At 65.0% G+C, this 105,567-nt stretch carries 105 protein-coding genes, 2 tRNA genes and 1 pseudogene (1 of these 108 only partly in view); 32 read left to right on the top strand and 76 right to left on the bottom strand.

Annotated elements, in window-relative coordinates; all coding sequences use genetic code 11:
* Positions 1-155 precede the first annotated feature (155 nt).
* The 5 genes from XH84_RS36990 to XH84_RS36970 form a co-directional block, all read right to left on the bottom strand.
* Entirely contained in the window at positions 156-1,556 is a 1,401-nt protein-coding gene (locus XH84_RS36990) for an aspartate ammonia-lyase (protein ID WP_128919315.1), read from the bottom strand.
* 36 nt (positions 1,557-1,592) lie between these two features.
* Entirely contained in the window at positions 1,593-2,129 is a 537-nt protein-coding gene (locus tag XH84_RS36985) for a hypothetical protein (RefSeq protein WP_128919314.1), read from the bottom strand.
* 48 nt (positions 2,130-2,177) lie between these two features.
* The gene (locus XH84_RS36980; protein WP_128919325.1) at positions 2,178-2,759 is read right to left on the bottom strand and encodes a YqaA family protein; all 582 of its coding nucleotides are present in this window, start codon (positions 2,757-2,759) and stop codon (positions 2,178-2,180) included.
* Between the two features lie 66 nt (positions 2,760-2,825).
* On the bottom strand, positions 2,826-3,230 hold the full coding sequence (gene hisE / locus XH84_RS36975) for a phosphoribosyl-ATP diphosphatase (RefSeq protein ID WP_128919313.1): 405 nt from the start codon (positions 3,228-3,230) through the stop codon (positions 2,826-2,828).
* Between the two features lie 117 nt (positions 3,231-3,347).
* Positions 3,348-3,716 (bottom strand): hypothetical protein, encoded by a 369-nt coding sequence (locus XH84_RS36970; RefSeq protein ID WP_128919312.1) that lies wholly within the window; start codon positions 3,714-3,716, stop codon positions 3,348-3,350.
* A 229-nt stretch (positions 3,717-3,945) separates the two neighbouring features.
* Between XH84_RS36970 and XH84_RS36965 the strand changes: the two genes are divergently transcribed.
* From XH84_RS36965 to XH84_RS36940, 6 genes are all read left to right on the top strand, one after another.
* Complete coding sequence (locus XH84_RS36965) at positions 3,946-4,998, top strand: ABC transporter substrate-binding protein (protein WP_128919311.1); 1,053 nt, start codon at positions 3,946-3,948, stop codon at positions 4,996-4,998.
* Positions 4,999-5,084: 86 nt separating this feature from the next.
* Entirely contained in the window at positions 5,085-6,881 is a 1,797-nt protein-coding gene (locus XH84_RS36960) for a glucan ABC transporter ATP-binding protein/ permease (protein WP_128919310.1), read from the top strand.
* A gap of 189 nt (positions 6,882-7,070) precedes the next feature.
* Positions 7,071-8,588, top strand: coding sequence for a D-alanyl-D-alanine carboxypeptidase family protein (locus tag XH84_RS36955; RefSeq protein WP_128919309.1), 1,518 nt, complete (start codon positions 7,071-7,073; stop codon positions 8,586-8,588).
* 189 nt (positions 8,589-8,777) lie between these two features.
* Positions 8,778-10,463 carry a long-chain fatty acid--CoA ligase gene (locus XH84_RS36950; protein WP_128919308.1) on the top strand — a complete coding sequence of 562 codons (1,686 nt, stop codon included), beginning with the start codon at positions 8,778-8,780 and terminating at the stop codon, positions 10,461-10,463.
* Between the two features lie 12 nt (positions 10,464-10,475).
* A complete protein-coding gene (locus tag XH84_RS36945; RefSeq protein WP_128919307.1) occupies positions 10,476-11,030 on the top strand; it encodes a DUF924 family protein in 555 nt (184 codons plus the stop codon).
* Positions 11,031-11,149: 119 nt separating this feature from the next.
* Entirely contained in the window at positions 11,150-11,635 is a 486-nt protein-coding gene (locus tag XH84_RS36940; protein WP_128919306.1) for a peroxiredoxin, read from the top strand.
* A gap of 156 nt (positions 11,636-11,791) precedes the next feature.
* Here XH84_RS36940 and rnhA read toward each other — a convergent pair whose 3' ends face one another.
* The 3 genes from rnhA to ispH are packed head-to-tail and all read right to left on the bottom strand — an operon-like array spanning position 11,792 to position 14,223.
* A complete protein-coding gene (gene rnhA, locus XH84_RS36935) occupies positions 11,792-12,256 on the bottom strand; it encodes a ribonuclease HI (RefSeq protein WP_128919305.1) in 465 nt (154 codons plus the stop codon).
* Positions 12,253-13,248 (bottom strand): homoserine kinase, encoded by a 996-nt coding sequence (locus XH84_RS36930; RefSeq protein ID WP_128919304.1) that lies wholly within the window; start codon positions 13,246-13,248, stop codon positions 12,253-12,255. The genes rnhA and XH84_RS36930 overlap by 4 nt, the downstream gene beginning before the upstream one ends.
* 6 nt (positions 13,249-13,254) lie before the next feature.
* On the bottom strand, positions 13,255-14,223 hold the full coding sequence (gene ispH, locus XH84_RS36925; RefSeq protein WP_128919303.1) for a 4-hydroxy-3-methylbut-2-enyl diphosphate reductase: 969 nt from the start codon (positions 14,221-14,223) through the stop codon (positions 13,255-13,257).
* A gap of 265 nt (positions 14,224-14,488) precedes the next feature.
* Here ispH and XH84_RS36920 point away from each other — a divergent pair, with 265 nt between their 5' ends.
* Positions 14,489-15,184: a DUF1013 domain-containing protein gene (locus XH84_RS36920; RefSeq protein WP_164936238.1), complete on the top strand. Its 696-nt coding sequence runs from the start codon at positions 14,489-14,491 to the stop codon at positions 15,182-15,184.
* Positions 15,185-15,329: 145 nt separating this feature from the next.
* Here XH84_RS36920 and XH84_RS36915 read toward each other — a convergent pair whose 3' ends face one another.
* The 4 genes from XH84_RS36915 to XH84_RS36900 all read right to left on the bottom strand — a co-directional run bounded on the left by XH84_RS36915 (position 15,330) and on the right by XH84_RS36900 (position 19,676).
* On the bottom strand, positions 15,330-16,076 hold the full coding sequence (locus tag XH84_RS36915) for an OmpW/AlkL family protein (protein WP_128919301.1): 747 nt from the start codon (positions 16,074-16,076) through the stop codon (positions 15,330-15,332).
* 193 nt (positions 16,077-16,269) lie between these two features.
* On the bottom strand, positions 16,270-16,539 hold the full coding sequence (locus tag XH84_RS36910; RefSeq protein ID WP_128919300.1) for a hypothetical protein: 270 nt from the start codon (positions 16,537-16,539) through the stop codon (positions 16,270-16,272).
* Between the two features lie 163 nt (positions 16,540-16,702).
* Entirely contained in the window at positions 16,703-18,613 is a 1,911-nt protein-coding gene (locus XH84_RS36905) for a propionyl-CoA synthetase (protein WP_128919299.1), read from the bottom strand.
* 298 nt (positions 18,614-18,911) lie between these two features.
* Positions 18,912-19,676 (bottom strand): hypothetical protein, encoded by a 765-nt coding sequence (locus XH84_RS36900; RefSeq protein WP_164936237.1) that lies wholly within the window; start codon positions 19,674-19,676, stop codon positions 18,912-18,914.
* Positions 19,677-19,770: 94 nt separating this feature from the next.
* Between XH84_RS36900 and XH84_RS36895 the strand changes: the two genes are divergently transcribed.
* Both XH84_RS36895 and XH84_RS36890 read left to right on the top strand, forming a co-directional pair.
* The gene (locus tag XH84_RS36895; protein WP_128919297.1) at positions 19,771-21,348 is read left to right on the top strand and encodes a cation:proton antiporter; all 1,578 of its coding nucleotides are present in this window, start codon (positions 19,771-19,773) and stop codon (positions 21,346-21,348) included.
* A gap of 119 nt (positions 21,349-21,467) precedes the next feature.
* Positions 21,468-22,238 carry a hypothetical protein gene (locus XH84_RS36890; RefSeq protein ID WP_128919296.1) on the top strand — a complete coding sequence of 257 codons (771 nt, stop codon included), beginning with the start codon at positions 21,468-21,470 and terminating at the stop codon, positions 22,236-22,238.
* A 59-nt stretch (positions 22,239-22,297) separates the two neighbouring features.
* Here XH84_RS36890 and XH84_RS36885 read toward each other — a convergent pair whose 3' ends face one another.
* From XH84_RS36885 to XH84_RS36865, 5 genes are all read right to left on the bottom strand, one after another.
* Entirely contained in the window at positions 22,298-23,104 is an 807-nt protein-coding gene (locus XH84_RS36885; protein WP_128919295.1) for an SDR family NAD(P)-dependent oxidoreductase, read from the bottom strand.
* A 90-nt stretch (positions 23,105-23,194) separates the two neighbouring features.
* Positions 23,195-23,608 carry a DUF1850 domain-containing protein gene (locus XH84_RS36880; protein WP_128919294.1) on the bottom strand — a complete coding sequence of 138 codons (414 nt, stop codon included), beginning with the start codon at positions 23,606-23,608 and terminating at the stop codon, positions 23,195-23,197.
* Positions 23,569-25,683 (bottom strand): TRAP transporter permease, encoded by a 2,115-nt coding sequence (locus tag XH84_RS36875; RefSeq protein WP_164936235.1) that lies wholly within the window; start codon positions 25,681-25,683, stop codon positions 23,569-23,571. The genes XH84_RS36880 and XH84_RS36875 overlap by 40 nt, the downstream gene beginning before the upstream one ends.
* A 226-nt stretch (positions 25,684-25,909) precedes the next feature.
* Positions 25,910-26,857 carry a TAXI family TRAP transporter solute-binding subunit gene (locus tag XH84_RS36870; protein WP_128919293.1) on the bottom strand — a complete coding sequence of 316 codons (948 nt, stop codon included), beginning with the start codon at positions 26,855-26,857 and terminating at the stop codon, positions 25,910-25,912.
* A 342-nt stretch (positions 26,858-27,199) separates the two neighbouring features.
* Complete coding sequence (locus XH84_RS36865; RefSeq protein ID WP_164936234.1) at positions 27,200-27,679, bottom strand: hypothetical protein; 480 nt, start codon at positions 27,677-27,679, stop codon at positions 27,200-27,202.
* Positions 27,680-27,875: 196 nt separating this feature from the next.
* Here XH84_RS36865 and XH84_RS36860 point away from each other — a divergent pair, with 196 nt between their 5' ends.
* Positions 27,876-28,193, top strand: coding sequence for a hypothetical protein (locus tag XH84_RS36860; protein ID WP_128919291.1), 318 nt, complete (start codon positions 27,876-27,878; stop codon positions 28,191-28,193).
* A gap of 172 nt (positions 28,194-28,365) precedes the next feature.
* Here the strand turns inward: XH84_RS36860 and XH84_RS36855 are convergent, their stop codons facing one another.
* Together XH84_RS36855 and XH84_RS36850 are read right to left on the bottom strand one after the other, a co-directional pair.
* Positions 28,366-29,583, bottom strand: coding sequence for a hypothetical protein (locus tag XH84_RS36855; RefSeq protein WP_128919290.1), 1,218 nt, complete (start codon positions 29,581-29,583; stop codon positions 28,366-28,368).
* Positions 29,584-29,636: 53 nt separating this feature from the next.
* A complete protein-coding gene (locus XH84_RS36850) occupies positions 29,637-30,263 on the bottom strand; it encodes an NUDIX hydrolase (protein WP_128919289.1) in 627 nt (208 codons plus the stop codon).
* 70 nt (positions 30,264-30,333) lie between these two features.
* Here XH84_RS36850 and XH84_RS36845 point away from each other — a divergent pair, with 70 nt between their 5' ends.
* From XH84_RS36845 to XH84_RS36830, 4 genes are all read left to right on the top strand, one after another.
* Positions 30,334-30,759 (top strand): PaaI family thioesterase, encoded by a 426-nt coding sequence (locus XH84_RS36845; RefSeq protein ID WP_164936233.1) that lies wholly within the window; start codon positions 30,334-30,336, stop codon positions 30,757-30,759.
* Between the two features lie 344 nt (positions 30,760-31,103).
* On the top strand, positions 31,104-32,126 hold the full coding sequence (locus tag XH84_RS36840; protein WP_128919287.1) for an aldo/keto reductase: 1,023 nt from the start codon (positions 31,104-31,106) through the stop codon (positions 32,124-32,126).
* A gap of 18 nt (positions 32,127-32,144) precedes the next feature.
* Positions 32,145-33,452 carry a tetratricopeptide repeat protein gene (locus XH84_RS36835; protein WP_128919286.1) on the top strand — a complete coding sequence of 436 codons (1,308 nt, stop codon included), beginning with the start codon at positions 32,145-32,147 and terminating at the stop codon, positions 33,450-33,452.
* A gap of 196 nt (positions 33,453-33,648) precedes the next feature.
* Entirely contained in the window at positions 33,649-34,245 is a 597-nt protein-coding gene (locus XH84_RS36830) for a hypothetical protein (protein ID WP_128919285.1), read from the top strand.
* Positions 34,246-34,291: 46 nt separating this feature from the next.
* On the opposite strand, the gene XH84_RS36825 is transcribed toward XH84_RS36830, so the two are convergent.
* Positions 34,292-35,851, bottom strand: coding sequence for an oleate hydratase (locus tag XH84_RS36825; protein WP_128919284.1), 1,560 nt, complete (start codon positions 35,849-35,851; stop codon positions 34,292-34,294).
* 96 nt (positions 35,852-35,947) lie between these two features.
* A complete protein-coding gene (locus XH84_RS36820) occupies positions 35,948-37,774 on the bottom strand; it encodes an AMP-dependent synthetase/ligase (RefSeq protein ID WP_164936232.1) in 1,827 nt (608 codons plus the stop codon).
* A 332-nt stretch (positions 37,775-38,106) separates the two neighbouring features.
* Here XH84_RS36820 and XH84_RS36815 point away from each other — a divergent pair, with 332 nt between their 5' ends.
* A complete protein-coding gene (locus XH84_RS36815) occupies positions 38,107-38,676 on the top strand; it encodes a cysteine hydrolase family protein (protein WP_128919282.1) in 570 nt (189 codons plus the stop codon).
* Between the two features lie 167 nt (positions 38,677-38,843).
* Complete coding sequence (locus XH84_RS36810) at positions 38,844-39,152, top strand: hypothetical protein (RefSeq protein WP_164936231.1); 309 nt, start codon at positions 38,844-38,846, stop codon at positions 39,150-39,152.
* Between the two features lie 34 nt (positions 39,153-39,186).
* Here the strand turns inward: XH84_RS36810 and XH84_RS36805 are convergent, their stop codons facing one another.
* The 9 genes from XH84_RS36805 to XH84_RS36765 form a co-directional block, all read right to left on the bottom strand.
* Complete coding sequence (locus tag XH84_RS36805; RefSeq protein WP_128919281.1) at positions 39,187-40,458, bottom strand: flavin monoamine oxidase family protein; 1,272 nt, start codon at positions 40,456-40,458, stop codon at positions 39,187-39,189.
* 8 nt (positions 40,459-40,466) lie between these two features.
* The gene (locus tag XH84_RS36800) at positions 40,467-41,177 is read right to left on the bottom strand and encodes a RibD family protein (RefSeq protein WP_128919280.1); all 711 of its coding nucleotides are present in this window, start codon (positions 41,175-41,177) and stop codon (positions 40,467-40,469) included.
* 20 nt (positions 41,178-41,197) lie between these two features.
* On the bottom strand, positions 41,198-41,872 hold the full coding sequence (locus XH84_RS36795) for an FABP family protein (protein WP_128919279.1): 675 nt from the start codon (positions 41,870-41,872) through the stop codon (positions 41,198-41,200).
* Positions 41,873-42,269: 397 nt separating this feature from the next.
* On the bottom strand, positions 42,270-42,518 hold the full coding sequence (locus tag XH84_RS36790; protein WP_128919278.1) for a hypothetical protein: 249 nt from the start codon (positions 42,516-42,518) through the stop codon (positions 42,270-42,272).
* 252 nt (positions 42,519-42,770) lie between these two features.
* Positions 42,771-45,341: a bifunctional diguanylate cyclase/phosphodiesterase gene (locus XH84_RS36785; RefSeq protein WP_128919277.1), complete on the bottom strand. Its 2,571-nt coding sequence runs from the start codon at positions 45,339-45,341 to the stop codon at positions 42,771-42,773.
* Positions 45,342-45,691: 350 nt separating this feature from the next.
* Positions 45,692-46,456, bottom strand: a complete 765-nt coding sequence (locus XH84_RS36780; RefSeq protein ID WP_245471992.1) for a DUF2182 domain-containing protein — start codon at positions 46,454-46,456, stop codon at positions 45,692-45,694.
* Positions 46,457-46,535: 79 nt separating this feature from the next.
* The gene (locus XH84_RS36775; protein WP_128919275.1) at positions 46,536-47,168 is read right to left on the bottom strand and encodes a DUF1326 domain-containing protein; all 633 of its coding nucleotides are present in this window, start codon (positions 47,166-47,168) and stop codon (positions 46,536-46,538) included.
* Positions 47,169-47,629: 461 nt separating this feature from the next.
* On the bottom strand, positions 47,630-48,463 hold the full coding sequence (locus XH84_RS36770; RefSeq protein WP_128919274.1) for a nucleoside phosphorylase: 834 nt from the start codon (positions 48,461-48,463) through the stop codon (positions 47,630-47,632).
* A 21-nt stretch (positions 48,464-48,484) separates the two neighbouring features.
* A complete protein-coding gene (locus tag XH84_RS36765; RefSeq protein WP_128919273.1) occupies positions 48,485-49,153 on the bottom strand; it encodes an ArsR/SmtB family transcription factor in 669 nt (222 codons plus the stop codon).
* Positions 49,154-49,226: 73 nt separating this feature from the next.
* On the opposite strand from XH84_RS36765, the gene XH84_RS36760 reads away from it, so the two are divergent.
* The 5 genes from XH84_RS36760 to XH84_RS36740 are packed head-to-tail and all read left to right on the top strand — an operon-like array spanning position 49,227 to position 53,195.
* Positions 49,227-49,967 carry an MBL fold metallo-hydrolase gene (locus tag XH84_RS36760; RefSeq protein WP_128919272.1) on the top strand — a complete coding sequence of 247 codons (741 nt, stop codon included), beginning with the start codon at positions 49,227-49,229 and terminating at the stop codon, positions 49,965-49,967.
* 4 nt (positions 49,968-49,971) lie between these two features.
* The gene (locus XH84_RS36755; protein WP_128919271.1) at positions 49,972-51,264 is read left to right on the top strand and encodes an MFS transporter; all 1,293 of its coding nucleotides are present in this window, start codon (positions 49,972-49,974) and stop codon (positions 51,262-51,264) included.
* A gap of 30 nt (positions 51,265-51,294) precedes the next feature.
* On the top strand, positions 51,295-51,657 hold the full coding sequence (locus tag XH84_RS36750) for an SHOCT domain-containing protein (protein WP_128919270.1): 363 nt from the start codon (positions 51,295-51,297) through the stop codon (positions 51,655-51,657).
* 45 nt (positions 51,658-51,702) lie between these two features.
* The gene (locus XH84_RS36745) at positions 51,703-52,056 is read left to right on the top strand and encodes a DsrE/DsrF/TusD sulfur relay family protein (RefSeq protein ID WP_128919269.1); all 354 of its coding nucleotides are present in this window, start codon (positions 51,703-51,705) and stop codon (positions 52,054-52,056) included.
* A 17-nt stretch (positions 52,057-52,073) separates the two neighbouring features.
* Positions 52,074-53,195, top strand: a complete 1,122-nt coding sequence (locus XH84_RS36740; RefSeq protein ID WP_128919268.1) for a cysteine desulfurase family protein — start codon at positions 52,074-52,076, stop codon at positions 53,193-53,195.
* A gap of 125 nt (positions 53,196-53,320) precedes the next feature.
* Here XH84_RS36740 and XH84_RS36735 read toward each other — a convergent pair.
* From XH84_RS36735 to XH84_RS36675, 13 genes and pseudogenes are all read right to left on the bottom strand, one after another.
* Positions 53,321-53,396: transfer RNA gene (locus XH84_RS36735), tRNA-Phe, on the bottom strand.
* Between the two features lie 186 nt (positions 53,397-53,582).
* The gene (gene yacG / locus XH84_RS36730; RefSeq protein WP_128919267.1) at positions 53,583-53,765 is read right to left on the bottom strand and encodes a DNA gyrase inhibitor YacG; all 183 of its coding nucleotides are present in this window, start codon (positions 53,763-53,765) and stop codon (positions 53,583-53,585) included.
* Positions 53,766-53,907: 142 nt separating this feature from the next.
* Positions 53,908-54,537: a Maf-like protein gene (locus XH84_RS36725; protein WP_128919266.1), complete on the bottom strand. Its 630-nt coding sequence runs from the start codon at positions 54,535-54,537 to the stop codon at positions 53,908-53,910.
* Positions 54,538-54,824: 287 nt separating this feature from the next.
* The gene (locus XH84_RS36720) at positions 54,825-55,292 is read right to left on the bottom strand and encodes an arsenate-mycothiol transferase ArsC (RefSeq protein ID WP_128919265.1); all 468 of its coding nucleotides are present in this window, start codon (positions 55,290-55,292) and stop codon (positions 54,825-54,827) included.
* Between the two features lie 6 nt (positions 55,293-55,298).
* Positions 55,299-55,796, bottom strand: coding sequence for a UPF0262 family protein (locus tag XH84_RS36715; RefSeq protein WP_128919264.1), 498 nt, complete (start codon positions 55,794-55,796; stop codon positions 55,299-55,301).
* Positions 55,793-57,088 (bottom strand): histidinol dehydrogenase, encoded by a 1,296-nt coding sequence (gene hisD, locus XH84_RS36710; protein ID WP_128919263.1) that lies wholly within the window; start codon positions 57,086-57,088, stop codon positions 55,793-55,795. Before hisD ends, XH84_RS36715 begins: the two co-directional genes overlap by 4 nt.
* A 144-nt stretch (positions 57,089-57,232) precedes the next feature.
* Positions 57,233-57,682, bottom strand: coding sequence for a DUF2948 family protein (locus tag XH84_RS36705; RefSeq protein ID WP_128919262.1), 450 nt, complete (start codon positions 57,680-57,682; stop codon positions 57,233-57,235).
* 82 nt (positions 57,683-57,764) lie between these two features.
* Positions 57,765-58,423: pseudogene (locus tag XH84_RS36700) on the bottom strand (Rossmann-fold NAD(P)-binding domain-containing protein).
* A 104-nt stretch (positions 58,424-58,527) separates the two neighbouring features.
* Complete coding sequence (locus XH84_RS36695) at positions 58,528-59,352, bottom strand: alpha/beta fold hydrolase (protein ID WP_128919261.1); 825 nt, start codon at positions 59,350-59,352, stop codon at positions 58,528-58,530.
* Between the two features lie 142 nt (positions 59,353-59,494).
* Positions 59,495-60,004 (bottom strand): hypothetical protein, encoded by a 510-nt coding sequence (locus XH84_RS36690; RefSeq protein WP_128919260.1) that lies wholly within the window; start codon positions 60,002-60,004, stop codon positions 59,495-59,497.
* Between the two features lie 191 nt (positions 60,005-60,195).
* The gene (locus XH84_RS36685) at positions 60,196-60,504 is read right to left on the bottom strand and encodes an EthD family reductase (protein ID WP_126260320.1); all 309 of its coding nucleotides are present in this window, start codon (positions 60,502-60,504) and stop codon (positions 60,196-60,198) included.
* Positions 60,505-60,750: 246 nt separating this feature from the next.
* A complete protein-coding gene (locus tag XH84_RS36680; RefSeq protein WP_128919322.1) occupies positions 60,751-62,457 on the bottom strand; it encodes an FAD-dependent oxidoreductase in 1,707 nt (568 codons plus the stop codon).
* Between the two features lie 25 nt (positions 62,458-62,482).
* Positions 62,483-62,671 carry a hypothetical protein gene (locus XH84_RS36675; RefSeq protein ID WP_128919259.1) on the bottom strand — a complete coding sequence of 63 codons (189 nt, stop codon included), beginning with the start codon at positions 62,669-62,671 and terminating at the stop codon, positions 62,483-62,485.
* A gap of 319 nt (positions 62,672-62,990) precedes the next feature.
* Here XH84_RS36675 and XH84_RS36670 point away from each other — a divergent pair.
* A tRNA-Thr gene (locus XH84_RS36670) sits at positions 62,991-63,065 on the top strand.
* Between the two features lie 80 nt (positions 63,066-63,145).
* On the opposite strand, the gene XH84_RS36665 is transcribed toward XH84_RS36670, so the two are convergent.
* The 3 genes from XH84_RS36665 to XH84_RS36650 all read right to left on the bottom strand — a co-directional run bounded on the left by XH84_RS36665 (position 63,146) and on the right by XH84_RS36650 (position 66,559).
* Complete coding sequence (locus XH84_RS36665; protein WP_245471990.1) at positions 63,146-64,273, bottom strand: acyltransferase family protein; 1,128 nt, start codon at positions 64,271-64,273, stop codon at positions 63,146-63,148.
* Positions 64,258-64,995: an SGNH/GDSL hydrolase family protein gene (locus XH84_RS36660; protein ID WP_128919258.1), complete on the bottom strand. Its 738-nt coding sequence runs from the start codon at positions 64,993-64,995 to the stop codon at positions 64,258-64,260. The genes XH84_RS36665 and XH84_RS36660 overlap by 16 nt, the downstream gene beginning before the upstream one ends.
* A gap of 1,087 nt (positions 64,996-66,082) precedes the next feature.
* Positions 66,083-66,559 (bottom strand): cyclic nucleotide-binding domain-containing protein, encoded by a 477-nt coding sequence (locus XH84_RS36650; protein WP_128919257.1) that lies wholly within the window; start codon positions 66,557-66,559, stop codon positions 66,083-66,085.
* Between the two features lie 116 nt (positions 66,560-66,675).
* Here XH84_RS36650 and XH84_RS36645 point away from each other — a divergent pair, with 116 nt between their 5' ends.
* Positions 66,676-67,683 (top strand): LLM class flavin-dependent oxidoreductase, encoded by a 1,008-nt coding sequence (locus XH84_RS36645; RefSeq protein ID WP_128919256.1) that lies wholly within the window; start codon positions 66,676-66,678, stop codon positions 67,681-67,683.
* A gap of 176 nt (positions 67,684-67,859) precedes the next feature.
* Here the strand turns inward: XH84_RS36645 and XH84_RS36635 are convergent, their stop codons facing one another.
* Genes XH84_RS36635 through XH84_RS36610 form a run of 6 tightly spaced genes read right to left on the bottom strand, consistent with a single transcriptional unit; the run spans position 67,860 to position 72,476 of the window.
* Positions 67,860-68,735 carry an amidohydrolase family protein gene (locus XH84_RS36635; protein WP_128919255.1) on the bottom strand — a complete coding sequence of 292 codons (876 nt, stop codon included), beginning with the start codon at positions 68,733-68,735 and terminating at the stop codon, positions 67,860-67,862.
* A gap of 12 nt (positions 68,736-68,747) precedes the next feature.
* Positions 68,748-69,143 (bottom strand): RidA family protein, encoded by a 396-nt coding sequence (locus XH84_RS36630; RefSeq protein ID WP_128919254.1) that lies wholly within the window; start codon positions 69,141-69,143, stop codon positions 68,748-68,750.
* A gap of 25 nt (positions 69,144-69,168) precedes the next feature.
* Entirely contained in the window at positions 69,169-69,972 is an 804-nt protein-coding gene (gene hpaH / locus XH84_RS36625; protein WP_128919253.1) for a 2-oxo-hept-4-ene-1,7-dioate hydratase, read from the bottom strand.
* A gap of 3 nt (positions 69,973-69,975) precedes the next feature.
* Complete coding sequence (locus tag XH84_RS36620; RefSeq protein ID WP_128919252.1) at positions 69,976-70,836, bottom strand: fumarylacetoacetate hydrolase family protein; 861 nt, start codon at positions 70,834-70,836, stop codon at positions 69,976-69,978.
* A 53-nt stretch (positions 70,837-70,889) separates the two neighbouring features.
* Positions 70,890-71,507, bottom strand: a complete 618-nt coding sequence (locus XH84_RS36615) for a flavin reductase family protein (RefSeq protein WP_128919251.1) — start codon at positions 71,505-71,507, stop codon at positions 70,890-70,892.
* Positions 71,508-71,510: 3 nt separating this feature from the next.
* On the bottom strand, positions 71,511-72,476 hold the full coding sequence (locus XH84_RS36610; RefSeq protein ID WP_128919250.1) for a Bug family tripartite tricarboxylate transporter substrate binding protein: 966 nt from the start codon (positions 72,474-72,476) through the stop codon (positions 71,511-71,513).
* A 143-nt stretch (positions 72,477-72,619) separates the two neighbouring features.
* On the opposite strand from XH84_RS36610, the gene XH84_RS36605 reads away from it, so the two are divergent.
* The 5 genes from XH84_RS36605 to XH84_RS36585 all read left to right on the top strand — a co-directional run bounded on the left by XH84_RS36605 (position 72,620) and on the right by XH84_RS36585 (position 76,976).
* Positions 72,620-73,420 (top strand): IclR family transcriptional regulator, encoded by an 801-nt coding sequence (locus tag XH84_RS36605; RefSeq protein WP_164936230.1) that lies wholly within the window; start codon positions 72,620-72,622, stop codon positions 73,418-73,420.
* Positions 73,421-73,507: 87 nt separating this feature from the next.
* Positions 73,508-74,803, top strand: a complete 1,296-nt coding sequence (locus XH84_RS36600) for an O-acetylhomoserine aminocarboxypropyltransferase (protein WP_128919248.1) — start codon at positions 73,508-73,510, stop codon at positions 74,801-74,803.
* Between the two features lie 4 nt (positions 74,804-74,807).
* Complete coding sequence (locus tag XH84_RS36595; protein ID WP_128919247.1) at positions 74,808-75,590, top strand: alpha/beta fold hydrolase; 783 nt, start codon at positions 74,808-74,810, stop codon at positions 75,588-75,590.
* 68 nt (positions 75,591-75,658) lie between these two features.
* Positions 75,659-76,162 (top strand): DUF6496 domain-containing protein, encoded by a 504-nt coding sequence (locus tag XH84_RS36590; protein ID WP_128919246.1) that lies wholly within the window; start codon positions 75,659-75,661, stop codon positions 76,160-76,162.
* A gap of 82 nt (positions 76,163-76,244) precedes the next feature.
* The gene (locus XH84_RS36585) at positions 76,245-76,976 is read left to right on the top strand and encodes an SDR family NAD(P)-dependent oxidoreductase (RefSeq protein ID WP_128919245.1); all 732 of its coding nucleotides are present in this window, start codon (positions 76,245-76,247) and stop codon (positions 76,974-76,976) included.
* Positions 76,977-77,350: 374 nt separating this feature from the next.
* On the opposite strand, the gene XH84_RS36580 is transcribed toward XH84_RS36585, so the two are convergent.
* From XH84_RS36580 to phnG, 9 genes are read right to left on the bottom strand one after another with little or no spacing between them, the layout of a single operon-like run.
* Positions 77,351-77,962 (bottom strand): pyridoxamine 5'-phosphate oxidase family protein, encoded by a 612-nt coding sequence (locus XH84_RS36580; RefSeq protein ID WP_128919244.1) that lies wholly within the window; start codon positions 77,960-77,962, stop codon positions 77,351-77,353.
* Positions 77,963-77,990: 28 nt separating this feature from the next.
* Entirely contained in the window at positions 77,991-78,587 is a 597-nt protein-coding gene (phnN, locus tag XH84_RS36575) for a phosphonate metabolism protein/1,5-bisphosphokinase (PRPP-forming) PhnN (protein WP_128919243.1), read from the bottom strand.
* Entirely contained in the window at positions 78,584-79,738 is a 1,155-nt protein-coding gene (locus XH84_RS36570) for an alpha-D-ribose 1-methylphosphonate 5-triphosphate diphosphatase (RefSeq protein WP_128919242.1), read from the bottom strand. Before XH84_RS36570 ends, phnN begins: the two co-directional genes overlap by 4 nt.
* A gap of 11 nt (positions 79,739-79,749) precedes the next feature.
* A complete protein-coding gene (phnL, locus tag XH84_RS36565) occupies positions 79,750-80,448 on the bottom strand; it encodes a phosphonate C-P lyase system protein PhnL (RefSeq protein WP_164936229.1) in 699 nt (232 codons plus the stop codon).
* A gap of 22 nt (positions 80,449-80,470) precedes the next feature.
* A complete protein-coding gene (phnK, locus tag XH84_RS36560; protein ID WP_128919240.1) occupies positions 80,471-81,268 on the bottom strand; it encodes a phosphonate C-P lyase system protein PhnK in 798 nt (265 codons plus the stop codon).
* Complete coding sequence (locus tag XH84_RS36555) at positions 81,261-82,157, bottom strand: alpha-D-ribose 1-methylphosphonate 5-phosphate C-P-lyase PhnJ (RefSeq protein ID WP_128919239.1); 897 nt, start codon at positions 82,155-82,157, stop codon at positions 81,261-81,263. The genes phnK and XH84_RS36555 overlap by 8 nt, the downstream gene beginning before the upstream one ends.
* Positions 82,154-83,257: a carbon-phosphorus lyase complex subunit gene (locus XH84_RS36550; protein WP_128919238.1), complete on the bottom strand. Its 1,104-nt coding sequence runs from the start codon at positions 83,255-83,257 to the stop codon at positions 82,154-82,156. Before XH84_RS36550 ends, XH84_RS36555 begins: the two co-directional genes overlap by 4 nt.
* Positions 83,258-83,260: 3 nt before the next feature.
* Positions 83,261-83,869 (bottom strand): phosphonate C-P lyase system protein PhnH, encoded by a 609-nt coding sequence (phnH, locus tag XH84_RS36545; protein ID WP_164936228.1) that lies wholly within the window; start codon positions 83,867-83,869, stop codon positions 83,261-83,263.
* A gap of 4 nt (positions 83,870-83,873) precedes the next feature.
* Entirely contained in the window at positions 83,874-84,350 is a 477-nt protein-coding gene (gene phnG, locus XH84_RS36540; RefSeq protein WP_128919237.1) for a phosphonate C-P lyase system protein PhnG, read from the bottom strand.
* Between the two features lie 120 nt (positions 84,351-84,470).
* Here phnG and phnF point away from each other — a divergent pair, with 120 nt between their 5' ends.
* The gene (phnF, locus tag XH84_RS36535) at positions 84,471-85,199 is read left to right on the top strand and encodes a phosphonate metabolism transcriptional regulator PhnF (RefSeq protein WP_128919236.1); all 729 of its coding nucleotides are present in this window, start codon (positions 84,471-84,473) and stop codon (positions 85,197-85,199) included.
* 125 nt (positions 85,200-85,324) lie between these two features.
* Here the strand turns inward: phnF and phnE (XH84_RS36530) are convergent, their stop codons facing one another.
* From phnE (XH84_RS36530) to phnC, 4 genes are all read right to left on the bottom strand, one after another.
* Positions 85,325-86,170: a phosphonate ABC transporter, permease protein PhnE gene (phnE, locus tag XH84_RS36530; protein ID WP_128919235.1), complete on the bottom strand. Its 846-nt coding sequence runs from the start codon at positions 86,168-86,170 to the stop codon at positions 85,325-85,327.
* Positions 86,167-87,051 (bottom strand): phosphonate ABC transporter, permease protein PhnE, encoded by an 885-nt coding sequence (gene phnE, locus XH84_RS36525; RefSeq protein WP_128919234.1) that lies wholly within the window; start codon positions 87,049-87,051, stop codon positions 86,167-86,169. The genes phnE (XH84_RS36530) and phnE (XH84_RS36525) overlap by 4 nt, the downstream gene beginning before the upstream one ends.
* Positions 87,052-87,123: 72 nt before the next feature.
* Positions 87,124-88,059, bottom strand: a complete 936-nt coding sequence (phnD, locus tag XH84_RS36520) for a phosphonate ABC transporter substrate-binding protein (RefSeq protein ID WP_128919233.1) — start codon at positions 88,057-88,059, stop codon at positions 87,124-87,126.
* A 74-nt stretch (positions 88,060-88,133) separates the two neighbouring features.
* Positions 88,134-88,943, bottom strand: a complete 810-nt coding sequence (gene phnC / locus XH84_RS36515) for a phosphonate ABC transporter ATP-binding protein (protein WP_128919232.1) — start codon at positions 88,941-88,943, stop codon at positions 88,134-88,136.
* Positions 88,944-89,114: 171 nt separating this feature from the next.
* On the opposite strand from phnC, the gene XH84_RS36510 reads away from it, so the two are divergent.
* Genes XH84_RS36510 through XH84_RS36500 form a run of 3 tightly spaced genes read left to right on the top strand, consistent with a single transcriptional unit; the run spans position 89,115 to position 91,690 of the window.
* Complete coding sequence (locus tag XH84_RS36510; protein WP_128919231.1) at positions 89,115-89,783, top strand: transferase hexapeptide repeat family protein; 669 nt, start codon at positions 89,115-89,117, stop codon at positions 89,781-89,783.
* Positions 89,780-90,973 (top strand): alpha-D-ribose 1-methylphosphonate 5-triphosphate diphosphatase, encoded by a 1,194-nt coding sequence (locus tag XH84_RS36505; RefSeq protein WP_128919230.1) that lies wholly within the window; start codon positions 89,780-89,782, stop codon positions 90,971-90,973. The genes XH84_RS36510 and XH84_RS36505 overlap by 4 nt, the downstream gene beginning before the upstream one ends.
* Positions 90,974-90,991: 18 nt before the next feature.
* Positions 90,992-91,690, top strand: coding sequence for a DUF1045 domain-containing protein (locus XH84_RS36500; RefSeq protein WP_128919229.1), 699 nt, complete (start codon positions 90,992-90,994; stop codon positions 91,688-91,690).
* A 3-nt stretch (positions 91,691-91,693) separates the two neighbouring features.
* On the opposite strand, the gene XH84_RS36495 is transcribed toward XH84_RS36500, so the two are convergent.
* The 11 genes from XH84_RS36495 to XH84_RS36445 all read right to left on the bottom strand — a co-directional run.
* The gene (locus XH84_RS36495; protein WP_128919319.1) at positions 91,694-92,287 is read right to left on the bottom strand and encodes a hypothetical protein; all 594 of its coding nucleotides are present in this window, start codon (positions 92,285-92,287) and stop codon (positions 91,694-91,696) included.
* A gap of 83 nt (positions 92,288-92,370) precedes the next feature.
* Positions 92,371-93,771: a selenium-binding protein SBP56-related protein gene (locus tag XH84_RS36490; protein WP_128919228.1), complete on the bottom strand. Its 1,401-nt coding sequence runs from the start codon at positions 93,769-93,771 to the stop codon at positions 92,371-92,373.
* Positions 93,772-94,046: 275 nt separating this feature from the next.
* Positions 94,047-94,985, bottom strand: coding sequence for a dihydrodipicolinate synthase family protein (locus tag XH84_RS36485; RefSeq protein WP_128919227.1), 939 nt, complete (start codon positions 94,983-94,985; stop codon positions 94,047-94,049).
* Positions 94,986-95,268: 283 nt separating this feature from the next.
* Positions 95,269-97,350, bottom strand: a complete 2,082-nt coding sequence (locus XH84_RS36480) for a methyl-accepting chemotaxis protein (RefSeq protein ID WP_128919226.1) — start codon at positions 97,348-97,350, stop codon at positions 95,269-95,271.
* 121 nt (positions 97,351-97,471) lie between these two features.
* The gene (locus XH84_RS36475) at positions 97,472-98,242 is read right to left on the bottom strand and encodes an enoyl-CoA hydratase (RefSeq protein ID WP_128919225.1); all 771 of its coding nucleotides are present in this window, start codon (positions 98,240-98,242) and stop codon (positions 97,472-97,474) included.
* A gap of 12 nt (positions 98,243-98,254) precedes the next feature.
* Positions 98,255-98,719 carry a MarR family winged helix-turn-helix transcriptional regulator gene (locus XH84_RS36470; RefSeq protein WP_128919224.1) on the bottom strand — a complete coding sequence of 155 codons (465 nt, stop codon included), beginning with the start codon at positions 98,717-98,719 and terminating at the stop codon, positions 98,255-98,257.
* A gap of 48 nt (positions 98,720-98,767) precedes the next feature.
* Positions 98,768-100,429 (bottom strand): tannase/feruloyl esterase family alpha/beta hydrolase, encoded by a 1,662-nt coding sequence (locus XH84_RS36465; protein WP_164936227.1) that lies wholly within the window; start codon positions 100,427-100,429, stop codon positions 98,768-98,770.
* A gap of 82 nt (positions 100,430-100,511) precedes the next feature.
* Positions 100,512-101,756 carry a phosphoglycerate dehydrogenase gene (serA, locus tag XH84_RS36460; RefSeq protein ID WP_128919223.1) on the bottom strand — a complete coding sequence of 415 codons (1,245 nt, stop codon included), beginning with the start codon at positions 101,754-101,756 and terminating at the stop codon, positions 100,512-100,514.
* Between the two features lie 318 nt (positions 101,757-102,074).
* Positions 102,075-103,307 (bottom strand): rhodanese-like domain-containing protein, encoded by a 1,233-nt coding sequence (locus tag XH84_RS36455; RefSeq protein ID WP_128919222.1) that lies wholly within the window; start codon positions 103,305-103,307, stop codon positions 102,075-102,077.
* Positions 103,308-103,397: 90 nt separating this feature from the next.
* Positions 103,398-104,681 (bottom strand): DUF1963 domain-containing protein, encoded by a 1,284-nt coding sequence (locus XH84_RS36450; RefSeq protein WP_128919221.1) that lies wholly within the window; start codon positions 104,679-104,681, stop codon positions 103,398-103,400.
* Positions 104,682-104,845: 164 nt separating this feature from the next.
* A protein-coding gene (locus XH84_RS36445) for a PepSY-associated TM helix domain-containing protein (RefSeq protein WP_128919220.1) crosses the window boundary here: on the bottom strand, positions 104,846-105,567 show its 3' portion. 457 nt of this gene lie beyond the right edge of the window; only the last 722 of its 1,179 coding nucleotides appear in the window; its start codon lies off the right edge, out of view; it ends in the stop codon at positions 104,846-104,848.

The following is a 105,567-nucleotide window of genomic DNA, read 5'->3' as shown; positions in this document are numbered from 1 at the left end:
TACTCGTCCGAATAGGACCGACGTTGCCGTTTTGCCATCTGACACCTCTCGCTGCCTAAGCTATAGGTGTCCACCGATTTAGGGGAGGTCCACTCCTGGATTGCTTCGTCGCAAGGGCTCCTCGCAATGACGGGGCGAAGCTGCGGATGACAGCCCTACCCGATCAGATCCGGATTGATCAGCCGCTCGAACGAGAACATCTCGTCCCACTTTTCCTGCGTCAGCAGCTTGCGCTCGACCACCACGATCTGATGCAGCGACTTGCCGCTCTTGTAGCCCTCACGCGCGATCTCGGCGCATTGCTTGTAGCCGAGCAGCGGCTTCAGCACCGTGACGATGCCGAGCGAGTTCAGCACCATGTTGCGGGTGTGCTCCTCGTTGGCGGTGATGCCGACGACGCAATTCTCGCGCAGGCTGTTGACCGCGCGCTCCATGGTGTGGATCGAGAAGAACAGTGCGAACGAGATCACCGGCTCCATCACGTTGAGCTGGAGCTGGCCCGCCGAGGCCGCGAGCGTCACCGTCGTGTCGAGCCCGATGACGAGGAAGCTTGTCTGGTTGACCACTTCGGGGATCACGGGATTGACCTTGCCGGGCATGATCGAAGAGCCCGGCTGCAGCTGCGGCAGGTTGATCTCGTTGAAGCCGGCGCGCGGGCCGGAGGCGAGCAGGCGGATGTCGTTGCAGATCTTGGTCAGCTTGCTCGCCGTGCGCTTCAAGACGCCGGAGAGCTGCACATAGGCTCCGGTGTCCGAGGTCGCCTCGACGAGATCGCCTGCGAGGATGAAGTCGACGCCGGTGAGCGCGCTCAGATGCCGGACCGCGAGCTTGGGATAGCCGACCGCAGCCGTGACAGAGGTGCCGATCGCGGTGGCGCCGAGATTGATCTCGCGCAGCAGCGCGCGCGCTTCCGAGATGCGGTCGACCTCCTCACCGAGCGTGGTGCCCCATCCCCGGAACTCCGCGCCGAGCGACATCGGCACGGCGTCCTGGAGGTGCGTGCGGCCCATCTTCAGCACGCGGTCGAACTCGCGTCCCTTGGCGAAGAAAGCTTCCTGGAGCTGGCGCAGCGCGGTCATGTAGCTCTCGAGCCGCAGAACCAGCGCGAGGCGAAAGGCGGTCGGATAGGTGTCGTTGGTCGACTGGCCGTAATTGACGTGATCGTTGGGACTGACGTGCTGATAGTCGCCCTTGCCGAAGCCGAGCGATTCCAGCGCGAGGTTCGCGATCACCTCGTTGGCGTTCATGTTGGTGGAAGTGCCGGCGCCGCCCTGGATGAAGTCGGTGACGAACTGATCCATCATCTCGCCGGCGATGACGCGGTCGCAGCCGAGGATGATCGCGTCCGCGACCCTGGCGTCGATCGCGCCAAGATCGCGATTGGCCATGGCGGCTGCCTTCTTGACATAACCGAGCGCCTTCACGAAGTAAGGCTCCTGGTTCATCGGAATGCCGGTGATGTGGAAGTTCTCCTTACCCCGGATGGTCTGGACGCCGTAATAGATGTCGTCGGCGATCTCACGCTGTCCGAGGAAGTCCTGCTCCGTCCGGCTCATGGGCGCTCCTTGTTGCATGCGCGCGAGACCTTCACGTCAGTTCTGGCACAGCGCGCTGGTCACGAAAGTATCAGTGCGGCAGTCGTCCGGTTTGCGGGGCCGGCCGGGGATCAGGACCTTGGCCGAGCATTTTTCGGCGGAGTCGGCATTCAGGCTCTTGCCTTCCTTGTAGCCCTTGCTCCGGCAGAGCTGGTCGGCGGCCTGCTTGCAGTCGGGCGCGCCGTTCGACGAGGCCGGACAGGCCGCGCGCCCCGACACCATGGTCGAGGGCTTGGCCAGCCGCGACAGGTCGTTCATGGTTTCACCGGGGCTTTTGATCGGCGGCAGGATCGAGGGCAGCTTGCCGAACAGCTTGCCCATTTCATTGATCAGCCCGGGATTTTCCTCGCGCGCCGGCGGTGCCGATGGAGCGGGTGCCGACGGCGGCGGAGCCTGCGGCCCTTGCTCCTGCAAGCCAAGCGACGGCGGCGCCGATTGCGCCCACCCTGTCCCGCAAGCACCGAGCAGGAGCAGCGCGACTGCTGACGTCAGCGTCCTGAGCAGCAGGGCGGGCTTGCCGGATCGAACCATCATGACGGCAACCGTAGCCGAAGCCGGCCCGGCGGCAAAGCGGCCACGCCGCTAGATCAGCTTGATGGCGATGACGAAGCCGAGCACCAACGCCGCGGCGCCGATCGCCACCACGAGCCCAAGATGCTTCTCGATCCTGACGCGGATCCAATCGCCATAGCGGTTGAGCAGGATCGCGACGATGAAGAAGCGCCCGCCGCGCGCAATGACGGAGAACAGGACGAACAAAAGCGGATTGTAGCCGGCAAAGCCCGAGGTGATGGTGACGAGCTTGTACGGGATCGGCGTCAGCCCCTTGAGCAGAATAATCACCGCCCCCCATTCGGCGTATTTGGCACGGAATCCGTCGACCTGATCACCGAGCCCGTAAAGCTGGATCAGCCAATGACCCAGCGAGTCATAGAGCAGCGCGCCGATGGCGTAACCGAGCATCCCGCCGAGCACCGAGGTCGCGGTGCAGACCGTCGCATAGAGCCAGGCGCGCTGCGGACGCGCCAGCGACATCGGGATCAGCATCACATCCGGCGGAACCGGAAAGAAGGAGCTTTCGGCGAAAGACACCACGCCCATGATCCAGAGCGCGTAGGGCTTGTGGGCGGCGTCGATGCACCAGTCGTAAATACGTTTCAGCATGGCGCCGCGATGAAGCACCATGGGACGGATTTGTCCATGCCGAGATTGAGGCGAATTATGACGTTTCTAGTGGCGCTTGCGCGCGGCACGCCCCTCGAGCGCGACAATTGGCCGCCTGGCAGCCACGCGCGGTGACGCGACCTTGGGCAGCTTCATCGACGATTTCGGCAGCTTCTCGGCGATGCCGAGCATGTCTTCCCGCCGCGTCATCTCGCGCCAGACGTCCTCGGGGCGCACGCCGGCAGAGGCCCAGAGCACGGTGAGATTGTACAAGAGGTCGGCGCTTTCGCGGACCACGGCGTCGGTGTCGCCATTGACGGCATCGATCACGACCTCGATGGCCTCTTCGGCGAGCTTCTTTGCCATTTTTGAGGGCCCGCGCTGAAACAGCCGGGCCGTACGCGATGTTGCCGGATCAAGGTCCCTGGCCGCGAGCACAGCCAGATATAGCCGCTCAAGCGAATCACTCATGGTACTCAAAACTACTCTAAACAAATGGCGGGCGTGTTAACGCGTGGGCATAAAAGCAAAAAACAGGCCGGCGCGGCAAGCGCGACGGCCTGTCCTGGTCAACCCGAGCTGCCAGAGCTAGTAGCAGTTCTGGTAATAACCCTGGCCGCAATACTCGGACGGAGCGGTGCCGCCGTAGCGCTGATACTGGAAGTTCGGGCCCGGACCATAATAGGGACCGTAGGCAGGGCCGCTGTAATAGGCGGGACCGCCGTAATAACCATAGCCCGGACCGTAATCATAGGCGTAGGAGTCCCGGGTTGCCGCGATGGCAAGACCGGTGCCGATGGCCGCGAAAGCCGCAGCAGCAGCCGCGCCACCTCCACCGCCATGCCAGTGGCGGCCGCCCGCGTATGAAGCGGTCGGGGCAATCGTGGTCAGCGCCAGCACCGTGGCGGTGGCAAGAACGGCCTTTCGGCCCGCAAAATTGGAGAATCGCTCGAACATGTCTTGGGCCCTCCTTTGGGACCTGGAATGGACGCCTGCGGACAGGCTCATGCCTTTCAAACCCGCATAGCCCAAGTTGGGTTCCCCAACCCCAACACAAGCTGAACGGGGTTGCGTAATCGTGACGCAACCGCCGCTCATCCTCCGTTCATGTTGGCACGGAAAGACTGACCGCCAGCCGGCGCTGCAAGCGTCACCAAACCATAACAATGCGGGACCGGCGCAACTGATGTCGGAATTCAAGACGATCGCGCTTCGTTGCCTGCTGGCCCTCTCGATCTCGCTTGCGACACCGATTGCACGCGGTGTCAGCGCGGCCGAGACGCCTGCGCCATCCTCCGTTGCGATTCACTTCACCTTCGACCGCCCGCTCGATGCGAGCATGGCGCCGTTCTTTCTTGCGGCGAAGGACGGCAGGTTCGGCGCCGAGCGTCTCAACGTGTCCTTCAGCAGCGCGACCGGATCGACCGAGGCGCTCGCAGGCGTCGCCAAAGGCGACAGCGAACTTGCGCTCGTCGACATCAACGAGCTGATCCGATTTCGCGACAAGGAGGATGCGGCGCCGGTCAAGGCGGTGTTCGTGCTGTTCAACAGCGCGCCTTACGCGATCGTGGCGCGCAAGAGCCGCGGCATTCATCTATTGCCCGATCTCGACGGCAAGACCGTCGGCGTTGCCGACGGCGATCTGTCGATGCGGCTGTGGCCGGCGCTGGCGCAGCAGAACGGCATCAAGGCATCGCACGTCAAATTCCACAGGATCAGCGCGGCGGTGCGCGAGCCGATCCTGTCCGCGGGACAGGTCGATGCCGTCGCGGGCTTCAGCTATCTCTCGGCAGTGAACCTGCGTGATCGCGGCGTGCCCGGAGCCGATCTCGTCGTGCTGCGTTACGCCGACTATGGCTGCGAGGCCTATGGCTTCGCCGTGGTGGCCAATCCCGCCTTCGCCGCAGCGAAGCCGGATGCCGTGAAGGGCTTCATCCGCGCCTTGATCGCCGGCATCACCGCGACCGCCAAGGAACCGGCGCGTGCGGCGGACGAGGTCGCGAGCCGCATCGACGGCGGCGACCGCGACCTGGAGCTGGAACGCCTGCGCGCCGTCCTCGCCGACAACGTCCTGACCGACGAGGTCAAGCGCAACGGTCTCGGCGGTATCGAGCCACTGCGCCTGGAACGCTCGATCGACCAGATCGCGCAGGACTTCAAATTCCGCAAGCGGCCCACGGCGGGCGACATCTTCGACGATCGGTTCCTGCCGCCGGTCGCGGGGCGGCTGATCAATTGAGAAAAACTGACAGCTTCCGCTATATCTCGCGCGCGATCCCTGCTTAGAATACAGGCCCCGTTATCCGCTCGAGTTTCGTCGCCCGCATGTCCATCCTCCGTCTCTATACCCGCGTTCTCGAGCTGCTCGGCAACGAGGCGCGGCTGGGCTGGCTGCTCGCGGTCGCCAATCTCCTGCTGGCAGGCTCGCAATTTGCCGAACCCGTGCTGTTCGGCCGGATCGTCGACGTGCTCTCCGGCAAGACGGTGGCCGGCTCGAACTCGGCCTGGCCGTTCCTGGCCGCCTGGGTCGCGTTCGGGCTCTTCACCATCCTGTGCAGCGCGCTCGTGGCCCTGCAAGCCGACCGGCTCTCGCACCGGCAGCGCCAGGCGGTGCTGACCGACTATTTCGAGCACATCTTGCAATTGCCGCTGACCTTCCACTCCGGCACCCATTCGGGCCGCCTGATGAAAGTGATGCTCAACGGCACCGACGCGTTGTGGCGGCTGTGGCTCGGCTTCTTCCGCGAGCACTTTGCCGCGATCCTCTCGGTCCTGGTGCTGCTGCCGCTGTCGCTCTACCTGAACTGGCGGCTCGCGATCCTCCTGTTCGTTCTTTGCATCGTCTTCACCGCACTGACGACCTTCGTGGTGCGCAAGACCTTCGGCATGCAGATGGAAGTCGAGGAGCATTACAGCGAGCTTTCCGCCCGCGCTTCCGATGCGCTCGGCAACGTCGCGCTGGTGCAGAGCTTCGTCCGCGTCGAATCCGAGGTGAAGGGACTGCGCTCCGTCGCCGATCAATTGCTCGAAGCCCAGATGCCGGTACTGTCGTGGTGGGCGCTGGTCACCGTCATCACGCGCGCCTCCACCACCATCACGGTGCTGGCGATCTTCACGTTCGGCATCGCGCTGCACGACCAGGGACTGACATCCGTCGGCGAGATCGTGATGTTCGTGAGCTTCGCCACGCTCTTGATCCAGAAGCTGGAGCAGGTCGTGAGCTTCATCAACAACGTGTTCATGGAAGCTCCGCGTCTGCGCGAGTTCTTCAATGTGCTCGACGCCGTGCCCGCGGTGCACGATCGCCACGACGCGATCGATGCCGGCAGGCTGTCCGGCCTCGTCGAGTTCAACGACGTCACCTTCTCCTACGACGGCAAGCGGCCGGCGATCGAGGATCTCACCTTCGCCGCGCTGCCCGGCCAGACCATCGCGCTGGTCGGCCCGACCGGCGCCGGCAAATCGACCGCGATCGCGCTGCTGCATCGCGCCTTCGATCCGCAATCCGGCTTCATCAAGATCGACGGCATGGACGTGCGCGGCGTGACGCTGACCTCGCTGCGGAGGAACATCGGCGTCGTGTTCCAGGAAGCGCTGCTGTTCAACCGTTCGATCGCGGAGAATCTGCGGGTCGGCAAGCCGGATGCGACCGAGGCCGAGATGCGCCAGGCGGCGGCGCGCGCGCAGGCGCTCGAATTCATCGAGCGCAGCGGCGGTTTCGAGACCAATGCCGGCGAGCGCGGTCGCATGCTGTCCGGCGGCGAGCGGCAGCGCCTGTCGATCGCCCGCGCGCTCTTGAAGGACCCGCCGATCCTGATCCTGGACGAAGCCACCAGCGCGCTCGACGCCGTCACCGAGGCCAAGGTGAATACCGCTCTCGACGAAGTGATGAAGGGCCGCACCACCTTCGTGATCGCCCATCGCCTCTCCACCATTCGCAACGCCACGCGGATCCTGGTGTTCGAGAACGGGCGCGTCATCGAAAGCGGAACTTTCGATGAACTCGTGGCCAAAGGCGGCCATTTTGCCGAGCTCGCCAGGGCTCAGTTCATGGTCCATGAAACCGCACGGGCCAGCGTGACGGCTTCTGAGGCTGCCGCGACGGCAGCCAAATCCCCCTAGCAAGTCCTCACAGCGCCGTCGAAATTCGGCCTATTTCATTGCGGAATACCGCACCCAGCCCCCTGTTCTCGACGCATCAGCCGGTATAGGTTTGCGACGCCGCAAGCGGCGGCGCTGGATTTCAGAACCGACAATCAGATCACGAGAACCGCCCGTATCAGGCGGGTCTCCAAGGACCGGAATCGGATAGTGCACGCCCTACGCCCGCTGCTTCGCAAATCGCTGTTCAACCTGTTCGCTGCGAGCCTCGCATGTGCCGCGCTGCTTGCGCCGCGCGCGGCGAGCGCCGAGGCGCTGCTGCTGATCGAGGCCGACAGCGGCAAGGTGCTGCAGGCGGACAACGCGACCATTCCCTGGTATCCGGCCTCCGTCACCAAGATCATGACCGCCTATGTGACGCTGAAGGCGGTCAAGGACGGCAGACTGACGCTCGACACGCTGCTCACGGTGTCGCCGATTGCGGCCTCGCAATCGCCCTCGAAGATGGGATTCCGTCCGGGAACGCAGCTCACCGTCGACAACGCGCTGAAGATGATGATGGTCAAGTCGGCGAACGACATGGCCGTGGTGCTCGCCGAAGGCGTCGGCGGTTCGATCGACGGCTTCTCTGCGATGATGAACGACACCGCGAAGAAGCTCGGCATGACGCAGACCAGCTACGTCAATCCGAACGGCCTGCCCGCCGACGGCCAGATCACGTCGGCGCGCGACCTCGGCATCCTGGCGCGCTCGTTCCTGCGCGACCTGCCGGAATACGAATACTTCGTCCACATCCCGGCGATCCGCTTCGGCAAGCGCGTCACCGGCAATTTCAACAAGCTGATCGGCCGCTATCCCGGTGCCGACGGTTTCAAGACCGGCTTCATCTGCGCCTCCGGCTACAATCTCGTCGCCTCGGCCACCCGCAACGGCCGCCGGCTGATCGCGGTGGTGCTGGGTGCGAACTCCGGCACCGCGCGCGCGGTGAAGGCGGCGCAGCTGCTGGAGCGCGGCTTCGCCCAAGACAATCTGACATGGCTGCGCCCCTCGCTCGGCACGGTCGAGAACCTCGTGCCGGTCGACGCCTCGCCGCCGAACCTGCGCGACGAGATGTGCGGCGGCCAGCGCAAGCGGCCGGCCAGCGACGACGACGATGCGCTGATTGCCGCCAATGGCGGCACATCAGGATCGGCCTCGGCCACCGGCGGCGAAGCCCAGGTGACCTTCTTCACCGCCGGCCTCCAGCCGCCCCTGATGAAGGCCTCCGAATTGATGGCCTCTCCGCCGGCGGCGGCCGAGCCCGTGCTGGTCTATACCGGCCCGACCCGTACCGGCCCCGCCCTGATCGCGGCGGTCGCGGCCGATGCCGACCAGCAGGCGGCGTCCAAACCGCGTGGCAAGAAGTCGCGCGTGGCCAAGAAGCCTGATGCGGCCGACAGGCCGAAAGACGGGGGCAAGGACGCTAACACCAAGACGGCAGCGGTGAAGCCGGATGCCAAGCCGGCTGGGGCCAAGAACAACGGTAAGAGCGACGGCAAAAACGACGCGAAGGGCGACCCCAAGAGCGAGCCTAAGACTGCGGCGAAGCCGGCAGCGCCCAAGCATGCTGCCGCCAAGCATGATGCGGCGGCAAAATCCGCCGACAAGCCTGCGGCCAGCGGCGATCAGAAGCCCGCCAAGCCCAAGGCCGCGACCAAGCCCGCCGCCAAGCCGGCCAACAACGGTTGACCCGCACGCCGGGCCGAGAGCCGGCCCGGCTTCGCACCTGCGGCAGCTGTTCGCGATGATTCCAGTAGCCACTCCCCGGCCTTTGCCCTAAGCCTCGACGGCTTGCCAGCAGTTCCGGCAGGTTCGATACTGGCGGCAATGAGGCAAGCCCGAGACACAACGGGCTCTGGTAGATGAGGGGAGTTTTCCATGGAGCGCATCTGGCTCAAGCAATATCCGCCCGGCGTGCCCGCCGATATCGAGCCGACCCAATACGCATCGCTGGTCGACCTCCTTGAGGAGAGCTTCACCAAGTTCGCCGACCGCAAGGCGTTCATCTGCATGGACAAGTCGATCAGCTACCGCGACCTCGACCAGATGTCGGTCGCGCTCGCCGCCTATCTGCAGGGCCGCGGGCTGCAGCGCGGCGCCCGTGTCGCCATCATGATGCCGAACGTGCTGCAATATCCCGTTGCGACGGCTGCCGTGCTCCGCGCTGGCTTCGCGGTCGTCAACGTCAACCCGCTCTACACCCCGCGTGAGCTCGAGCACCAGCTCAAGGATTCCGGCGCCGAAGCCATTATCGTGCTGGAGAATTTCGCCCACACCGTCGAGCAGGTGATCGCGAAGACCGCGGTGAAGCATGTCATCGTCGCCAGCATGGGCGACCTGCTCGGCTTCAAGGGCGTGATCGTCAATCTGGTTGTCCGCCGCGTCAAGAAGATGGTACCGGCCTGGTCGCTGCCGGGCTCGGTCTCCTTCAACGACGCGCTCTCCGCTGGACGCGGCATGACCTTCAACAAGCCAAAGCTCTCGCCGGGCGACGTCGCCTTCCTGCAATATACCGGCGGTACCACCGGCGTCTCCAAGGGCGCCACCCTGCTCCACCGCAACATCGTGGCCAACGTCCTGCAGAATGACGCCTGGCTTCAGCCGGCGGTCGCCGCGCCGCCGCATGTCGATCAGCTCATGATCGTCTGCGCGCTGCCGCTCTATCACATCTTCGCGCTGACGGCCTGCTACCTGCTCGCGGTGCGCGCCGGCGGCTGCAATCTCCTGATCCCCAACCCGCGCGACATTGCGGGCTTCGTCAAGGAGCTGGCGAAATACCAGGTCAACAGCTTCCCGGCCGTCAACACGCTCTACAACGGCTTGATGCACCACCCTGATTTCAAGAAGCTCGACTTCTCCAAGCTGAAGATCTCAAACGGCGGCGGTATGGCGGTGCAGCGTCCCGTCGCCGATCAATGGAAGGCGATCACCGGCTGCTTCATCGCCGAAGGTTACGGCTTGTCGGAGACTTCGCCGACGCTGACCTGCAACCCGGCGACGGCAACGGAGTTCACCGGTACGATCGGCATTCCCGTGCCGTCGACCTACATCTCGATCCGCGATGACGACGGCAACGAGGTCCCGCTCGGTCAGGCAGGAGAGATCTGCGCCAAGGGTCCGCAGGTGATGTCGGGCTACTGGAACAGGCCGGAGGAGACCGCCAAGGTGATGACCGCGGACGGCTATTTCCGCACCGGCGACATCGGCGTAATGGACGAGAAGGGCTACACCAAGATCGTCGACCGCAAGAAGGACATGATCCTGGTCTCCGGCTTCAACGTCTATCCGAACGAGGTCGAAGAAGTGGTCGCGAGCCATCCGGGCGTGCTCGAATGCGCCGTGATCGGCATCCCCGATTCCAAGTCGGGCGAAGCGGTGAAGGCTTTCGTGGTGAAGAAGGATCCCAACCTCACCGCCGAGGCGGTGATCAAGTTCTGTCACGAGCAGCTCACCGGCTACAAGGTGCCCAAGCACATCGAATTCCGCAACGATCTGCCCAAGACCAATGTCGGCAAGATCCTGCGCCGCGAGCTGCGCGACGAGAAAAAGGCGGAGGCGGCGTAAGCTGCACCGCTGATGCCGGACGTCGGTGCCATCGCGCCATCAGGCATTCTCGCCTTCTGGCGCGAGGCCGGCCGCGAGCGCTGGTACAAGCGCAGCGACGCTTTCGACGCCGAGGTCAGGCGCCGCTTTCTGACGCTGTGGCAGAAGGCGGCCGCCGGCGAGTTGGCCTCGTGGGAGGCGAGCGACGACGGCGCGCTCGCGCTCGTCATCGTGCTCGACCAGTTTCCTCGCAACATGTTTCGGGGCACGCCGCAAGCCTTTGCCAGCGACGCGCTGGCGCGTGACGTCGCCCGCCGTGCCATCGATCGGAGTGTCGATACCAGGATCGACCCCGTCCTGCTCGAATTCCTGTACATGCCCTTGATGCACTCCGAGCGCCTCGCCGATCAGGAGCACTGCGTCGCGCTGTTTCAGCAAACCGACAATACCGAGAACCTGAAATACGCCCGGGCGCACGCCGACATCATCCAGCGGTTCGGCCGGTTTCCCCACCGCAACCGCCTCCTCGGCCGCCACACCACCGAGGAAGAGCAGGCCTTCCTCGACGATGGCGGCTTTTCCGGGTGATGACATGATGGTGAAGTGCCCAAGGAGAAGGCCAAGTCTCTCCGCTTCGGCCGCCGGCAATATTGTGCAGGCCCGCCGCACGGTCTAAAAAGCGGGACCGATTTTCAGGGAGACTGACAATGGCGATCCAGATTGGCGACAAGCTGCCGGAAGCGAAATTCCGTGTGATGACGGCGGAAGGCCCGCAGGTGAAGACCACCGACGATATCTTCAAGGGTAAGAAGGTGGCGCTGTTCGCGGTGCCCGGCGCCTACACCGGCACCTGCCACAAGATGCATCTGCCGAGCATCTTCCTCAACGCCTATGCCATCAAGGACAAGGGCGTCGACAGCATCGCCATCGTCTCCGTCAACGACGCCTTCGTCATGAGCGCCTGGAAGCGCGACACCGACCAGCGCGACGAGGCCATCTTCCTCGCCGACGGCAATGCCGATTTCACCAAGGCGATCGGCATGGAGCTGGACGCCTCCGCCAACGGCCTCGGCATCCGCTCCAAGCGCTATTCGATGCTGGTCGAGGATGGCGTGGTCAAGAAGCTGAACCTCGAGGCGATGCCCGGCAAGGTCGAGGTCTCCGGCGGCGATACGCTGCTCGGGCAGCTGTAAGCTCTCTTCGCGACAAAGACACTGTCATGCCCCGGCTTGACCGGGGCATCCAGTACGCCGAGACCTCTCGGCTTAATCACGTCCATCTCTGGAATACCGGATCGCCCGGTCGAGCCGGGCGATGACAGTTGAGAATGAGGCACCGACGGCGCGCCTCTACTCCGCAAGCCGCTGCTGCAACCGCGCCTTCACGATGCCGTCGCGTGCGAGCTGATCGGCGCGTTCGTTCTCGGGGTGGCCGGCATGGCCCTTGACCCAGTGCCAGCGGATCTCGTGCTGCTTCAGCGCGGCATCCAGGCGCTGCCATAGCTCGACGTTCTTCACCGGCTTCTTGTCGGCGGTGCGCCAGCCGTTGCGCTTCCAGCCGAAGATCCATCCCGTGATGCCCTGCCGGACATACTGGCTGTCGGTGTAGAGATCGACGGTGCACGGCTTCTTCAGCGCTTCCAGCGCCGAGATCGCCGCCATCAGCTCCATCTGGTTGTTGGTGGTGTGGCGCTCGCCGCCGTTCAGCTCTTTTTCCTTGTCGCCGAACTTCAGGATCGCGCCCCAGCCGCCCGGCCCGGGATTTCCCGAGCAGGCGCCGTCGGTAAAGATCGTGACATTGGGACGCTCGCTCACGCCACCAACCCCGACGGCATCAGCCCATAGTCGCGCACGCTTCTCACGCTCTGGTGGAAGCGCAGCTTGCGGACATATTCCAGCGGATCCTTCGGCTTCACCAGCGCACCGGGCGGCACGTTGAGCCAGTCGACCAGCCGCGTCAGCAGGAAGCGGATCGCAGCCCCGCGCGCGAGCAGCGGCAGCGCGGCCTCTTCCGCCTCCGAGAGCTTTCGCAACCGGCCATAGGCGTTGAGAAAGGCACGCGCCTTGGTGACATTGAAGGAATGATCCGGCTCGAAGCACCAGGCGTTGAGGCAGATCGCGACGTCATAGGCCAGCATGTCGTTGCAGGCGAAGGTGAAGTCGATGATCCCGGAGAGCTGATCGCCGAGGAAGAAGACGTTGTCGTTGAAGAGGTCGGCGTGGATCACGCCTTCCGGCAGATCGGTCGGCCAGATCCCGCTCGACAGATGATCGAGCTCAGCCGCCAGGAACGTGCGCAGGCCCGGCTGCACCTCGTCGGCACGGTGTGAGGCCGCATCGAACAGCGGCCGCCAGCCCGAGACCGAGAGCGCATTGGCGCGCCGAACCGCAAAATTCGCGCCGGCCAGATGCATCTTCGCCAGCGCCGCGCCGACGCCGGCGCAATGCGTCACGTTCGGCTTGCGAGGCCACATGCCTTCGAGAAAGGTGATGATCGCCGCAGGGCGTCCCGACAGCTCGCGCAGCGCCTCGCCGTCGCGTCCCTTCACCGGCAGCGGGCAGTTGATGCCGTGCTCGGCCAGATGCGTCATCAGCGCGAGGAAGAACGGCAAATCGTTCTTCGCCACGCGCTTCTCGTAGAGCGTGAGGATGAACGACGCCTGCTTGCCTCCCTGGCTGGTATGCAGCAGGAAGTTGGTGTTCTCGACGCCCTCGGCGATGCCCTTGTAGGACAGCAATTCGCCGAGATCATATTGCTTCAGGAAATCCGCAAGCTCGTCGGCGGCAACGTCGGTGTAGACCGCCATAAAGGTCTACTCGGCGGCAGCTTCGGGACGCACCTGACGCGGCAGCGGGAAGAACTCGTTCTCTTCCGCGGCCGAGACCGTCTCCACATGCAGCGTGTAACGCTCGGCGAAGGCGTCCATGATCTCCTCGACGATCACCTCCGGCGCGGAGGCGCCCGCCGTGATGCCCAGGCTCGAGATATTGCCGAACTTGTCCCAGTCGATGTCGGCGGCGCGCTGCGCCAGCACCGCGATCCGGCAGCCCTCGCGCTCGGCAACCTCGCGCAGGCGCTGCGAGTTCGACGAATTGGGGGCACCGACGACGATGAGCGCGTCCACCACCGGCGCCACCTTCTTCACCGCGAGCTGGCGATTGGTGGTGGCGTAGCAGATGTCTTCCTTGTGCGGGCCGTTGATGTTGGGGAAGCGCTTCTTCAAGAGCGCCACGATCTCCGCGGTGTCGTCGATCGACAGCGTGGTCTGGGTCACGAAGGCGAGATTGTTGGGGTCCTTCGGGGCGATGGTCTTGGCGTCCTCGGCGGTCTCGATCAGGGTCACGGCGCCGACCGGAAGCTGGCCGAGCGTGCCGACCACCTCAGGGTGATGGGAGTGGCCGATCAGGAATATCTCACGGCCACGCTTGAAATGGATCGCGGCCTCGCGATGGACCTTGGTCACCAGCGGGCAGGTCGCATCCAGCGAGAACAGATTGCGGGACTGCGCGTCGGCCGGAACTGATTTCGGCACGCCGTGGGCCGAGAACACCACCGGCGCGGTGGCGTTCTCCGGGATCTCGGCGAGCTCCTCGACGAAGATGGCGCCCTTCTTCTTCAACCCGTCGACGACATATTTGTTGTGCACAATCTCATGGCGAACATAGACGGGGGCGCCATATTTATCGAGCGCCCGTTCCACGGTGTCGATCGCCCGGACCACGCCGGCACAGAAGCCGCGGGGAGAACAAAGCACGATCTTGAGGTCTGGTTTGGCTGACATTGAGCGATCTCGGGACCGAATCACCCGTTTCGCCTTTTGGCGGGGGCGGTCGATGGATGGAATAGGGCTTAAACGGTCGGCTTGAACTATGCCGCGAGTTTCTAAGGGAATTGGGCCCCCTTTCGGGCGCTGTCAAGGCACTATCTATAGCAGAACCATTGCATGGCTACCCCCTCCGGGCTTATATAGCGCGAATTCCCTGTCATCGCTGATGACCACCGGTTTCGCCTCCAGAGGGGTGGGCGAAGCACAAAGGAGATTTGCCATGAGCAACGCACCTCTGATGCCCAAGGCGACCGCCGTCTGGCTGCTCGACAACACCGCGCTGACCTTCGACCAGGTCGCCGATTTCACCAAGATGCATCCCCTCGAGGTGCGCGCGATCGCCGACGGCGATGCGGCCCAGGGCATCAAGGGCATGGATCCCCTCTCCAACGGCCAGCTCACCCGCGAGGAGATCGAGAAGGGCGAGAAGAACCCGGATTACCGGCTCCGCCTCCAGGAGAGCAAGGTGGTGCTGCCGCCGCAGCCCAAGCGCAAGGGCCCGCGTTACACCCCGGTGTCGCGCCGCCACGAGCGTCCGAGCGCCATCCTCTGGCTGCTGCGCAGCCATCCGGAGCTCAAGGACGCCCAGATCATGCGTCTGGTCGGCACCACCAAGAGCACCATTGCCAGCGTGCGTGACCGCACCCACTGGAACACGTCCCAGCTCACCCCGATCGATCCCGTCACCCTCGGCCTTTGCTCGCAGATCGAGCTCGATTTCGAGGTGCAGCGCGCCGCCAAGGAAAAGCCGATCGATGCAGCCTATGGCGGCGCCACGCTGCTGCCGGCCTCCGAGACCACCCGCAAGGACGAATACGAGTCCGCGGAGAAGTCCAGCGACGACCTCAACGTCGACGCCGTGTTCGCCAAGCTGAAGACGCTCGGCGGCAAGAAGCAGGAAGACGAGGAGGGGTAGTTCCTCTCCCTCTTCGTTCGCTTCAAACGCAAAAAGCGCGGCAGGGAAACCTGCCGCGCTTTTTGTTTTGTGTACCCCACCCTCGGTGGTCGTCCCCGCGAACGCGGGGACGACAGCGGAATTTGTTGCTCTAGGCGATTGTCACTCAGAACTTATACGTCACGCCCGCGCCGACCAGCCACGGATCGATATGCGCGGTGCCGGTGACCGGCAGGCCGGAGACGGTCGCGCTGTAATCCGGGCGCAGCCAGAGCTTCTTGACGTCGACGTTGAGACCCCAGTGTCGGTCGATCATGTAGTCGAAGCCGAACTGCACGGCACCGCCCCATGCGTTGCTGACATGCAGGTTGGTGGTGGTGGCGACGATCGCGGGCGGACCGGCGATCGCGGCAGGCGAATTGGCCGCGGAATTGTTGAAGAACACAGTGTAGTTCACGCCGGCGCCGATATAGGGCTTGAACGCGCCGAACTGGTCGAAGTGATATTGCAGCGTCAACGTCGGCGGCAGCAGCGTGGTCTTTCCGATCGGCAGGTTCGCGAGCGAGCCGGTGCCGCTGATCGAGTGCCGGGTGACGCCGAGGATCAGCTCGGCTGCGATGTTCTTGGTGAAGAAATAGCTGATGTCGAGCTCGGGGACGACCTGGTCGCTGATCGAGAGGCCGGAATTCGGCGATGACAGCGAGGGCACGCCCGCCACATTGACGGTCGAGCCGCCGGCATCCGGCAACACGCCGAGCACGCGCAGGCGCACCATCCACGGATTGAATGCCTCCACCGGCGGCGGCGCCTTCTTGTAAACAGGCAAATCGGCAGCTTGCACCGATGCAAACGTGCCTGCGAGCATCGCGCCAAAAGTCGCAAGCCGCGCCAGGTTTCTTGTCGTTCTCTGCATTTCAATCCCCTTCAGCCATCTCTCGCGCGTCGTTGCGCGACATGAGCGTCAGAGCAGAAAGGGGCCGCTGGAGGATTTGATCTCGATCAATTCAGGCGAACGTCGCCACGATTTGGCCACGGCGTTGCAGATGTGTCACGAAAACCATGCAGGCGAGACGCTGTGTGCGGCAAAATAGTGCCGCACCCTCACGTCAGGGCCGCTCCGGATGGTTCAGCATGTATTCGCCGAGGTCGCGCTGGCGGCGGTCGGCGCGCGCGGTGGCGGCGTTGCGCTGGACGTCGCGGTCCTTGCGACACGCCACATATTCCGGCGAGCCCTGCGCATAGCCTCGGCTCTGGCAGACCGCGTCGTCATCGTCGCCGCCCACCGCCACCGGATTCTGGTGACGCGCGGAGCAGGCGGAGAGAGCGGTGGCCAGCAGCACAGCTGCAAGCAGGCGCGGCGCGGCGGCGAGTGGCATACGAGGTCCCCTGTTGTCCGGCCCTGTTTAGCGCGGAATGAGGAGAATGTAAGTCCCGAACGCCGTTCCCCGCTCGCTGTTATCACCCGCCTTCGCGGGTGATAACAGCGGAGGCTGGGCCGCGCCGTCGCGCCTCACTGGCCCGGCGACCGAAGCGCAAGCCTCACACCCGCCCCTTCAGCGCCTCGCCGATCTCGTCGAGCGCCTTGGGATCCTCGATCGTCGCCGGCATGGTCCAGGACTCGCCGTCGGCGATCTTCTTGATGGTGCCGCGCAGAATCTTGCCGGAGCGCGTCTTGGGCAGGCGGCCGACGGTGATGGCGAGCTTGAAGGCGGCGACCGGGCCGAGCTTGTCGCGCACCAGCGCGACGATCTCCTTCTCGATCTCGGCCGGGGCTCGCTTCACGCCGGCCTTGAGCACCAGGAAACCGCAGGGCACCTCGCCCTTGATCGCGTCCTTGACGCCGAGCACCGCGCATTCGGCGACATCGGGATGCGAGGCCAGGATCTCCTCCATGCCGCCGGTGGAGAGCCGGTGGCCGGCGACGTTGATGATGTCGTCGGTGCGGCCCATGACGAAGACGTAACCGTCCTCGTCCTTGTAGCCGGCATCCGAGGTTTTGTAATAGCCGGGAAATTCGCTCAAATACGCTTCCTTGAAGCGCGCATCCTGATTCCACAGCGTCGGCAGGCAGCCAGGCGGCATCGGCAGCTTGATGACGATCGAACCCATGGTGTTGGGCCCCACCGGCTTCGCCGCCTCGTCGACCACATCGACCTGGTAGCCCGGCATCGGCACCGTCGGTGAGCCGTGCTTCACCGGCAGCATGCCGAGTCCGACCGGGTTGCCGGCAATGCACCAACCGGTCTCGGTCTGCCACCAATGGTCGATCACCGGCACCTTCAGCTGCACTTCCGCCCATTCGACCGTCGGCGGATCGGCCCGCTCGCCGGCGAGGAACAGGGTGCGGAATTTCGAGAGGTCGAATTGCCGGATGAATTTTCCTTCCGGATCCTCTTTCCGGATCGCGCGGAACGCGGTCGGCGCGGTGAAGAACGCAACAGCCTTGTGCTCGGAGATCACGCGCCAGAACGCGCCGGCGTCGGGCGTGCCGACCGGCTTGCCCTCGTACATGATCGTGGTCGCGCCATGCAGCAGCGGGCCGTAGACGATGTAGCTGTGGCCGACCACCCAGCCGATGTCGGAGCCGCACCACCACACCTCGCCCGGCTTGACGCCATAGAGGTTGAACATCGACCATTTCACCGCGACGAGATGGCCGCCATTGTCGCGCACGACGCCCTTCGGGATGCCCGTGGTGCCCGAGGTGTAGAGGATGTAGAGCGGATCGGTCGCGGCAACAGGCACGCAAGGTGCCTTCTTGCCGTCATTCAGCGCCTTGCGGCGCAGGCTCGCCCAATCGTAGTCCCGGCCCGGGGCCAGATCGCAGGTGAGCTGCGGACGTTGCAGCACGATGCAGGCTTTCGGCTTGCTGCCGGCCAGCTTGATCGCTTCGTCGAGCAGCGGCTTGTACTGCACGATGCGGCCGGGCTCGATGCCGCAGCTTGCTGAGAGAATGAGTTTCGGCTGCGCGTCGTCGATGCGGGTGGCGAGCTCCTTCGCTGCGAAGCCGCCGAACACCACGGAGTGCACCGCCCCGATCCGCGCGCAGGCGAGCATCGCGACCACGGCTTCCGGCACCATAGGCATATAGAGAATGACACGATCACCCTTGGCGACGCCAAAATCCTGCATGATTGCGGCGAGCGCCTGCACCTCGGTCAGCAGTTCGGCATAGGTAAATTTGGTAACGCTGCCCGTCAGCGGCGAATCGTGGATCAGCGCGACCTGGTCGGCACGGCCACCTTCGACATGGCGGTCGAGCGCGTTGTAGCAGGTATTGACGACACCGCCGGCGAACCAGCGGCCGTAGGTTCCTTGGCTGGGATCGAAGATCGTCTTGGGCGGCTCGACCCAGTCGATGTCTTTCGCCGCCTCGGCCCAGAAGCCTTCGGGGTCCGCGAGAGAGCGCGCATGGACCTCGTGATAACGACTTTTACCGTCGATGTTCATTCCCGCGCTCCCATTCCCTTTATTCGCCTAGCTTGAGCCTCGTGGCAGGACAGGCGTCCCGCCATGACCAGGATCAATGCCGGCCTTGCTTGAGGGCTATTTTCCCGGGAACGGGCCGCGGTTCAAGCTGAAAAGGAGGAGGCGTGTCCCCCTCTCCCTGCTTGCGGGGAGAGGGTCGGGGTGAGGGGGAGTCTCTTCGAGGACGGTGAGGGTTGGACTCGCGGAGAGTCCCCCTCGCCCGGATTTTGCTGTCGCAAATTCCGGCCTCCCCCCGCAAGCGGGGAGAGGCGAAGAAGCCTCAATACCCGTCCACGCCGTTGATCTGTTGCAACCTGTCCTGCATCGCCTTTTTGAGATCAAAGCCCGGCCGGCCGTATCCGGCGTTCCTGCGCGCGATGAAATCGTCCTGCTCGCGCTGGATCTTGCGCGTCTCCGCCGGGCTCTGGGCTTCGCGGAGCACGCGCAAATGCGATCCGTAAATCTCGCGGTCGAGATCGGCGAGCTCGCGATTGCCGCAAATCGCTTTTTCGACCGCACGGCGCGCTCGCGCGCAATTGAAGCTGGGCTTGCCGGCGACGGCCATCTGCGCGCCGATCCGCTCGATCTCGCGCGCCATCGCCTTGTGATTGGCCTTGGCCTTCTCGTGGTTCGGATCGATCTTCAGCGTCGCGCCGAAATCCTGCACCGCCTTGGGCTTGTCGCCCTTCTTGAGCCAGAGCTCGCCGCGCGCATTGAAGATGTCGGCAAGTGTGGGATCGAGCGAAAGCGCGCGGCTGTCGTCGGCGATGGCGCGGTCAATCTGATCGTGCCGCGCATAGAGCGCCGCGCGCGCGATCAGCGCCTTGACCAGATCCCCCTTCGCCGTCTTCTCATTGTCGATTACGGCGGCGCAGGCCGTGGCGACCTTGTCCATGTCGTCGGCGGCAGTCGCAGCAAGGCAGGACGCGACGTCGACCTGGATCAGTGCAGCCGGCTCGCCGCCGGTCGCAGCCTGGGCGGTGGCGAGCGAGAGCGCGCAAAGCAATAATGCACCTGACGATTGAATGAGTTTTTGAAAACGCATGCTCGTTGCAGTCGGTAATCTTGCTTTCGATCTTGCCCTTAAGTCGCGCCTCGGGGCCGTACTATCCATCATACGGCCGGATTGGTGCTAGCTTGTGGCGGCGCTCACATCGGTTTCGGGGATCATCGTGTCGACATTCGAATGGATCATCGTGCTTCTGCTCGGCGCCGTTGCCTTATCGGCGCTGGCGCGGCGGATCAAGGTCCCCTACCCGACCTTTCTCGCCATCGGCGGCGCCCTGATCGCCTTCGTGCCATCAAGTCCGTCCTGGACGCTGCAGCCCGACCTGGCCCTGGCCCTTTTTGTCGCACCAGTTCTGCTCGATGCCGCGTTCGACACCTCGCTACGCGATCTGCGCAACAATTGGGTTCCGGTCTCGACCCTGGTCGTCGCCGCGGTCGGCCTGACCACGGCCGGCGTCGCCGTTGTCGCGCACCGGCTGATGCCCGACATGCCCTGGGCCGCCGCGGTTGCGCTCGGCGCGATCGTGGCGCCACCCGATGCGGCCGCCGCGGTCGCGATCCTGAGCCAGGTCAAGCTGCCCCACCGCATGGTGAAGGTTTTGGAGGGCGAGAGCCTGCTCAACGATGCCAGCGCGCTTCTGATCTATCGCATCGCGGTCGGCGCCGTCGCCACCGAGCACCTGACGTGGGGCCAGGTTGCACCGACCATGGCGCTGGCCCTGGTCGGCAGCGTCGTCGCCGGCCTGCTCGCCGGCCGCATCATTCCGCCGATCATGGGGCGGGTGACGGAAGCCCCGAGCGCGATCATCGTGCAATTCGCCACCACCTTCATGATCTGGATCGGCGCCGAGCATCTCGGCCTCTCCGGCATTCTCACCATCGTGGTCTATGCCATGACGATGGCGCGCTCGGCGGGGCTACGGATGCCGGCGCGGCTGCGGGTGCCGTCCTACGCGGTCTGGGAGACCATGGTGTTCGTGCTCAACGTGCTCGCCTTCATGCTGATCGGCATGCAGATGCGGCCGATCTGGACGCGCCTCGAGGCAGACGTGCGCTGGGAATATTGCGTGGCCGCGGCCTGGATCCTCCTCACCGTGGTGCTGGTCCGGCTGCTCTGGGTGACGTTCTACCGCACCACCTTGCGCGTGCTGGTCGCGCAGGGGATCTATCATCCGAGGGACCCCAGGGCCGTCGCCTCGCCCAAGGGCGGCCTCATCATCTCCTGGTGCGGCATGCGCGGCCTCGTGACGCTGGCCACCGCCTTCGCGCTGCCGGAGAATTTTCCCCATCGCGACTTCATCGTCTTCATCGCTTTTGCGGTGGTGCTGGGATCGCTGGTGATCCAGGGCCTGACGCTGCGGCCGCTGATCCTGGCGTTCGGCCTCAAGGACGACGATCCCGTCGGCACCGAGGTCGCGCAGGCGCGCGCCGTGGCCTATCGCGCAGCGCTCGATGCGATCGAGAGCGATCCGTCCGAGGAGGCGGAGATCCTGCGCCTCGAATATCGCGCCATCCTGATGCAGGCCGAGAACGATCCCAAGGGCGGCATCGCCAATGGCGAACTGCCGGCCGATCCCCTGCGCCGCCGCGCCATCGACGCCGCGCGCAAATCGATCTTCGACCTCCGCGCCACCGAGGTGATCGGCGACGACGCCTTCCATCGTCTCGAGGAAGAGCTCGATCGGGCCGAGTTGAGCGCGGGGGGCTGAGGCTGCGAGGCTGCTGACATAAACTCGATGTCGTCCCGGACAAGCGCGCCGCAAGCGCGCGCCGATCCGGGACGACAGCGGCGTTTGAACCAAATCCCGCCTCCCCAGACTCACTCCTGATGACAACCCTGACCGACGACCGTCGTGTACGCGCGCGTGATGCGTCGCCTGCACGATATTTTTATCTGCACATGGCCCTGGCCTGCGCGGCCACTGCGTTTCTCGGTTTCGCGCCGACCTATTGGATGCCGCTCGCCCACCGGACGCTGTCCGCAAGCCCGGTGATTCATTTTCACGGATTCTTGTTCTTTACCTGGTCGCTCTATTTCGTGCTGCAGACCTGGCTCGCGGCCTCGGGCCGGGTGGTCAATCACCGCTCGCTCGGCATCGCCGGCGTATCGCTCGCGACCGCGATGACGATCTTCGGCTTCCTCGCCTCCGTCCACGTGATGCAGCATTCCGCCGCGCTCGGGCAGCGCGAGGCCGGCATCGCCTTCTCGATCGTGCCAATGAGCGGGATCGCGTTCTTCGCGATCGTGTTCGTGCTCGCGATCATGAACACGCGCAGACCCGAGATTCACAAGCGGTTGATGCTTCTGGCCGCGGTCTCGATCCTCGATGCCGCGATCGCCCGCTGGTTCCTGACCTTCCTCGCCCCTCCCGGACCGCCCGGCCCACCGCCGGTGCCGGTGACGATCGCGCCGGCCGTCGTCGCTTCGCTCCTGCTCGTCGTCGCCATGGTGCGCGACTGGCGCACTGAGGGCCGCGTGCATCCGGTCTACATCACCGGCACGCTGGCGCTGCTGGCGGTGAAGGTGCTGAACTGGCCGATCAGCGAGACGGCAGCGTGGCATTCGTTCGCCGGCGGGATATTGGCGCTGGCGCAGTAATCACCATTGTCGTCCCGGACAAGCGAAGCGCAGATCCGGGACGACAGCGGAGATTGAAGCTAAGCCCCCGCCTTGCACGTGATGCCGCCGTCGACCACGAGCTCGATCCCCGTCACATATTTCGACTCGTCCGACGCCAGGAACAGCGCGGCGTTGGCGACGTCGAAGGCATCGCCCATGTGCCCCATCGGCACCTGCGCGTCGCGGGCGCGCCACATCGCTTCGACGTCGCCCTTGGCGTAGCTGGCGGCAAGGCCCGCAGAATGTTCGACCATCGGCGTCTTCATCAGGCCGGGCAGGATCGCATTGACGCGCACATGGTGGCGCGCGAACTCGATCGCCGTGGTGCGCGTCATCTGGTTCATCGCCGCCTTCGACGTGCCATAGGTGACGTACGAGATGCCCATGTGCCGGATCGAGGCGATCGAGGAGATGTTGATGATCGAGCCGCCGCCCTGCTTCACCATGACCGGGATGACGTGCTTCATGGCGAAATAGGCGCTCTTGAGGTTGACGCTGAAGACGCGGTCCCAGCTCTCCTCGGTGACCTCGACCACGCTGCCCATCTCGGCGATGCCGACATTGTTGTCGAGCACGTCGATGCGGCCATAGGCCTTCAGGCAGGCCGCCACCATCGCCTCGATCTCGGCAGGCCGCGAGACGTCGGCGGTAAACGCCGTCGCCTTGCCGCCCTCGCCGGTGATGATCTTCGCGGTCTCTTCGGCCGCGGTGCCGTTGCGATCGACGCAAAACACCTGGGCCCCCTCGCGCGCAAAGGTCACGGCAGTGGCCTTGCCGTTGCCCCAACCGGGCCCGATCGAGCCGGCCCCCACCACCATCGCAACCTTGCCCTTGAGCCGATCCATTTTGTGTCTCCTTGTTTATTGTTCTTGTAGCCCGGATCAGCGCAGCGATATCCGGGTTGGCATTTCCGGATGTCGCTTCGCTCATCCGGGCTACGGATCACTGCAAATCTTCATCGTCGTGACGTTAGCACCAATGGGATGCCCGACAATCTCCGACAGCGTCCGGCACTTGCCCTCATGACACAGCCGCCATTCGCCGGCCGCGCCGGAATTGCCGAGCACGACCTCCTGCATGGCGGCGCGCTTCGGCTGCCACTGAAACCAGCCGTCGACCAGCCGCGCCTCGGGCGGCGGCTCCATGCCGGGGCCGGTGCCCTTGATTCGGGCCTGCACCAGTTCGAGGCCGGCGGGCGTGACGCGCCAATCCTCCTGCCAGTCGACCTTCGCGATCGAATGCGTCCATGCAATCGTGAACGCGGACAGCGCCAGCGTCTTCACGCCGAAGGCCGTTGCGAAGCAGAGGCTCACGCCGCCTCGACCGGCGCCGACGGACGCTGCCGCCATTGCCACAGCACGAGCGCCGCAGCGAGCACGAAGCCGGCGGTGTCGCTGAACGCGAATTCCCCGAGCAGGCAGAATGCAGCGCCGAGCGCGACCAGGCGCTCGATCAGGCTCAAGCGCGTGAACAGGAAGCCGATCGCGACCATGCCGAATAGGCCGATCGCCACCAATGCCTTCAAGGCCGCCAGCGCCACCGCTCCGTAGAAGCCGAGCTTGGCCGCCATGGGATCGCCGGCTTGCAGCATCAAGGCCGGAGAATAGACGAAGATGAAGGGGATGACGTAGCCGGCGAGCGCGATGCGCATCGCCTCCCAGCCGATCTTGTCGGGATTCTCCTTTGCGATCGGCGCCGCCGCGAGCGCCGCCAGTGCCACCGGTGGCGAGAGGTCGGCCATGATGCCGTAGTAGAACGCGAACATGTGGCTCGCGATCAGGGGCACCCCTAGCTTGGCCAGTGCGGGCGCGGCGAGCGCGGCGGTGATGATGTAGGTCGGGATGGTCGGGATGCCGGTGCCGAGCAGGATCGACAGCAGCATGGTCATGATCAGCGCGAGGAACAGGCTCTTCTCGCCGAGCCCGATCACCCAGCCGCCGAAGATGGTGCCGACGCCGGTCTGCGACATCATGCCGATGATGACGCCGACGATGGCGCAGGCCATGCCGACGGTGATGGCGGATTTGGCGCTCTCGGCCAGCGCATCGCGGCAGCCGCGCAACGCCGCAAAGCCGCCGCGGACGAAGGCGGTGATCACGATCAATCCGACGACGACGCTCGCGACCGGCACGATCTTGAGGCCGTCACGCGACAGCGCGGCGACGACGAGTGCAAGCCCGATCCAGAAGATGTAGCGAATGATTGTCGCCGAGGCGCCGGCCGTGATGCTGGTGCCCAGGATCAGCGCCACGGTCAGCGCAAGACCCATGCTGCCGGCATAGAGCGGGGTGAAGCCCTCGAACAGCATGTAGATCAGGGCAGCGAGCGGCAGCACCAGGTACCAGCGCGTCACCAGCGCCTTCCAGGCGCTCGGAATCTCCGAGCGCTTCATGCCGGTGAGACCGTGCTTGCCGGCCTCCAGATGCACCATCCAGAACGCGGACGCGAAATAGAGCATCGCGGGAATCGCAGCCGCCTTGACGATCTCCGAATATTGCACACCGAGCGTCTCCGCCATGATGAAGGCGACCGCGCCCATCACCGGCGGCATGATCTGTCCCCCCATCGACGCGGTGGCTTCGACGCCGGCGGCGAAGGCGCGGCGGTAGCCGAACCTGATCATCAGCGGAATCGTGAACTGGCCGACGGTGACGACATTGGCGACGCCCGACCCGGAGATCGTGCCCATCATGCCGGAGGCGAACACGGCGACCTTGGCGGGTCCGCCGCGGGTGCGGCCGAACAGGCCGAGCGAAACGTCGGTGAACAGCTGGATCATGCCGGCGCGCTCCAGGAACGAGCCGAACAGGATGAACAGGAAGATGTAGGTCGCCGAGACGTAGATCGGCACGCCGTAGAAGCCTTCGGTGCCGAACGACAGATGCGTGACGATCTGGTCGAAATCATAGCCACGATGGTTGAGCGGCGACGGCAGATACTGGCCGAAGAACCAGTAGACGAGGCACGCGCCGCACATCAGCGGCAGCGCCGCGCCCATCAGCCGCCGCGTACCTTCGAAGATCAGCACCGCCAGCAGCGTGCCGACCATGAGATCGAGCCGCGTCGGGTCGCCGTCGCGCGCGATCAGGTCGGCATAGAAGATCCATTGGTAGAGCCCGCAGAGGAAGCCGGCGCCGCCGATCATCCAGCCGAGCGCGCGGCCGGCATTGCTCTTCGCGGTGAAGTTCGCGATCAGGCCGAAGGTGAGCAGGATCAGAAATCCGACATGGACGCCGCGCACCACCTGGCTCGGAAGATAGTTGAAAGCCGCGACATAGAGCTGGAAGCTGGCGAAGGCGATGCCGATCCAGTAGGCGAGCGCGCCCCACCAGCCCGGGCCGAACCCTTCCGGAAAGCCATGCTCGAAATTGTCGAACTCGACCTTGATGGGCGCAGCTTCAGTGCCCTCTGCCTTTTCCAGCATCTAAATCGTCCTTCGCCGTCGAGCGCTCATAACTTGGCACGGTCTACCCGCGCCGTCATGCCCGGGCTTGTCCCGCCTGCGCGGCCGAAGCCGCTTCGGCGAGGCGAAGGCCCGGGCATCCACGATCTTTCTCGCCTGCCCATAGAACGTGGATGGCCGGGCCATCTGTGCGAAGACGCGCTTCGCGCTAATGCCCGACCATGACGTCCGATGACGAGAGCCGATCCTACTTGATCAGCCCTTTTTCCTTGTAATAGCGGATCGCGCCGGGGTGCAGCGGAACCGGGCTGCCGCTGGCTGCGGTCTCGAGCTTGATCTCCCTGCCGGCCGCGTGCGCGTTGTGGAGTTCCGGCAGCGACTCGTAGACCAGCTTGGTCATCTGATAGGCGAGATCGTCCGATACGGCGGAGCTCGTGACGAGATAGTTGATCACGGCCGCCGTTGGCACGTCCTTGTCCTGGCCGGTATAGGTATTGGCCGGAATGATCGCGGAGACGAAGGGTGGGCCGATCTTGTCGACCGTCTCCTTCGGCACCGACACCACCGTGATCGGGCTCGATGTCGACAGGTCCTTCAGCGAGGCGACGCCAAGCCCGGCCGATTGCAGCGTCGCGTTGAGCTGCCGGTTCTTCATGAGGTCGACGGATTCGGCGAACGGCAGATACTCGACCTTGCCAAGATCCTTGTAGCTCATGCCTGCCGCGGCCAGGATCGCGCGTGAATTCAGCTCCGTGCCCGACTTCGGCGCACCGACCGAGAGGCTCTTGCCCTTGAGGTCGGCCAGCGTCTTGATGCCGGACTCAGCGGTCGCCACGATCTGGATGTAGTTCGGATAGATCGCGCCGATCGTGCGCAGCTTGTCGAGCTTGGTCTTGAAGCCCGCTTCCTCCTCGCCGTCCCAGGCGGCCTTGAGCGAGTCGCCCAGCGTGAACGCCAGCTCGCCGCGGCCCTGCTGCAGCAGGATCAGATTCTCGACCGACGCCTTGGTGGCCTGCACCTGCGTCTTCACGTTCGGGATCTTGTCGCCGTAGATCTTCCCGATCGCGACCCCAAGCGGATAATAGACGCCGGAGGTGCCGCCGGTCAGCACGTTGATGAAGGATTGCGCCTGCGCGCAAGGTGCCGACGCCGCCAGAGCAAGAGCCGCGGCCGCGCCGAAAATGGTTCGTTTCATGGTTGTTGTTCTCCCCAAACCGGCCGCGAAATTGGCCGGATGAGGCATGCGGGTCAACCCATCCAAAAGACAAAACAGGACTGCAGTAAATGGCCGATCCGGCTCGATCTTTCGGGAACTTCGGGCTGCGGCGACGTGGCGCAGTTGCTGACTTGCGTGAGGTTCGATCACGCGCGCGGCTGGCTCGGTCACCTCGCCCGCTTGCGGGAGAGGTCGCGCCGAAGGCGCGGGTGAGGGCTTTCTCCTCTAGGGGATTGTCCCACTGCGGAGACACCCTCTCCCCAGCCTCCCCCCGCCAGCGGGGGAGGGAGCGCACCGTCGCAAGCCCTTACTGGCAAGCCCTTACTGGAACGTCATGTCCAGGCACTTGGAGATGTCGGAGCCGAGGCCGGAGGAGATGATGATGCAGCCGCGCACCTTCTGCGCGCCGACGTCGGCGGCCCACACCGAATAGCCGCCGGGGCCGAAGAACGAATTGGTGTTCGGCGGCTCGGTCTCGGTCACATCGAAATCATACTTGCCATCGGTCTCGAAGATGCGCGGCTTCTTGGTGCAGCCGCCGTCGGTCTGGACGTTGATGACTTCCTTGTTGTCGCGGGTCAGCGCCAGCGAGACCTGGCAGCGGAAATATTCCGAGGTCTTGGTGTTGAAGAGATAAGTGTAGGACTTGCAGGTCGCCGTGTTCAGCTTGCCCGGGGCAAGGCCGCGGCTGCACGAAATGCGCTGGTTGTGGCTGAGCTGGTAGTCATCGGCCCGGGCGGCCGGCGCCAGCGCCGTCAACGACAATGCAGCAGCCCAGCAAAGTTTAATCACATGGCGCATCCGAATCATCCCTACCCATAATTTTGTCGAGTTGCGTTCTAGACGGAAAGCGGAACATAGTCGCGAGGGGACGAAGGGAAAATCACAACCTGCTGGGCAAGACGTGATGCGCTGCGGCGCTTTCGCAAATTGACCCGGATGCACCGTTCGTGATTTGTTCAAGCCCGACGCCCCCAACGACGGGGAGGATGGGATCATGGCCTTTTCAACGAAGACATTTGCACTTGCTTCGGCTGCATTCGTAACGCTGCTCGGCGCGTTCGCCGCGCCCGCATGCGCGCAAGCCACGGCAACGCCGTGGGAGCTCAAGCCCGACATGGGCTATGCGTATGACAGGGACGGCAAGACCTATTCCTACAAGATGGGCACCAGCAATGCTGGCGAGTTGCTGAAGGGCGCCAAGAAAGTGCCGAGGGGCACGCTGTTCTTCATCGGCCAGAACGGCCAGCTCTACATGCGCAGCGGCCCGTATCTCGAAGGCGACGGCAAGTTCAAGTTCGGTCCGGATCAGTAATCGCTTTTTGTCGTCCCGGGGCGCGCGAAGCGCGAACCCGGGCCCCATAACCCCAGGGAGCAGTTGCGGCGCGAAGCTGGTAACCCCGAGTCTTCGCCAAATCTGATTCCGTGGTTATGGGTCCCGGATCTGCGCGCGCTTTAGGCGCGCTTGTCCGGGATGACACCGATATCTAAAACGCCGCCGCCAATTCCCTTGCGCCGGGTTTGCCGCTGTTCGAATCCATCCGATCGTCCGTCACCGCCAGCAGCTTGGCCACCGTGTTGTGGCGGATCGCGACCGGATTGCGCTCATAGCCGCCGCGCTGGAAGAAGTTCGAGGTCGGCACCTGCTCGCGCATCGCCTGCGGCATCGTCACCATGTCGAGCCCGGTGCCGTCACCGGTGAGATTCATCATCTCGAGCTCGGCGGCCGTGAGTGGACGGGTGTAGCCCTTGGCGCGGGCGAACAGCACCGAGGTGAGCAGCTTGTGGGTCTGCAGCATCGGACCAACATCGACGTCGAGCACCATCGCATGCATGGCCCAGCCCTGCGCGGTGTTGCCGATCTTCTCATGCTCAGACCAGGTGTCGGGCACCGCCTTGGCATGCGCGACCATCTTCTTCAGCACGACGAGCTTGTGCTCGAGCGCCTGGCGCGCCGGTCCTGATGTGCGCGCAACTTTCTCGGACAGCGCGCGAACGAGTTCGTGTCCCTGCTCGGCCAGCAGCTCGACGCTGTTGGTGGTCAGGAGTTGGTTGTAACCCATCGCGGTCGAGATCGCGCGCTTGCCGCCATGCTCGATTCCTGCCTGCACGTCGTGGCTGCCGGTGCCGCCGGTCTCGAAGGCGTAAACCCGCACGGCCTGCTCGCGCGTCAGCCCGGAGGCGAGCGCGTAGCGCGCATAGGCGCGCTTGAACTCGGCCTCGCTGGACGGGCGCTGCGGCGTGAACTGGTAGAGCTCCTGCGCCGCGCGCAGGAAATCGGCAACGACGGGAATCGGTTTGCGGGGCGGCCGTTCCGGCGTTTCCTCCGGCTCCGGATTCACCGGCTTCTTCGGCCCGTTATAGAGCGGCGGATGCTCCAGCACGTAATCATCGAGCGTCACCTGCTGCCCGCTGCGCCGCTTGGCATTGCGGGTCTTCCGCTTCTCCGAGATCTGACTCCAATAGGCACCGGCCTCGGCATCGAAGGCCGCGCGCGCCGCCTGATATTCCGCGAGCTTGCGGCGATATTCGAGCACGGCAGGCGAGGCCCCCGCGCTTTGCGCAAAAAACTGCGACAGCAGCTGGGCGTTGGCATCGCGGACGGCCGGCGGCGGCGCGTCGGCCTCGCCACTGCGGGCGGCCGGTGTGATCAGGACAAGCGCAAGTGGAACCAGCGCCAATTTGTTTCGAATCGATCGATGCATGCCGTCCTCTTAGCAGGCATCCGGTAACCGTCACGTTAACGCGCCGTTTACCATCACTTCCAGGCGAACACCGGCTGTTCCAGGTCGGTGACGCGGGTGTGCCGCCCCGCCAGCACTTCACGGAACTGGTAGATCAGGGCCGCCGTCGGCGCGTGGATCAGGCTCATCTGATGATGGAACCGGATCACGCGGCGGGCACTTTCGGGGATCGCGGTGAAATCGAAGGCGTCGTCGTGCTCGATCGTATCGAGCGCGATGCGATGGACGGAGGCGACCTCGTCCGGGTTCGGCGCGATCGCGGCACTGTCGGCCGCCCAGACCACGACCGGCGTGATCAGGTAGCCGGAGCGGGTCGGATAATCGTCGAGCAGGCCGAGCACCGCGTCGGCTGAAAGCTTGAGCGCAAGCTCCTCGTCGAGCTCGCGCAGCGCCGCCTCGACCGGCGTCTCGCCGGCATCGCAGCGTCCGCCGGGCAGCGCCCATTGGCCACGATGCGCACGCAGATGAGAGGCACGCCTGGTGAGCAGGAAGGCGGTGTCGTCACCGTCGCTGGATTCGGTCAGCGCCAGCACCACCGCGGCGCGCTTCAGCGCCGACGGCTCGGCCTCGCCAGGCAGCCGCGCGAAGGACGCGCAGGCAGCTTCGATATTCCGTCTGGTGGCATCGTCGAAAGGTCTCATGGTGCTTGACTACACCAGGACTGCATCTGATGAAACGAGGAGAGACAGCGCTGCAGAGATGGACGGAGCGATGACGAGCAAGGCCGCCGCAAGGCTCAAATCAGAGGGCTGGAGCATGCTGGAGACGACCGGCTTCATGCACCTGATCGGTCCGTTGTGGGAGCGCAAGGTCGGCGGCCATCACGAGTTCGCGCTCGCGACCGAAGACAAGCACCACAACCGCCGCGGCATGGTGCAGGGCGGCGTGATGATGACCTTCGCCGACCGCACCTGCGGCATGACCGCCCGCTACGTCTCCGGCAAGGAGTTCATGGCGACGGTGCAGCTCGACACCCATTTCGTCGAAGCCGGCCAGATCGGCGACATCCTGATCTCCCGCCCGCGCGTGGTGCGCTCGACCCGCAGCCTGATCTTCATGAGCACGGAGGTGACGGTCGACGACCGCTGCATCGTGATGGCGAACGGCGTGTTCAAGATCCTGAAGGGGCCGGGGTAAAGGGGAGGCGTGGTCAAGCGGTCACCATCGCAGTCACACACTCCACTGTCGTCCCCGCGAACGCGGGGACCCATAACCCCAGGGAGGAGTGGTGGCGCGAAGCAGGCCACTCCGAGTCTTCGCCAAACAATTCCCTGTGGCTATGGGTCCCGGATCTGCGCTTCGCTTGTCCGGGACGACGAGAGGAGATTGGGCGGCCTTCCTCTCCGCGTCATTGCGAGGAGCTCTTGCGACGAAGCAATCCAGCATCTCTCCGCGGATGCATCTCTGGATTGCTTCGCCGCGCTCGCAATGACGGGCGGGGCTGGCTATGCTGCCCTCCATCAAATCTCGAGGACCCGCCCATGCAATACCGTCAGCTCGGCCGCAGCGGCCTGAAAGTGTCGCCGATCTGTCTGGGCACCATGATGTTCGGCGGGCCGACCGATGAAGCCGCATCAAAGCGGATCATCGACAAGGCTCGCGGGGCCGGCATCAACTTCATCGACACCGCCGACGCCTATTCGAAGGGCGCATCCGAGGAGGTCGTCGGCCGCGCCATCGCCAGCAACCGCCACGCCTGGGTGCTCGCGACGAAGCTCGCCAATCCCATGAATACTGGGATGGGTGACGATCCCAACCGGGTCGGCCTGTCGCGGCGCTGGGTGCTGCAGGCTGCTGACGAAAGCCTGAAGCGGCTCGGCACTGATCACATCGACATCTACTATCTGCACAAGGAAGACCATTCGACGCCGCTGGAGGAGACGGTGCGCGCGATGGGCGATTTGATCCGAGCAGGCAAGGTGCGTTATTTCGGCGTCTCCAATTACCGCGCCTGGCGCGTCGCCGAGATCTGCAACATCTGCGACCGGCTCGGCATCGACCGTCCGGCGGTGAGCCAGCCCTATTACAACGCGATGAACCGCATGCCCGAGGTCGAGCACTTCCCGGCCTGCTCTTATTACGGCCTCGGCATCGTTCCCTACAGCCCGCTGGCGCGCGGCGTGCTCACCGGCAAGTACAAGCCGGATGCTGCCCCCGACCAGGAGACGCGCGCGGGGCGCAACGACACCCGCATGATGCAGACCGAATGGCGGCCGGAATCGCTTCAGCTCGCGCAGGAGATCAAGGCGCACGCGGAGAGGAAGGGCATCGCCGCCGGCCAGTTCGCGGTTGCCTGGGTGCTCAACTCAGCCTTCGTCTCCTCGATCGTCGCGGGGCCCCGCACCGAGGAGCAGTGGGACGGCTACATCAGCGCGCTCGACTATCGCTTCACCGCCGATGACGAAGCACTGATCGACCGGCTGGTCGTACCGGGCCATCCCTCGACGCCGGGCTACAACGACCCCGCCTACCCGATCGAAGGCCGCCGCGCGCGGACGGCGTGAAACTTTCGAAAGACGACGATGGCGCACGAAGACCGCTACGGCCTGCCGCTCTCTACCGCATCCGATGCGGCTGCCGGCGCTTACGGCGTCGACCTCATGCTCTCCGGCTGGACCGGCATGGCGGAGACGCTGGAGCGCGCGATTGCGGCCGATCCCGATTTCGCGCTTCCCCATATCGCCCGCGCCCGCGTGCACGCCTTCTACCAACAGGGCGATCTGGCACGGAGCAAGGCGGCGCTCGCGCGCGAGCTGGTCGCAAGGCGCGGCACGGAGCGCGAGCGCTCGCATGTCGAGACGCTGGCGCTTGCGATCGAGGGCCGGCTGCACGAGGCGATCGCATCGACGCTGAAGCACGTCGAGAACTGGCCGCGCGATGCCCTGGTGCTGTCGCTGCCGCTCGGGGCGTTCGGCCTGTTCGCCTTCTCCGGCATGGCGGACCACGATCGCGCGCGGCACGAGCTGTGCGAGCGCGTGGCGCGGCATTACGGCGAGGATTGGTGGTTCCTCACGATGGCCGGCTGGGCCATGACCGAGAATGGCGACGTCGCACGCGGCCGGGCCGTCACCGAGCGCGGCTTCAGTTTGCGCCGGGCGAATGCCCACGCCGCGCATGCGGTGCTGCATGCGATGTTCGAGGACGGCTCGATCGAGGCGGCCGATCGCCTCGTCGACGACTGGATTCCGTCCTACGACCGCGCCGGAATTTTGCACGGCCATATCCGCTGGCACCAGGCGCTCGGCGCGCTCGAGCAGGACGATGCCGCGCGCGCCCTCGCGATCTATGCCGACGTGCTCCGGCCTTCCGCCACACAGGCGCCGCCGCTCAACGTTATCACCGACGCCGCCTCGCTGCTCTGGCGCCTATCGGCGTACGGCCACACCGTGCCGAAGACGTTGTGGCAGGAAGCGGACGCCACCGCACAAAAACTGTTTCCGAAGTCGAGCCTGTCCTTCGCCGACGTCCACATGGCCCTGTTCGCGGCGGCGACGCAAAACCACGCGGCTCTCACCGCACGCCTTGCGACGATCGAGCAGCGGCTCGCCGAGGGCAAGCTGCCGGCCGGCCCCGTCGTGCCGGCGATCTTCCGCGCGCTGGCGGCCTTCGCGGACGAGGATTACGCCTCATGCGTGCAAGCGCTCGCGCCTGTCCTCACCGAGGTCGTGCGGATCGGCGGCAGCCACGCCCAGAGCGAGCTGGTCGAGGACACCTACATCATCGCGCTCATGCGCAGCGGCGAGCTGCCCCGCGCCCGTGCCCTGCTGGACGCCCGCCTGCACCGCCGCCCGTCCCTGCGCGATGCGCGCTGGCAGACGGCCACGGGCTAGCTCTGCCACGAAAAAAACACCGGCCTGGCGGCAAGTGCCGGGCGGGACGGGTTGGGCGATGTGGGCGAATCGCCCTCGGGATGGCGCGGTGGTATTCCAGACGGGTCTTGCAGAACAAACGGGATCGCAACTAATTTGCGATTCGATGGTTGTGGGATGGAACCGGTTCACGGTTCTCGGGCAGGTGAGCCTTCCGATGCGCCTCTGCAGACCGCTTCCGGCCACCGCGCTGGCCTTGGCCGCCACCCTTGCCGCTGGGACAAGTCCTTGTTTTGCCGAGACTTCCAAACCAATCCCGGTCAACAATCCGGCGGCGCAGCAGAATACCCTCATCGACCTGTTGGCGCTGATGTCCGGCCACTGCAAGACGTTCAAGGTCGCCGGCCGCACCTTCGCCTGCAAGACGGTGGCCTACGCCCATGGCGACAAGGGCCGGGTCAATTTCGCGGTCGCGGTCGACGATCCCTCCGACGACAGCCACGTCGTTTCGTTCTCGGGCGAGAACGGCAAGCGCGCCGACGACAATTCCTACGAGCTGCCGATCGACCGCATGCTGCTCAACTCCAAGGACCGCCCCAAGGTCGACGGCCTGCCGGTGCCGGCCGAGCAGACCTCCACCGGCCTCTGCCGCCAGACCGGCAATTTCGCCGCCAAGAAGGTAACTGACGTCACCTGCTCCGCCACCGACAGCGAAGGCCGCCGCTACGAACTGCTGTTCGTCTCCGACGGCACGCCGGTCAGCGTGCGCCGCATCCGGCAGTCCTCGCCCTCGATCCAGGATCCGTTCAAGTAGCTCTTCTCGCCTCTCCCCGTAAGAACGGGGAGCGGGAGAAACAACTTCACGCGAACGCCTTTTCCAGCGTAGCGAAGATCACCGCGAGCGACTTGTCGTGCCGCGTCACCGCCGGCACCGGGCGATCGATCTTCATCAGCTGATAGACCGCCATCTGCGCCGCCCGCACCGAATATTCGACGGTGAACACGACGTCGTCGGGGATTTCGACGAACTGGCTGACGAAAGCGAGATTGACCGAATTCTTCGGCACCGGCAGCGGCCGGTCGGCCCAATTGCGCGGCATGAACATGCTGGTGATGTAGGGCATGCGGCAGGGAATGCAGATCGCGTCCTCGAACACGCCCATGTCGAAATTCAGGTGGCCACACAGCTCCTTCAGGATGTCCGCGCCGCCGCAATCGGACATCGCCTTGCCGACGAAATTGCCGACGCGGTCGGGATGCAGCGCATAGCCCCAGAACACCTGCACGTTGTTCGGCTGTCCTGCGAAATGCGGCTGGTGATAGAGCACGACCGACATCAGCCAGTTGGAATCCTTGAACGTCACAAGGCCGCCGGTGCCGGCCCTGTTGCCGGAGAACGCCTCCATCCGATCGAAGAACAGCGGATCGCGGCAGGTGACGGTGAAGGACAGCCAATAGGATTCGGGGATCGAAGTGTTGAAGGCGGAGGGATTGCCGAATTCGGGACGCCCCTGCGCGATCGTCTCCCACAACGTCCAGCCCTGACTGTCTTTCTTGGTGAGACGCGACGGCGGCTCGGTCATCGTGCCCAGGCTCGAGGCGTCCGTCATCGAGCCGTTCTGGAAGAACACGAGATCGCCGTCCTCGAGCAGGACATTGGCGGTGCGGCCGTCGCGATCGAGCACGAGTTGGCGCACCCGCAAGCGTCCGTCGTCGCTTTCGATCGCCATGTCGGTGACGCGCGTGCCGCGCACGAATTGTACGCCCTGGCTCTTCAGCCAGTCGGCGAGCGGCCGTACGATCGCATCGTACTGGTTGTAGACGGTGCGCTTGACGCCACTGAGCGTCTCGATGCGCGGAAACTCGTTCATGAAGCGGTGCAGATAGCGCTTCAGCTCGACGGCGCTGTGCCAGGGCTGGAAGGCGAACGTGGTCTGCCACATGTACCAGAAATTGGACTCGAAGAATTCCGGCGAGAGCCAGTCGGTGATGCGGCTGTTGCCGAGCGCCTCTTCCGAGGCCTCGGTGAGTCGCACCAGCTCCAGCCGGTCGCGCGCGGAGAAGCCCATATGCGAGACGTCGACCTTGAAGCGGTTGCGATCGACCAGCCGCGCCTTCGAGTGCGCCGGATTCTCCACGTTGAAGGCGATCGTCTCGTCGCGCACGCTGAGGCCCGGATGCTCCAGCGAGGGGATGCTCGACAGCAAGTCCCAGGTGCATTCGTAATGGTCGGTGGTGAGCATGCGGCCGCCGCGCAGCGAATAGGCGCCGTTCGCGAGCTGGGCGCCGTCGAGGCTGCCGCCGACCAGCGGCTGCGCCTCGTAGATCACGATGTCACGCCCCCGCTGTTGCGCGTCGCGGATCAGGAACGCCGCGCCCGCGAGCGATCCGATGCCACCGCCGATGAAATACGCCTTCATGACCTGCCTCGATTTCGGTTCGAATGTCGCGGCGACATTGCATCGCGCAGCAACGGCCGAGATTGCGCTGGATCAAGCGCTGCGGGACCGGCGAAATCACGTGGCCGTTATCGGCGCTGGCTTCTTGGCATAGACGTGCTCGATCTCGTCCGCGAAGCGGCGTTCGAGCGCGGGACGCTTGTTCTTCAGCGTCGGCGTCAGCAGGCCCGCCGCGATGGTCCACGGGTCCAGCGTCCACCACACCGCGCGCGGTGTCGCGTAGGACGGATAGGCCTTCACGGCTGCCGCTATTCGCGCCAGCAACGCGGCCCGTTCCGCCGCGCCGCCTTGCTGGCCGCGCGCCGCCAGCCTTTCCTTTTCCTCCACCCAGGCTTTGGCATTCAGCACGACCAGCGCGGTGAGGAACGGCCGCTGTTCGCCGACCACCAGCGCTTGCTCGAACAAGGGATCGGCGAGGATCGCGGTCTCCAGATCCACCGGCGCGATCTTCTCGCCGGTGGACGTGACCAGGATGTCCTTGATGCGGCCGGTGATGGTGATGCGCCCAGTCTCGATGCGGGCCTGGTCGCCGGTATGCAGCCAGCCATCGGCGTCCTTGACGCGGCGCGTCTCCTCCGGCTTGTGCCAGTAGCCGAGCATCACGCTGGGGCCGCGCACCAGCAATTCGTCGTTCTCGCCCAGCCTGACCTCGACGCCGTCGAGGACGTGGCCGACCGAATGCGGATCGTTGTCGTCAGGGGTGTTGACGGAGACCACCGGCGAGGTCTCCGTCATCCCGTAACCCTGGAGGACGTCGAGCCCGAGCGCGAGAAACAGGCGGATGACGGGCTCCGCGATCGGCGCGCCGCCGGAGACCGCGACGCGCAGGCGGCCGCCGAGCTGCGCCAGCACCTTGTCGGCGACGAGGCGCTCGAGCAGCGGCCAAGCCAGCCGGTCCAGCAGCGACGGCACGCCATGCTGCTGCCGCGCGTCGAAGCGCCGCCCGCCGACGGCGATGGTGAGGTCGAGCAGCGCGCGCTCGATCCAGCTCGCGGATGCCCGATGTTGCACGATCAGCGCGTAGATGCGCTCGTAGATCCGCGGCACCGAGACCAGCACCGTCGGCTGCACATGCTTCAGATCCTCCGAGAGTTGCGGCACCGAGCGGGCATAGGCGACACAGGCGCCGACCGCGATCGGGAAGTAATAGCCGCCGGTGCGCTCGAAGGTGTGCGAGAGCGGCAGGAAGGACAGGAAGACGTCGTGCGGTTCGGCTTTGATGCGGCGCGCGATCGCCTTCACATTGGCGACCACGTTGCCGTGCGACAACATCACGCCCTTCGGCCGCCCGGTCGTGCCCGAGGTGTAGACGATGGCGGCGAGATCGTCCGGCTGGACCGCGACGTCGGTCAGCGGCGCGCTTACGCGGGGGGCTTGTGCGAGCCAGTGGTCGAGCCCGACGATGCGCGCATCCGGTGTGATGAGCCCGCCCGCATCTGCGCAGACGATGCGCTTGAGATGGTCCAGCGGCTGTCCGGTCGCCACGATCGCCTGCCAGCGCTCCAGTGTATCGACAAACAAGAGCAGCGCGCCGGAATCGACCAGGACGTAGGCGATGCTGTCGGGGTTGTCGACAGCATGCATCGGCACCGGCACCAGCCCGCGCGACAGCGCCGCCTGGTCCATGGCGATATGCGCAATGCCGTTCGGCATCAGGATGGCGATGCGTTCACCTGGCGAGAATTCCTCCGCGGCGAGCGCCCGCCGCCACAGCTCGAATTCCGCATCGATCTCGCGCCAGGACTGGCTGACCCAGCGCTGGGCGGTCGCGTCGAAATGGCGATAGGCCTCCGCCGCCGGTGTCGCCTCGACCCGCCAGCGCAGGAGCTGCGGCAGCGTCTTGATCTCGGCAAGACCGTCCGGTTGACTCATCGGCCCCGGCATGGCGTCCTCTCGCATCTCATCGATTCCCAACCATTTGGTGCCTCGACACTAGGCCGGCCAGTCCTTGCCGCTTTGATCCTCAGCAAGGCGGCCGCAACTCACCCTCGCGTCCCGGACGCGGTGCGGCGCGTAGCGCTGCTCCGCAGCGCCGGACCCATACTCGCAAAGAGCCTTCTGGCGATATGGGCCCCGGCTCTGCGGCGCACCGTCGAAGAGACGCTGCGCCGCGTCCGGGGCACGAGTGTCGTCGCGAAACGAGGGAAAATCGGCATTGCCTGCCACCTCCGTCACCTCGCACATTCCACTCGACAAACCCATTGAGAAATCCGCTCATGACCAGCCCCCTCCCCGCTCTCATCGTCGTCGACGTGCAGCGCGCGTTCGACGAATGGGAGGCGGCGGGAAAGCGACGCAACAATCCGGATGCGGTGGCGCGGATCGTCGATCTGCTGCAGACGTTCAGGGCGCGCGGCGCGCCGATCTTTCATATCCGCCATGAGGGCACAAAGCCGAATTCGTCGTTCCTGCCTCAAAGCTCCGGCTATGCCGTCAAGGACGAGGCGCGCGAGCAACCCGGCGAGACCGTCATCGTCAAGCGCGTCAACAGCGCCTTCATCGGCACCGACCTGGAGCAGCGCCTGCGCGCGGCCGGCATCGGCACGCTCGTGATCTGCGGCGCCACCACCAATCATTGCGTGGAGACGACGACCCGGATGGCCGGCAATCTCGGCTTCGACGCGCGTCTCGTGCGCGATGCGACCTGGACGTTCGACCGCATCGGACCCGACGGCGACAAGCATTCCGCCGAGGAGATCCATGCGATGACGCTGTCGAACCTCGACAGCGAGTTCGCCAGCATCGTTACCACCCGTGACGTGATCGCGTCATTCGCGGCCAAGTGATGGCAACGACGTGATCGATACCGCCGATGCGACAATAAATCTCACGACGCAGGATCATCCGCCTTTCGAATCGCATGCCGCGCACTGCGTCGTTTCGACGCCCGCAACGTCCTGGAACACAGCCGACGCCCATCTGTTGTCCCACGACATTCAACTGGAGTGATAACATGAAGTATCTCATTGTCGCGATGGCGGTCGGAGCTGCGGCGCTTGCCGGCGGATCGGCGGCGAACGCGGCCGGCAATTCGAGCGCGAAGCAGAGCGCGCAGGAAAGCCAGACCACCGACATCAGTGCACACCGCAGGCACCATCACTGGCGTGGTCACCATCATTGGCGGCATCACGGCCACTACCGGCCTTATTATCGAAGCTACGGCTATTACCCGCGCCACCACGGCTATTACGGCGGTGGGCCGTACGGATATTATGGCGGCGGCCCCAGCGTGACATTCGGCTTCGGTGGCAGCCGCTGGTGAGCCACGAGGCCCGCAGAGATGCGGGCCTTTTATCTTACCTCCGCAGGATCAGCCCCGCCGTCTCCAGCCCGCTCGCCAGCGCCGCTTCCACCGTGCCCATGTCGGGGCCGCGATAGAGCGCTTCGCCCGAGAACGACACCAGGCCGTCGGCACGCGCCAGAATCGCCTGTGCCGCGCGCGTCCGCGGTGTCGCCCAGGAATAGGCGCCGCGGGCAAAGGGATCGTGCGCCCAGTTGGTCGCCGATGCCGCCACGAGCTCGCCCGCGACGTCCTCGCGCGGCAGCTTGAAGATGGCGGCGAGCGAACCGAGCCCGGCCTCGATCAATCCTTGCGGATCGAGGCTGTCCAGCTCCAGCGTGCGCGGGCCGCCGAACCAGCCGGTGAGCACGGCATGCTGGCTCGGATATTGCGTCCACCACACCGGGATCTTCTGTTCGGACAACAGGAAGGTCATGTGCGCGAGATCCTGGTGTCGCTCGCGCCACCATGGCCGCGCGAAGCGCAGCAGGATCTTGATGACATTGCCGAAGCCGATGTCATCAGTGACGGCAAGCCTCGCACTCGCGCTCGCCGGCAGGGCTATCTCGCGCAGCAGCGGCAGCGGCACGGTGAGGATCACGCGGCTGCAGCCATGCACGTCACCGCCGGCGCAGCGAACGACAGCCTCGCGGCCGTCCTCCTCGATCGCCGACACCACGCAGCCAAGATGGATGGTGACGCCGTGCCGGCGGCAGTCCGCCACCAGAAAGTCGACCAGCGCGCCATAACCGCCATCGATGCGCGCCTGCGGAGCATGCCCGCCATCCATCCATTCCTCGCGCAGCGCCAGCGTCGAGGCGCGCTCCGGGTCGGCCGCGTCATAGCCCTCGACCATCCGCTCGATCGAATGGCGCATCGGCGCGGAGTCATTCCCGGCAAAATGCCGGCGCAGGAACTCGGCGACAGGGAGATCGTCCTGCAAATCCCTCAGCAAGGCTTGGAGTTCGGCCTCGTGCGGGTCGTCGCGCTCTTCGCGCGAGAGCCTCGCCCCGTCAAAGCTCCACTGCTCGCCTTCGATCTCCTGAAGCGAGAGCCCGGCCTCGCGCAGCAATCCGCGCGTGACCGGCGCCTCGCCATGGACGAATTCGGCGCCGCCCTCGGCGGGATAGCCGAACTCCGAAAGCGGCAGCGGATGGATGCGGCCGCCGCAGCGCGCGCGTGCCTCCAGCACCGTCACCTTCCGGCCAGCACACGCCAGCTCGCGCGCCGCCATCAGGCCTGCCGCGCCGGCACCGACGATGACGATATGCTCTGCCATCTCGGACATGGCCGGCTTTACCGGCTCGCCGCTTGCGGATCGTTCCTGATCAGGTAGCGCAGCAGCAGCACACCGCCGCCGAGGTCCCGTGTGCTCTCCAGCGTCATCGCCGCGATCGGCGCGCGCTTGTCGCTGTCCGCCTCCGTCGAAGAGAACACGAAGGGCGCGCCCATGGCGCCGTCGATCGCGGGGCTGAGGATCAGGTTGAACTCGTCGATCAGGCCGGCGCGCAGGAACGCGCCATTGGCGACGCCGCCGCCCTCCACCAACAGACGCTTCACGCCGAGCTCGCGGTTGAGGATGTCCAGCGTCAGCGCCAGGTCGATCTCGGACTTGCCGGCGAAGATATAGGACACGCCCTCGCCGCGCAGCCCTACGAGATGCGAATCCGGCACGCTCTCCGTCAGCACGACGACGATCGGGTCACCGCCGATGTCGGCGCGGCCCCAGCCGATCTTGCCCTGCGCATCGAGCACGACGCCATAGGTCTTGGCATCGCGTCGCGCGAACCAGTTTTCGCGCGGAAATGTCTCGCGCGTCTCGGTCGGGTAGGGCTGGCCCTTGGCGAATTCCGAGCCGGTGACGCGGCCGATCACCCAGGCATCGCCGCCGAGCTCGTCATGGATCTTCTCGAACCAGTCGGTGCCCGCTCCCTTCGGACGCCAGCGGCTGGGGTGCGTGCGGCCGTCGAGGCTGGAGTGCATCAGGCAGATGACGTAGGGCTTCATGCAACTCTCCGTAATGCGCTTCACGCCGCCGGCGCATCGCTCTTCTCATTGCCCTTGGCGCGATCGTTGACGATCACCGCGAGCGGGTTGAGCTTTGGCGGCGCGACCAGCTGCAGCGTGTTGGTGTCGTGATGATTGAACGGCGCGCCGCGCACGAACAACTCGGTCTGGATCAGATAGGTCCAGCTGCCATCGTCGTTGAAGGTGATGTCGCAGCGGTAGGCGTCGGTACGGAACGCCTGTTCCAGAAAATAGGTCGAGCAGATGCCGTAAGCGGTGTCGCCGCGCTTCGCGGTGACGGAAATTGTCTTGTCGTCGGGCCCGGCCTTGCCCGAGGCCAGCAGCACTTGTCCGCGCGGAATCGCCAACGTCTGCATGATCAGCCCGGTCGCGGGCTCCCACAGCCAGTAGCCGACCTGATCGTGGAAGGTGATGTCTTCCTCGGGCGTGTTGATGTGGATGTGATAGCGCAGCCCGTAGAACAGCTGCGGGCCGTTGGCCTGCGGATCGATCGGGTCCATGCGGATGCGCTCGATGAAAGTTCGCCGCTCCGGCCCATCCGCCTTGGGATTGATGTCGATGCCCTTGTCCGCCTGCCAAATGCCCGCGAGGCGGCGCAGCGGGCCGAGATTGGCAAGGCCGTCGGGCGAGACGTCCCCAGACTCGGTGAAGATGTCGGCGGGAATGGGAAGCATGGAAGTCCTCGCGGGAAGTTGCGCAGGCAGCCATAGCATGGCGAAGAGAATCTGGCGCGTGCTCAGGCCTCACAATCGCGAATGCACATCGGCGCTGTGCGCGGGGCGATTGTCGGGCTTTTTAGGAAGATCGTGCCTGTGGCCATCCTTCGAGACGCCCGCCGCTGGCGGGTCCTCAGGATGAGGACCGGGTGCGAGGCACCATTCTCAGCGAGCACCAATGCCGCTTAGCCTCATGCTGAGGAGACCGCAAAGCGGTCGTCTCGAAGGACGAGGCGCGCGCTCAGCTCCCACAAAGCGCCATACGCGATCGCCCTGCCAGAAGACGGGTGCCGGCATCAAGTCGATCTCGTCAGGCGCGCGAAATCGCTGACGCCGCTATCAACGAGGATCGCCCTCAAGCCGCTTCCGACACCGATTTCGCGCGCTGCTCGAGCACGCCGATCGTCGAGACCAGATTGTCCCGCCGCGCGCGAAGGTTCAGCGCGAGCAGCGGATAGGTCGGCTGATGCGCATCGAACACGCCGGACTTGGCTTCCTCTTCGAGAATATCGGTATTCAAGAGTCGAACGCGCCACCACAAATCGGCGATCAACGCATCGAGCCGGAGTTCGCCGGCAGTACCAGAACGGGACACTTCTTGCATCGCTTGCCTCAACCTGAAACGGGCCTCTCCACCGAGGCCTGACTTGGGTTAGGACTGAGCAAGCAGGGTGCCAGGATGGCGGGCGCGATCCGGCTCCGGAATCAACCCGCAATGCACGGGCGGTGGAGAGCTGACGTCATGGCCGTCTCTCAGCCCTTGCGAAGGCTCGTCAAGCCCGGCCAACAAGCTGTTGGTGCTCGGGGCGATGCGCGGTCGTTGGCAAGTGCGGCCTCACCCGGGAGCCGGAACGCCTCACGCCACCGCCTGCCGTCGGCGCTGCGGTGCGGGGCCTTGCCATGACAGGTCGGCCAAGGGCACGGGCTTGCTGAAGAGAAAGCCCTGGCCGAGCGGGATACCGAGGGCGCGGAGCCGTCCGACCTGTTCAGAAGCCTCGACGCCCTCGGCAACGATCGAGAGCTTCAGGGTCTTGGCAAGCTGCACGATGGATTTCAGCACCGCGACGGTTTCGCTGCGATCAATCCGGTCGATGAAGGACTTGTCGATCTTGACCTTGTCGAAGGGAAACGCCGTCAGATAGGACAAAGACGAGTAACCGACACCGAAATCGTCGAGCGCAATGGAAACGCCGAGCGCCTTGAGGCGCTGAAGCGTCCTGAGGTTTTCCTGCGTGTCGGCCAGGAACACGCTTTCGGTAATCTCGAGCTCGAGCCTGCTTTGCGCCAGCCCGCTCTGCGCCAACGCGAACCTCACCGTATCGACGAGATCGGTGCCGGCGAACTGCAGGGCGGAGAGATTGACCGCGACCCTGACGTCGGTCGGCATGGTCATCGCATCGCGACAGGCCTTGGCCAGCACCTGATTGCCGAGCTCGACGATCAGCCCGCCAGCCTCCGCGACTGCGATGAACTCGGCCGGTGGAATGAAGCCCTTGGTCGCGTGCTGCCAGCGCGCCAGCGCCTCGACCGACTTCACGCGGCCGGTGCCGAGCTCGATCACCGGCTGATAGAACACCTCGATCTCCTCGCGCCAGATCGCCTCACGCAGCTCGATCTCGAGTACGTTGCGCTGATCGGCCTCGGCCTTGAGCTCCGCCGAGTACACGTGGAAGCAGTTTCGGCCGGCGTTCTTCGAGCTGTACAGCGCCAGATCGGCATTGCGAAGAATCTCATCGACGCGCGTGCCGTGCTCGGGGACGAGAGCAAGGCCGATGCTGCAGCCGACCACGACGGGATGGCCGTCGATGTGATAGGGCTCGGCGATGGCCGTGACCAGCCGCGCGGCGAGGCTGGCCGCACCGTCCTGCATCGCGGCCCGGCCCGGTGCGACGATCACGGCAAACTCGTCACCGCCAATCCGCGCCGCCGTGTCGGTGTCGCGGATCTGCGCCCTGATCCGATCCGCGACCTGCTTCAGCAACGCATCGCCACATTGGTGACCGAGTGCGTCGTTGACCGACTTGAACTTGTCGAGATCCAGCAGGAGCACGGCGAAGGGAGCTTCCGAGGCGCCGGACTTCGCGAGCGCCTGGTCGATGCGCTCCTTGAACAGATTGCGATTACCAAGTCCGGTCAAGCTGTCGTAATGCGCCAGCCTTTCGATTCGATCCTCGGATGCCTTGCGTTCGGTGATGTCTTCATGGGTGGCGACCCAGCCGCCGCCCTCGCGCCGTCCGTAGGAAATATAGACAACCCGCCCATCCGGAAACTGCACGGTGTTCGAGGTGTGCTCCGACTGGGTGAGCCGTTGCTTCAGATCGGCCAGGTAAGCCTCGACGTCGAGGACGGCGGTCTGTCTCGCAAACACTTCGCGGAAATCCATGCCGATTCGAATCTCCTCGGGCGCGAGGCCGTAAAGCTCGATCCATTGCCGATTGAATGCGATCAGGCGATCGCGGCCGTCGAACATGCTCAACCCCTGGGGAAGGTTTCTGAGCGCATCTTCGAACTTGCTGGCAAATTCGCGAAGCTCGCGCTGGGCGCGATCGAGCGCCAGTTGGCGCCGCCAGTAGAACAGCATCGCAGTCAGAATGATGAACGTGAGCAGCAGCGCGCCGCCGAGATAGACCCCCTGCCTGGTGTCCGCGCGCGAATAGATCTCGCGCTCCGAGATGCCTACCGTGAAGATGAGCGGAAAGAGCCGCGATCTGCGTGCGGTCACCAGCCTGTCAGGGCGGTTGGGGTGGTTTTCGTTCCAGTATTGGGCGTAGAAGCCGTCCCCCAGCTCGCTTTCGACGCGGTTCGGCGAACGTTGCCCCAACACGGAGTGCGCATCGATGCCGCGCGCGGCGAGCACGACCTGGTCTGCGTTTCTGAGCACCAGCGTTCCGCCGGCGCCGAGCTTTGCGGTGTCGTAGAACCGGCCGACCACCTCGACGCTGATCGAGCCGACGACCACGCCTGCCGGATTCCTTGCGAGGTCGAAGATCCTCCTTGCAAGCTGTATGGTCCATTTGTTTGACGCGCGGCCCAGCACCGGCCTGCCCACGTAGAGGCGATCCTCGGACTGCGACATGGTATGAATGAAGTGTTCGCGATCGCCGAGGTAGAGCCGCGGGCCGGAATAGCTTGCCGTCGTATCGATCATGTACCCGTCCAACCCGATCAGGGCGAACTGGACGACGTCACCGGTGGCGATGCGGGCCTTGTCGGACCAGAACTTCAGACTGAAGGTCATCGGATCCTGGGCGTAGAGCGCTCGCACCACCAGCAACGACTGATCCACGCGCTCGAAGATGCGCTCGGTGTTCTCCTCGAACAATTCGGCGACGCTGTTGCCGTGCGACCGCGCCTGCTGGACCGCATCCGTGCGTTCCGATGACGTGATCGCGAAATAGCTGATCCAGATCAGGGGCAGGAAGAACAATGCGATCTGCAGCGGAGCATTCCGCAGGATCGTTCTTCCGGCTCTGCGGACCGATCTTGCCGGAATCACGAAATGCCCCCTCGCCTCGGCCGCCAAGGCAGAACTGCACTCACCGCCAGTAGTGACATCGCCCGTCTCTGCCTCGATTGCCCCGGGGACCGCCGCGGCCGAAAGCGGCGCGCGGGCCGGTTCACGGCCCAAAGCTAGGCGTCACAGCCTTAAGTTTCGGTTCGGGTCGAGGTCAATTCTTTAACTTACGATCTCCGTATGATCACGGAGGTCGGCTGTTCTTCGGTAACCACGCGGTATTGGCATAATGGGAGACGATATCTCGGCTCTGTCCCGGTCTCTCACATCGCGCGCGCAAGGACGATCACGCCGGACAAGACGAGGGCTGCGCCTGCCGCATGACTCAATCCTCGGCCGAACGGCAGCAGTTTCTCAGCGGCGACATAGAGCGCGATGCCGATGATCCAGGTCAGATTCATCACGCCGCCGACGAACAGCAACACCATCAGAAACCAGCAGCAGCCGACGCAGTAGCTGCCGTGGCGAAGTCCCATCCGGAATGCTCCGGGCGTGCCGGGCCGCCAGTGCCGACTGAGAAACAACAGGGGGCTCTCGCAGTAGCGCAGGCAGGAATGTTTGAGCGGCGTGAACTGATAAAGCCCTGCGGCAACCAGGATGCCGCCGCCCAGGATCGCGCTGGTGCTTGCCATCGCCATCGACAGCAGCCCGTAGCGTTCGAGCGCCCCTTGCGCCAGGACCGCAGCGAGACTGAACCCGGCCCATGCCACGAGATAGCCGGCGAGAAATATCCAGGCATCGATCGCGGCGCGGGACTCGGTCTCCTGCTTGCGCTTGACGGTCGCATACAACAGAACGGTGGGCGCCGCACTCGGCGCCATCATCGCGATCATCATCACCCACCACATCACGAACAGCAGCGCGGCATAGAGCGGCGTCCACGGCATCGGCGCCATGTCCGGCATGTCCGCCATCATCTCGGTATCCATGCCGGCGCCGCTCGCAAGATAGGCCCAGGCGAGCGCCGCCACTGCGGCGGTCCCGATCGCGACGACCAGCCGATCGCGACGGAGCAGGTGTTCCAGCATCAAGTGCCCCTGCATGGACTTTGTCCGGAATCGCGATGAGGAGCCGACATCGAGATCGCGTCTCGATGTCGGCGCCGCATCAGGCCGCAACCCCCTTGGGCGTCTGCACGACATTGGCGAGCGAGCTGTGCGTGCCCTTGGTCTCGAACGGGATCGCGCCGGTCGAGCGGATGTTGGCGGACGCGACCTCGGCGGCCCTATGCTCGAAACCCTCCGGCATGATCACCTGGATGCGGTGCGGTTGACCCGTCACCGGATTCTTGATCGGCTCGACATCGGTCTCGAGCACGCCCTTGGCCACGAGCTTGGCGACGCGTCCGTCCTTGTCGAAGGAAAACTCGAACGGCGCGAAGACCGGATCGTGGATCTTGGTGACGATCATGCTGACGATCTGGAACAGCGTGCCCTCGGCCGAATGTTTGCCGGAAAAGATGTCGAACAGCGCCTGACGCTGCTCCGCCGTGGCGCGCTCGTCGATGATGGGCTGGATTGTCCCGTTGCCCTCATGCAGCGGCCCGGGGAAATCGACCGTGATCGCGAAACAGAGACCGTCGAGCCTGGTCCCCTCGAAATGCCCTTTGGCAATCCGCATGGCGACCAGCCCCTTGCAATAGCCCTGGGTCGGCGGCGCATTGAAATCGCAGGGGCAGCCAAACGCGCAGGTGCAATTCTTCATCCATTCGCCTTCGAGACGCCAGTCCGATGCAGCCATGGCACATCTCCCAATGTGAGCGGGGACGCGGCAGCTGTTTGGCCGAGTTGGTCGGCGTTAGGTCGAAGCAAAGCGAAAAAGCGCGAGCGGGATCGATATCCGATCAGAAGGCCGGCATCGCGCAAAGTCTGGTGGCGAGCTGCCATTACCGTCCAATGGCCAAAGCATATCAGCCGCAGCCGGGCGCGGATAGTAATGCATACGGCAGAGTAGCCGGGGGATTCAGTACGTCCGGGATCAGGGGAATGGTGCCCAGGGAGGGAATCATACGCAATCACCGACAAGACGAACTGCTGTTTGTCCTTAATATGGTGGCCTGAGCCCCCGGGAGGGGCCGCAGTTTTGCTGCGCCGCGAAACCCCACAATCGCGGAGCTTTTCTTATCGCCGGGGCAAGCTGGCCCGCTGGGAAGCATCTTTATGGCCTGCTGACGCCGCCCCTTGTCCCCCTCCCCTGGCGGTTCAACTTGGCCTAGGAGTAGCTGACCAGCCGCGAGCCGCGGCGGCGACGACCGCAAGCGTCGCTTTCGCGCCGTCAGCCTCGCCCTTCTCGAAGTCGCCTTCCGTCTGCGCCATCGCATTCGTGACGTGCGCAAAACAGACGACCGGACTGCCGCTCGTCGCGCTGAAGGCATAGAGAGCGGCGGCCTCCATCTCGACGGCGAGCGCGCCCAGATCCCGCGCTCGCGAGATGGCGGCCTCGGTCTCGCGATAGGGAGCATCGGTCGTCCACGTTGCGCCCCGATGCATCGTGATGCCCGGCAGAGCCCGCCCGGCCTGCTCGACATTCGTGAGCAGCGGCGCGTCGGGTGCTTCGGCGAAGGTCGAGCCCGGCAGGTAATGATAGCTCGTCCCCTCGTCGCGCAGCGCGCGGTCGATGAGCACGAAGTACGGCGTCGACCCGATCGGAGTGATTTGTCCGGCTGACGTGACGCTGACGAGCAGCCGGCAGCCGGATGCGAAAAGTTGCTCGGCGACCAGCACGGCGAACGGCGCGCCCACGGCGCAGCCGACGATCCCAACCTCGCCCATGCCGTCGAGATCGAAGGCAAGAAGCTCCGTGTGATAACAGGCCCAGCCTTCATGGACACGGCCGGCACCGGTCCGCTTGAGGTGACGGACGACGTCACCGTCCGGATCGAGGACGCAAATCTCGGGGACAGTGACGAGCGGCAATTGCCTCTGCCGGCGCGCCTCCCTCAACAGCGCTTCGGGCCGAAAGACCGAGGGCGCGTTGTGGTCCTTGAGGCCGATAATCGGCCACGCGGCTTCTGCGCGATGAGGCTTGTCGTCCATGATGCACCTGATCGGCTTGTCTCAAGCGAGGGATTCGACGGGCAAGCCGGCAGCTTTCCACTCTGGATAACCGTCCTCGAGCCGGCGGACGCGATAGCCCCTAACCCTTAGCGCCGCGACGGCTTCGAATGAAAGGACGCAATAAGGGCCGCGGCAGTAGGCGATCACCTCGCGGCCCTTCGAAAGTTCGCCGAGGCGTCGTTCCAACTCGGCAAGCGGGATGTTGAGTGCGCCCGGCAGATGACCAAGAGCGAATTCGTCTTCGGGTCGGACATCCAGCACCGTAACCAGATCGTCGTGCAATCTTGCGACCAGATCATCGCGCGAGACCGGTTCGAGCGCGTCGCGGGCGTGGAAATAGTCGGTCACGACGCGGCCGATCTCGGCGATGTTCCGCTCGCCGACGCGACCCAGCGCCTTGGTCAGCGCGACCACCTCGGCATCGCCGGCCAAGCGATAGAGAACGTGTTTACCGCGACGCTCCGTCTCGACGAGACGCGCGCGCCTGAGGATCTGCAGATGCCGAGATGTGTTGGCGAACGTCAGATGCGCGCGGGCCGACAGCTCCTCGACGCTGCGCACCCCCTGGGCGAGGTGCTCCAACAGCTCAAGCCGATGCGCATGGCCCAACGCCTGCGCCACCTCGGCGAGGTTCTCATAGATCGCGTGTTTCGGTCCGGCACTTGACACGGTAGCTCCTGAATATATCATTCAGCAGATTGATTGAATGTATCTAGCCGCCCTTTGAGAGGAGTGCAAGTCCATGATCCTCCGCCAGTTCTTGCATAGCGATCCCGTCGGCATCTCCTACCTCTTCGGATGCGGCGGCAAGGCGGCCGGCGCGGTCGTCGATCCCGTCGGCGATATCCAGCCCTATCTTCAGGCTGCCGACAATGCCGGCATGCGCATTCATTTCGTCGTCGATACGCATATTCATGCCGACCACCTCTCGGCAGGCCGGGCGCTAGCCGACGCAGCAGGGTCGTCCTACGTGCTCTCGTCGAACGCGCGTGTGTCGTTTCCGTTCAAGGGGGTTGGCGACGGCGATGTCCTTCCGCTTGGCAACGTCACGGCAACGGTTCTCCACACGCCGGGTCACACACCTGAGCACATCTGCATTCTGGTGACGGACCGGACGCGCGTCGACGAGCCCTGGTTCGTCTTCACCGGCCATACTCTAATGGTCGGCGATCTCGGCCGTACCGAGCTCGCCGTCAGCGCCGAAGAAGGCGCAAAACAACTGTTTCGGAGCGTGAGCAAGCTGAAAGGCTTGCCGGACTACGTGGAGGTCCTGCCCGGCGCCTATGCGGGTTCTGTCTGTGGCCGCCGGCTGAGCGGGAAACCATGGTCGACCATCGGCTTCGAGAAGCGACACAATCAGGCGTTCGCGATCGAGAATGAAGCCGAGTTTGTTGGGTTCATGGTCGCCGAGATTCCGCCGGCTCCGCCGGAAGCCGCGAAGATCAGAGCCGCCAATTCAGGCGTCACGGCCGCTGCGGCCTGATGTCATGAGCGAAGCGCTAACCGTCCCGCAAGGACCGCCTTCGGTCAGGTTGGGGCTGAAGGAAAACTGGCCGCAGTTCGCTCTGCTTGTCCTGATCAACGCTTTCGTCGGCGGGATGGTCGGGATCGAGCGAACCGTCGTGCCGCTGATCGGCGCCGAGGAGTTTAAGGTCGGCTCGACGACGCTCGTCGTCTCCTTCATCGTCAGCTTCGGCGTCGTGAAGGCGTGCGCCAACCTGATCTCCGGCCAGTTCGCCGACAAGTGGGGGCGCAAGCGGGTTCTGGTCCTCGGCTGGCTGGTCGGGCTGCCGGTGCCCTTCATAATCATCTGGGCTCCGAGCTGGGAATGGGTGATCGCCGCCAATGCCCTTCTCGGGATCAATCAGGGTCTTGCCTGGTCGATGACCGTGATCATGAAGATCGATCTCGTCGGACCGAAATCGCGCGGCCTTGCCGTCGGTCTGAATGAGTTCGCCGGCTACCTCGCGGTCGGCGTGACCGCCTACCTCACGGGATATCTTGCGTCAGAGTACGGGCTGCGGCCGGCACCGATCTACCTTGGTGTCGCCTATGCCGTCCTCGGCGCCGCGCTCTCGATCCTTTTGGTGCGCGATACGCGCGAGCACGTCCGGCTGGAGACGGCGGCGCATGTGCGTCAAGCGTCGCCGATCAGCTTCCGGGAGATCTTCGTCCTCACGTCGTTCAGGGATCGGAACCTGTTCGCCGCATCGCAGGCCGGGCTGGTGAACAACCTCAACGACGGTATGAGCTGGGGCATCTTCCCGTTGTTCTTCGCTTCCTTCGGTCTGGCGATCGACCGGATCGGCATACTGAAGGCCGTCTATCCAGCGACCTGGGGCATCCTCCAGGTCGCCACAGGTCCTCTGTCCGACCGCTGGGGCCGCAAGGGCCTGATCGTCGCCGGCATGTGGGTCCAGGCCGCGGGCTTGTTCCTGACGGGGGCGACGACTCATTTCGAGTGGTGGCTCGTCGGCAGCCTGCTGCTCGGACTTGGCACGGCCATGGTGTACCCGAGCTTGATCGCCGCCGTGTCCGACGCCTCGCACCCAAGCTGGCGCGCACGCTCGCTCAGCGTCTACCGCTTCTGGCGCGATCTCGGCTACGCGATCGGGGCGCTGTCGGCCGGCCTCATCGCGGACAGATTCGGACTTTCAGCGGCGATCGCTTCGATCGCCGCCCTGACGTTCCTTTCCGGCGCTGTCGTGGCGGTGTTCATGCGGGAGCGAGCGGCGGGTTCGGTTGACCTCGCGCAACAAGCGAGCCGACCGGCGGAGTAGGCTGATTTTCTTCGATGATGGAGCAAGCCGATGCAGAAAGTCTTGATCCAGACGGTCGCCGCTCTCTCCCTCCTGCCCAGCGCAGTATGGGCGCAGGCGCAAGCGCCATCAGATACCGAACGCTACTACGGCTGGGGTCCGCACATGATGGGTTGGGGCGGAGGATGGTATCCCATGATCTTCGGTCCGTTGTTCATGATCCTGTTTCTCGCGGTCCTGGTTGCCCTTGCAGTCGCCCTCGTTCGCTGGCTGGGCGGGCCATGGCCAGGAACATATCCGCCGCATCAATTGCCGCCGGCCCGCACACCGCTCGATATCCTCAAGGAGCGCTTTGCGCGCGGCGAAATCGACAAGGCGGAATTCGAGGACCGGCGGCGCGTCCTCGGCGAGTGACTCGGCGCGCCGTCTCAGGCTCGCCTGGTTGGAAAGGAAACAACCGTGCAGATTCTGCTGATACTGAACGATCCGCCCTATGGCAGCGAGCGGACCTATAATGGCTTGCGCATCGCACTCGCTCTCGCCAAGAGCGATCCCGCGGTCTCCGTGACGGTATTCTTGATGGCCGACGCGGTCGTGGCCGCGAAGTCCGGCCAGAAGACGCCGGACGGCTATTACAATGTGGAGCGCATGCTGAAGGGCGTTCTCGCGGGCAAAGGACAAGTCCTGCTTTGCGGCACCTGCATGGATGCCCGCGGGCTCACTGATGCCGAGATACTCAGTGGCGCCAGACGCAGCACCATGGCCGAACTCGCGACCCTCACCGCTTCTGCGGAGAAGGTGTTGGTGTTTTGAACCACCCAGGAGCTGATATGCCGCCGATTTATTTCGACTACAACGCGAGCACGCCCGTCGATCCCGCAGTCGCGGCGGCGATGCAACCCTTCCTGAAGAAGGCCTTCGGCAACCCATCGAGCGGGCATTGGGCGAGCACGCCGGCCAAGGCCGCCTTGGAGCGCGCCCGCGGCCAAGTCGCCGCGCTGATCGGCGCCGCGCCCGATGAGATCGTGTTCACAAGCGGCGGCAGCGAAGCAAACAATCTAGCGATCAAAGGCACGTTCTTCGCGCCGAACCGCCAAGGGGCGCACGTCATCACGTCGGCAATCGAGCATCCGGCTGTTCTTGCTCCCTGCCGGTTTCTCGAACGGCTCGGCGGCTCGGTCACTTACCTCCCGGTGGACCGGACGGGCCGGATCGATCCGGAGGACGTGCGCCGCGCCATCACTCCGCAGACGGTCCTGATCAGCATCATGCACGCCAACAACGAGGTCGGCACCATCCAGCCGATCCGGGAAATCGCTGCGATCGCGCGGGAGCATGGAATCCGCTTTCACACGGATGCAGCACAGTCGGTTGGAAAACTCGCGACCAAGGTCAACGAGCTCGGCGTGGATCTGTTGTCGATCGCCGGTCACAAGCTCTACGCCCCGAAAGGTGTCGGCGCGCTCTATGTCCGAAGCCGAGTCGAACTGGAGCCCCTGATCCACGGCGCCGGCCATGAGCTAGGCCGGCGCGCCGGCACCGAAAGTGCGCTGCTCGCGGTTGGTCTTGGGGCTGCCAGCGTGTTAGCGCAGGATCTGAAGCCGATGGAGCGCGTCCAAGCTTTGTGCGATCGCTTCTGGCGGACGCTGCAAGATCGATTTGGCGATGGTGTCGCGCTTAATGGCCACATCACGCATCGTTTGCCCAACACTCTCAACGTATCGTTCGTCGGCAAGATCGGCGCGGAGATACTGGGACAGCTGCGCGGCGTCGCTGCATCGACGGGTTCGGCGTGCCACTCGGGACGGATCAAGCTCTCGCCCGTTCTCGCCATGATGGGCGTGCCCGACAGGATCGGTATGGGAGCGATCCGTTTCAGCTTGGGAAGGACCACCACATCGGACGAGATCGATGATGTGGTCGCACGTCTAGCCGGGGTCGCATCGGCCTGATCGCTTGGGTGCAGCAGATCAGTTACCGGTCTAAGCGGCGTTTCTCCGCCAACAGGAGGACGGGCTCGTTCGCGCAATCGCTCGCGGCGTACCGGGTCGTGCTCCAGCGTGGAAAAGCGTAGTTTTGGTGCCCAGGGGCGGAATCGAACCACCGACACTGCGATTTTCAGTCGCATGCTCTACCAACTGAGCTACCTGGGCGTGCTCCAAGAGAGGGGCCAAAGCCCATCGAGCGGGCGGGTTATAGTGGGCCGGAAGCGGCCTGTCCACCCGGCTTCGCCAAGAGGCTTCGCCGGGCACGGCCCAGCTGTGCACAAGGCGGGACGGGCTTGACGCGGCTGGTGCGCGGCGTGCCGCCACGTCGATCAAATCATTGATATTGTTTGACTATTCAACGCCGTCCACGTCGTCGTCGCGGCCTGGGATGACATAGGAGCCTTTCAGCCAGCGGTTCAAATCGACGTCGCGGCAGCGCGAGGAGCAGAACGGGCGGGTGGCTGCCGATTGCGGCTTGCCGCAGATCGGGCAGGTTCTGAGCGGGCTGGCGGGCTTTTTGATCTGGTCGTCCATGATGTCGGCAGCTTGCACGGGGTGAAAGGGTTCAAGAGCCTGTCGGCAAACGGGTTCCGCACCCGACGGCGGATGCGCCCCGTCAGGCCATTCTACTGTGCATGGGGTTGTTTTCGCGATTTTGTTGGACCGGCTTGTCGGCTCACACCGCGGTGGAATTGAGCCAGCCGAAGCGGATCGGAAAGCCCTCGCCGCCGAGCAGTGTGGTGGTCTCGTAGAGCGGCAGGCCGACGACGTTGGTGTAGGACCCCACCATCTTCACCACGAAGGAGCCGGCGATGCCCTGCACGGCGTAGCCGCCGGCTTTGCCGCGCCATTCGCCGGAGCCGATATAGGCCTGGATGTCGTCTTCCGAGAGACGCTTGAAACGGACGCGGGTCTCGACCAGCCGCTGGCGAAAAGCTTCGCGCGGGGTGACGAGGCAGATCGCGGTGTAGACGCGGTGGTTGCGGCCCGACAGCAGGCGCAGGCACTGCGCCGCTTCGTCGACCAGATTCGCCTTGGGCAGGATGCGGCGGCCGACCGCGACCACCGTGTCGGCCGAGAGGATGAAGGCGCCGCGCAGCTCGTCGTCGAGCTGCACCGATTTCAGCGCCGCATCGGCCTTGGCCCGCGCGAGCCGATTGGCGCAGGCGCGCGGCAGCTCGCCGCGCCTCGGCGTCTCGTCGACGTCGGCCGGCCGGAGCGCGTCCGGCTCGATGCCGGCCTGGTTGAGCAGCGACAGGCGCCGCGGCGAACCGGAGGCAAGTACGAATTTGGGGCGGCCAAGCATCAGGTGATTTGGGGGATGAAGCGGGGGTGAATTGCGCGCGGAACCTATCGGAAGGGGGCTGATTTCACAACCCGGGAACCCGAGGTTTGGTGATTCGAGGCCTCCCCCACCACGCATGTGCCCGCGGTTTGTAACGCGGGTGTTACGGGAGGTCTCGTGTCCCGGACGCGGCGCGGCATGAAATGCCGCGACGCTGAGCCGGGACCCAAGGGCTGGCACATGCGGTGAGATGGGCCCCGGCTCTGCAGCGCATCGTTGCACGCTGCGCCGCGTCCGGGGCACGCGTGCTACCCGCTCGCCGCGCCCGCCTTGGCGAAGCGCCGGCGGATGCGCATCAACAGCTGGTCGCAGACGTCGCGGTACGCGGCGAGCTTCTGGTCGCGGCTGCCCTCGCTGGTGGTGGGATCCTGCGTCGGCCAGTATTCGACGTCGGCCGCGAGTGTCCGCGTCAGCTCCAGCGCCTTGTGGTGCGCCTCCGGCGAGAGCGTGATGATGAGGTCGAAATTCAGCCCCTCCCAGTCCTCCAACTCCTCGAAGGTCTGCGGCTTGTGGGTGGAGATGTCCTGGCCAAGCTCGGCCATCACGGCAACGGCGAACGGATCGAGCTCGCCTTTTCTGGTGCCCGCGGATTTGACGTAGAGGCCCTGCGGAAACATGTGCTGCAGCAGGCTCTCGGCCATCGGCGAGCGCACGCTGTTCATCGCACAGGCGAACAGCACCGATTGCGGATCGCGTGCGCGTGGGGGCGCAGCCATCCGCGTTTAACCCTTCCAATGCAGTACGGTAATGAGCGTGAACAGCCGGCGCGAGGTCTCGAAATCGACCCGCACTTTGCCCTTCAGCCGCTCCTGCAGCGTGCGCGATCCCTCGTCGTGGATGCCGCGGCGGCCCATGTCGATGGCCTCGATCTTGTCGGGAGTCGCGGTGCGAATCGCCTGGTAGTAGCTGTCGCAGATCATGAAATAGTCCTTCACGATCCGCCGGAACGGCGTCAGCGACAACAGATGCGCGACGACGGGCGTGCCGTCCTCGCGGCGGATGTCGAACATCAGCCGGTTGCCGGTGATGCCGATATGCAGCGTGAACGGGCCCTTCCCCTCGGCGCCCTCGGGCGCGAACAAATTCTGCTCGATCAGGTCGTAGATCGCGATCGCACGCTCGTGCTCGATGTCTGGCCCGGAACGGCCGATCGAGTCTTCGTCGAGCGTCACGCCGACGATGCGATTGCTGGAGTCGTCCTGTTCGGGCGGCTTTGTCATGACAGATTGAGGCGCAATCCAATCGAGCGCGAATGGGCGTCCAGCCCCTCCGCCTTGCCGAGCGTCATCGCGGCCGGACCCAGTGCACGGAGCTGATCCGGGCCGCATTTCAGGATCGAGGTGCGCTTCATGAAGTCGTGCACCGACAGGCCTGAGGAGAATCGCGCCGAGCGCGCCGTCGGCAGCACGTGGTTGGAGCCGCCGACGTAATCGCCGATCGCCTCGGGCGTATGCGGCCCGAGGAACACCGCGCCGGCATTGCGGATCCTCGCGGCGAGGGCATCGGGATCGGCAGTCATGATCTCGAGATGCTCGGCAGCGATCGCGTCGGCGAGCGGAATGGCGTCGCCCAGGTTCTTCACCATGATGATTGCGCCGAAATCAATCCAGGACGCGCTGGCGATCGCGGCGCGCGGCAGCGTCTTCAATTGCGCCTCGACCGCCTTTTCGACGTCGGCGGCAAGGCGCGCCGAGTCGGTGATCAGGATCGACTGCGCACTGGCATCATGCTCGGCCTGCGCCAAGAGGTCAGCGGCGATCCAGTCGGCATTGCCGGTGTCATCGGCAATGACGAGCACTTCGGACGGGCCGGCGATCATGTCGATGCCGACCTTGCCGAACACCAGACGCTTTGCGGCGGCGACATAGGCATTGCCGGGGCCGACGATCTTCGCGACCGGCGCGATGGTCGCGGTGCCGTGCGCCAGCGCGGCCACGGCCTGCGCCCCGCCGACGCGGTAGATCTCCGTGACGCCGCCGAGATGCGCGGCCGCCAGCACCAGCGGATTGAGCTTGCCGTCGGGCGAAGGCACCACCATCACGAGGCGCGAGACGCCGGCGACCCTTGCAGGCACTGCGTTCATCAGCACCGAGGACGGATAGGCCGCGGTGCCGCCGGGCACGTAGAGGCCGGCCGATTCGATTGCGGTGTAGCGCCAGCCGAGCTCGACGCCGAGCGCGTCGGTGAAGCGCTCGTCCTGCGGCATTTGCCGCCGGTGATAGGTCTCGATGCGGTCGCGCGCGAGCTTGAGCGCATCCAGCGTCGCGGCATCGCAGGCCTTCGTGGCGGCCTCGATCTCCGCGGCGGTGACGCGCAGAGCGGATGCATCCAGCCTCAGGCGATCGAACTTTGCGGTGGCCTCGAGCAGGGCCGCGTCGCCGCGCTTGGCCACATCGTCGACGATGGCGCGCGCGGCGGCCTCGACGTCGGCCGAGACCTCCCGTTTGGCGGCGAGGAAGGCCGCGAATCGCTGGTCAAAGTCGGCGCTGCTGCGGTCGAGGCGAACGGGCATGTCTGGCTTGGCTTCTGGCTGGTCGTTGGGGCGGATTGGCGCACCAGGTCCCCTGCTCAATGGCGCGGCGGGGAAGCGGCGTCAACCCTTGCGGCCGAGCCGCTGCCGCCTGGCACCGTCGGGGAGGCGTGGTTGGCATGCCACTCAGCCGTCCCCCTCGATCTCCACCCCCGTTCCCAGCGCATCCGCCCCGAGATCGGTCAGCTCGCATTCCAGGCATTCGACGTCGAGCCGGATGGCGCCACCTTGGGCGAACAAAAGCAGGGCGCTGCCGGCAGGCTCCTCTTCGCGCCCGTCCCTCGGGTGAAACTCGATGCCGACGAGATCCAGGACCTTGTCGGGTGCAGCCAAGTCGATGTTGCGCGACTTGCAGGCGAGCACGCGGTCGAAGCGGAGCGCGGCGACCAGCCGGCGCGGCTCGGCCTCGCCCTCCAGCGTCTGCTCCCAGTCCAGCCGGCTCATTCCGACCACCAGCCGCTTCTCGCTTTGTCGCCAGATGATGTCGGAGGCCTGGACACGGGCGTCCTGGACATGGGTCGAGATCACAGCGAGATCGTCGGCGTCGAGTGCGATCAGTTTGAGCTGGGGCGACATCGCCGACGCTTCTCCCTGGGAGTGGACCGGGCTCAACGCCTACAGACCCTGAAATTTCCGCACAACCTAACGGCCCGGCAGGCTAGAGGCTATTGATATCCTCCATCTCCAGCACCCTCCGTGGATACCCTTCCCGGGCGACGCGGATCATGGCCCGGCCGATTTGCTCGGTTGAGGTGACGAGCCGCGGCGAGAGCCGGCGCAGCACCGACCAGAGCGGCCAGGTTGCGGCATAGACCGCCTGCACCCAGGCGGTCTTGGAACGGGCCCCGTGCAAGGGCTGGATTGCACCGGGCCGGAACATGTAGGCGGCCCTGAACGGCAGCTTGAGCAGATCGTTCTCGGTCTTGCCCTTGATCCGCGCCCACATCCGCGATCCCTGCTCGGTGGAGTCGGTGCCGGCGCCAGTGACATAGGTGAAGACCATCTGCGGATTGAGGCGTGCCAGCGTCGTCGCCGCCGCGAGCGTCAGGTCATATGTGAGGTGGCGATAGTGCTCCTCGCTCATGCCGATCGAGGAGACGCCGAGGCAGAAAAAGCAGGCATCGAAGCCGGTCAGCTGCGTTTCGATCGCCGAATAGTCGAGAAAATTGTCGTGGATGATCTCGGCGAGCTTGGCGTGGCGCACGCCGGTCTGGCTGCGGCCGACGACGAGCACTCGGTCGACACCGGCATCGACCAGGCATTCGCGCAAAAGCCCTGCCCGACCATGCCGGTCGCGCCGAAGATGATGACTTGCATCGGGATGTCCCCAATGGCGTCGCAGCTCATGCGGCGACCGCCCTGTCGAAGGATGCACCGGTCGGCGTCTCCGTGCGATCAGGGCGATCTCGAGGTGAGGCGCCTCACTCCCTGAAGAACGCCAGCAGATCGGCGTTGATGGTGTCGGCGTGCGTGGTCGGCATGCCGTGCGGGAAACCCTTGTAGGTCTTCAGGATACCCTTCTTCAGCAGCTTGGCCGAGAGCGGCGCGGAATCGGCGTAAGGCACGATCTGGTCGTCGTCGCCGTGCATCACCAGCACGGGCACGTTGATCTTCTTCAGGTCTTCGGTGAAGTCGGTCTGCGAGAACGCGACGATGCCGTCGTAATGCGCTTTCGCGCCGCCCATCATGCCCTGGCGCCACCAGTTCTGGATCACGGCTTCCGACGGCTTTGCGCCGGCACGGTTGTAGCCATAGAACGGACCTGCGGCGATGTCGCGGTAAAACGCCGAGCGGCCGGCGGCAAGTTGCTTCTGAAAATCGTCGAACACGCTCTTCGGCAGGCCGCCGGGATTGGCCGCGGTCTGCATCATCAACGGCGGCACCGCCGAGAGGATCGCGGCCTTCGCCACCCGGCTCTCGCCGTGGCGCGCGATGTAGTGCACGACCTCGCCGCCACCGGTGGAATGGCCGACATGGAGGGCGTTCTTGAGGTCGAGATGCGCCGTGACCGCCGCCAGATCGTCGGCATAGTGATCCATGTCGTGGCCGTCGGCGACCTGTGCCGAGCGGCCGTGGCCGCGGCGGTCATGGGCGACGACGCGGTAGCCGCGCGTCACGAAGTACATCATCTGCGCGTCCCAATCGTCCGACGACAGCGGCCAGCCGTGGCTGAACACGATCGGCTGGCCACTGCCCCAGTCCTTGTAGAAGATCTCGACGCCGTCTTTGGTGGTGATGGTGGGCATTGTAGGGCTCCTTTGAATGGAACGTCATTGCCGGCCGCGCAAAGCGCGAACCGGAATCTGGAGATTATTCGATCGAGATTCCGGGTTCATCGCTGCGCGATGCCCCGGAATGACGGTGAATGCGTCGCGCGTTCGCGATCGTTCAGGCAAACGCCATCGGCTTGAAGCGGCGCCAGGCGCCGACGGTGAGCACGACGAAGAACACCAGCACGATGCCCTGCACCACCGCGAACACGGGACCCGACGGCGGCGCCGGCGCCACGGCAGGTGCGAGCGCGGCGAGCGCCGGCACCTTGAGGAACGACTGGATCACCAGCACGAAGACGTTGAAATAGAGCGAGATCATCGCGGTCACGACGTAGACCGGACGCCAGACGCCGGTGAGCTTCATGCCGTACAGCGCGACGCAGGCGACCGCGAGCAGCAGCAGCGAGATGATGCCGATGATGTGCGACGGCAGCAGCTTCTCGAACGGAAACAGGAAGCCGGTGACGCTGGTCAGGATCGTGAACGCTAGGAAGATCGCGGTGAGGCCGGGCATCGACTTCGAGCCGAGCAGCCCGAACATCACGACGAGGCCGGCGGCGATGGCGATCAGGCTGATGATGACGTGGACCATCGTGAAGGCGGGCAGGCTCAAGCCAAGGACCATGACATCTCTCTCCTACTCTCATTGAGATTCACGAGAGTCGTATTACGGTCCTCATGGGATTGCCACCTGCGATGTCGTCACATGCACGTGCGAAGCCATGCGTCATCGTGCGAATCGACAAACGCATGGCTGAATTCTTTGCACCGCTGTCACAAACGACGGCAGTTGCCGACGAAACTTGAATCGACCCTTCACACTTCCTTGGTGTCGAAGATCAGGAGGTCGGCGCCGCCACTGGCGAATTTCGGCACGTCAGCGCCGGTCGCCTTGCCTTCCGGGCTGCCGAAGGCCGCCTGGATGTCGGCCACGCTGTCGAAGGTGAGAATGGCGACAAGATGGATTCCGGAAGGCCCGGTTGGCGATGCGACCGGCCCCTTGCTGACGGCGTACTTCTTCAGGCCGGGAAGTTTCTTGGCGAGCGGAATGTGCGTCTCGGCATAGTACTTGTCGAAGGCGGCAGCATCCTTGGGCGTTTTATAGAGCACGACAACTTCAGCCATTTAGTCCTCCCGTTAAGCGTCTTGTTTGTCAGTCATGGATCCTCATGGTGCGGAGCGTGCGAAGCACGCCTGCGGACGATGCTTGCGGATCGACGCGCGAACCATGAAAGGCCCGGGTCGTCGTTCCGAGCCTTCATCCTTCGAGACGCGCGCTCAGGCGCGCTCCTCTGGATGAGGAGATAGTCTGTAGTTGCTGGCACGATGGCAAGTCCCATTCGACTTGCCATTCTCTTGACTTCTCGTTGCCTAAAGCGCCGGTTTTGCGGCATCGCCGAGATAGCCGTGCAGGGAAGCCACGACCTGGGCGCCCTCGCCGATGGCGCCGCCGACGCGCTTGACCGAGCCGGAGCGAACGTCGCCGACGGCATAGACGCCGGGCACCGAGGTCTCCAGCGGCGCCACGAGGCGGCCCTGGTTCTGCTCGGACTGCGCGCCTGTCACGACGAAGCCGCCGCGATCGAGCGTGACGCCGCAGCCGTCGAGCCAGGCGGTGGCTGGATCGGCACCGACGAACAGAAACAGATTGCGGATGTCGGCAGCATCCTCGTCGTCGGACAACCGGCTCTTCCAGCGGATGCGCCGCAGCAGCGCGGCCTCGTCACCCTCGAGCGCGGTGATCTCGGTGTTAAACATCAATTCGATGTTCGGCGTCGCTTCGATGCGCTCGATGAGATAGCGCGACATGCTGGCCCCGAGACCGCCGCCGCGGATGATCATCAGGACGCGTCTGGCGTGACCCGACAGGAACACGGCGGCCTGGCCTGCCGAATTGCCGGCGCCGACCAGAGCCACCTCCTCGCCGGCGCAGAGCCGCGCCTCGATCGGCGAGGCCCAGTACCAGACGCCGCGTCCCTCGAACTTGTCGAGGTTTGCGATCTCAGGCCGGCGATAGCGCGCGCCGCTCGCGACCACGACCGCGCGTGAGCGCAAGGGATCGCTGCCGTCGAGCGCCACCGAGAATGCGCCGTCCGTGCGCGTGCAATCGAGCGACTTCACCGTCACGGGGATCATGATGTCGGCGCCGAATTTTTGCGCCTGGGTGAAGGCGCGCGCAGTCAGCGCCTGGCCCGAAATGCCAGTGGGAAAGCCCAGATAATTCTCGATGCGCGCGCTGGCCCCGGCCTGACCGCCGAAGGCGCGGATGTCGAGCACGGCAACCGACAGCCCTTCGGACGCCGCGTACACGGCGGTGGCGAGCCCGGCCGGTCCGCAGCCGACAACGGCAACGTCGTAGATGCGGTCATCCTTGGCGCCGCCGATCATGCCGATGGCGCGCGCAAGCTCGCTCTCACTGGGGTTGCGCAACACCGCGCCATCGGCGGCAACCACCAGCGGCCAGTCCTCGGGCTTGGGCGAATAACGCGTGATCACCTCGGCGGCGTCGCGATCGCGCTCGGGATCGAGCAGATGATGCGGCTGACCGTTGCGGGTGAGAAAGCCCTGCAACCGCACCACGCCGGCCGAATGCGAGGGCCCGATCAGCACGGGGCCGCCGATGCCGCCCTGGATCAGGTTGACCCGGCGCAGGATCAGCGCGCGCATGATGCGCTCGCCGAGCTCGGCCTCGGCGACCAGCAGCGCGCGCAGCCGGTCCGGCGGCAGCAGCAGCGTCTCGACGTCGCCCTCGGCGCGCCCATCCACCAGCGCCGGCTGCCCCGAGAGCTGGCTGAGCTCGGCCAGGAATTGCCCCGGTCCCTGGTCGATCACCGGCGTGACGTGACCAAGCCCATCGCGCTGGGTGATGGCGACATGGCCTTTCAGCACCACGAACATGCCGGGTCCCGGCTTGCCGGTCTCGAACAGGAACTCGCCGTCCTTGTAGCTGCGGACCTCGCCGAAATGCCTGATCCGCTCGATCTCGGCCGGCGTCAGCGTTGGAAAGGTCTGTTCGGGGCGCGTGAACCGCGACATCAGCGCGTCACCATTGGTTCGTTGCTGTCCGTCCTGCCCCATCGTCATTCTCGCTCATTCAAATGTTTCAAGTGCCGGCTTTCCCGGCGGTCCCCTGATTGAGGGAACCATCGTCGTTTGGCGAGGGCTCAGCGCTTGCGGCGCGCTCGCGCGCCTGCAGCTTTCGCCGCTTCAGGTTTTCGCGCAGCGCCGATTTCAGCCGGTCGTCCCGGGACGTCTTCGCCTGGGGCGCGCTCTTCTCGTTCTCGTCCATCATCACGGGGATCCGATACTGCCATCGGCGATAACATGCCCAGAGAATGCGGCAGCTCAAGAGGCCCTTTGCGATCCGATCGTGCGAAACTCGAAATGAACCGAATCCACATCCTCGGTCACCTGGCCAGTTGGCGGGGATGAGCGAACCTCGAATCGAGGGAAAGCCGGTGGTTTCAACCAAAAATGGGCACTTTGGCCCCGATATCGGCCCGATTTTCTCGTTTTGACGGGTCGAGCAAGCTTGCACAGGAGGGGGGCTTGTGGCAGATATCGGCCCGCTTGGCAGGGCCCCTCGGGCGCCCGATTCTTCACCAGCACATGCTGCCGTAGCTCAGTGGTAGAGCACTCCATTGGTAATGGAGAGGTCGACAGTTCAATCCTGTCTGGCAGCACCATTCCCTCCTGCTGTGAACATTGATTCTATCGAAAATTCGGGCCTGCGTGAGGGTTATGGCCGCGAAACGCCGCTGCGTGCTCACGCCATGGCCGGACGGCGGACAGCCTCACTGCGCACCGGCAGCAACGAGGCGCGGATGAGCCGCTGCGCCGGTTCTTCGAAATAGCGGTAGGTGAAATGCGACGCCAGCAGCGTGACGCCGATAAACATTCCGAAGAATGCGTCGTGATAGAGCGGAATCGGGGCCTGCATCAAAGAAAAGCCCAACACCATCGCCAGCTGGATCGGGAAATGCAGCAGGTAACTTGAATAGGTCACGTTGCCGGCCGCCTCGACAAGTAGCTGAAGCCGGGCCGGCAAGACGATGTCGCGCGAGAGACTATAGAGCAGCAGCGACGTACAGATCAGAAGCAGCAGCAAGCCTATCGATTGCAGCCGGCCACCCATCAGCCAATATCCGCAGACCACGGACACGACAGCAAGCCAGGCGATGCCTTCGGCTGCCAGCGCATGAGCGGGCGAAGACTGCAAGGATCGGCGCGCCATCGCCGCGAGCCCGCCGACATAAAAGAAAGTAAAGCAGTCCGCGACCTCTCCCGGAATCATCAAGCCGAGGGCGATCAGCGCCACATTGAGCCACCAGGAGCGACTGACCAGCAACAGCACGAAGAAGACGAAATAGACCAGAACTTCGACCGAGACCGACCAGATCGGTCCATTGAAGCTCAGCGCATCCTGAGACGTCGCGGTGCCGGCCATCAGGAGCTGCAGCACGAAATGCGTGAGATCGTTATTCTGATACACGAAAGACGATCCATGGACCCCGACGTAAACGGGCTGCAGCAGGGCCACGAGCAGAAGCGTGGCGAGGTGCAATGGGTAGAGCCGCGAGACACGCAGGACGAAGAATTTCCAGCCGTCGAGCGCCCGATCGGCGATCGCGTCGCGATACTTCCAAAAAAAGATGAAGCCGCTGATGCACCAGAAAATGCGGACCGCATAGGGACCGCTGCTGTAGAATGGGGCAAGCAGCCAATAGAGCGGCAGATGATCCTGGAGAAGCCCCACGTCCCTGTCGCCAACGAAGGCGAATTGACGATAGTGAAACACCAAGATCGCGAACGCCGTCAGGAAGCGCAACAGCTCCAATCCGAGAAGCTTGTTCGCTCGGGCAGGAGCAACCATCGGTGTCAGTTCGCCCTGCATGCGACCGATGCTCCCTGCAAGACGGCTTGATCCCACAGCTGATACCCGACGGCGTTCAGGTGCACCCCGTCGATCGTGTGCGGCGCCGGCATGGGCGGCAGCGCGGCAAAGGTCGCGCCGCCGCGGCTGGCGAGTTCAGGCAAGGCGGAATTATAGCTCTCGATCAGGCGCATCGCCTTCATCTGCGCTTCGGCGGGCAGACGCGACGAAACCTCGAGTGGGGGAACCGCCAGCACGACAATGCGGGCTTTTGTCTCCGACAGCTTCGCCAGGAGCGCGCTGTAGCTCGCCCTGAACTCCGGCAAGTCACGCGCAGCTCCGAGTGCGTCGTTGATACCCAGCGCCATCACGATCGCATGCGCAGGTCTGCCGTCGAGCACATCGGTCAACCAACTGCCCAAATCGCTCGTTGTGGAGGCACCGTCCAGGCCGGCATTGACGATCGGATGACCGCAGAGTTCGCGCGGGAGCGCAGAGGCTTCCACCACGCTGTCGCCGAGAACGATGATGGGATCGTCGACCCGGGACAGCGTGTAATGAAGGATGACTTGACGGCTCCGCCGATGCGATTCGAAAAACGCCTGCTTCTTGGCAACAGAGGCCCCGGCCGCAACAGCGCCGATCAAGAGGACCGCAAAACCGACAAGCATCCTGTTCATGGACGGGCTCAAACGTACCGTAGGGGCGAACTTCGAAGCGCCGAGTTGCATCGACAGAAGCATCGCCTGCTCTTCGACATCAACGGGCCACGCCAGAGTGCCACACAAGATCGCATCGTCGGACCAAGAAAATACGATCAAATTGATACAAAACAGAATGAATGCGTGAATTCATTCCGATCTGACAGCACGATGCTCTTCGTGTTCAACCCACGCGCGGTTCAGCGTTCTCGCGGCTCGAAGCGCCCGAGTTTTGCTCTTCTCGTTCGCCCTCTCTTGTGAAGAGGACGCAGGGAAGACCGGGTGCCGGCTGGCACCCATGACCCGCTGCGCCAAGAATTTGCACACGCAAATGCGCAGGCGGAAGACAGGTGGGCCGGAAACACCCGGCCTTCCCTGCGCGATGGGTTGACGGCTTATGCCTGCTCTCCCCGGAGCCGAGTTCCTTCTGGCCTCCGTCACCTCGCGAAATCCGATGCACCGCGTCCGGTTGGCCGATGCATCTTCGCGAAAGCTTGGCTGTAGCAACGACAGCCAGGACGACATGGTTTAGCCGTACGCGACTACGCCGTTCGTCACACGGAGACGGACCTCACGAGGTTCACCCGCCCTGGTCCCGCCTTGCCGTGCCCGACGCAGCCGCGTCCACCGCAGCCCGGCCCACGTTCGTTGCGACGTACGATCGCCCCTCTCCTTGGGCCGGGATGGCGGCGAATATGCCGCAATTCCGAATTTCGGTAAAGTGGAATACTTTTGCAGGAGGAGGTTGACGGGATTTGGGTGTTTTGCCCGACGGGGCGCGACTGGGCTGCGCAAGTAAGGTTAATCCTTCCTTTCGATTGTCAGTAAAGTTTTATCTATTATCGTCTTTGTCATTCATGACGAACCAGAGGCTTCGATAGTGTTTGCGTGTTGCCTGATCGTGACTGGGACTGCGTTGCTTCTTTCCGGCATCGTTGCCTTCGGCTTTCATAGAAACTCGCTGCACTCGATGGCGCTGCTGTAGCCGTATCGGGACGGCGGCCCGCAGGATGCGTGGAATGACGTGTCCGCCGTAGCTCAAGAGCGAAGGCGAAGCGAAACCTATCGCGGCCTTGTTCGGTACCGCGGCATGATGGGTTTCGCTTCGTTCTACCCATCCTACGCACTATCAATTGTCGCTACCCGCCGCATGCCCCGCAAACCGCTCATCCGCCCGCCGCAGGCGCCGGCAGAGCTCACGGTTGATGTTCTGCAGGACGATCACGTAAGCGTGGATGTCGGCCTTGTAACAGGCGTAGAGATTCTTGGCGGTCAGCTCGTACAATACGGTCGGCGCCTCCGCGACCACGGTGGCAGAACGGTTTTGCATTTCGATCAGCGTCATCTCGCCGAAGAAATCGCCGCGCTCCAGAACGGAGATCGGGATGACGACGCCCGCATTCGTCCGTTTGCTCACCGCGAGCCGGCCGGATTGGACGATGAACATCGAACGTCCCGGCTCGCCCTCCGACACGACGGTCGCGCCGGCATCGAAGCGGCGCTCGGCCAGCATCGACATCAGGAGATCGAGGCTCGGTTCCGAAAGGCCGCCGAAGAACGGCGTCGCGAGCAGGAACGCTTTCAGATCGGGGGCAGTGACAACCATCGTGCAAGGATACGGCAATCTCGATCTGCGGCAAGCAGCCCTACGCGCTAACATTCCCATGTCCGGCTCCTATATGTGAAGTTCCGGCGCGCATCGCCCCACATTGGTAGCCCCCCATGATCCCCTTCTCCGTGCTCGACCTCGCGCCGATTTGCCAGGGCGGCGATGCCGCGCAGGCGTTCCGCAATTCGCTCGATCTCGCCCGCCATGCGGAAGGCTGGGGCTACAAACGGTTCTGGCTCGCCGAACATCACAACATGACGGGGATCGCGAGCGCGGCGACGTCCGTGGTGATCGGCCACATCGCGGGCGGCACCACAACGATCCGCGTCGGCTCTGGCGGGATCATGCTGCCGAACCATTCGCCGCTCGTCATCGCCGAGCAGTTCGGCACGCTGGAATCGCTTTATCCCGGGCGGATCGATCTCGGGCTCGGGCGGGCGCCGGGTACCGACCAGTTCACGGCACGGGCGCTGCGGCGCGATCTCGCCACGACTTCCGAGAACTTTCCGCACGACGTGCTCGAGCTGCAGGCGCTGCTCGGCGAGGTGCAGCCGAACCAGGCGATTCGCGCCGTGCCCGGCATGGGGACCAAGGTGCCGCTCTGGATCCTGGGCTCCAGCACCTTTGGCGCGCAGCTCGCGGCGATGCTGGGGCTGCCGTTCGCCTTCGCCTCGCATTTCGCGCCGCAAATGATGATGCCGGCGCTGCGCGAATATCGCGCGCGCTTCGAGCCGTCGGCACAGCTCGACAAGCCCTATGCGATGGTCGGCGTCAATGTGTTCGCCGCCGATAGCGACGCGGAGGCGCAGCGGATGTTCTCCTCGCTGCAGCAACAGTTCATCAATCTGCGCCGCGGCACGCCGGGGCCCCTCCCGCCACCGGTGGACGACATGGGCGTGCTGTGGTCGCCGGCGGAGAAGGCCATGGTTGGCCAGTCGCTGTCATGTTCCGCGGTCGGTTCGCCCAGCGTGGTCGAAGCGAAGTTGAAGGCGCTGATCGCTGATACCGGCGCGGACGAATTGATCACCACCGGGCAGATCTACGACCATTCCGCACGGCTGCGCTCGTTCGAGATCGCGGCGGAGGTGCGCGACCACCTGGCGAAACAGCCGGCGGTGTGATGAGATCCGATTATCGCGGCGATGAAGGTGCGCTCCCTCCCCCGCTTGCGGGGGAGGGTTGGGGGAGAGGGTGTCTCTACGATGGGACAATCCCCTAGAGGAAAGAGCCCTCACCCCCGCCTTCTCCCGCAAGCGGGAGAGGGAGCGCACCGCGCGCGTGGCGAGCCTCAAACCCGCTAATCCGCAAACCCGAACAGCCTGGCCGGGTTGTGCACCAAAATCTTCTCCAGCTCCGCCTGGTCCGCGACATAGCGGTACATCAGCTCGATCAGATCGGCATCGTTCGGCGGCTGCTTGACGGAGACCGGATGCGGCCAGTCGCTGGCCCAGACGCAGCGGTCGGCGGCGGCCTCGATATAGGCACGCGCGATCGGGATCACGTCGTCGTAGGGCGCGCCCGCCTTCGAGGTCTTCTCGCCGAGCGACAGCATGACCCAGAAATTGCCCTTCTCGAGCAGCTCCAGCATCTTGCGCAGGTTCGGATCGCTCTTGCCGGCCTCGGGGTCAGGGCGGGCCATGTGGTCGATCAGCACGGGCACGTCGAGATTCTCGTATTTGGCGACGCTCGACATGATGCCGTCCTTCTCGGGCTGGATCTTGACGTACCAGCCGAGCTCGCGGATGCGCGCGATGGCGCGGGCGAAATCGGCGTCCGACAGTACGGCACCGAGCTCCTGGCGGAAGCTGAAGCGCGCGCCGCGCACGCCGGCGTCATGCAGCTTGGCAAGATAGGAATCGTCTGCTTCCGCAAACACCAGCGCGTTGGCGCAGCCGCGATAGTTCGGGCCCATCGCGGCGAGACCGTCGAGCACGACGGCATGATCGGCGCCGTAGGTCGTGGTCTGCACGATGATGCCGCGCTCGATGCCGAGCGCCCTGTGCATGCGCAGCGCCGCTTCCCAGGTCGCGGTCGGCATCCGATAGGCGGCGCCCGGACGCTCCGGATATTTCTCGATCGGCCCCAGCACGTGAAACTGGCTGTCGACGGTCTTCGGCGGCGGCGCCTTGCTCGGGCGGCGCGGATTGGGGTCGAACGGCAGATAGGTCGGCATGCAAGCGCTCCTTCAGTCGATCACGGCGGTGAAGTCGCACTGCACCAGCGCGCCGCCATCCATGTTGTCCATCGGCAGCGCGTGACGCGCCGGCCGCGAATGCTCGTCCGGGAACATCTTCAGCCACTCGACATTCACAGGTCCGCGCTGCGTGCGATCCTTCAGCCAGACCGTCATCTTGATGATGTCATCCGTGGTGCCGCCAGCGGCTTCCACCGTCGCCTTCATATGCGCGAACATGTTGGCGCATTGCGCATCGAGACTCTCCGGCATCGCGTTGGTGGCGGGATCGCGGCCGAGGATGACGCCTGACATCACGAGATTGCCGATGCGGCAGGCGTTCGGGATCGGATTGACGTGTTTGAAGCCGCCGATGTGGATGCTCTTGCGCCGCGTGTGGCCTGTCATGGTGCGCTCCCTCTTTGTTGTTGGTTCAGACGAACTGGCACGACACCGAGCCGAACGCGCCGTAATCGGCGTGGAAGGTGTCGCCGCGGCGGATGTCGACGGGACGCGTGAACGAGCCCGCCAGCACGACCTCGCCGTCCCTAAGATACTCGTCATGCGGCGCAAGGCGATTGGCGAGCCAGGCGATGCCGTTGGCGGGGTGATTGAGCACGCCGGCGGCAAGTCCGGTCTCCTCGACCTCGCCGTTGCGGAACAGCAGCGCGCCGATCCAGCGCAGATCCGCATCCATGGGGCGGAACGGCCGGCCGCCGAGCACCAGCGCGGCATTGGCCGCGTTGTCCGAGATCGTGTCCATCACCTTCCGCGTCTTGCCGGTCTCGGGATCGACGCGGTGCATGCGTGTCTCCAGGATCTCCAGCGCCGGCGTCACGTAGTCGGTGGCGTTGAGCACGTCGAAGATGGTGCAGTCGGGCCCGCGCAGCGGCGCCTTCAACACGAAGGCGAGCTCGACCTCGATGCGCGGCGCGTGGAAACGGTCAAACGGGATCGGCGTGGCGTCGGCATAGAACATGTCGGCGAACAACACGCCGTAATCGGGCTCGGAGATGCCGACCGCGTTCTGCATCGCCTTCGAGGTCAGACCGATCTTGTGGCCCTTGATGATGCGGCCGCGGCCGAGCTGCAGCTTGGTCCAGGCGCGCTGGACGGCATAGGCGTCCTCGATGCTGAAATCCGGATAATCCTTCGTGAACATCGGGATCAGCGTCTTGGTCCGCTCGGCCTCATCGAGGCGCGCGGCAAGGCGGTCGATCGTGGCGGCATCCAGCATCGTTTATTGCTCCGCCGCGACGGTGTTGCTGAGCACGCCGATACGGCGCGACTCGACCTCGACGACGTCGCCAACCTTCAGCCAGCGCGGCGGATCGAAGCGCGCACCGGCGCCGGTCGGCGTGCCCGTCACGATCATGTCGCCGGGCTTGAGTGTGGCAAAGGTGGAGAGATATGAGATCAGGAAGTCGAACGGGAACATCAGCCGCTCGGTCGTGTCCTGCTGCCGCACCTCGCCGTTGACGCGCGTGACGATGTCGTGAGGCCCGCGCGGGTCGAGTTCGTCCGACGTGACGATCCACGGGCCGATGCTGCCGGAGCGGTCGAAATTCTTTCCCTGCGTGACGTTGAACTTGCCGTGCCGCAGCCAGTCGCGGATCGTGCCCTCGTTGCACAGCGTCATGCCGAAGATGTGCGACCACGCCTTCTCGCGCGGGATGTGACGGCCGCCCTGGCCGATGACGATGACGAGCTCGCCCTCGTAGTCGAGCTCATCCGAAACCTTCGGCTTCTCCAGTGGCTGGCCGGAGCCTGTCATCGACGACATGCTGCGCACGAACAGGCTCGGATATTTGGGCAGGTCCGAATTGTCTTTATATTCGGCGTTGCGCTCGGCGTAGTTGACGCCGATGCACCAGAGCTTCTCCGGCGCCAGCACCGGCGGCAGCAGCACGAGCTTGTCCAGCGCGTAATCAGGCTCTTGCTCGGCGATCGCTTCCTGCGCATCGGCGAGCGCGTTGGCCGCGATCAGCGCCTTCACGTCCGAATAGTCGCGGCCGATCCGCTTGGTCAGATCGACGACACCGCCTTCGACGGCCGCGCCGTAACGCGGCTCTCCGTCCACGAGATAGCTCAGGAGTCGCATTATCATTCCTCCGATGATGTCGAGGCGGCCTGGCCGGCGACCGGCCGGCGCGCTCAGTCTTTCGATTTGGGCGTCTGGAACACCGTGTTCAGCGTCACGATCTCGCCGAGGCGGGCGTAGCGGGGGCCACCGATGCGCGCGATCGGATCGAGCGCTTTGGTCTCGACCTTGCCGTCATTCACGAGGCCGTCGCGCAAATGGAACATCACGACCTCGCCGACGATGAGCCGGCTCTTGGCGTCGCCGAATTCGAGGCACTGCCGGAAGCGGCATTCCATCGCGACCGGCGCGGCGGCAAGTCGCGGCACTTTGATGCGCTCGCAGGGCAGCGTCTCCAGCCCGAGATGCTCGACCTCGCTGATCTCAGGCGGGTGCTCGACCGATGAGTCATGCAGCGCCGACATCAGCGGGGTATCGGCGATGTGGATCACATATTCCTCGGTGTCGAGGATGTTGTGCGCGGTGTCCTTGTAATCGGCGCCCTTGCGGCCGACGCTGATGGCGAGCATCGGCGGCTTCTGCGAGACGAAGGTGAAGGCGCTGAACGGGGCGAGGTTGAGCACGCCCTTGCTCGACAGGCTGGTGACCCACGCTATCGGGCGCGGCACCACGATGCCGGTCATCAGCCGGTAGATGCGCTCCGCGCCGAGCTCGCTGGGATCAATCCGCATCGATCAATCCGCCCTGATGTTGGCCTTGCGCACCACCGGAATCCACTTGGTGTCCTCGCGCTCGAGATAGGCCTTGAATTCGTCCGGCGTCATCGGCGTGGCTTCGCCGCCGAGTTTTTCGAATTTATCGACGACGCTGGGGTCTTTCAGGATCGCGACCAGCGTCTCGTGCAGCTTGTCGATGACGGGTGCCGGCGTGCCTGCCGGGGCGAACAGGCCCGTAAAAGTCTGGCCGTCGAAATCCTTGTAGCCGAGTTCAGTGAAGGTCGGCACGTCGGGCAGTGATTTCAGCCGATGCGGGCTGGTGACGGCGAGCGCGCGGAACAGGCCGGCCTTGATATGCTGCAGGCTGACCGTGAGCTGGTCGAATGCGAACTGCACCTGCCCGCCGAGCAGATCGTTGATCGCCGGCGCATTGCCGCGATAATGCGCGGTGACCCATTGCAGCTCGAGGTTCGACTGCATCAGCTCGCTGAGCAGATGGTTGGTGGTGCCGGGGCCAGGCGAGGCCATGGTCAGCTTGCCGGGCTCGCGCTTGGCGAGCTCGATGAATTCCTTGAAATTGTTGGCCTGCACCGACGGATGTACCTCGAGCACCAGCGGCGTCATCGAGATCGTCGAGATCGGCATGAAGTCCTTTTTCCAATTATAGGCGTCGCGCTTGTTGATCTCGGTCGCGAACAGCACCGGGCCGTTGGCGCCGACGAACAGCGTGTAGCCGTCGGGCGCCGACTTGGCGAAGGCCTCGCCCGCGATCATGCCGCCGGCGCCGGCCTTGTTCTCGATGATGAAGGGCTGGCCGAGCTTTTCCTGAAGCTTGTCGGCGACGATGCGCGCGGCGCTGTCGACGTTGCCGCCGGCGGGATAGGGCACGATCAGCTTGACACTGCGTGCAGGCCATTGCTGGCCCGACGCGGGCCCCGCCAGCATCGCTGCGGCAGCAGCTATGGCAATCCAGATTAATCTCATGTTAACCTCCCGGCAGCGCTTCCAATCTCACGTCGAATGCCGTGGGCGTCATCCAAGGAAACGCGAAAGGCATCTCGATCGCAGCGCAATCTCCAGATGCGCACTTTACCTGTCGAGTGAATTGTGGCGTTCTTGTCCATATTATGGACAGAACGAATTCCCCGAAAGCCGGCCGCGGCGCCCTGGAACCGCGGCAGGGCGCGCAGGCAATCCGGCGCGCGCTCGCCGTGCTGCGCATTCTCGCCGCAGGCCGCGAAGACGGTGTGCCATTGGCTGAGGTGATCCAGGCGACCGGCCTCACCCGTCCCACCGTGCACCGCATCGTCCACGTGCTGATCGAGGAAGGCATCGTCGAGCGGAATGCGCGGAGCGGCCGCTACGCGATCGGCAACCAGGTGCCGGAGCTGGCGCTGGCACGGCCGCGACCATCGCGGCTGCTGGTTGCCGCCAATCCTTCGCTGCGTCGCGCGTCCGCCGAGATCGGCGATACGCTGTTTCTGACGGCGCGAACCGGCAACGATACGCTGTGCGTCGATCGCAGGATCGGCGTCTATCCGATCCAGGTGCTGTCGATCGAGGTCGGCGCGCGGCGGCCGCTCGGCGTCTCCAGTGCCGGCGTCGCCATCCTCGCCGCGATGCCGGCGCAGGACGCGCGCAAGATCGTCGCAGCCAACGAGAAGCGGTTCGAGGCCTACCGCACCGATACGGCGACGGTTCTCGGCGAGGTCACCGCCGCGCGACGGCTGGGATACGGCATGAGAGAGACTGGCCTTGTGCAGGGCACGAAATCGATCTCGACCTGGATCAAGACCCCGGACGGCCGCCCCGCCGCGGCGATGACCGTCTCCGCGGTGCGAACGAGGCTCGGCCCCCGCCGCGAGCAGGAGGTCGCGGAGATCCTGCTTCGGGAAGCGCGGATCATCGAGCAGGCGATCGGGGGGTGAGGCGTAGACGGCGCTGTCAATGGCTGACTTCGCGCGCCATTCTGTGGCACAACGCCCTCCACCGCCGACCGACCAACGAGGCCATGCATGCCCGCGCCAAAACCACCCGCCTTCGAGACCCTGAGCCTGCATGCGGGCCAGCATCCGGATCCCGTGACCGGCGCCCGCGCGGTGCCGATCTACCAGACCACGTCCTACGTGTTCCAGGACTCGGATCACGCCGCTGCGCTGTTCAATCTGGAGCGCGCCGGCCACATCTATACGCGCATCTCCAATCCGACCACCGGCGTGCTCGAGGAGCGGCTCGCCGCGCTCGAAGGCGGCGTCGGCGCGATCTGCACCGCGAGCGGCATGGCCGCGCTGCATCTGGCGATCGCGACCCTGCTCAATGCCGGCGATCACATCGTGGCGTCGAGCTCGCTCTATGGCGGCACCATCAACCTCCTGGCGCACACGCTGCCGCGCTTCGGCATCACCACGACGTTTGTGAAACCGCGCGATCTCGACGCGTTCCGCAGCGCCATCAAGCCGAACACGAAGCTCGTGATCGGCGAGACCATCGGCAATCCCGGCCTCGAGGTACTCGACATCCCAGAGGTCGCGGCGATCGCGCATGACGCAAAGATCCCGCTGCTGATCGACAACACTTTTGCCACGCCCTATCTGAGCCGACCGATCGAGCTCGGCGCCGACATCGTCATGCATTCGGCGACAAAATGGATCGGCGGCCACGGCATCGCGATCGGCGGCGCGATCATCGACGGCGGCCGCTTCGACTGGCGGGCGTCCTCCAAGTTCGCCGTGCTGACCGAGCCCTATGGCGGCTATCACGGCATCGTCTTCGACGAGCAGTTCGGCACCGCTGCCTTCATCATGCGGGCGCGCACCGAAGGCCTGCGCGATTTCGGCGCCTGCCTGTCGCCGACCAACGCGTTCCAGCTGCTGCAGGGCGTCGAAACGCTCGGCGTGCGCATGGACCGCCACATGCACAACACGCACCTCGTGCTGGAAGCGCTGAAATCCAACAAGGCGGTCGACTGGGTGCTGCATCCCTCGCTGGAGACGCACACGGACTATCAGCTCGCCAAGCAGCTCTTGCCGCGCGGCGCCGGCTCGATCATCTCCTTCGGCATCAAGGGTGGACGCCCGGCGGGACGCAAGTTCATCGAAAGCCTGCGCATGATCAGCCATCTCGCCAATGTCGGCGACGCCAAGACGCTGGTGATCCACCCGGCCTCGACCACGCATCAGCAGATGGATGCCGAGCAGCTCAGGGACGCCGGCATTGGCGAGGAGCTGGTGCGGCTCTCGGTCGGCATCGAGACCGCAAGCGACATCATCGACGATCTGGCGCAGGCGCTGCGCATCTCGCAAAAGGTCTGACACCATGAAGCTCTCCGTCAACGGCGCTGATGTGTTCGTCGCAACCGGCGGCCGCGATTTCGACAAATCCCTGCCCGCGGTCGTCTTCATCCATGGTGCCGGCTTCGATCATTCGACCTGGGCGCTGCACACGCGCTGGTTCGCCCATCACGGTTTTGGCGTGCTGGCACCTGACCTCCCCGGTCATGGCCGCTCTCCTGGGCCTTCGCTCGGCAGCATCGCCGAGATGGCCGACTGGACCGCGGCTCTGCTCGATGCGGCAAGAGCTACCAAGGCGCACCTGATCGGCCATTCCATGGGATCGCTGATCTCGCTCGAGACCGCCGCCCGGCATCCCGACAAGGTCTCCGCGCTGAGCCTGATCGGCACCGCCGCGACCATGACGGTCGGCCCCGATCTGTTGAAGGCCGCCGAGGCCAACTCGCAGGATGCCAACGACATGGTCTCGATCTGGGGCCTCGGCTTCAACGCCGAGCTCGGCGGCAGCCTCGCGCCAGGCCTGTGGATGCATGGCGGCGCGCAGGCGGTGCTCAGGGCATGCGAGCCCGGCGTGCTGTTCAGAGATCTGTCGGCCTGCAATGCCTATACGAATGCGCTTCAAGCCGCCGCGAGCGTCAGGGTGCCGACCACGCTCATTCTCGGCGAGCGGGACATGATGACGCCGGCGAAGGCGGGCAAGGCGCTTGCGGCGGCAATCCCCCATGCGAAGACCGTCGTGGTGGCGGGCGCCGGCCATATGATCATGGCCGAGCGTCCGGATGAACTGCTGGCAGCCTTACGGAACTGAAAAGGATCAATCCTCCGCGTCGTGCGTTGCGGTCAGATATCCCTATGAGTCCACAGGGGAACTCGACCATGCCAAGACAAGAGATCATCCGTAAAGCGAAGCAGGACAAGCGCGCCGGAAAGTCGCCGAGCACGCAGGCCGGCGAATTCGTCAAGGACGAGATCGACAGGATCCGCAAAGGCAAGCACGGCGCCCGCTCGACGAAGCAGGCCATCGCAATCGGCCTCTCCGAGGCACGCCGCGCCGGCGTCGACCTGCCGCCACCGCGCAAGGGACGCACCAAGAAAGCCACGCGCCGCAGCGCCAAATACGCCTATGAAGTCGGTCAGGGCAAGCGCACCGCGAAGCGCCGCCCGAAGGTGTCGCGCGCCGTCGAAGGCGTGTTGAAGAAGGAGCCGCGCTCGACGGCGTCGCGGAGCGCGCTGTCGAAGCAAGGCAAGCGCGCGGCAGACCGGCGGTCCGCAGCATCCCGTTCAGCCGCCGCACGCAAGGCAAGCCGCACCAAGGGTGCCAAAGTCCGGTCCGCGGCCGCGAAGAAGGCGGCACGCACGAGGGCGCGCCGGCGAAGCTAACCTGATGTAGCGGCCTTGTGATTTGAATGGCAGCCGCTGACGCTCGACGATCCCGCCATGGCCGGATCGATCGGAGCTCCTCATGTCAGACAGTCTCAAGGGACGTACCGCGATCGTGACCGGCGGCTCGCGCGGGATTGGCGCAGCCATCTGTCGCGCGCTCGCCGCATCAGGCGCCGCCGTGGCGATCAACTGCCGTGAAAGAATCGGACAGGCCGAGCAATTGGCGGGCGAGATCGGTCAGCACGGCGGCCGCGCCATCGTCGTTGCCGCCGACGTCTCGCAAGCTGAGGCGGTGACCGACATGATCCAGCGCGTGACGGCCGGACTCGGGCCGGTCGACATCCTCGTCAACAATGCCGGCATCGCCATCACGCGGGGCGTCGACGACCTCACCGAGGAGGATTTCGACCGCACCATCCTGGTCAATCTGAAATCCGCTTTTCTGTGCACGCAAGCGGTGCTGCCGTCGATGCGCGCGCGAAAATGGGGCCGCATCGTCAACATCTCCTCCGGCGCCGCGCGCGGCGCCGGCTCGATCGGTCCGCACTACAATGCGTCCAAGGCCGGCATGGAAGGTCTGACGCGAGGCTACGCGGCGCGGCTGGTGAAGGAGGGCATCACCGTCAACGCGGTGGCCCCGTCCCTGATCGAGACCGACATGATGGGCGGCCAGCCCGGGCTCGTCAGCCGCATTCCGCTCGGCCGCTTCGGCACGGCCGAGGAAGTGGCTAAAGCGGTGATGCTGCTGGTCGACAATGCCTACATGACCGGCCAGACGATCGCGCTGAGCGGCGGCATGGCGTTTAGTTAAAGCATTGCCGTCCGCAGCGGGCTCCTCTTCACCTCTCCCGCTTGCTATCGCATATGGTGTCCACGATGCGGCGGCATCGGCACTGGGCTCCCTCTCCCGCTTGCGGGGGAGGGCTGGGGGTGGGGGTGTCTCCGCGTCGGGATTGCTCAGGATTGAGGAGGATGTCCCTGCGTCGCGAGAGCCCTCACCCGCCGCGCTCTGCGAGCGCGTCGGCCTCTCCCGCAGGCGGGAGAGGCGGAGCAAGCCCGCAGACAGTCCTCGTGAAATCCTATGCGATTGCCCTGCCGCTTGTCCCACGACGATCTCGTGTGTGGAGAGAGGCCCCTCACCCCGCCCTCTCCCCGCAAGCGCGGGGCGAGGGAGACGAGAGAGCGTCACCACATCGTCGCGGCGGCGCGCGCCGCCCAGGCACGATCATATTCCGCGCCGCCGACCTTGTTGTCGCTCATCTCCGCCAGGATCTGGCCGGGCGTCGGCAAACTTTTCGGATCGATGCGCTTGTCGGGATTCCAGAGGTCGGAGCGGACGATGGCGCGGGCGCATTGGAAGTAGATTTCGTCGACATTCATCACCATGACGCTGCGCGGCGCTTTGCCTTCGACCTTGAACGAGGCCAGCAGCTCCGGATCAATGGACAGATGGGCGCGGCCGTTGGCGCGAACCGCGTTGCCGGAGCCCGGAATCAGGAACATCAGCGACACCCTGGGATCGCGCACGATATTGCGCAGCGAATCGACCCGGTTGTTGCCGCGGCGATCCGGCAGCATCAGCGTCTTGGGATCGTGGACACGGACGAAGCCGGGCCGGTCGCCGCGCGGCGAGCAGTCGATGCCTTCGGGCCCGATGGTGGCGAGCGCGGCGAACGGCGCCTTCTCGATGAACACGCGATAGAGCGGTGTGACATGGTCGGCGACTTTCACGGTCGAGGCGTCGTTGGTCACGCCGTAGATGGCCTCCAATTGTTCGACCGTATTGATCACCGTCATTCCACTCTCTCCATGTTGCGCCGGCGGTTTACCCGTGCCGGCCATCATCACTGATCACGCGCACGAGCTGACGGCTGTGATCCTCCGCGCTGCCGGCGTTGAGGATGGTGACATCGGCCTGCGCCGCCGTATCATCGACGCTGCGGGTGAGACGTTCGGCGATGTTGCCATCGCTCTGCCGCGCGCGCGCGGCAAGCCGCGCGGCCAGCACGTCCGGCGGCGCGGTGATCGCGACCACAATGACATTGGCATAGGCTTGGCGCAGGGCGCCAAGCACGGTGCGCGAGACGTTGGCGACGACCGTGCGCCCGGCGCGGATATGGTCGTCGATGTCGAGCGGCAGGGCATAGCAATGCCCATGCGCGTCCCAATGCACGGCGAAGTCGCCGCGCTCGCGCGCGCGGCAGAATTGGTCGGGACTTAACGCGATATTGTCCTCGTCGGCCGACGACGCTCGCGTCACAATACGGCGCGGGAAGACGATGTCGTGATCGTCGGCGCAGGCCGCCTGCGCGAGCCGCAGCAGCGTGTCCTTGCCGGCACCGCTGGGGCCGACCACGAGCACGAGCCGGCCGGGGCCGATTGCGCCCGCCGCCCCCTCGGCCGTGGTCGCGCTCTCGCTCATGCGACGCGGTGTCCCGCGCGCCAGACGCTGCGGACGACGGGAACGTGGCCCGCGACATGCACGCGAATCAGGTCAGCGCGCTTGCCGGTCGCGACCTCGCCGCGGTCGGTGAGGCCGACCGCCTCGGCGGGCGCCTTCGTCACGGTGCGGATCGCCGCCGGAAGGCTGATCGCGGGCACATGCTCGGGCAATTGCAGCGCGCCCATCAGCAGACTCGACGGGATATAGTCCGACGACAAGATATCGAGCAGGCCTTCGCGGGCGAGATCGACCGCGGCGATGTTGCCGGAATGCGAGCCGCCGCGCACGACGTTCGGCGCGCCCATCAGAATGTCGATGCCGGCCTGGTGCAGGGCGCGCGCTGCCTCCAGCGTGGTCGGAAATTCCGCGACCGAAACGCGGTCGCGCACGGCATCCGCGACGTTCTCCTCGGTGGTGTCGTCGTGGCTCGCCAGCGGGATGTTGTACCGATGCGCCAGCGCCACGATCTCGCGCATATTGGTTGCGGCGTATTGCTTCTGATATTCGAAGCGCTTTGCGAACAATTCGTCGAGCTCGGCATCGGTCTTGCCGCCACCCTTGCCGCGATAATAGTCGCGCAGCTTGACCTCGTCGCGGAACTGGCGCTGGCCGGGGGTGTGGTCCATCAGCGACATCAGCTTGACGTCGGGACGGTCGATCAGCTCCTTGGCCTCCTCGACCACGCTCGGCATCGGGATTTCGCAGCGCAGGTGCAGGAAGTGGTCGGCGCGCAGCAGGCTGGCATCGCGCGCGGTCGTGATCGCAGCGGCAAGCACGCCGGCGCGACCATCGACCTCCTCGGCGCCGTCCTCGCGCCAGACCCGGAGCGAGTCGAACACGGTGGTGATGCCTGACGTCGCGAGCTGGCCGTCATAGGAGACGACGGCGGCGACCGGATTCCAGAACACTTTTGGCCGCGGCACGTAGTGGGCTTCGAGATGATCGGTGTGAAGCTCGATCAGGCCGGGCATGATCAGGTCGCCGCCGGCATCCCCGGCGCCTGCGGGCGCCCTGCCCTCGCCAATCTCGGCAATACGGCCATTGGCAAGGGCCAGCCAGCCTTGGTCGATCACCCGGTCGGCCAGCACGATCCTGGCGTTGGCGATGACGGTATCCTTCGGGGCGTTCATTTCCATGTCCTTCAGGCCGCGGCGGCAAAGCTGGTGACGTCGACGATACGGTCGGCAATCAGATGGCGGATTTCGTCGTCATGGACAATGGCCACCATGGCGACGCCCTGGCGTTTCTTCTCGGCGACCAATTCGACCACCACGGCGCTGTTGGCGGCGTCGAGCGAGGCGGTCGGTTCGTCCAGGAGGAGGATCGGCAGATCCGAGATGAAGCCACGGGCGATGTTGACGCGCTGCTGCTCGCCGCCGGAGAAGGTCGCGGGCGGCAGCTGCCACAGCCGCTCGGGGATGTTGAGGCGATGCAGCAGGCCGCCGGCGCGGGCCTGTGCGTTAGCGCGGGCCATGCCATTGACGATCAGCGGCTCGGCGACGACGTCGATGGTGGCCACGCGCGGCACAGCACGCAGGAACTGGCTGACATAGCCGATGGTGGAACGGCGGACGTTGAGCACCTGCCGCGGCTCGGCGCTGGCGAGATCGATCAGCGCGCCGCGGTGGCGGATGCCGATCCGGCCGCTATCGCAGCGGTAATTGCCGAAGATCATCTTCAGGATCGACGACTTGCCGGCGCCCGATGGCCCCGAGAGCACGACGCATTCGCCCGGGTTGACCTGGAAGGTGACGCCGCGCACGACCGGCAGCTCGATGCCGCCCTGCAGGTGCATCGTAAAGGTCTTGTTGGCGTCGGCGATGTCGATCATGGCGGTCATTTGAAAACCCATCTTGGAAGGCTTATGGCGGCAGTATCGACGAGACGAGGAGTTGCGTATACGGCTCGCGTGGATCGTCGAGCACCTGATCGGTGAGACCGGTTTCGATGACGCGGCCGCCTTTCATCACCATCACCCGGTGCGAGAGCAGGCGCGCGACCGCGAGATCGTGGGTGACGATGATGACGGCAAGGTGCAGCTCGGCGACGAGGCCGCGCAGGAGGTCGAGCAGGCGGGCTTGTACGGAGACGTCGAGGCCGCCGGTCGGCTCGTCCATGAACACCAGCCGCGGCTCGGTGACGAGGTTGCGCGCAATCTGGAGCCGCTGGCGCATGCCGCCGGAATAGGTCCGCGGCGCATCGTCGATCCGCGCGATGTCGATCTCGACGCGCGTCAGCCAGTCGGATGCGGTGTCGCGGATGCGGCCATAGTGATTCCACCCCACCGCCATCAGCCGCTCGCCGACATTGGCGCCGGCCGACACCGCCATGCGCAGGCCCTGGGCGGGATCCTGGTGCACGAAGCCCCAGTCGGTGCGGAACAGAAAGCGCCGCTCGGCTTCGCCGAGCGTGGTGAGATCGCGGGTGACACCGTCACGCATGCGGTAGGCGACGTGGCCGGCGCTCGGCGCGAGCTGGCCCGACAGCAATTGCAGCAGCGTCGACTTGCCCGAGCCGGATTCGCCGACGATCGCCAGCACCTCGCCGGGATAGAGCGCGAACGACACGTCGCGGCACGCGGCGATGCGGCCGAAGGACTTGCTGAGGGATGTCGCGACCAGCAGCGGCTCGTCGTTCTCGCGCAGGTCTGGATCAGCCATTCGTGCCTCCTTGCGCCTTCTCCTTGTACGGCGCGCCACTGAGGCTGCCGTGATGGCCGGCGGCCTGCCGGCCCTCGCAATAGTCGGTGTCGGAGCAGACGAACATGCGGCTGCCCTTGTCGTCGGTGACGATCTCGTCGAGGTAAGAGTCCTCCGCCCCACACAGCGCGCAAGGCGCGTTGAAGCGATACGGCTCGAACGGGTGATCCTCGAAATCGAGCGACACCACCTGCGTATAGGGCGGGATCGCGTAGATGCGCTTCTCGCGGCCGGCGCCGAACAATTGCAGCGCCGGGCAATTATCCATCTTGGGATTGTCGAATTTCGGCGTCGGCGACGGGTCCATCACGTAGCGTGCGTTGACCTTGACCGGATAGGCATAGGCGGTGGCGATGTGGCCGAAGCGGGCGATGTCCTCGTAGAGCTTCACATGCATCAGGCCGTATTCGGCGAGCGCATGCATGCGCCGCGTCTCGGTCTCGCGCGGCTCGAGGAAGCGCAGCGGCTCCGGGATCGGCACCTGATAGACCAGCACCTGACTCTCGCTGAGCGCCGCCTCCGGAATGCGGTGACGGGTCTGGATCACCGTCGCCTCCTCGGTAGCCGTCGTGGTGGCGACGCCGGCGGTCTTGGCGAAGAATTTGCGGATCGAGATCGCGTTGGTGGTGTCGTCGGAGCCCTGGTCGATCACCTTCAGCACGTCCTGCGGTCCCAGGATCGCCGCCGTCACTTGCACGCCGCCGGTGCCCCAGCCATAGGGCATCGGCATTTCGCGGCTGGCGAACGGCACCTGATAGCCGGGAATCGCGATCGCCTTGAGGATGGCGCGGCGGATCATCCGCTTGGTCTGCTCGTCGAGATAGGCGAAATTGTAGGCCGGCGCGTTCATTCCGCGGCCTCCTTCATGGCATCGGGCGTTTGGGCATCGGCGAACTCTTTCCGCAGCTTGCGCAGCAGGCCGAGCTCGGACTGGAAGTCGACATAATGCGGCAGCTTGAGATGCTCGACGAAGCCGGTCGCCTGGACGTTGTCCGAATGCGACATCACGAATTCCTCGTCCTGCGCGGGCGCACGCACCTCCTCGCCGAGCTCGCGGCCCCGCAGCGCGCGGTCGACCAGCGCCATCGACATGGTCTTGCGCTCGCTCTGGCCGAAGGCGAGGCCATAGCCGCGGGTGAAGCACGGCGCTTCGGTCGCGGAGCCCTTGAACTGGTTGACCATCTGGCACTCGGTCAGCTCGATCGAACCGAGCGGCACGGCGAAGCCGGCGTCTTCCGCGAAAAATTCCACCTCGACCTCGCCGAAGCGGATCTCGCCGGCAAAGGGATGGTTGCGGCCATAGCCGCGCTGGGTGGAATAGCCCATCGCCAGCAGAAATCCCTCGTCGCCGCGCGCGAGGTTCTGCAGCCGCAGGTCGCGGCCGGCCGGGAAGTTCAGCGGCTCGCGGGTGAGATCGCCGACGCCGGCGCCCTCCTCGGCCTGCGGCGAGGATTCGATCAAGCCATCGCGGCCGAGAATGTCCGTCACGCGCGGCGTCGGCGCCGTGGATGCATCGGCCGTGGCGGGTGCCTCCGGCGCAAAGCCCTGCGCAAGCGAGGGATCGAGCAGGCGGTGGGTATAGTCGAAGGTCGGCCCGAGGATCTGGCCACCCGGAATGTCCTTGAAGGTCGAGGACACCCGCCGCTGCACGCGCATCGCGCCGGTGTCGACCGGCTCGCTCGCGCCAAAACGCGGCAGCGTGGCGCGGAAGGCGCGGACCAGGAAGATCGCCTCGATCAGATCGCCGCGCGCCTGCTTGATCGCGAGCGCCGCAAGCTCGCGATCATAGAGCGAGCCTTCGCTCATGACGCGGTCCACGGCGAGGCCAAGCTGCTCGGAGATCTGGTCGAGCGTGACCTCCGCAACGCTTTGGTCGCCGCGTCGCTTGTGGGCGAGCAGGCGATGGGCGTTCTCGATGGCGCGTTCGCCGCCTTTGACTGCGACATACATGCTTCAGCTTCCCTTGCTCACGACGCGCGTGGTGCGGGGGATCGCGACCACGGCATCATCGGCGACCAGCACGGCATCGATGCCGCGCGGAAACAGCGCCTCGTTGACATGCAGGCGCTCGAACAGATCGAAGGGCTTGATCGACGCCTGAAGCGTCGCGGTGCCGTCGATTCCGGGTCCGCGCAGCTCGAAGGGGCGACCTGATTCGAGGCTCTCGACCTGCAGGATCACCGTCGTCGAGCGATCCGGATATTCGCTGATGCCGAGCGCGAAGCGCTCCAGCGCCGGCAGCAAGGCGCCGTCGCTGATCAGCGCAAAACTCGCGATCGAGCAATCCTGCACCACCGGCGCGCCGGTGTGGAATTTCAGCCATTTCACGATATCCGAGATCGCCGCCATCCGCGCGTCAAGCCAGAGCGGCGTGTCGTGGTCGAACAGCGTCAGCGCGATCGCCGCGGTGCCGCGCATCATCGGCTCTGGCGCCCCCGCTCCCGGCACGATGCGCTGGACCGAGCCGGGCCGCGCCATCGCGTCCATCACCGAGCGAAAGGTCGATTGCGCCGACAGCACCTTGTCGGCGAAGCCCGGCGGCAATTCCGCAATCGTGGTCATGATCTCACCCCTCACCGCGCACCATGGTGTAGAAATCAACTTTCGTCGCGGCGGTCTCGGCCGCCGCCTGCTTGCGGCGAATCATAAGCTGCTCGCGCAACGGGGCGATTACGTCGCGCTCGATGGCCGCACCAAAATCTGGGGATTGCACCAGCGCATCGCACAGCGCGATCAACCGCGCCTTCTCACTGTTCCGCCCGAGCGTGTAGCCGAAGCCGACCTCGCCGCTTGCAAGCCTCACGGCCGCGCGGGACACCGTGGCTTCGCCGAGGTTGAAGGGGGCGCCGTCGCCGCCGACCCGGCCGCGCAGCATGACGAGGCCGTTTTCCGGCGCACGCAAATCCTGATGGGCCGGCAGGGCCAAATCCAGAGCCAAGTCGCGGAGGCGGGCGGCGATCTCGCCCGCCTCCGCGTGCGCCAGCACGGCCATGGCGGCCCTGCGCTGGGTTTGCTGGTTGCTTTGCTGGGTCACCCGATCCACCGAACCTCTTGACAGAACTTGCCGCGCCGAAGTTGTCTATGATAATAGACAACTTCATACGGGCGCGCCATGACTGTTTCGTGACAAAGCCGTGATTTCTGGGCTAGGCTGACCGGCGATATGAGCATGCAAGACACTGCGTCGTCCGGCGTCGCGCTGTGGCGCCTCGTTGCCGACGGCATCGAGCGCGGCATCGCCGATGGCCGCTTTGCCGCCGGCGACAAATTGCCGGGCGAGATGGAGATCGCCGAAACCTATCGCGTCAACCGCCACACCGTGCGACGCGCGCTCGCAGCCCTTGCCGAGCGCGGCCTGGTGCGGGCCGAGCGTGGCAGCGGCACCTATGTCGAGGCGCAGAAGCTCGCCTATCCCTTACGCTCGCGCACCCGTTTCTCCGAGATCGTCGGGGCCGGCGGCCGCGAGCCGCGCGGCCAGTTGATCGAGGCCTGCGACGATGTCGCCACCCGCGAGCTGGCGCGCGAGCTCGGCTTGAAAGCCGGTGCGCCCCTGGTGCGGATCGAGGCGATCCGCCTCGCCGACCGCACCCCCATCTGCGTCTCCACCACCTGGCTGTCGGCCGAACTGTTTCCGAATGCGGGGGCGGTGTTCGCGGCGACGCGCTCAATGACGAAACTGCTCGCGCATTATGGCGTGCGCGACTATCGCCGCGGCGCGACCCGGATTACCGCCGGCATCGTGGACGCCACCGACGCGGCCCGGCTGGATCTCGCGCTCGGACGCCCGATCCTGGTGGTCGACGCCACCGACCACGATCTCCAGGGCAAGCCGCTGATGACCAAGCATTCCCGCTTCGCGGCGGAGCGGGTGGAGTTTCTGGTGGAGTCGTAGGGTGGGCTGCGCCGGCTCCGCAATTTCGTCATGCCCGGGCTTGTCCCGGGCATCCACGTCTTAAAGTTCCAACAGAAGAACGTGGATGGCCGGGACAAGCCCGGCCATGACGCGGAGAGAATCTTCTACGCCACAGCCCTTCGCCCGATGATCGCGAACCGCAGCTTGCCCGAGATGAAATCGATCGCGGCGACCGCAACCAAAATCATCAGGATCAGGAACGACACTTTCTGCCATTCCAGCACGCGAATCTGCTCGGCGAGTTGCAGGCCGATGCCGCCAGCGCCGACGATGCCGATGATGGTGGCCGAACGCGTGTTGGATTCAATGAAATAGAGCACCTGGCCGGCGATGACAGGCAGTACCTGCGGCAACAGGCCGAAACGGATCTCGTGCAGCGGGCTGCCGCCGGAGGCGCGGATGCCCTCGACCTGCTTCTGGTCGGCCCCCTCGATCGCCTCCGAGAACAGCTTTCCGAACGCACCGAAATCCGACACCGCGATGGCGAGGACTCCGGCGAACGGGCCGAGCCCGACCACGTTGATCCACACCAGCGCCCAGATCAGGGTGTCGACGCCGCGGATCGAATCCAGGAAGCGCCGCACGGGAAAACGCAGGATCTGCGAGGGTATGATGTTGCGCGCGGCCAGCAGGCTGACGGGGAGCGCGAACACCGCGGCCAGCGTCGTCCCCAGCAGCGCGATCGACAGCGTCTCGCCAAGCGCCTTCAGATAGATCGGCAGCGACGAGCCGGGATCGGGCGGAATCATCATCAATGTGATCCAGCCGAGCTGGCTGAGTCCTGCGAAGAACCGCGACGGCGAGAAGTCGAGATCGACGAGGCCGTAAATGAGGAGCGCGAACGCCGCGACGATCATCGCCGGCATGGCGAGCCGCGCGGACGCCGGCCGGTCGAACACGTCGGGGTAGCGCGCGCGAAGCTCTCGTGGATCGACCTCTCGCGGCGTCACGTCCGCGCCTCCTTGCCGAACAGGTGGCTGCGCAGCCAGCCGGTGGTGATGTCGATGATGAAGACCGTGACGATGATGGTGAGCAGGATGGCGCTGACGTCCGAATAGTAGAATTTGCGGATGGCGACGACGAGCTCCTGGCCGATGCCGCCGGCGCCGACGAATCCCATCACCGAGGCCTCGCGGACGTTGATCTCGAAGCGCAGCAGCGCGTAGCTGGCATAGCCCGCCGTCACCTGCGGCACGACGGCGAAGCGCATGCAGGAGAGCCAGCTCGCGCCGGTCGAGCGGATGCCCTCGACCGGCTTCATGTCGGCGTTCTCGACGATCTCCGAGAACAGCTTTCCGAGCGCGCCGGTGGAGTGGATCGCGATAGCGAGCACGCCCGCCATCGGTCCGAGACCGAAGGCGATCACGAAGATCAGGGCGAACACGATGCCGGGCACGGTACGGGCGAATTCTAGCAGGCGCCGGACGACGAAGCGCAGCCAGGGCGCGGGCGAGGTGTTTTCCGCCGCGAAGAAGTTCAGGAGAAACGCGAAGGTCGCGCCGATCAGCGTGCCGACGTAGCTGATCAGCAGCGTCTCGCCCAGCATCTTCAGCCATTTGCGCCAGCCCCAGAGCCACTCGCCGGCATCGGTCCAGACGCGCTGGCCGCTGTCGAGTGTGAGGATGCGGTCGAAATAGCTGACGAAATTGCCGAAATAGGTGAACAGCGTGCGCAGATTCACTTCCGCGCCGATCGCGGCGAGGACCAGCGCCGCGGCGACGATCGCGATTCCCCCTAGCAGGCGGAGCCGCCTGCGCCCGACCGCCCGGCGATAGGCAGCGTTGAGCACGGCGAGCTGCTGCTCGGGTAGGATCGAAACCGCTGTTGTCATCGACTTCGGATGGGTCCGGTCAAAGAAGGAGCCGGGTTCATCGACCCGGCTCCAGGTGCGTCGTCCCGAAACTTAGGACGCCTTCTTCTTACGCAGCGCGTCGACGAACTTGATCAGCTCGATGGTGCCATCCCAGTCCTTGGTGGTGGCGGGATGAAAACCCTTCTTCTGGCCGTCGGAGAGGCGATCGAACGCGGCCTTGTCCTTGGCCGGCGCGTCGAAGAACGCCTTGGCGATAGCCGCCTTGGCGTCTTCCGGCAGGTCGGAATTGTAGGCATAGGGGCCGTTGATGATCGGCGCCGACTTGTGGATGATGCGGAAGTCGTCCTTCTTCATCGCAGAGCCGTCGGCGTTCTTCAGCATGCCCTTGGTCAGCATCTGCGCCAGCGTGGAATCGTCGTCGCTGGTCCACTGGTTGGCGGCAACGTCCACCGTCCCCTGCGACAGCGCCAGCATTGCGTTCTCGTGGCTGCCGGTGAAGACGACCTTGCTGAAATAGCCGTCGGCATCGGGGATGCCCATCTTGTCGAGCTCGAAGCGCGGCACGTTGTTGCCCGAGGTCGAGTTCGGATCGACCAGGCCGAGGTTCTTGCCCTTGAGCTGATCGACGCTCTTGTACGGGCTGCTCGCCTTGACGAAGAACACCGAATAATAGCCGGTCGAGCCATCGGCGTTGATGTCGTTGGCGAAGGCATCGGTCTTGACGCCGGTCAGGCGGGCGCGGGCGAACGAGGCCGAGCCGTAGCTGGCGATATGGATGTTGCCGGCGCGCTGGCCCTCGATGACAGCGGCATAGTCGTTGGCGATGCGCAGCGTGACCTTCACGCCCAGTTCCTTGGAGAGATAGCTCACGAACGGCGCCCAACGTTCGGTGACGCCGGAGGCGTTTTCCGCCGGAACGACCGCGAAGGTCAGCTCGGGATATTTGGCCTTCCAGTCGTCGGCGGAAGCGGAGGCCGTGAACGCGAGCGCGGCGGCGCCGGCGAGAACTAATCTGCGAGTGATCATGATATCCTCTTCATCTGTTGAGGTCGGTTGACGCAAAGACTTGAAACGAAGATTTGCAACGAAACGGATTTCGCTCAGGCGGCCGCGGCCGTTCCGAGCGCCGGGACGCCCTCGGGCACCGGTACAGGCATGCCGCCCATGACATCGGCGGCTTCGAGATCGTAGAGCTCGCGCGCGACGTGATCGGTCAGCGCGGACGGTGCACCGTCGAACACCACGCGCCCCTGCGCCATGCCGATCAGGCGGTCGCAATAGCTGCGCGCCAGATCCAGCGAATGCAGGTTGCAGAGCACGGTGATGCCGAAATGCTTGTTGATGCGCAAAAGCGCATCCATCACGATCTTGGTGTTGCGCGGATCGAGCGAGGCGATCGGCTCGTCGGCGAGGATGATGTCGGGTTGCTGCACCAAGGCGCGGGCAATCGCGACGCGTTGCTGCTGACCACCGGAGAGCTGGTCGGCGCGCTGCGCAGCGAGCGATGCGATATCGAACTGTTCGAGCGCGGACATCGCCAGCGCCTTGTCCTGCTCGGGCCATACTTGCGACAGCGAGCGCCAGGCCGGCATCGTAGCAAGGCGCCCCATCAGGACGTTGGTAAGGACATCGAGCCGGCCGACCAGGTTGAACTGCTGGAAGATCATCGCCGATCGCGCCCGCCATTGCCGCAGCTCCCTGCCGCGCAAGGCGGTGACGTCGACGCGATCGAACAGGATGCGGCCCTCGGTCGGCGTCACCAGGCGGTTGATGCTCCGCAGCAGCGTCGATTTGCCGGCGCCGGACCGTCCGATCACACCGACGAAGCCGCCGGGGGAAATTTGAAACGATGCGTCGTCCACCGCGGCTTTCGCGCCGAAGCGACACGTCAGACCTTCCACCACCAGCATGCAGCGCTCCAGATTAACTGGAGCCAACCGCTAACGCCGGCGCTTAACACTTGTGTGACAGGTGCTGTGCGGTGCGGCGATCCTACGCAGCTCATCCCCTGTCATCGCCCCGTCATGACATCGTCATCAAGCCGCTCGAAGAGGAACGCCCGCCCGCAATCCGGAACCAACATGGCCGCCAAAGCGCTTTCGGTCCAGCCGACCATCGATCCTTCGGCCACGCTGCACGAGACCAGGCTCGGCGCCTATACCGAGGTCGGCGCACGCACGATCCTGCACGAAGTGGCGATGGACGATTACTCCTATGTCGTGAACGACGCCCAGATCACCTACAGTACAATCGGAAAATTCTGCTCGATCGCGGCGATGACGCGCATCAATCCCGGCAATCATCCGATGCACCGCGCGACGCAGGCGCATTTCACCTATCGTTCGAGCGCCTACTTCGAAGGCGAGAGCGACGATACCGAGTTCTTCGAGTGGCGGCGGCAGCATCACGTCGATATCGGCCACGACGTCTGGATCGGCCATGGCGCGGTCGTGTTGCCGGGCCGCAACATCGGCACCGGCGCGGTGATCGCGGCCGGCGCCATCGTCACCAAGGACGTGCCGGCCTACACCATCGTCGCCGGCAATCCGGCCCGAATCGTGCGGCGGCGATTCTCCGAAGAGATCGCCGGGCGGCTTGCGCGGCTGGCCTGGTGGGACTGGGATCACGACAAATTGCGGCAAGCTCTGCCTGATTTCCGCAAGCTCGGGATTGAAGATTTTCTTGCGACATACGAAGCACGAGCGAGCTCTCTCGCCAATTCTCCCAGCAAACGAAGCGCGGTCGCGTGACAGACATTTTCCTTGAAGGCGGCCGGGCCCTGATCGGCACTGAGGTCGCCGAAACGTCATTGGCGGTATCCGGGCAGGACATCACTGCGATGGACGCCTCGCGCGGCCGGGCGCGGCTGGCGATCGATGCACGGGGCCTGCTGGTGCTACCCGGCATCGTCGATCTCCATGGCGATGCGTTCGAGCGGCAGATGATGCCCCGCGCCGGCGTCGACTTCCCGATCGACGTCGCGCTCGCCGACAGCGACCGCCAGGCGATCAGCAACGGCATCACCACGGTGTTTCACGCCACGACCTGTTCGTGGGAGCCGGGCCTGCGCAGCTGTGACAATGCGCGCGGCCTGATGGAGGCCATCGAGCGGCAGCGCCCGCAATTCGCCGCCGACACCCGCTTCCATCTCAGGCACGAGACCTACAATCTTGAGTCCGAGCCTGAAATCAGCCAGTGGCTGGCCGAGGGCCGCGTCGACCTGCTTGCCTTCAACGACCACATGGACGGCACCGTCGCCGACATGGCCAAGCCGCGCAAGCGCAACCGCATGGTGGAGCGCACCGGCCTGTCAGCCGAGGAATTCGATCGGCTGGTCGAACGCGTGACCTCGCGCGCCGACGAGGTGCCGGCTTCCGTTGCGCGCCTGGCCGCCGCAGCCCGTGCCGCCGAGGTGCGGATGCTCTCGCACGACGACGCCACACCGGCGATGCGCCGGGAGTTTCGCGAGCTCGGGGCTGACATCGCGGAGTTTCCGGTTAATGAGGAGACCGCGCAAGCGGCGGCGAACCACGGCGATGCCATCGTCTATGGCGCGCCGAACGTCGTGCGCGGCGGCAGCCACACCGGCTGGACCAGGGCCTCCGACATGATCGCCAAGGGACTCTGCTCGGTGCTGGCCTCGGACTATTATTATCCGGCGCAGCTGCTCGCCGCGTTCCGCCTCGCCGCCGATGGTGTGCTGCCGCTGCCGAAAGCCTGGGATCTGGTCTCCGCCGGACCCGCACGTGCGACCGGCCTCACCGATCGCGGCGTGCTCGACGAAGGCCGCCGGGCCGACATTCTGCTGGTCGACGACAGCCTGCCATTGCGACCGCGGCTGATCGCGGTGATCTCGGGCGGCAAGCTCGTGCATCTCACCGATGCAACACGCCTCCTCGCCGCCGCAGCGATGCCACGCGAGACTGTCGTTGCGGCGTAAATTGGTTATGCTGAGGCAATGACAGGTTTTCCCCGCTACGCGATCTATTTTGCCGCAGGCGCCGACAGCGCCCTCTCTCGCTTCGGCGCCGAGCTGCTCGGCTATGATGCCTATACCGGTAGCGAACTGGCCTTTCCCGCCGACGCATTGCGCGTCGCGCCGGACTGGTGCGATGTCAGTGCCGATCCCCGCAAATACGGTTTTCATGCCACGCTGAAGGCACCGATGGCGCTGACGCCTGGCAAGACTGATGCCGAGCTGATGGCCGCCTGCGCGAGTTTCGCCGACAAGTCTCGACCGCTTCCCGTGATCCGGCCGATTGTGGATTCCATCAGCGGCTTCATCGCCGTCATTCCGGCCGAGCCGGTCGAGGCGCTACAAGAGCTCGCCGCCGATTGCGTCCGTGAGTTCGATCCCTTCCGCGCCGCTCTGTCGGCGGAGGATCGCGCGCGGCGCAGACCTGAGAAGCTGAGCGAACGGCAGCGCGACTATCTGGACCGCTGGGGCTATCCTTACGTGATGGAGGAATTCCGCTTCCATATGACGCTGACCGGGCGGCTGGATGCGGAACGGCGCGGGGCGATCCTGGAGATGCTGCGGGCGCGGTTTGCGGCTTTGAAGATCGATGCGCTCGTGATCGATCGCATCGCGCTGTTTAGACAGCACGACGCGAGGGGGCGCTTTCGCATCGTCGACGAGTGGGCTTTGACGCGGTAGGTTTCACGACCGGCTCGCGAAATTGAAGCCGAGCGCCACCACGCCAACCACAATGAGGCTGGCCGCCCAGATCACATCCAGATTGAACCAGCTTCGTGAGACAAACCTCAATCCCAGGTAACGGTAGACCAGCCACGCCAGACATCCGCCCGCGCTGATCATGGCGACAACGTGCACCAGAGACACCAGCATCGCCATCCCGACACTTGTCTTCATCAGCGCGCCAGCGGCCTCGTGGCCGGCATCGAGTTCGAATGCTTGGCAGAGACCGAGATAGATCGGCACGAGCATCAAGGCGGCGCCGTGAGCAATGGCGACGGCAAACGACCAGAGCGCCAATTGCGTCGGCGGAATTCGTGCCAGCGCACGCGGATGGCGCCGCTCGATCAGCCGATAGACGCCAAAGCCGATGACAAGAAGGCTCGCACTGAGCTGGATCGAACGCTGCCACTCCGCCAACACGAGCAGCAGCGCGAAAGGCAGCAGAACGAGAAGCGTTGCCAGAAGGTGTCCGGCCGCGAGAGCCGCCAATGCACGGAAGAGCGCGCGCGGGCTCTTGTCCAGGAGCCCGGCCGAAACAGCGAGCGGCCATCCCATCCCGGGATTGATCCCGTGGTAGAGACCGCTCGCAATAAGCGCGAGCCAAAGCCAGCCGACCGCCGGGCTCGCGTGCCCCCAACCTAGACCGACGGGTAGCAAAAGGAGTCCGTCGAACAATCGCCGCCCTCCAGCCTGATCTGGTGCGCACGATATCCGTCGGGGAAGCTCACGAAGTAATCCTTGTCGAGCTCGAGGCCGCCGTTGCGACCGACATTGACCATGACCTCCACGCCCGGTACCCCGTCGGGATAGAACTGGTCATCCCAGGTGGAATAGAGCGAGTTGGTCCAGTATACGCGCTTGCCGTCGCGGCTGATCTCGACCATCTGCGGGCCGGCCGCGAATGCCTTGCTGTTCGGATGGGGCGTACGGCGCGCGATGCCGCCGATGTGGACCGAGCCCGCAAGCTTCGGCTTTCGCGGGTCGCTCACGTCGTATTGGCGCATTTCGCCCGTGCCCCAGCACGAGACATAGAGAAAACGATCGTCCATCGACAGGTCGATGTCGGTCACCAGCGGCGGCACGGCACCAAAGCCCTGCAGCAGCGGCGGGAGCTTCTCCTTTGGCGCCGGCTCGGGCGGGATCGTCGCCGTCTTCTCGGCATGGAATTTCCCGCCTTCGCGCCACCAGGTCCAGATCGAGGCTTCGAGGTTGGTGGTGTCGACCACGACGCCTACGAAGCCGTACTCACGAACCGGATCGTGCGCCGGCCGCACCTCCAGCGCCATCTGATGATTGGCGCCGAGGTCGATGGTCTGGACGTTGCGACGGGCGCGGAGGTCCCAGAAGTGGAGACGATGGCCGTATTTGTTCGCAAGCAGATCTTCCGGGACGATCCCGTTCTCGAACTGTGGCGGCAACGCCCATTCGCTCGTCACCATGTAGTCGCGCGGCAGATTCCACCAGAAATCGTAATGCAGTGTCTGCGGGCCACGATCGATCTCCCATCGTCCAAGAACCTCGAACGTCTCGCAATCCATGATGAAGACGCCAGGAGGACCATTGGTGCCGTCTTTGCCACCACCGCCCAGCGTGCTCACATAGATGCCGTCCGGCCCGCAATGGATGGTATGCGGCCGCGAGTAGCCGGTCTTCTTGAACACTTCCTCGGGCTCGATGATCTTGTGGATCTTGGCTTTGGTCGGATCCGGCTTGGTATCGATGATGTAGATCCGCGACGAGCGCAGTCCCGGAATGATGAGATAGCGCCGCTCGATGAAGGCATGTCCGGCGAGCGGCGACAAGGCGGAGGAGCAGGCATTCCAGCCGAAGTGATGAAACTCATCGCCCTTGTTGGGCATCGTCACGGTGTGCACGATCTGGCTATAGGTCGGTGATCCCGGCTTGACGTCGATGACCGCGAGCGCATCCGGCTTTGAGAAATCCGGACTGAGCAGCAACGTGTAGGCAAAGTTCTCAGCAGGCGCTTCCATCGCAAGCTTGGGCGATGCGTGAAAGGTGGGATCCGGCCTCATCGTCATGGCACTGCCTCCCTGTTCTGTCGGTACGCGCCAACCTGGCCCGGGATAACGGCATGGAGAGGTATTACGCGATGTCTTGGGATGCTCCGCAGGGCCGGTTGGCGAACGTACAATATGCCATCGCCGCGCCGGGGGAAACTGGCCGAACCGCGCTATTTCGACGCCTTGGGTCGAATGGCATGCCGCCGGGATCGGGCGGAACGCACGCGTCCTATTCAGTGTCGTCCCGGCCTAGTGCAGCAATTGTGCACGGGGGGCCGGGACGACAGGGAGACCTACTTCCCCCACCGCAATGCCAGCGCATCGCGCTCCTTCGCCAGCTCCAGCAGCCCGGCGCGCGTCGCCGGATGCAGCGGCTGCAGCGGATGGCGCACGGCGTCCGATTTGATCACGCCGCCGGCCTGCATCATGACCTTGCAGGCGATCAGGCCGCATTGACGGTTCTCGTAGTTGATCAGCGGCAGCCAGCGCTCATAGGCGGCCTTCGCCTTTTCGCGATCGCCGGCGAAATAGGGATCGATGATCTGGCGGATGCCGTCGGGATAGCCGCCGCCGGTCATCGCGCCGGTGGCGCCGGCATCGAGATCGGCGAGCAGCGTGATCGCCTCCTCGCCGTCCCACGGACCCTCGATGTCCTTGCCGCCCGCCTCGATCAGGCTGCGGAGCTTTGAAGCCGCGCCAGGCACTTCGATCTTGAAATAGCGGACGTTCGAGAAGTCGCGCGCCAGCCGCGCGAGCAGCTCGACCGACAGCGGCGTGCCGGCCACCGGGGCGTCCTGGATCATGATGGGAATGTCGATCGCGCCCGAGAGCACCTTGAAGAATTCGACGATGCCCTTCTCAGGGACCCGGAAGGTGGCGCCGTGATAGGGCGGCATCACCATCACCATGGCGGCGCCCGCCGCTTCGGCCTGCTTGCTGCGCGCGGCGCAGACGGCCGAGCTGAAATGGGTGGTGGTGACGATCACGGGAACCCGGCCCGCGACATGCTCCAGCACCGCGTGCATCACGCTCTCGCGCTCGGCATCGGTGAGCACGAACTGCTCGGAGAAATTGGCGAGGATGCAGATGCCGTTCGAGCCGGCATCGATCATGAAGTCGATGCAGCGGCGCTGTCCCTCGAGGTCGAGCTCCCCGCGCTCGTCGAAGATGGTGGGCGCGACCGGGAACACGCCGCGATAGGGGCGCTGGGCCTTGTGTGGGGTGACCGGCATCGAACTCTCCATCCCTGATGTGTCTTACGTCTGGCGCTGCGCTCACGGCGCGAGGCGGCACAGATGTAGCCGCCGCCGGGACCTGCGGCAATGGCCGCGCGACGTCGGATGGGGAACTGAGAGGAAGCTCGTTTGAGGCCATCCTTCGAGACGCCCGCCTGCGGCGGGCCCTCAGGATGAGGTCGTGGCCCGCGGCAAAATATCAGATCCTCATGGTGAGGAGCCCGCCAAAGCGGGCGTCTCGAACCATGCAGGCCGAATCTCTGACGATTGCCTAAGGTGCTTACGCGGTCTTCACCGCTCCCAAAAAGCCCTCAACCGCGACGCGGAGACGATCGGCGTCGGCCGACATCTTCTTGACGGATTCCGACAACACCGTGCCGGCATTGCCGGTCTCCTGGTTGAGCCTGGCGACGCTGCCGATGGTGTCGGTGACCTCGCGGGTGCCTTGCGCCGCTTGCTGGAAGTTGCGCGAGATCTCCGTGGTGGCCGCGCGCTGCTGCTCGACGGCGGCAGCAATCGCCGTCATCTTCTCGTCGATGCCGCCGATGGCGCCGCCGATCGAACGGATGGCGGCAACCGCCTGGCCCGTCGCGCTCTGAATCTCCTCGACCTGACGCGAGATCTCTTCCGTCGCCGTCGCGGTCTGGGAGGCGAGGCTCTTGACCTCGCCGGCGACCACGGCGAAACCGCGGCCGGCCTCGCCCGCGCGCGCAGCTTCGATGGTCGCGTTGAGGGCCAGGAGGTTGGTCTGGCCGGCGATGGCATTGATCATCTTCACGACCTCGCCGATGCGGCTTGCAGTCTGGTCGAGGATCTCGACCGTCGCGTTGGTCTGCTCGGCCTGCAAGACGGCTTCGCGGGCCTCGCGGGCGCTGGACTGCACCTGCGCCGAGATTTCGCCGACGGACGCGGAGAGCTCTTCGGTCGCGGCCGCAATGGTCTCCAGATTGTTGGTGGCCTGTTCGGCGGCGGAGGAGACCGCCGCGGTCTGGCTGCTCGATTGCGAGACCAGCGAGCGCACGCCCGTCGCCGTGGCATCGAGTTCCTTCGTCGATGCGACGACACTCTGGATGACCGCCTGCACGGTATCGTCGAAGCTGCGGCAAGCCGCATCGACGGTACCGGAGCGGGCGAGCTGCAGCGCCTGCTGCGATTCACGTTCCTGGCCCAGGCGCTCGGCGGTTGCCGCACTCTCGCGCAGGCTTTCGAGTGCGGCGGCCATGGTGCCGAACTCGTCGGGATGCCGGGATTGCGGCACTGGCGTCGCATAGTCGCGCGCGCTGATGCGCGCGATGGCATCGAGGATGGCGCGCACCGGCCGCATCAGGCGATTGCGTACCACGAACACGCCGGCAAGGGTCACGGCCAGCGCGAGCAGGAAGGCGAACGACTGCACGATGAGATTGGTGAGGGCTTTGGCCTGAACGGCCTCCGCACGCGCGATCGACTGGTCGAGCGCCGTGTTGGCGACAGCGACGATGGGCGCGAAAGGCGATTGGCACAACGCGTTCCATTCCGCCGGGGGCATCGCCGGACGGCCGCTGCCGTCGAGATTTTTGGTGAGATCGCCGATCTGCTTGAGGACGCCGTCGGTCTTCGCGCGCGCCTGTTTGGCTGTGTTGACCATCTCCGCCGACACGTCAGGCGCGGCCAGCAGCTCCTCCATGCCCGTCCAGCCGGCGGCGATGATTCCGTTCCAGCCGGCTACGGTCTGCTTCTGGGTCTCGTCGAGCGGCTTGGAGGTGTTGACGTTCGGGCGCAGGGTCGAGCACTGGATGCCGTAGCGGTCGCGCACCTGCCAGGCAAGGCGGCGGGCCTGGATCATGCGGGCAATGAAGGGATCGTTGGTCCAGGCGCGGTTCGACACCGCGGTGGAGGCCAGATTCGCGGTCTCGATCACCTTGGTGACGCCATCGTACCAGGCCGCGGTGCGCTCGATCTTGCGCTCGGCACGCGGCAGCTTCGCCTCGTCGTAGAACAGCTGGAACTTCGGGGCGGCCTCGCTCCAGCGTTGCTTCAGCGTACTCGCAAGCTCGTCGCGGCGGGTGAATTCGATGGTGGAGAGGGCCGCGACGATGGAATCATAGCCGGCCTGCTCGGCCTTCTCGGCGGCACCGAGCTTGGCGCGCGGATCGTCCTCGCCGAGCAGCGCACTCTGGGCATCGCCCCGATTGCTGCGCAGGGACACCACGCCGTGGAAGATGGCCTTGTCGGCGTTCGCAAGCCGTTCGGTCTCCAGACTGTCGCTGTAGCGGCCGAAGGCCCCGACCATCTGGGTCGCGGTAGAGGTCAGCGCGCCGACGGCCAGTAGCGCCATCAGCGTCAGGAGAAGCGAGCTTACCGATTTGTTAAACATCGTCATGGGTCGGGCGCCTACTCTTCACGAGAGGCCACCTTGCATGGCGACATGCCAAGGTTTGGTTAAGACTTTAATCAAATACCTGCGGTTGTGCCCGCCGCTCCTCCCGGCAGGCCGCGTCCGCTCACGCCACCTTGGTGAAATCCGGCGGCCGGCGCTCGGCAAAAGCCGTGAATGCTTCGCGCGCCTCGGCGGTGCGCAGGCGCTGGGCGAACTGCTCGCCTTCGGCCTGCATCTGCGCAACCAGCGCCTCGCCGTTGCGCATCAGGCGCTTGGTCGCCGTGAGGGCGCCGGCCGGCTGCCGGGCAATGCGCTGCGCCAGTGCGAGCGCCTCGGCATCGAGCGTGTCGAGCGGCACCACACGGTTGGCAAGGCCCCATTGCAGCGCAGCCTGCGCCGGCACGGTCTCCCCCAGCGCGAACATTTCGTAGGCGCGGGCATAGCCGATGCGCGCCGGCATCAGCAGGCTGGAAGCCGCTTCCGGCACCAGCGCGAGACTGACGAAGGGCGTCGACAATTGCGCGTTGTCGGCGAGCACTACGAGGTCGCAATGCAGCAGCATCGTGGTGCCGACGCCGACGGCACGGCCCTGCACCGCCGCAATCAGCGGCCGGGTGCAGCGCGCCAGCGACTGGATGAAGCGGATGACGTTGCGGCTGCCTTCGGACTTGCCGGCTGCGACCGCGGCAAATTCGCCGACGTCATTGCCGGCGGTGAACATGTCGCCCTCGCCGCGGATCAGGATCACGCGAGCCGACGGATCGAGCTCGGCGGATTCGATGGCGTCGGCAAGCTTGCCGTACATCGCATCGGTCAGCGCGTTCTTCTTGTCGGGGCGCGCCAGGGTGAGGGTGAGAATGCCGCCGTTGGTCTCGATCCGGACATGCTCGGTCATGGGTCTCTCCTTTTATTCGTGTGAACTTCTTGTCTCTGGAGGTCTTGGAAACTTGTCCTGAATGCTGGTCAGCCAGCGCGCGACGATATCGATCTCGGCAGCCGTGAATCCGTCCGTCAGCGCCGCGTTGACCTCGGCCGCGCCAGCTTTCGCTTGCGCCAGCACGGCGCGTCCCTTCGGCGTCAACCAGATGCGCCAGGCACGTCCGTCCTCGCGATCGGCCCGCCGCTCGATCAACTTCGCAGCCTCGGTGCGATCGACGAGGCCGGAAATGCCGGCCGGCCCCATGTCGAGCGCCGCGCCGGCCTCGCCCATCAGGATGCCGTCCTGCTTGCCGAGAATGAACAACAGCCCGGCCTGCGCCGGCGTCACCTCGTTGTCCGGCCGCGCCGCCATCCAGCGCTGCAAGCGGCGCTGGGCGACGCTCAGCAGATAGACCAGCCGATGATGCCGCGCGTCGGTGCTTTTATTTCGCATGCGAAATATCTAGCCGGGCGCGAGGAGGATGTCAAACGAGCCGTTTCGCTACGGCGCGCAGGTGAAGCTTGCCGCTTCCGTCACCGGTCCCGATTTGTAGTGCGGCCAGGCCGGCCAGCGGCACAGCGGCAGCGCGCGCAACGTCGTGAACGACGGCGCTTCGACCTTCTGCTCGGCAACTTCGATATCGCCGGGCGCCTTGCCCTTCTCGACCCAGTCGACCAGCACGCTCAGCATGTCGACATTGGCCGGCGCGCCGGAGCCGACATGGTCGACGCCGGGTGCGGTGTAGAGCCGAGCGAACTCGGCCGTTTCGGCCTTGCCGAGCTTGCGTTCGACGCTCTCGAAATAGCGGATGCCGGCATAAGGGCTCTGGGCGTAGTCGGCCATGTGCTCGAGCATGATTAGACGGCCGCCGCGCGCGCGGAAACGGCCGAGATCGGGGTCGGTCGAATCCATCAGCTTCGACACCTCGAGCAGCCGCGCCTTGTGCTCCTCCACCTTGTAGGTGGTGACGTCGAGCTTGGGATCGCGCGCGAACACATATTGAATGCCGCCGGCGCCGTAGATCCAGGCGATGCCGTTGTTGGGCGCGGGCGGCTGGGCCGGCGGCGCGGTGCCGAGCCACCACGCGGTCCAGCCGCCGGTCGGGCCGATCGCGGGCGTGTCCTCGCCCGAGACGCCCCAGCCCGGATAATCGTCGAGACCGTTGGCGAGCGCGAACGGGAATTTGTAGGTTCCGTGCAGCGTCTCGATCGCCGTGATCTGCGCGTCGGTGAGACACTGATCACCCGCTTTACCGGCCTCGCAGCGCAGCGTCTCGACCTTGAATGCGGCCTTGCAACCGACGGGATCCTGCACCAGCGCATCGTCGGAGCCGTCGGCCTTGTCACACGCCGCCCGCACGGCATCGGCGACGAGCTTCACCTGCGCCGGATTGATCCAGCCCGCGCCCATGGTGACGAGACCCGAACGCGTGCCGGCGTGCTGCAGGCCGACCCAGTTGATGACAGGCACGCGGGCAAGGATGCCGTCGAAATCGTCGGGATAACGCTGCGCCATGGTGAGACCTTCGCGGCCGCCCTCGGACGAGCCCATGAAGTACATCTTTTCGGGCATCCTGCCGTAGGCGCGCTGCATCAGCGCGACCGCGGCATCGCGCACTCTCTTGTAGGCACGATGGGCAAAGTTTTCGAACGCTTCGTCGTTCAGCGCAAAGACCTGCGGCGCCTCGCCTTGCTTGGTCTCATGACCGGAATCGGTGCCGTAAGTGACGAAGCCGCGCGCCAGCGGCGATGGCTTGTCGAAAGGATAGGCCGGCGGCAGCGCAAGGCCGGTGATCAGCACGCCGTTGAATCCGCCGCCGCCATATTGCACCGAGCGCCCGTTCCATTCGACGGGAAGGTTGACCTCGAATCTGATCGGCGGCGCCTTGGGGTCGACGGGGTCGATATGGCCGAGCACCTTGCAGAAGGCTGGATTGGCCGGCGCGATGCGCCCGGACGGCGTCGGTCCGCGTTCGGCCACACTGAGCTGCGAGGGCGCCTGCAACGTTGCGGAATCGATCTTCACGGCATCGGTCCCGCCATTGAGGCCCTTGCAGACCGTTTCTGCATCCTCCGCCAGGGTGAGCGCGAAAGCGGAATTCGCGCTCAGGGCCGCCGCCATGCCCACGAGCCATGCGCACCGCTTCGCTCTTGTCAGCGTCATCGTTTCCACCCCGTTTGTGTTCTTGTTCAAATCGACCGGAGGCCGCATTCAATGCGAGCTCCGAGCAGCCGTCAATGACGCGCTAGTGCTCGAACACCAGTCGCGCGCCGATCGTGCCGTCGAGGCTGCGGATCTGCTGCAGCAGCGCGGCGGAATCCTGGCCGCCGAGATCGGCATCGAGCACGACGTAGCCGAGATCGCCGGCGGTCTCCAGATATTGCGCGGCGATGTTGATGTCGCGCTGGAGGAAGACCTCGTTGAGCCGCCGCAGCATGCCGGGCACGTTGCGATGGACATGGCTGAAGCGCGCGCCGGAGGGACGCAAATGCAGCTGCACCTCCGGAAAATTCACCGCGCCCATGGTCGAGCCCGTGATGAAATAGTCGACCAGCTTGCGCGCGACCTCGCCGCCGATGCGCTCCTGCGCCTCCTCGGTCGAGCCGCCGATATGCGGGGTGAGAATGACGTTCTCGAGGCCCTGCACCGGGCTCTTGAAGCGATCCGCATTCGACGAGGGCTCGACCGGAAACACGTCGATCGCCGCGCCGGCGAGATGACCATCGCGCAAGGCGCGCGCGAGCGCGTCGAGATCGACCACGGTGCCGCGGCTGTTGTTGATCAGGAACGAGCCTGGCTTCATCGCCCGCAGCTCCTTCTCGCCGATCATGCCCGCAGTCTCCGGCGTCTCCGGCACGTGCAGGCTGACGACGTCGCTCTGCGCCAGCAGCTCTTGCAGTCGCTCGACCGGCTCGGTGTTGCCGTGACGGAGCTTGTCGGTGCGGTCGAAATAGATCACGCGCATGCCCATGGCTTCTGCCAGCGTCGAGAGCTGCGAGCCGATATTGCCGTAGCCGACGATGCCGAGCGTGCGGCCACGCACCTCGCGGCTGCCGGTCGCCGACTTGTCCCAGCCGCCAGCATGGGCCGACACCGAGCGCGGAAAGATCCGCCGCAGCAGCATCACGATCTCGCCGATCACGAGCTCGGCGACGCTGCGCGTGTTGGAGAACGGCGCGTTGAACACGGGAATGCCGCGCTTGCGCGCCGCCGCAAGATCGACCTGGTTGGTGCCGACGCTGAAGCAGCCGACCGCGAGCAGCTGGTCGGCAGCGGCCAGCACCTCATCGGTGATCTGGGTCCGCGAGCGGATGCCGAGCAGCGACACGCCGTCGAGCGCCCGGCGCAGCACCTCTCCGTCCAGCGCCTTGGTCAGCCGCTCGACATTGGTGAAGCCCGCGCCCTTGAAAAGGTCGACAGCGCTATCATTGACGCCTTCGAGCAGCAGCGCCTTCGCGCTCCGCTCAGGGCTTTGGCCTGGGGCTGACATGGTGTCTCCGTAGATGATGAGCTTTGCCGCAGCTCATAGACCGCGAACGATGCGCAGCACAATAGGGGGCAGATACGGGAAGAAAATGGCGGTGCGTGAGATGCTTGGCATCCCACCAGCTCCGTCATTCTCGCACGCACAGTAGCCATTCCGTCATCCTGAGGTGCGAGTGGCACGATGCGCAGCATCGCGCCGGGAGCCTCGAAGGATGAACGGCCGAGGTGCCAGCCGGGCCGTCGCCCTTCGAGGGCCGCTGAAGAAGCGGCCACCTCCAGCGGCAACGGCTTCGCCGTTGCGCGGGGGTGACGGATAATAGGATCAAATCACGTAAAACCCGTGCGTGCCGTCGCGGCGGAGCTGCTCGACGAGGCCATATTCCCAGTCGAGATAGGCTTGCATCGCAGCTTGCGCGACGTCGGTACCTTCATAAGGACGGCGGTAGCGATGGGCCGGATCGGGCTTGGGCAGCACGCGCGGCGGGCCGACCTCGAGCGCGCTGTCATAGCCGCCCTCGAGCACATAGACCTCCCAGCCCATCTGCGCCAGCCAGGACGCCGTCATGTCCGCGCGGACGCCCCTGTCGTCGGTCAGGACGATGCGTGCCCCGCGCACAGGCGCGGCCATGTCGGTTTCCTGGACGAGCTGGCCGCCGGGGTAATGGCGGAAGCCCGGGAGATGGCCGGCCGCATATTCCTCGGCGTCGCGCACGTCGAAGCGATAGAGCGTGCGATCCGTCTGCGCGACAAGCGCAGCCATCTCGCGCGCGCCGATATGACGGACACCGGCGCGATAGGCGACGTCGCGCGCATTGGCCGGGCCGCCCTCGAACGGCCCGATCTCCCCGCGCCTGTCGGCACCGTGATCGAGCGTATGCCGCCCTAGCGTCCAGCCGATGGTGCCGTTGCGCAGCGCGCGCACCTTGTTGGGCACGCCGGCATTGATCAGCGACTGGGTGCCGATGATCGAGCGGGTGCGGCCGGCGCAATTGACGATGATGATCGTTTCAGGGTCGGGAGCGGCCTGCCCTGCCCGCAGCACCAACTCGGCGCCAGGCACGCTGACCGAGCCCGGAATGTTCATGGTAGCATATTCGTCGAAACGGCGGACATCGAGGATGGCGATGTTGGCCTTCTCGGCGATCAGCTTTGCCACCTCGTCGGCGCTGAATGAAGGCGTGTGGCGCCGCGCCTCGACCAATTCGCCGAACGCTTTCGAATAGGAATTGACGTCCTCGAAGACCTCATAGCCCGCCGCACGCCAGGCCTTCAATCCGCCCTCGAGCGCGCTGACATTGGTATAGCCGAGCGCGGCCAGACGCTCGGCGCCGCTCGCGCACAGCCCTTCGCCGTCATCATAGAGCACGATCGGCACATCCTTGCGCGGCAGCCTCGTCTCGGCCTCGATCGCGATCCGGTCGGCGACCATGTTGGCGGCAAACAACGGATGTCCCGTCGCGAAGCCGGCCTCGTATCTGAGATCGAGCAGCGCGATTTCTTCGCGCAGCAGAAGGGCGCGGCGGATGCCGGCGGGAGTGACGGTCGGGAGCTTCATTGTGCGGGCCTTGCGAAGAGAACAGGGACCTTTTGAACCATTGCGGTAGCGTTGGCCAGCAATAAGCCAGAAGCACATGCGGAGATCAGGCTAGTCGCATTGGTATGTTGCGACGACCTGGGAGAAATCGCCTTGAGCAAGCGCATCGGGATCGATCCAGAAATGAAGCACGCCGCCGATATCTGAGTGCCAATCGAAAAAGGCAAGATCGCCCTCGATCTGAAGCAGCAATATATCTTCCAGATGCTCCTCGGTCGCATCCTGCCATGAGCTGCCATACCCCAGCATCTGATGAATCGCCGTGTGGAAATGGCGGCGTTGCCCCTGTTCAGCCGTCGGCGCCGTCCAACGATTTTGTCGCACGAGATTTGCAACGTAACTCAATGGAGCGTCATCGACAGCGTCGACATCGTGCGTCGCCATACAACGGATCGTATAGTTGATGGCGTTACCAAGGTCTTCCGCGATTCGGCCGACACCAGTGGTTACCTGCCTGTCCAACTTCTCGTAGCCCTGCACGATGTCGAACCACCAAGACCTGAACGCTGCCTTCGTGCCCGCATCGACATCATCCAGTGGAGTCAGATCCCGACACCGTTCGAGCCACCCTATAGCCCCGGCACGACAACGCTTCGGTTCCACGATTGCTTCTTCGGTGGGTGGCTTGCCGTAATATCCGTTCGTCAGGTCGCACTGGACATTCGATAAGACCGACCGAACCACGCAAGCGATCAGCAGCCAATTGAACGGCCAATTCTCATCCTTCTGATAGTTGTCCACGCTTCGGAACTGAAGCAGATCATTCTGATGCGGCTCGCCTGGACCTAGCGCTTTACATAATTCCTTGATCATGAGTTCGCCTCCGACGGCATCTTCCAGAAAGTAGAAATCACGGAACAGCCGGAAGGCAACCGGATATTTGAATTCGACCTTGGAATGGAAATCGACGTCGGGATTGAGCCATCTGACTTGGTAGTCACCGTCGCTGCCAGCCAACGGCATCAGATCCGGTGGTGGCTGGCGGTCGGGATACGCATTGCCGTCGGTTGGGCTGTAGAGGACGCGACACGGCGGGTGTCCCTCGCCAACGAACACAGAACTACAGAAGAAATAAAGCGTACCCCGCGTCGGAAGCGGTGACCAACCGGCCCCTGGCACTTCGGCCAAGTCGATCTGGGCCACGAATGTCAGTGCAACAGTCTCTGGTGAATTATAGGCCGTGACGTCTGCGGTGGGCCAATCGAAACGCGGAGGCAATTTGGGAAGCCCCCCGAAGAAACTTCGGGCCGAGTGCTCCAATGGCACGGGCAGATCGCTGCGCCTGACCAGCACGGCAGGCCGGGCCGTCTCTTCAAGTTCGTCTCGTTCCGACATTGCTGAAGGGCTCCCGTACACGACCTCAACGTGTGGAGGGAACCATTCTCTAACGCCCGAGACAAGGATTTCCTTGCTTGGCTGTGATGGCGACGCTTGGAGTAACTGGCCTCGGCCCAAGAGACCAAGTTGTCATCAGGCCTCTCGGCGACCGCCTCGTCCGCTCACTCGCCGGGAACGAGCCGCCCGAGCGGTGGCTGCGCCGGACGCCGCAGCCTACGGCGCGACAGATAGAGCAAAATGCCGGTGACCAAGAACAGCGGCATTGTGATCGCGACGATCATGAAGACGAGCTTGCCTGGCCAACCCAGGATCTCGCCGCGATGGATGTCGTAGATGGCCGCGATGACCTTCTCGCCGAACGTCTTGTCGGCAAAGCGCTCCGCGGAGACCAGTTGCCCGGTAACGGTGTCGATGCGGAATTCATCGCGCGTGGTTTCCAGCAACGAGGCTTTCCCCCATGACCGGATGCGCAACGTCGTACCCTGCGCCGGCAGTGTCAGCAACGCCTTGGAGAACCGGTCGCCCTCCTCGCGTTGGAACGTCGTCCATGCTTGATCGAATCCGATTGGCCGCACCGGCTCGGAGTTGGCCGCACGGGGCGACTTTGCGGGCATCTTCGCTGCGGTGACGTGCGGACGCACCAGCAGCCAGGTCACGCCGTCCTTGTACCATTCGAAGGAGAAATACAGGCCGGTGAGCGTCATCGCCAGATAGACCGGCAGGACCCAGGTGCCGATCACGGTGTGCAGCGACCGTTGCAGGGCGCGCCCACCGAGCGCGAGGTTCGGCTTCAGCCACATCTTCACGCTGCCCGCCCGCCGCGGCCAGCGCAGCACGAGGCCCGTGACCAGCATGACGATCAGGCCGAGTGCGATGGTGCCGG

This window comes from Bradyrhizobium nanningense (assembly GCF_004114535.1).
Taxonomy (GTDB): domain Bacteria; phylum Pseudomonadota; class Alphaproteobacteria; order Rhizobiales; family Xanthobacteraceae; genus Bradyrhizobium; species Bradyrhizobium nanningense.
This window is presented reverse-complemented; position numbering and strand designations above follow the sequence as displayed.

Coding starts and splice junctions, on each gene's coding strand:
- XH84_RS36690 (WP_128919260.1), bottom strand. CDS start 60,004: ATGGTCCTTGGCTTGAGCCTGCCCGCCTTCACGATGGTCCACGTCATC.
- XH84_RS36725 (WP_128919266.1), bottom strand. CDS start 54,537: ATGCTTGGCCGCCCCAAATTCGTACTTGCCTCCGGTTCGCCGCGGCGC.
- XH84_RS36755 (WP_128919271.1), top strand. CDS start 49,972: ATGAGCGAAGCGCTAACCGTCCCGCAAGGACCGCCTTCGGTCAGGTTG.
- XH84_RS36660 (WP_128919258.1), bottom strand. CDS start 64,995: ATGCTTCTGTCGATGCAACTCGGCGCTTCGAAGTTCGCCCCTACGGTA.
- XH84_RS36665 (WP_245471990.1), bottom strand. CDS start 64,273: ATGCAGGGCGAACTGACACCGATGGTTGCTCCTGCCCGAGCGAACAAG.
- XH84_RS36555 (WP_128919239.1), bottom strand. CDS start 82,157: ATGAACGCGCCGGCCTACAATTTCGCCTATCTCGACGAGCAGACCAAG.
- XH84_RS36780 (WP_245471992.1), bottom strand. CDS start 46,456: ATGCTGGAACACCTGCTCCGTCGCGATCGGCTGGTCGTCGCGATCGGG.
- serA (WP_128919223.1), bottom strand. CDS start 101,756: ATGTCAGCCCCAGGCCAAAGCCCTGAGCGGAGCGCGAAGGCGCTGCTG.
- phnN (WP_128919243.1), bottom strand. CDS start 78,587: ATGAGCGAGAGCGCGACCACGGCCGAGGGGGCGGCGGGCGCAATCGGC.
- XH84_RS36810 (WP_164936231.1), top strand. CDS start 38,844: ATGAAGTATCTCATTGTCGCGATGGCGGTCGGAGCTGCGGCGCTTGCC.
- XH84_RS36600 (WP_128919248.1), top strand. CDS start 73,508: ATGCCCGCGCCAAAACCACCCGCCTTCGAGACCCTGAGCCTGCATGCG.
- XH84_RS36510 (WP_128919231.1), top strand. CDS start 89,115: ATGGCCGCCAAAGCGCTTTCGGTCCAGCCGACCATCGATCCTTCGGCC.
- XH84_RS36585 (WP_128919245.1), top strand. CDS start 76,245: ATGTCAGACAGTCTCAAGGGACGTACCGCGATCGTGACCGGCGGCTCG.
- XH84_RS36825 (WP_128919284.1), bottom strand. CDS start 35,851: ATGAAGGCGTATTTCATCGGCGGTGGCATCGGATCGCTCGCGGGCGCG.
- hpaH (WP_128919253.1), bottom strand. CDS start 69,972: ATGCTGGATGCCGCCACGATCGACCGCCTTGCCGCGCGCCTCGATGAG.
- XH84_RS36940 (WP_128919306.1), top strand. CDS start 11,150: ATGGCGATCCAGATTGGCGACAAGCTGCCGGAAGCGAAATTCCGTGTG.
- XH84_RS36950 (WP_128919308.1), top strand. CDS start 8,778: ATGGAGCGCATCTGGCTCAAGCAATATCCGCCCGGCGTGCCCGCCGAT.
- XH84_RS36620 (WP_128919252.1), bottom strand. CDS start 70,836: ATGCGACTCCTGAGCTATCTCGTGGACGGAGAGCCGCGTTACGGCGCG.
- XH84_RS36675 (WP_128919259.1), bottom strand. CDS start 62,671: ATGATGGACGAGAACGAGAAGAGCGCGCCCCAGGCGAAGACGTCCCGG.
- XH84_RS36470 (WP_128919224.1), bottom strand. CDS start 98,719: ATGCGAAATAAAAGCACCGACGCGCGGCATCATCGGCTGGTCTATCTG.
- ispH (WP_128919303.1), bottom strand. CDS start 14,223: ATGTCAGCCAAACCAGACCTCAAGATCGTGCTTTGTTCTCCCCGCGGC.
- XH84_RS36865 (WP_164936234.1), bottom strand. CDS start 27,679: ATGCGCCATGTGATTAAACTTTGCTGGGCTGCTGCATTGTCGTTGACG.
- hisD (WP_128919263.1), bottom strand. CDS start 57,088: ATGCCCGTTCGCCTCGACCGCAGCAGCGCCGACTTTGACCAGCGATTC.
- phnC (WP_128919232.1), bottom strand. CDS start 88,943: ATGCTGGTGGTGGAAGGTCTGACGTGTCGCTTCGGCGCGAAAGCCGCG.
- XH84_RS36760 (WP_128919272.1), top strand. CDS start 49,227: ATGATCCTCCGCCAGTTCTTGCATAGCGATCCCGTCGGCATCTCCTAC.
- XH84_RS36965 (WP_128919311.1), top strand. CDS start 3,946: ATGTCGGAATTCAAGACGATCGCGCTTCGTTGCCTGCTGGCCCTCTCG.
- XH84_RS36960 (WP_128919310.1), top strand. CDS start 5,085: ATGTCCATCCTCCGTCTCTATACCCGCGTTCTCGAGCTGCTCGGCAAC.
- XH84_RS36890 (WP_128919296.1), top strand. CDS start 21,468: ATGACAACCCTGACCGACGACCGTCGTGTACGCGCGCGTGATGCGTCG.
- XH84_RS36495 (WP_128919319.1), bottom strand. CDS start 92,287: ATGGGATGGCCGCTCGCTGTTTCGGCCGGGCTCCTGGACAAGAGCCCG.
- XH84_RS36900 (WP_164936237.1), bottom strand. CDS start 19,676: ATGCGTTTTCAAAAACTCATTCAATCGTCAGGTGCATTATTGCTTTGC.
- XH84_RS36800 (WP_128919280.1), bottom strand. CDS start 41,177: ATGAAGCCCTACGTCATCTGCCTGATGCACTCCAGCCTCGACGGCCGC.
- XH84_RS36750 (WP_128919270.1), top strand. CDS start 51,295: ATGCAGAAAGTCTTGATCCAGACGGTCGCCGCTCTCTCCCTCCTGCCC.
- XH84_RS36915 (WP_128919301.1), bottom strand. CDS start 16,076: ATGCAGAGAACGACAAGAAACCTGGCGCGGCTTGCGACTTTTGGCGCG.
- XH84_RS36490 (WP_128919228.1), bottom strand. CDS start 93,771: ATGACGATGAGGCCGGATCCCACCTTTCACGCATCGCCCAAGCTTGCG.
- XH84_RS36855 (WP_128919290.1), bottom strand. CDS start 29,583: ATGCATCGATCGATTCGAAACAAATTGGCGCTGGTTCCACTTGCGCTT.
- XH84_RS36720 (WP_128919265.1), bottom strand. CDS start 55,292: ATGGCTGCGCCCCCACGCGCACGCGATCCGCAATCGGTGCTGTTCGCC.
- XH84_RS36605 (WP_164936230.1), top strand. CDS start 72,620: ATGGACAGAACGAATTCCCCGAAAGCCGGCCGCGGCGCCCTGGAACCG.
- hisE (WP_128919313.1), bottom strand. CDS start 3,230: ATGAGTGATTCGCTTGAGCGGCTATATCTGGCTGTGCTCGCGGCCAGG.
- XH84_RS36920 (WP_164936238.1), top strand. CDS start 14,489: ATGAGCAACGCACCTCTGATGCCCAAGGCGACCGCCGTCTGGCTGCTC.
- XH84_RS36850 (WP_128919289.1), bottom strand. CDS start 30,263: ATGAGACCTTTCGACGATGCCACCAGACGGAATATCGAAGCTGCCTGC.
- XH84_RS36985 (WP_128919314.1), bottom strand. CDS start 2,129: ATGATGGTTCGATCCGGCAAGCCCGCCCTGCTGCTCAGGACGCTGACG.
- phnE (WP_128919234.1), bottom strand. CDS start 87,051: ATGACAACAGCGGTTTCGATCCTACCCGAGCAGCAGCTCGCCGTGCTC.
- XH84_RS36845 (WP_164936233.1), top strand. CDS start 30,334: ATGACGAGCAAGGCCGCCGCAAGGCTCAAATCAGAGGGCTGGAGCATG.
- yacG (WP_128919267.1), bottom strand. CDS start 53,765: ATGGACGACCAGATCAAAAAGCCCGCCAGCCCGCTCAGAACCTGCCCG.
- XH84_RS36630 (WP_128919254.1), bottom strand. CDS start 69,143: ATGACAGGCCACACGCGGCGCAAGAGCATCCACATCGGCGGCTTCAAA.
- XH84_RS36880 (WP_128919294.1), bottom strand. CDS start 23,608: ATGGCGGCAGCGTCCGTCGGCGCCGGTCGAGGCGGCGTGAGCCTCTGC.
- XH84_RS36685 (WP_126260320.1), bottom strand. CDS start 60,504: ATGGCTGAAGTTGTCGTGCTCTATAAAACGCCCAAGGATGCTGCCGCC.
- XH84_RS36770 (WP_128919274.1), bottom strand. CDS start 48,463: ATGGACGACAAGCCTCATCGCGCAGAAGCCGCGTGGCCGATTATCGGC.
- XH84_RS36635 (WP_128919255.1), bottom strand. CDS start 68,735: ATGCCGACCTATCTGCCGTTCGACCCCAATCCGCGCCGCCCGAGCAAG.
- XH84_RS36945 (WP_128919307.1), top strand. CDS start 10,476: ATGCCGGACGTCGGTGCCATCGCGCCATCAGGCATTCTCGCCTTCTGG.
- XH84_RS36580 (WP_128919244.1), bottom strand. CDS start 77,962: ATGACGGTGATCAATACGGTCGAACAATTGGAGGCCATCTACGGCGTG.
- XH84_RS36645 (WP_128919256.1), top strand. CDS start 66,676: ATGATCCCCTTCTCCGTGCTCGACCTCGCGCCGATTTGCCAGGGCGGC.
- XH84_RS36680 (WP_128919322.1), bottom strand. CDS start 62,457: ATGGGGCAGGACGGACAGCAACGAACCAATGGTGACGCGCTGATGTCG.
- XH84_RS36910 (WP_128919300.1), bottom strand. CDS start 16,539: ATGCCACTCGCCGCCGCGCCGCGCCTGCTTGCAGCTGTGCTGCTGGCC.
- XH84_RS36705 (WP_128919262.1), bottom strand. CDS start 57,682: ATGTCGCCCCAGCTCAAACTGATCGCACTCGACGCCGACGATCTCGCT.
- XH84_RS36835 (WP_128919286.1), top strand. CDS start 32,145: ATGGCGCACGAAGACCGCTACGGCCTGCCGCTCTCTACCGCATCCGAT.
- XH84_RS36650 (WP_128919257.1), bottom strand. CDS start 66,559: ATGGTTGTCACTGCCCCCGATCTGAAAGCGTTCCTGCTCGCGACGCCG.
- XH84_RS36590 (WP_128919246.1), top strand. CDS start 75,659: ATGCCAAGACAAGAGATCATCCGTAAAGCGAAGCAGGACAAGCGCGCC.
- phnF (WP_128919236.1), top strand. CDS start 84,471: ATGAGCATGCAAGACACTGCGTCGTCCGGCGTCGCGCTGTGGCGCCTC.
- phnK (WP_128919240.1), bottom strand. CDS start 81,268: ATGGCTGATCCAGACCTGCGCGAGAACGACGAGCCGCTGCTGGTCGCG.
- XH84_RS36455 (WP_128919222.1), bottom strand. CDS start 103,307: ATGAAGCTCCCGACCGTCACTCCCGCCGGCATCCGCCGCGCCCTTCTG.
- XH84_RS36840 (WP_128919287.1), top strand. CDS start 31,104: ATGCAATACCGTCAGCTCGGCCGCAGCGGCCTGAAAGTGTCGCCGATC.
- XH84_RS36820 (WP_164936232.1), bottom strand. CDS start 37,774: ATGCCGGGGCCGATGAGTCAACCGGACGGTCTTGCCGAGATCAAGACG.
- XH84_RS36830 (WP_128919285.1), top strand. CDS start 33,649: ATGCGCCTCTGCAGACCGCTTCCGGCCACCGCGCTGGCCTTGGCCGCC.
- XH84_RS36930 (WP_128919304.1), bottom strand. CDS start 13,248: ATGGCGGTCTACACCGACGTTGCCGCCGACGAGCTTGCGGATTTCCTG.
- XH84_RS36790 (WP_128919278.1), bottom strand. CDS start 42,518: ATGCAAGAAGTGTCCCGTTCTGGTACTGCCGGCGAACTCCGGCTCGAT.
- XH84_RS36905 (WP_128919299.1), bottom strand. CDS start 18,613: ATGAACATCGACGGTAAAAGTCGTTATCACGAGGTCCATGCGCGCTCT.
- XH84_RS36740 (WP_128919268.1), top strand. CDS start 52,074: ATGCCGCCGATTTATTTCGACTACAACGCGAGCACGCCCGTCGATCCC.
- XH84_RS36875 (WP_164936235.1), bottom strand. CDS start 25,683: ATGCTGGAAAAGGCAGAGGGCACTGAAGCTGCGCCCATCAAGGTCGAG.
- XH84_RS36485 (WP_128919227.1), bottom strand. CDS start 94,985: ATGCCGGTCACCCCACACAAGGCCCAGCGCCCCTATCGCGGCGTGTTC.
- XH84_RS36860 (WP_128919291.1), top strand. CDS start 27,876: ATGGCCTTTTCAACGAAGACATTTGCACTTGCTTCGGCTGCATTCGTA.
- XH84_RS36550 (WP_128919238.1), bottom strand. CDS start 83,257: ATGTATGTCGCAGTCAAAGGCGGCGAACGCGCCATCGAGAACGCCCAT.
- XH84_RS36870 (WP_128919293.1), bottom strand. CDS start 26,857: ATGAAACGAACCATTTTCGGCGCGGCCGCGGCTCTTGCTCTGGCGGCG.
- XH84_RS36990 (WP_128919315.1), bottom strand. CDS start 1,556: ATGAGCCGGACGGAGCAGGACTTCCTCGGACAGCGTGAGATCGCCGAC.
- XH84_RS36500 (WP_128919229.1), top strand. CDS start 90,992: ATGACAGGTTTTCCCCGCTACGCGATCTATTTTGCCGCAGGCGCCGAC.
- XH84_RS36695 (WP_128919261.1), bottom strand. CDS start 59,352: ATGCCCACCATCACCACCAAAGACGGCGTCGAGATCTTCTACAAGGAC.
- XH84_RS36885 (WP_128919295.1), bottom strand. CDS start 23,104: ATGGATCGGCTCAAGGGCAAGGTTGCGATGGTGGTGGGGGCCGGCTCG.
- XH84_RS36570 (WP_128919242.1), bottom strand. CDS start 79,738: ATGAACGCCCCGAAGGATACCGTCATCGCCAACGCCAGGATCGTGCTG.
- XH84_RS36465 (WP_164936227.1), bottom strand. CDS start 100,429: ATGACGCTGACAAGAGCGAAGCGGTGCGCATGGCTCGTGGGCATGGCG.
- XH84_RS36795 (WP_128919279.1), bottom strand. CDS start 41,872: ATGCTTCCCATTCCCGCCGACATCTTCACCGAGTCTGGGGACGTCTCG.
- phnH (WP_164936228.1), bottom strand. CDS start 83,869: ATGACCACGATTGCGGAATTGCCGCCGGGCTTCGCCGACAAGGTGCTG.
- XH84_RS36805 (WP_128919281.1), bottom strand. CDS start 40,458: ATGTCCGAGATGGCAGAGCATATCGTCATCGTCGGTGCCGGCGCGGCA.
- phnL (WP_164936229.1), bottom strand. CDS start 80,448: ATGACCGCCATGATCGACATCGCCGACGCCAACAAGACCTTTACGATG.
- XH84_RS36610 (WP_128919250.1), bottom strand. CDS start 72,476: ATGAGATTAATCTGGATTGCCATAGCTGCTGCCGCAGCGATGCTGGCG.
- XH84_RS36980 (WP_128919325.1), bottom strand. CDS start 2,759: ATGCTGAAACGTATTTACGACTGGTGCATCGACGCCGCCCACAAGCCC.
- phnD (WP_128919233.1), bottom strand. CDS start 88,059: ATGATCACTCGCAGATTAGTTCTCGCCGGCGCCGCCGCGCTCGCGTTC.
- XH84_RS36615 (WP_128919251.1), bottom strand. CDS start 71,507: ATGCGGATTGATCCCAGCGAGCTCGGCGCGGAGCGCATCTACCGGCTG.
- XH84_RS36450 (WP_128919221.1), bottom strand. CDS start 104,681: ATGTCGGAACGAGACGAACTTGAAGAGACGGCCCGGCCTGCCGTGCTG.
- XH84_RS36775 (WP_128919275.1), bottom strand. CDS start 47,168: ATGGCTGCATCGGACTGGCGTCTCGAAGGCGAATGGATGAAGAATTGC.
- XH84_RS36970 (WP_128919312.1), bottom strand. CDS start 3,716: ATGTTCGAGCGATTCTCCAATTTTGCGGGCCGAAAGGCCGTTCTTGCC.
- XH84_RS36480 (WP_128919226.1), bottom strand. CDS start 97,350: ATGACGATGTTTAACAAATCGGTAAGCTCGCTTCTCCTGACGCTGATG.
- XH84_RS36715 (WP_128919264.1), bottom strand. CDS start 55,796: ATGACAAAGCCGCCCGAACAGGACGACTCCAGCAATCGCATCGTCGGC.
- XH84_RS36475 (WP_128919225.1), bottom strand. CDS start 98,242: ATGACCGAGCATGTCCGGATCGAGACCAACGGCGGCATTCTCACCCTC.
- XH84_RS36815 (WP_128919282.1), top strand. CDS start 38,107: ATGACCAGCCCCCTCCCCGCTCTCATCGTCGTCGACGTGCAGCGCGCG.
- XH84_RS36595 (WP_128919247.1), top strand. CDS start 74,808: ATGAAGCTCTCCGTCAACGGCGCTGATGTGTTCGTCGCAACCGGCGGC.